Consider the following 115343-nt stretch of genomic DNA (forward strand, 5'->3'; position numbering starts at 1 on the left):
AGAATGTGATTCAGGAGGATATGAAACGGGAGTATCCTAATGTTTATCAAAAAGGGGCATTGATCGCGATGTGTATGGATATTCTATTACGAGAACATAGCAATGGAGAGAAAGGGCTTTTGGCACTAGAGGCGCAACTCGCAGAAAAATATGGGAGCGACAAGCCTTTTGAAGACGCAGATTTCATCAACGTGATTACAAAGCTGACCTTTCCAGAAATGGGGGTCTTTCTGAATACCTATGTTGTGGAAGGAAAACCACTGGACTATTCAGCTTATCTAAAACGGATGGGACTAAAGGAAACAGTGGTACCCGTTGCTGAATCTATCGTTTTTGTGCATAACGATGCACTGTATATCAATATTGATCAGGACCAAAAACAGGTGCTGGTAGATTTACCCGATAACGAAAATCAATTCTTTACCAACCTCGGATTAAAAAACAAAGATGTATTGCTCTCCATTAATGGATTAGATTTTAATTCAGAGGATGGATCTGCCTCCATGATGCTTGGTTATGGACTTCAGGAGGGTAGTCCAATTCATATTTCGATCCTGCGTGAGGGAAAAAAAATGGAACTGAAAGGAACTGTTAAACTTAATTATAATGAGGTACCGGGCTTCAGATTTTCTGATCCAACTAAGCTCCCTTTAAAAACATCCTGGTTAAAAAAATAAAAACAAATCTAATGAGAAAACTAATTTTGATTACCCTGTTAAACTTTTCAGTAATTGCGTCATTCGCACAGAAATCAGTAGTTCTGGAGGCATTTGCTAAGCATGGTATCGACACGGCATTGCTATCAACAGCAACTAAACCGCGACCTGATAATTATGCTTTTGATCTTAAGTATAGCTCCATAGCCAGTAATAAAGAAACAGTTACTTTGGCCAGTTATGACCCTTCAAAACCTGAAGCGGAACGCTGGACAGTAATTTCAGTAAAAGGGAAAGCGCCAGGTAAATCAGAAATTAAAGCATTTTTGAAAGCCCATGCAAAACCTCAATCACAAACTGCCAGAGTGGATGAGTCTACTTATAAGATTGAAAAGGAAAATGCCGAGGTTCTGGTAATCAGTTACAAGCAAGATCCGGCTTCCTTGCCAGCAGAAGCTTCCTTTTTGAAGGATTGCAAATTACACATGACTATAAACCTGAAAACAAAAAGACTCGATAAAATCCAATCTTTAAATGAAAAGCCATTGAAAATAAAAATCTTCAATGCAGAGAAGCTCGACCTGGTCATCAAATTCAACTATAATGAAATGGAAAAAGCATATTTTGTGGAAAGTGAAGACCTGAATCTTATGGTGAAATTTCTAGGTCAGCTTGTACCAATGGAGACATTGTCGGAATATTCCAATTACAGAAAAATTTAAATAATGGTTCAGGCGAAATCCGATGTTCGCCTTCAAGAACCAATCTCTAAAGAAACGGATCTGCCTCCCTGGTAGATCCGTTTTTTTTGGTCGCAAATCCCCCTTGATATTGTCGTGTTTAGCCGCTGTTTACTATAGCTTTTTCCGGCATCTTTGTATTGCTCAGCTTAATAAGCTCAGAGCGAATTGGAGCAGCGACCAACAAAAACGGGCGAAACCGAAAAGCCAGACGAGTAGGAAACGAAAAAAAAGATATCATGTCAGCTAACACCGTTTCATTACATAGAATACTTAAATCCAGTCCGGAAAAGGTATACCGCGCATTCACTGAATCCCTGGCAATTGCTTCATGGCTCCCTCCATATGGATTTCTTTGTACTGTCCATGAGATGACCGTAGAAATAGGAGGTTCTTTTCGAATGTCTTTTCACAATTTTTCTACCGGTAACGGTCATTCCTTCGGGGGAAAATACCTAGAGATCAAACCGAATGAGTTTTTGAAATACACAGATACCTTTGACGACCCAAATCTTCCGGGGGAGATGATTACCTCTGTCTGGCTTCGAAAAACCTTGGTGGGTACGGAAATAAAAATCACCCAGGAAGGAATTCCAGCGGTGATCCCTGTAGAAATGTGCTATTTAGGCTGGCAGGAATCCCTGGAGAAATTAGCTAAACTGGTAGAACCTGAGATACCAGATGCCTAATCAATACCCTTCCTAGGCCTGTTTTTAAGTCAAAAAGAATCAATCTAAATAAAATCATTCTTTTATTTAGATTGATTCCAAGTAATTAATTAGCTTTGAGCAAAATTAATCACCGTGCCCGGATCTCCTTCAAATCAGGATCAACATCTTCCCCTTAATCTTCATCAAATAGATGAGCAAGGCTTTGAGCGTATTTATAGGGATCATTGGAAAAGTGTGTACGGTATCATATTTCATTACACCCATGATGAAGAAATAGCAGAGGAAATTAGTCAGGATCTCTTCGCTTCGATCTGGGAACGTCGGGGGAAACTCAGCATTAAAACTACCATAACGCATTATTTACACCGGGCAGCAAAGCTGGAGGCTTTTGAATACCTGCGCACAAGTAACAGTCGAAGGGAGCATATCAATTGCGCCTTAAGAAGCCATTGTGGATCAATAAACTGCACAGAAGAACAAGTTTTATTTAATGAATTGAACGGGAGTCTGAACCTTTTGCTGGCGGAGTTGCCTTGTAGATGCCGGGAAGTATACCGTTTAAGTCAGGATCAGGGCATGAACAACAAGACAATCGCTGCTAATTTATTGATTTCAGAAAAAACAGTAGAATACCATCTCTATAAAGCGATGAATTATTTGAGAAATAATTTGCAGGAATTCAGGTAGTTGTGTGCCATTTGATTTTTTTTCAAGAATCGACCTAGGGAAAATCAATACTTATCCGGCTTAAGGTATATGGGCAGTTAAAAGGCCTGATGCTTATGCAGATTACTAAAGAACTTATTGAACGTTATCACCAGGGCCAATGTAATCCGGAAGAGGAGGATGCGGTTCAGCAATGGCTGGAATCTGATGAAGCAGAGATGAGTTATCCGGCACAGTTAGATCTGAATGCCCTCGAAGAAAAAGGATGGAAGAAGATCGCAAGTCGGTACGATATTGCAATTCCGCCAATAGCGGGCAAATCCATTAAATGGAACAATTACCGTTTAATCTTACAAATTGCCGCTTGTTTCCTACTGTTTGTTGGATTAGGCAGCATATATTATTTCAATAAGGAGCAGAACGTTCCTCAAAAAACAGTACTGGTTTATAAAACGATAAAGACACTTAAAGGTCAGAAGTTGCAGGTAAAGTTACCCGATGGGACCCTGGTTTGGCTAAATGCGGAAAGTGTTTTACGTTTTCCTGAAAGCTTTAAAGGCAATCATAGGGCATTGGAGTTTTCTGGTGAAGCCTATTTTGATGTAGCCAAAGATCCCTCAAAGCCTTTTATCATCCAGACTGCAAAAACAAAGGTACAAGTACTAGGAACCAGATTTAACTTAAGGGCATTTGCCAAAGAAAGCAGTACTGCCGTAGTTGTAGAGGAAGGGAAAGTTAGATTTTCAGAGAAATCGGGTCAGCAACAAGCAACCCTTACTGCAAATAATATGGGTGTTTTTCAAAATTCATCCTTGCCCATTATAAAGACCCAAAAGGTGGAGGTGGGTAAATACATCGCATGGAAAAACAACGAACTATTGCTGGATAATTTAACCATTGAAGAAATTGCCCAGATACTGGAGCGCTGGTATAATGTGGAAATTAAGGTCAGCACTGCAGAATTAGCTAAAGAACGCTATACCGGCAACTTCAATAACCCAAGCTTAAAACAAGTCCTGGAAAGCATGAGCTTTGCCGTAAAATTCGATTACAGGCAGGAAGAACAAACCTTTATCTTTTATTGATTTATCCCCAAACCATTTATATAAATAAACCCGGTTTCAGTCGGCCAACTTCATACCGGGCTATTGAAAAATCAACTCATCATCAATTTAACAACAAACAAAAGTATGTACAAAGCATGTACCCCAAAGAAACAATTTGTAATATTCCTGCTATTCATCAGCAGTATCCTATATCTGCCCTGCAGCAGTTATGCGAGGCAAAACACGGTTTTAGAGAAACCCGTAACACTTCAGCTAACTAATGTTAATCTTAGCGAAGCACTAAAAGCCCTTGGCGATGTGGCTGGAGTACAATTTTCTTATAGTAGCACCCAACTGAACCTGCAAAAAAAGCTGAATCTGAACTTGAAAAATAAGACTTTGAATGAAGCATTGTCGGAATTACTCGGAGGACAATTGAAGGGCTTAAGCGTAACTGGTACGCAAATCACCATACAGACTTCAGGAGCAAAAGGAAATATCAAAGGAAGTGTTAAAACTAAAGATGGCAAACCTGCCGAATTTGTGACTGTAGGGATTAAAGGATTAAAAAGCGTTCAGGTAGATTCAAAAGGTAACTATTTACTGAAAGATGTTGAAGCGGGTACCTATAAGTTGATTGCTAGTTTTGTAGGATTAGCCCCTCAGCAGAAAGATGTAAAAGTGATTGCAGGGGAAACTGTTGCCGTAAACTTCATTTTAGCTGAAAGCAATGAGCAACTGGATGAAGTAGTGATCAATGGCGGAGGGATCAATAAGTTTTCTGTAAAGAAAACCACCACTTCTGCGAAAATGCCATTGGGTAATCTGGAAAATCCACAGGTTTATACCACTATTCCTAAAGCATTACTAGCCGAACAGATGGTTACCGAGTTTAGTATGGCGTTAAAAAATAGTCCAGGTGTATATAAGATTCAGGGTAGTAGAGGGATCAATACTGCCGGAGCTACTTTCTATAGTATGCGTGGTTTTCGTGTGGAAGCTGCCTTAACGGATGGTGTACCCTCACAAACAAATGGAGAAATCGACCCAGCCAATATTGAACGTGTAGAACTGATTAAAGGGCCTTCAGGAACATTATTTGGCGCCTCAGTAGTTTCTTTTGGTGGGTTGATCAACATTGTAACAAAGAAACCTTTAGATACATTAGGCGGAGAGTTGAGTTACACCACCGGTAGCTATGGATTAAACCGCTTCACTGCTGATGTCTACGGACCAGTAACGAAGGATAAAAAATTACTTTTCAGAATGAATGCTGCTTACCAGCATCAGAACAGTTTCCAGGATGTGGGCTTTAGGAAATCTATTTTTGTGGCGCCAGTGATAGAATATAGAGTAAATGACAGGCTGAACATCAGCTTAAATACGAGCTTTTCAGAATTAAAAAGTACCAGTCCAGCAGTAATCTTCTTACCACGTACACGTCCCTTTATAGCCACCAGACCTGAAGAATTAAATTATGATTGGAAGCGTTCTTATACCAATAAGGATTTGACCATGAAAAATCCTACGGTTAACATCAAAGGCCAGGTGAATTACAAGCTTTCAAATCAATGGACTTCACAAACCATTGTTTCAACAAATAGCCGTAAATCGGATGGTTTTTATCAATATCAATTTATCCGCGGTGCGACAGATGAAATGTTGGAGCGAAATATTTCCTTACAGAACTCTGTAAACACCTCTACAGATGTTCAGCAGAATTTTAATGGTGATTTTAAGTTATTTGGACTACGTAATAGAATTGTGCTTGGTTTGGATTATTTAAATCAGACAGTTAAAAACAACAATTCCCCATATCTGGTATTCGACAAAGTGAGCGGTACCAACCCGAATGATCCAAATTACTACAATATCTCCCGTTCAGCAGTAGAAGCTGGGTTAGCTGCAAGCACCGCCTTGCCAACTAAAGGCCATGCAGAAAACAATGTGTACAGTGCTTATGCTTCAAATGTGTTAAATATAACGGATAGATTGATCACCATGCTGAGCCTTCGTGTAGACCGTTTTCAAACTAAAGGAACCTTCAATGAAAATACGAATACGCGTTCGGGAAAATATGAGCAAACTGCATTATCCCCTAAACTTGGCCTGGTTTATCAGGTGCTAAAAGACAGGGTTTCTGTGTTTGGGAACTACATGAACGGTTTTAGCAATCCCGCCCCTGTAACACAACCAGAAGGATCAGGTGCTTCAAATACCTTTAAACCAGAACATGCCAATCAGTTGGAAGCTGGGGTTAAAACAGACCTCTTCGACGGTAAACTAAGCTTTACAGCGAGTGTGTATGATATTAAAGTGAAGAACTCCTTATATATGGAAACGGTAAATGTAAATGGTATTAATTACCGGATTACAGTGCAAAATGGTACTCAGAAAAGTCAGGGAGTAGAACTTGAACTGATTGCCAATCCAATTGAAGGTTTAAATGTCATCGCTGGTTACAGCTATAATTATAGTAAATGGAAGGATGCTGCTGTTGATTTGGAAGGTCGCAGACCTGCTGCAGCTGGTCCTGCAACATTGATCAACTCATGGATCAGCTATGCTCTTCCACATGGTCAATTTAGAGGATTGGGATTGGGTGCCGGAGTGAATTATATAGGAAAACACTTAACCGGAAACTCTGCAATTACAGGCGTGTTTACCTTGCCTTCTTACATCATGGCTACAGCTACGGTGTTTTATGATAAACCAAAATACAGGTTGGGCCTTAAAGTTGACAACCTAGCGAATGAAGTATATTTTACTGGCCAGGGCGTATTAAGTCCACAAATGCCAAGAACCTTTGCTGCGAATGTCACCTTCAAATTTTAAAAGAACAATTAGACAAATACACCTCTGGCTCGGATTAATTTCCGGGCTAGTGGTGTTTATACTGGGGATTACAGGTGCTGTATATGCCTTTCAGGACGAAATAAAAGAACTGGTTTATAAAGATCGATTGCATGTAGCCCCTGCTAAATCGCGCTTGCCACTGAGTGTATTATTGCCAATAGCCGAAGAGGCAATGGGTAAAGACCATAAAATTTCGCGTGCGGAACTCTCTCAATCGGCAGGCCGGACCTATATGTTTCGTGCTTTAAAAGTAGATAAAAAAGCTTTTGGCTATTGGAACTATTACCAGTATTATGATAAGGTTTACCTGAATCCTTATACGGGTAAGGTGGTGTTTAAGGAGAATGCCAAATCAGAGTTTTTTACTGTGGTACTGGCACTTCACATGAACCTGCTCTTAGGTGATGCTGTCGGGCATTTCATCATCCGCTGGTCGGTGGTTTGTTTTGTGATTTTACTGCTTTCAGGAATGGTGCTGTGGTGGCCCAAAAACTGGAAGCTTAAACAGCTGAAGAAAAGTTTCCAGGTAAAGTGGAATGCAAAGTTTAAAAGGCTGAATTACGACATGCACAATGTTTTTGGCTTTTACAGCTTCTTAATCCTGATGGTCATAGCGTTAACCGGATTGATGTGGTCTTTTGAGCTGACAACGGAAAAGAAAGCAAAAATATTATCTGATACCACACAGTTGCCGGGATTGATGCCAGTAGATCCGATTCTGGATCAGGCTTTAAAAGCTGCCCCAAAAACTGCTTATTTTCTATATAATTTTCCTGCAGCAAAAAGTGGAACCGTGAATGTTTCTGCTTATCAGGATGAAATGCGGATGTATGACAGACAACAGTACAAATTTGACAGGTATACCGGAAAGCTTTTGCAGGATGGAGGAAGTTTTGATCAGCAGTCTGTCGGCGCAAAATTAATTGCAATGAACTATGATCTGCATACAGGAAGTGTATTGGGGATGACAGGGAAAATAATAGCATTTTTTGCAGGATTGATTGCTGCAGGACTACCAGTAACCGGTTTTTTGATCTGGTGGAAGCGGGGAAAGCATAAATAGGTAAAAAAGAGGTATCCTTGTTAAGGAATAAGTAAAAATCAATACTTTAGCCAATGAATATGGAAAATCTCTTCTGCTTGCGTAAATTAACTATGATTCCGGCTATTTTTTTAATGACTGTATTCCAGACATTTTTTTGTACGGATGCTACTGCCCAAGTCAAATCAATGCGGATGTTTCTGTCTCCAGAAACCATCGATGCTGAGGATGAACGTAGGAAGCTGTTACTGAACGCTTCTCCAATTTTAAAGCTCATTGATCGGGCTAGTAGAGAATCACCTTTAGCTTTCGCCTGGCAGCTCAATAGGGATACTCTGCTGAATGCGAAAGATGTTTTTCGTGAAGTGATCGAGTTCCAGGGTGATGCCACGTTCCGGAAAGCTATAGCCCTTGATACCATCACGCTTAAAAAGAATACAGAAGCAGATTATGACGTTCGTCGGAATTTTTTAAGCCATTCCATAGCAATGGCTACTTACGAGATTAGTCAGCAAAAAGGAAAACAGATTTTGGTATTCGCAAACAGTACCTCTAAAGAAAAGTTATATTTTAAAGTCTTCCTGGATAAAGCCTCAAAAAGGATTCTTAAGATCCAAAATTTAAGTAACGGACGTTTCTATTTGCCGGTGCCTTTCGAAGGTGGAACAATTTCGATGTAAGAGAGGAGATTTGGAATCTATCCATATTGTTACGTTTAAGCAAACGCTTGTGTAACGAGTCTGATACGATTGCCGTTTTACGCTCTTCTCTAAATGGCTAACTTAGAGCTATGAAATATCTGTATTTTATTTGTCTATCTTTTTTATACCTAGGTGTTAAGGCACAAGACGCCAGTTTGGCTTTGCAAAAAAAGCCTTTATTGAATCAGCAAATTATTAATGAGGAATGGGCCAAAGTACCCAATGGATTAAATGTAAGCTTTGCCTCTTCGAATAAACATTTTGCAAGAGAATTGCCACCGAAGGTGGAGGCAGCAATGACCTGGGAAGCAAAAGCCTGGAAAGGCGAGAAGATACATACACAAATTTTGGTATGGGCAAATAAAAACCTGAACAATATCAGTTTAGAGGCTGGTGAATTGAAAGACAAACAAGGGAATTCCATTAAAAAGGGAAACATTACACTTGGTTTTGTTGAATATGTGATGACCGATGAATTTAAAAATGGTTGTGGCCACCGGAAAGCAGCAGATTTTGATTCTTCCTATGTAGCCGATATCATCGATACAAAATCCAAATCCGCATTGCTGAAAAAAAACACCACTCAGCCAGCATGGCTTAGTATCAAGGTGCCAGCTAATACAGCCCCTGGAAATTATAAAGGCACAATTAAGATAAAAGGAGATCAGGAATACAGTTTAGCAATCAACATTCAGGTATTAGACAAAACATTGCCTGCTCCTAACAAATGGGAATATGATTTAGATCTATGGCAACATCCAGCAGCTATCGCTCGCGTACATAATGTGCCACTTTGGAGTACGGAGCATTATGCATTGATGAAAGGTTATTATGAAATGCTGGCCAATGCAGGTCAAAAAACCATTACTGCAAGTATCGTACATGAGCCTTGGGGACACCAAACTTACGATGATTATCCAAGCTTAATTAAATGGACGAAGAAAAAGGATGGCAGCTGGAAATACGACTACAGTCTATTTGATAAATATATAGCCTTTGTAATGGATTGCGGAATTACGGAACGCATCAACTGTTACAGTATGGTACCTTGGAAGATCGCTTTTACCTATTATGATGAAAGCACACAAAAGGAAGCCGTATTTACAGATGCGATTGGTACCCCAACTTATAACGCTTTCTGGAAAACCATGCTGGTCGACTTTGCACAGCACCTGAAGCAAAAAGGATGGTTTAGCAAAACCTATATTGCAATGGACGAAAGACCAATAGAAGCGATGAAATCGGTCATCAAATTATTGAAAGAGACGGATAAAAACTGGAAAATTGCTTTAGCAGGAGAGTATCATCCTGAAATAGAACAAGATATTGATGTCTATTGCATTGCTTCAAGAGAGGTTTTTCCAGCAGCTACTTTGGCAAAGCGTAAACAAAATGGTCAACTGAGTACCTGGTATACCTGCTGTACAGAGCCTTATCCAAATGGCTTTACTTTCTCTTCTCCGGCAGAAGGAGTATGGATCGGCTGGTACACAGCAAGTAAAAATATGGATGGTTATTTAAGATGGGCTTATAATAGCTGGACGAAAAACCCGCTGGAAGATAGTCGTTTTATCACCTGGCCAGCTGGCGATACTTATATGGTTTACCCTGGTCCGCTGAGTTCTATCCGATTTGAAAAGCTTATTGAAGGATCCCAGGATTTTGAAAAAATCAGATACTTAAAAACCTTGTATACAAAAAATAAGCAGACTAAACAGCTGAACGAATTGAATAAGGCTTTGGAGATGTTCGATATAAAATCATTGGCAACGGTCACAGCTGATGAGATGCTTAAACAAGTAAAGCCACTTCTAAACCAATAGTTCGGGTAATATTACGCTTTAGCTAAAATTAGGCTTGAAGGGGGGCATTGCATTTAGTTGTGATTTTTTATGTAGTTTCGGTTCGGATAACTTTAAATGGTGGATTACAGTAAATATACAGATCAGGAGCTGGTAGACTTAATAAAATACGATGACCGGATTGCATTTGCTGAAATTTTTGACCGATATAATGCCCCCCTTTATATTCATGCTTTTAAGCGACTTCAGGAAAGAGAAGAGTGTAGGGATTTAGTACAGGAATTGCTCACTACACTCTGGTCAAAGCGACACGAATTATTCATTACAACCACACTTTCCGGCTATTTATTTATGTCGGTGCGCAACAGAATATTTAATCTGTTAACGAAGAAAAAGTTGAACGATGAATATGTTGCAGCCATCCAGTATCTTGAAGTAGAGAATAGTTTTTCTACCGATCATTTGGTGAGGTTAAAACAGTTAACCCTAATTATTGATCAGGAAATAGCCGCACTTCCGCCTCGTACCAAAGAAATATTTGAATTGAGCCGCAAGGGTTTCCTATCTCATAAAGAAATCGCCGCTCAACTAGATATTTCTGAACAAACAGTAAAAACTACCGTGAACAATGCCCTGAAAATACTGCGTACCAGGCTAGGATCGATGTTTTTTCTAATTCTTTAAAAATACTTTCTTTTTGGATACCCCCAAGCTTAGTTTGCATTGTCTTTAGTGTTTGCATGCGAGTTATAAAAGCTTTGCATCAATCAAAAACATGAACAGACAAGAAATTGAAGACCTAATTCATAAGTATGATCAGGGGCTATGCAATGAGCGCGAAAAAGCCTTGTTGGAGACTTGGTATGCCGGATGGAACTTAAATGAGTCTGTTGATATTTCTGAGGATGCCCTTAAAGAAGACCTTTCTTTAATTAGGCAAAAGACGTTGGAGGCCATTCAGCCAGCAGCTAAAACATACAGGCTATGGCCAAAATTTGCTGCTGCTGCCGCAGTTATTATAGTTGTGGGCGGAGCTTTGTTCTATTTCGATAAACCAGATGCTCATCAAAACCAACAACAAGCCATTGCTAAGGATCTTGCTCCGGGTTCAGTTGGAGCTACACTAACCCTGGCAAATGGCAAGAAAATTAAATTAGGAAATAGCAATAGCGGTGAGCTCGCAAATGAAGCCGGCGTAACCATTACCAAGACTCCTGAGGGCGAATTGGTATATGAGCTGAGTAACGCGGTCGATGCAGCATCGGATAAAATAAACACCCTTTCAACTACCAATGCTGAAACTTATCGGGTGCGCTTACCGGATAAAACGGAGGTTTGGTTAAACGCCGCTTCAGTATTGAAATATCCGGCTTCTTTTACGAAGGCCACAGCGAGAAGGGTTGAACTGGAGGGAGAAGCCTATTTTCAGGTAGCTAAGGACAAAAAACATCCTTTTATCGTAAAAATGAAACATCAGGATATAACAGTTCTGGGTACGAAGTTTAACGTAAAAGGATATGTGAATGAGCCAACAAAGACCACTTTAGTCGAAGGTAGCGTACAAGTCTCTAATCATGGGAACGCTAAAATGTTAAAACCTGGTCAGAAGTCTACATTGATGCCAACAGGGAATTTCCTGGTAGGACCTTCTGATGAGCTGCTTGACCTGGCCTGGAAAAACAACGAGTTTATGTTTGAAAGCGAGTCCATTGAAAACGTCATGAAAATGGTCGAACGCTGGTATAACGTAGAGGTGGTTTATGTAGGAAAGAAATCTACTGAGAAATTCGGAGGTGCCGTTTCCAGATTCGAAAAGGTGTCTAAAGTATTGGAATTGTTAGAACGCACAGGTACCGTGAAATTCAAAATAGAGAACAGAACAATATTTGTGACCAGTACCAACAATCTTTAAAATAAATTATTGCCAATAAACAGAGTATTCATATCATAAATCAAACAGATGAGAAAAATTTTACAACCACGCAGCTAAGGCTATTATAAAAACGAACCAGAGGTGCTACTAACACCCCCGGTTGAGTTTGGATATAATTAATTAAATCAACTATTGCTGAATGCCCTAAGTTTTCGACGACAAGGGGGCAGAAAGCAGCTAACCAAACCTTAAACTAATGTATAAAAATTATCCGAGGAAGCTTGGTGTCTACCAACGCTTATGCCAAAAATTATTACTAATTATGCGCCTAACCACCGTGATCATAATCGCATCGATTATGCAGGTCAGTGCTGCCACTTATGCACAAAAAATAAGCCTTTCTAAATCTAACGCAACGTTAAAGACCATTTTTAGGGAAATTAAAAGCCAAAGTGGCTATAACTTTCTTTACACAGATAACTTGCTTAAAAATGCGAATCTAGTAACCATTGAGGTGAAAAACGCAGAACTTTTAGAGGTTTTAAAACAGATTTTTAATCAACAACCACTTTCTTACGAAATTGAAAGTAAAACCATTATCATTAAGCAGCAGAAAAAACTGGCTTTTCAAAATATAGCCGCTTCATCAATGCTTGCTGCAATCAAAGGAAAGATCATCGATGAATTGGGCTTGCCCCTGATTGGTGCTTCCGTTAAAGTAAAAGGTACTAATAAAGCAGTATCTACGAACGTCGAGGGCGAGTTTAGTATCGAGGTCAACAAAGGTGATGTTTTAGAGATCTCAATGATTGGCTATACCACTCAATTGGTGACTATTGGCAACGAAAAGACACTATCCATTAAATTACTGGAAAAGAAAGAAGAATTGGGAGAAGTAGTGGTAGTAGGTTATGGTACGCAGAAAAAGGTAAACTTAACTGGATCTGTAGCTACTGTGAATGCTCAGGATCTTAAAGATCGTTCCAATACCAATTTAATGGCTTCAGTACAAGGTAAAGTTCCTGGTGTGACGGTCATTGCTCGTCCAGGTGAAGCACCAGCGATTAACTTCCGCGGTAGAGGGAACTTTGAAACCTCGTCTCCATTATTTGTAATTGATGGGGTCATTTCTAATGCGACTATCTTTTCGAGCTTAGATCCAAATAGCGTAGAATCGGTTTCTTTCCTAAAAGATGCTTCTTCGGCCTCTATCTATGGTTCTCGTGCAGCTTATGGTGTGGTATTGGTGACCACTAAATCAGGAAAAAATGGGGTAATGACGATTTCATATAATGGCTTTGTAGGTGCAAAATCAGCTACTTATAAACCAGATCTATTGAACTCCTGGGAATATGCAGAATTGTACAACGAAGGTTTAGTAAACCGTGGTGTTGCACCTTTATATTCTGCAGAACAAATCGGATGGTTTAAAGATGGTTCTAAACCGGATTTATATCCAAATACCAACTGGACAGATTTAGTATTGGATAAATCAGCAATCACTACACAGCACTCTCTGAATTTCAGTGGTGGTTCAGAGAAGATCCGCTATTTTACAAGTCTTGGTTATGTTTACGACGATCAGTTTATGCCAGGTCAGGATGGTAAACGTTACAACCTGCAAACTAAAGTTTCTTCGGATGTAACGAGCTGGTTGACTTTAAATAGCAACGTTTCCTACATCAACACGCAGAACGATCGCGTGAATGGTGCAACTTCAACTTACCAAATTTTAGCAGTTCCTTCTACCATGGTGGCCCGTCATACGAACGGAGATTGGGGTACTATTAATGGTGGTGCAATTGCTTCACAAAGTTTCATCAGAAATAATGCACTTCGTAATTTAAATAGAAAAGATTGGGAGCATAAAAACTCTGTCAATACAATTCTAGATCTGGGTTTTGACCTTAAACCTTTAAAAGGTTTAGTTATTAGTGGTCAGGCTTCTTATATGAGTACCGAAGATAAGAGAAAATGGTATGATGCGCTGCAGAACAATGCAATTAACTATCTTTCAAAAGCTGAAATACCAGGTACTGGGGCTACGGTTAACCAAATGAATATGAAATGGGGCAATAACTCTCGTTTGTTATACACTGCTACTGCAAAATACGACTGGAAGAATGAGAAACACTCATTTTCAGTGCTTGCAGGTACTTCTTACGAACAAAATAAGTTCGAAGGTTTAGAAGGTTCACGCAAAAACTTCCCTACAGATGATTTAGAAGATTTAAGTGCAGGTTCTGCAGCAGGTGCGGATCTTACCAATAAAGGTGGGCTTTCTCAATTCAATCTTGCTTCTTATTTCGGACGTTTAAACTACAACTATTTAGGTCGTTATTTATTAGAAGCGAACATCAGAACGGACGGTTCTTCCAGATTCTATAAAGATTCTCGTTGGGGCGTGTTCCCTTCATTCTCTGCCGGTTGGTTAGTGTCTGAAGAGGCTTTTATGAAAAAAGTAAGCTGGATCAATTTATTGAAATTGAGAGGTTCTTATGGCGTATTGGGTAACATCAATAACGTTGGTAATTACGATTATTTCCAAACCTATAACAATGGTTTAGGATACAACTTTGAAGATGTTGTGGTGCCAGGTATTTCGGAGTCGAAACCAGCAAACGCCAAACTAGGTTGGGAAAAGGTAGCGATCACCGATATCGGTCTTGATCTGGAATTGTTGGGCAATAAGTTATCTGTAACCGCGGATTACTATATCAAAAACACCAGTAATATTTTGATGGAATACAATGTCCCTGTTGAAGTAGGCGTAAGTAAAAGACCATCACAAAACATTGGTAAAGTACAAAACAAAGGTTTTGAACTCGCCTTAAATTACAGAGATAAAGTTGGCGATTTCCAATATTCATTTGGCGGAAATATGTCGATCAATACCAATAAAGTAGTTGATTTAGCAACATCTGATAATATGATTTATGATGGTGGTGATAAGATTGATTACATCTATAAAGTGGGTCAATCCATTGGTTCTTACTATGGATACGTAACTGATGGACTTTATTCGCAAGCGGAAATCGACAAAGGAGAGTATTACAAATTCGGTCGTATTCCTAAAGCTGGTGACATTAAATATAAGCCACAAAGAGCAAATGTTGCCTGGAAAAGTGACATCACTGGAGAAGACAGAGCAATTATTGGAACAGATGTCCCTAAATATACTTATGGTTTAAATGTAAGCTTAAAGTATAAAAACTTTGATTTTTCGGCATTTGGACAAGGGATAAGTGGTGCTAAAGTTGCCTTTGAGAACGACGCATTGGTGCCATTTTTCTTAGGTGGTAGCGCCAGAGCTTATCATTTGAAAAGATGGACTACTGAAAATCCTAACCCACAAGCAGTTTACCCACGTACGTACGGTGGTGGTACTTTAGACAATTACAACAGAGAGTTTTCTGAGTACTCCTTATTTGATGCTGATTATTTCCGGGTGAAAAACATTGCTTTCGGGTATAAATTTTCAGATAATCTCTTGAAAAAACGTGGCATTTCGGCAGCTAGAATTTTTGTGAATCTTGAAAACATGTTTACCATCCGTGCCGATGATAAAATGAAAGATTTTGATCCGGAAACTGCGAGTTCAAGAGTTTTAGGTATCGGTGTGAAAACAATGTCAATTGGTCTAAATCTTACTTTGTAAGAACAGAAGTATTAAAAAACGAATTATGAGAACCTATTTAAATAAAATATTCATTGCATCATCAGTCCTGATCTTTATGGCTGGATGTAAAAAACTAGATGTAACACCACCCTCTGAAGTGGCAGCCGAGACTTTTTGGAAGACAGAAAAAGATGCCTGGTTAGGTCTAAATGCTTGCTATAGTCAACTTCCAGGTTGGGATGGTTACATCGAAATGACTACCGATAACAGCCATAGTCAGAAACCCTGGGAGGGGCCTTTCGAGGCTGCACAGTTAAACGCATTGAGTTCTGCAGATGATTTAGGATACAACTATAGCGATATCCGCATTCAAAACAACTTCTTAGAAAAAGTAGATGGTTGTACGATGGATAATGATTTGCGTAACAGAATGAAAGCGGAATCGAGGTTCATGCGCGCATTCTCTTATTTGAAGCTGACTTCCTTATTTGGAAAAGTGCCATTGGTGATTTCAGTTTTAGAATACAATGCGCCTCCGTTACCAAGAGATCCAGCTGAAAAAGTACAGAAATTCATCTTGGATGAGTTGGCAGAAATTGCGGAAATACTACCTAAGGACTATACTGGTGGTTATCTGAAAGAGAAAGGTCGGATTACCCGTTCTGGTGCTTTGGCATTGAGAGCAAGAGCCGCTTTATACTTTGGTAATTTTATCGAAGCAGAAAAATCAGCCAATCTGATCATCAGAGAAGGTCAACATCAATTGTTCCGTGTGGCTACTTTGGATGCAGGACAACAAAAAGAAGCGGATGAAATGGATCAATTTATCGATTTTGCGGCTAAGGGGATTGATAAGGATAAGTATGTGAAAGGACTTTTCAGCTACGAAACTTTATGGCATTCTAAAAATGCCAATCCTAACAACAAAGAATATATAGTGTCTAGAGGCTATATGGCAGAAAAAGGTCAGTCAGATGTGTCACGCTACATTTATTTGAGACCAAGTCAGCTGGTATCTGGCTACAGTTCATTGAAACCGATTCAGGATTTAGTGGATGCGTATTGGGATATTGATGGTCAGACCGTTAGGCCATTAATCGCTACACAAACCAGAGCAACGAACTTTGCTGCGATGGAGAATCAGGTTGCCGGCCTGGATCAAACACAATACATTGCAAAAGTGCCAACACTTGATATGAAAAGTAATGCCTATATGAACGAGTTCCGTAACAGAGACAGTCGTTTGTACGCTTCGATTCTTTTCCCTTTTAAAGGATGGCATGAAACAGATTTTTCAGGTCCATTTTACTACCGTTGGGAGCCATCATTCGTGAATAATGGTAATGAATCAGCAAGTGGTTACAGCTGGCGTAAAATGGTGGCTTTACAACCGTTTTTCTCTGATCCAGGTGAAGGTTCTTCTGGTGATGATTTTCCAGTAATCAGGTATGCAGAAGTATTGCTAACCTTTGCAGAAGCACGTATCCAGAATAGTGGATGGGATAGCGATGTTCAGGCAGCTTTAAACGATCTGCGTGACCGTTGTGGGATGCCAAACGTACCTACAGCTATCGCGTCAAAACCTGCAGCACTTGATTTCGTGAGAAACGAAAGAAGAATTGAAATGGCAGGTGAGGGGAACCGTTTTTACGATATTCGTCGTTATGGCCCTACTTACGCTGCTTCAGTAATGAACAGAGAGACTTTTACACCTAATGGGGTATCAGTGGTTAAAAAATCATGGGATAACCGTTTAATGTTGATGCCAATTCCGCAATCAGCAATGGACTTAAATCCTTTATTGAAAAACGACCAAAACCCGGGTTACTAATTTTAAAGCAATCAGCGTAAATAAGAGCCAGTTAACGCTGGCTCTTATTTTTTTACTTTGTATATTCCGTTTCTAAATAATTCTTGAACCATAATTAATTAAATCAATTGAAAAAAAACATCTTACTGCTGCTGTTAAGCTTTAGTCTAATAGTCCCATTAAAAGCACAAACCAAGACAAAAGTATACCAACTTTCCGCTTATGGGATCAAACCGAATACAGGAGAGAACATCAGTCCTTTATTAGTTAAATTGCTGAAAGAGATCAAAAGCAAAGCCACTGATCAGGATGCAATTGTAATTCAGTTTCAAAAAGGAAAGTATAATTTTCATCCGGAAGGAGCACTAAAAAGAGAATACTATATCTCGAACCACGATCAGGTGAATCCTAAGACCGTAGCGATTGAATTAGATCATTTCAAAAACATCACCTTAGATGGTAATGGTGCAGACTTGATGTTTCATGGTCGTATGATCCCTCTGGCGTTAATTGAAAGCCAGAATGTGAAAATCAAAAACCTGAGTATCGATTTCGAAAAACCACAAATTACACAGATTAAGATTGTAGAAAACGATCCTATTGCAGGAACCATTGTTTATGAAACTGCGCCTTGGGTAACCTACAAAATCAAAGATAGTGTGCTTTATAATTTAGGAGAAGGCTGGGAAATGAATCCAACCTCAGGCATCGCTTTTGAAAACAAGACGAAACACATTGTTTTCAATAGTGGAGACATTAGAGTAGGGACTAAGAGCGTTTCAGAAATTGCTCCTGGAAGGATTAAAGCGCATCATTGGAAGAACAAAATGCTGATTCCAGGTACCGTAATCGCCATGAGAAGCTGGCACCGTCCAACTCCAGGTATTTTTGTTCATAAAGGGAAGAATATCACTTTCTTGAACGTAAAAGTACATTATGCAGAAGGAATGGGACTTTTGGCGCAGCTCACAGAAAACATCTATATGGATGGATTTTGCGTATCGTTAAGAGGTAAAAACGACCCTAGATATTTTACTACTCAAGCAGATGCTACGCATTTCTCAGGCTGTAAAGGAGATTTAGTATCTAAGAACGGTGTGTACGAAGGAATGATGGACGATGCGATCAATATCCATGGAACCTACCTTAAAATGGTAAAAAGATTAGACGATCGTACCGTAGTTGGTAGATATATGGAAGGTCAATCTTTCGGTTTCGACTGGGGTAACTTAAAGGATTCAGTGCAGTTTATCCAATCTAAGACCATGGATTTATGGGATACCAAGAATACCATTGCTGCGATTACACCCCTAAGATCTAAACCAGAAGACCCAATTAAAGAGTTTAAGATCGAATTTACCAATGCTTTAAACCCGGAGATCGATCCAGAAAAAACGGATGTTGGGATAGAGAATTTAACCTGGACACCTACAGTAGTTTTTACAGGAAATACCATCCGTAACAACAGGGCAAGGGGTGCGCTATTTAGTACGCCAAAACCAACATTAGTTGCAGATAACCTGTTTGACCATACTTCTGGTAGTGCCATCGTACTTTGTGGTGATAGCAATGGCTGGTACGAAACGGGTTCTTGTAGAGATGTGACGATTCGCAACAATACTTTTATCAATGCCCTAACCAGTATGTATCAATTTACCAGTGCAGTAATTTCTATTTATCCTGAGATTCCTAATCTTAAAGATCAAAAGAAATACTTCCACTCAGGGATCAAGATAGAAAACAACAAGTTTGATACTTTTGATCAACCTATTGTTTATGCGAAATCAGTAAACGGAATTGTGTTTAAAAACAACAAAATAACCACCAATACTGACTATCCAGCATACCATAGCAATAAGAAAAGAGTGCTTTTTGAAAGAGTAATCAATGCCGAACTAGGCAATAACACCGTAGACGGAAAGACTACAGATTTGCTTGACAAATAATTTGAAATTTAAGGGAGTAGTTTTTCATGCTAAAACTACTCCCTTTAAACTTATACCATCTCAATATCTTTCTCCTCAAAGGCTTCAAATATTTGTGCAATGACCATGTTTCTGGTCAGGTCTGCATTAGCAATATCCTTGCACCAGAAGTATATTTTTATACTGCTCTTTAGCTTACTCACTGGAATAATCATGATCACAGGTTCTTTGTTCACAAAGACATTGTCGTTGTTAATGATCAATTCCCGGATCTGATTTACTACTTCAGTTGAATTGAAGGGCTTAGCAATATTTAAAGAAATATCTACCCGCATCTGGTTATTGCTAAGGGTCCAGTTGATAATGTTGTTTGACAATATGGATCCGTTGGGAATAATGATTTCTGCACCTTCCTCACTAAGTAAGGTACTGGCACGGACACCAATTTCTTTAACTCTTCCTTTTTTATTGCTCAACTCCACTACATCTCCGATGCGGATGGTCTTATCGAAAATGAGGATGATCCCGGATACGAAATTGCTCACGATATTCTGTAAACCTAATCCGATACCTACGCCAAGGGCACCAAGAATGACGGTGATCTTGTCAATCGGTAGTCCAGATGCTGCCACAGCCATAAGGAATCCCCCAATGAGTAGCACCAATCGCGTAATTAGTAATTTTGAGCGTTCCCCTTTATTGTCTTCTATGTCGTCGTCTCCGGTATCACCAAAGAAATAAGCAATGTATTTTTGTAAAAAGTTGGCCGTCCAGATGATCCCTAAAAAGAGGACGATGCCACCAAAGGTGAAGGAGAAGCTTCCTACTGTTCTCTTTTCAATCAGGATCTCCATTAAAGACTCATACAACCCATTGAAAATATTAAGATTCGTGGTAAATATCACAAACCAGATGATGGTCGCAGCAACCCCGGTTAGCCTTTTCAGACCCGAGGTTACGGAATTCCAGTCGAAATATTCAGGATAACCTTTACGGATTCTGCTACTTTTCATTTGAAGCAGGAAAGCCTCTACCAGTACTTTTGCCAGGATGGTTAACGATATCGCATTTAACAAAGAGTTTACGCCCGTAGAATAGAAAATTTGGGTAAGGGTAAAGCGACCGAAGAGGTTGCAAAAAGTAGCAATGACTGCGAAGATGGTATAGATAAATCCAGTAATCAGTATCGTTTTATATTTCTTTGCCTGCTCATCCAGTTTCCTTAATATCAGGATACCATAGATGGAAGAACTGATACTTAGGAACAGCAGCAACCAGCGCTGATATCTTTGTGGCATCCCTAAGAGACGTAGAAAAACCGGGGCAAGCAGTAATATGGCAAAGATGCACCAATAGTAAAATAGCTTTGAAGAGAGTCTCGTGCGGAAAAAGACGGTCAGTAAAAGGGCAAGTAAAATCTGTACCGATTCGATATATAATGCTGGTGCCTTGAGGTCGAAGATAGGAGCCAGGGTAAACAGCATGATAAAAGTAATCAGGTAAGGCTGCGCCGTAAGTAAGGAAAAATCGTCGAGCGCTTCCAGGCGGTCCCGCTGCTTCATACTCCTGAAATTGAAAAATACCCAGAAGAAGAAGGTCACGCAGGTAAGGATCAGTAAAAGGCGACTGCTGCGGGTGTAAACAAAATAGTACCCTGATATTTCCTTTTCGCCATTGATAAAGTTCCGGAATCCAACACCTCTGGTCTTATTACTTGCAGACTCCCAAAGATAACGTCGCTCTTTCCCGAATGCTTTTATACTTACGGCATCAAGATGCCTGTCGGTAAGGTACATTAACTCTTTAATGTTGATCAGATTAGCGGAAGTACGCGCTTGCAGGTTGTTAATTGTTAATGTGGTAGTTTTTAGTAAACTATCCATGACCACATGTTTTTTCTTCAGCTCCGCAAATTGCTCTTTAAACATCAGGCGCATCGCCGGTAGTGTAAAAACTTTAATCAGCACCGTGTCCTTACGCAGGTTAAGAATTTCCGTTTTTAACTCCCTTAATTCTTTTTCATAGGCATCTAGATCCGACAAACATTCCGTGTTATTGGTCTGAAGCTCCTCCAGTAAGGTTTGATCCATTTGGAGGTTTTGCAGGTTTGGCGTCCTGTCACTTTGAGTAAGCCTGCTTTTAAGTAAGGCAAGGGCAGCCTCATCCTGTGTTAAATGTGCGGCTATTGGGTTTAGTTTCTTAAAGGAGCCTACGGTAACCGGGACCTTATTGATGGTCTCGAATACTTTTTCAAGATGAACCAGGTAGTCGCCCTTTGTCAAGGTTGCAGAGTCGGAAAGGATAGAGATATCCTGACCTTTTTCCATGACATTATTTTTCTGTGCGAAAGTAGGAATGGAAAAGCATAAGACAGCTATTAAGGCTATCGCAAGCTGAATTGATATGGAAAAGGGATTTTTAACTATCATTTGATCTATAAGAAGTATTGGATGGGGATCCTGAAGACATAAATGTGTTCCTGGATCCCCCAAAAATAGCTAATAGAATGTAATGTTAATGCTTTTGACCCTTATTTACCTTAAACAGATGTAGGATTTGCGGGAATAGCGCATGAATATATTCTTCAACTCCAGCTTTCGATCCGGGAAAGGTAAGCACCAGGGTATCACCAATAAATCCGGCTATCCCACGAGATAACATCGCATAAGGCATCCGTTCCTGGCCATATTGTCTGGCAGTTTCCATAATACCATCAATTTTACGCTCAATTAAAGGCGAAATCGCTTCAGGTGTAACATCCCTTGGGGAAAGACCTGTTCCACCAGTAAAAATCAACAGTTGATGTTCAGCTCCGCAGAGTTCAAGTGCCTTTGCGCTGATTCTTTCAACCTCATCAGGTAAAACTTCATATTTCAGCGTTTCAATCCCAAATTGTTCCAGCAATCCTATGATAGTTTTGCCCGAACTGTCCTGTGCTTTACCTGAAAAAACAGAATCAGAGCAAACCACTACAGCTGCTTTTATTTCTGGAAATTGAAGCTGCCTAAAGTCTGATTTACCACCTGATTTTTTTAACAACCGGATGTTTTGAATTTCAACACCTTTATCGATTGGTTTCAGCATATCATACATTGTAAGGGCGGTAATCGAAGCACCGTGCATGGCTTCAACTTCTACACCGGTTTTGTAAATGGTATGAACTTCTACGGTAATGTGAATATTCAACCCATCAATTGCGTAAGTAATGGAAGTGTATTCTATAGGTAGCGGGTGACAATCAGGAATGAGGTCACTCGTTTTCTTTACGCCTAAAAGTCCTGCAGCCCGGGCAAATTCGAAAACATCTCCCTTAGGGATTTTTCTTTGCTCAATAGCTTCAACTGTTTCTGGTTTTGAAACTTTGACAGTGGCCATTGCAATGGCAATTCTTAAGGTGTTTGATTTATTTGTAATGTTTACCATTTTACTTGTTTTCTTTCCATTGATGTGTGTCGTCTTCAAATATCTCTTTGCCCCAAATAGGTAACTCAGCTTTTAGCCGTTCCACAATTTCCGAACAGGCGTCGATAGCCGGCTTACGATGAGCAGAAGAGCAAAATACAAAAAGGCAGATTTCACCGGTTTTAACGACCCCTAGGCTATGGTGGACATGTAGACAATTTAGCGGGTATTTCTCGAAAATCTCCTCCCTAATGGCATTCATTTTTTCTAAAGCAAGTGCTTCATAGGTGGTAAATTCTATGGCAGTTACAAATTTACCCTCCAGCTCATCTTTTCTCACTTGTCCCATGAATATACTGTGACCGCCAATAGCAGTCTTTGAACTGTGTTTTGAAATACTGTCCGCTATAAATGAGGGGTCGATCCTACCCTTAACAAATATGTTTTTTGTTTTTTTATCACTCATTTCCTAACCTATAAAAAGTAATTTATCCATTTTACAATGCCCCCTTGCAGGCTGAAAATGTTCTTATTGTTGCCGTATTTTTCTATTATTGCTTGCGCTGCAGTAAGGCTGCGTATACCATGTTGACAAATGAATACAATGTTTTTCTCCTGAATATCACTATCCATAAAAACACCGAACTCAGACATAGGTACCTTTCTAAAGATTTCCTCATTTAGTATCGGAGCCTCATGCCGCTCCCGGACATCAATAATTAATGTAGATGCTGCTCCTTGTAGTGCTGCTAATTGCGCAGCGTCAATTTCTGTGTACTCTTTTGTAAATCCAGCAGAATTCGGGTAGTCCATATTTGAAAAATCCTTTTCATGAATAGGGATCTGGTAATCATTTCCCGGACTAATGTTCATTTCATATTGTTCCAGACTTAGTAAGTTATAATGGAGTAGTTTATTAACCAATGGCCTGCCAACTCCAGTAATCAGTTTGATAGTTTCTGCTGCTGCCATACTGCCAATTATTCCTGGCAATACACCCAATACGCCATTTTCAGCGCAATTAAGTACCTCTCCATATTGGGGAGGAATAGGGAAAATATCCCTGTAATTGCATCTTTGCTGCTGTTCATCGGGAACATTAAATATTGCTAACTGCCCTTCAAATCCGGAGACTGCGGCAAATATCAGCGGCTTAGCAAGTAGCACACAAGCATCATTAATCAGGTATCTGGACTCGAAATTATCTGTCCCATCTATAATAAAATCATAGCCTTTAAAAATATCCAGCACATTTTCTTTTTGAAGACGTACAGGGTGTGGAATGATTTCAACCTCTGGGTTCATTTTTTCAAGTCGCTCCATAGCAACGCGAACTTTTAACTTGCCCACATCAGCAGTCGTAAAAAGAATCTGGCGATGAAGATTAGACAAATCAATCGTATCATCATCGACAATACCAATATAACCAACACCTGCAGCAGTAAGATATTGTAATGCAGGGCAACCAAGGCCTCCTGCACCAATAACCAGAACCCTGGCTTTTGATAATAAAAGTTGTGCTGCTTCCCCAAAACCAGGGAGAATAACCTGCCTATGGTATCTTTCTGTGGCCATTTCTATTATCCTCCTGAAAAAGGTGGCATAATTGCAACCTCGTCATTAGCCGTTATTGCAGTACTCTTTTGAATTATATTTCTGTTAAGGGAAAGCTTATACTTTACATTATTTAATGCAGGAAAACGAGCTTCCAGATAAGCTTTTAATTCATCTGTATTGCTGATGCCAGTGATTTCTATTTTCTGGTTCTTTATAAATTCGGATATTTTTCCAAAACTGATGATCTCAATTTCCATATAGCTAATTTACCCTTAAAATGCTGATTTTGCTCAATCCTTTTACAAATCTTCTGCCCGTTGCCTGGTCTGTCGTCACGATCATCGCAATATTTCCTTTTTCATTTTTTGTAGGATCGACATCGAAGCTACTTAGAATCAGAATCCCCTCGTTTTTAGAATTGAAGACCTCATTCCAGGACAGTACCACTTTATAATTGTCTGTAGCAGTACAAACCAGATAATACTCGCTTAGTGTTTTTGGATGATCCGCAGTAATTTCAACACCCTCCAACACATCTTTCAGCAATACACCTTTGATGTTTTTGAGGCTGCTTTTTCTTTGCATCAGGTGATTGTAAATGGTCAGGCTATCTATGCTGATAGCTTTATGTTGTCGGAGGGCATCCAGATCAATGCTGAGTGTTTTTTTAACTTGTCCTTCAACGATAAACTCTTTGCTTTCCTGCGCCCGGGCAGATAAGCAGAAAAACAATAAAAAGGGAACCAGGTATTTCATATTAGGCATGGGTAAATATTAATTTATAAGCGGCTAAGGCAAGGACACCAGCCAGTACATTTTTTAATACGTTTTGTGGGAACTTTAAAGCCCCAAAATAGGCTCCGCAAATTCCTCCTGCAAAAGCAACACCCACATAGGCCAGCATGGCAGTGTTAAACTCAAAACCTTTGATCAACTGACCGCCTAAACCAGCAACAGAGTTTACAAAGATAAACGCAGCACTGATGGCAGCAGTTTGTTTCTGATCGGTCCATTTTAACAGTAGCAGGATGGGAGAGAGGATGATGCCACCGCCAATGCCAATCATGCCAGATAGGAGCCCAATAACACCGCCAATAAACAGGGATAGCGGAATGTTGGCAGGCTTAAAATCCTTAGGGTCTGTGTTCCTGAAAAAGAGGAAACGGATCACCGGAATCAGTAATAAGATACCCAGTGTTTTTTTATAAATCGAACTTTCAATCACCATCATTCCTCCTACAAAAGACAAGGGGATAGAGGCGACTGCAAAAGGCCAGAATGTTTTCCACTTGAAATAATTGCCTCTATAGAACTGAATAAATGAGGTGGAGGATACAAAAAGATTTAAAAGTAATGCCGTGGGTTTCATCACGGCAGGAGATACCGCAAATATGGCCATTAGGGCTAAATAACCGCTAGCTCCTCCATGTCCAACTGAAGCATATAAAAAGGCTACAATAAAAAGTAAGCCATAAAAAAGGATAAAGTTTTCTTCCATAAAATTATAAGGGTAGTAGCATAATTGTCACCATTTCACCAATTTGGAAATCCTCTTTTGTTTCCTCTAAACAAATGAGACAATTTGCCAGCGCAAAGGAGCGGAGACGAAAAGACTCTTGTGCGCTTAATGGGCTTACCTGCCCGTTTTCGTAGCTCCCCTTAAGGAAATGGCTTAGGCCAGCTGGTTTTTGATATCCACTGGTCAATTTCGCCTGGATGTATTTTATACTGTCCGCCTGCTGTGCCAGTTTTTTAATGGCAGGAAGCACATAATTGTAGTAACAGCTTAATACTGAGGAAGGATTTCCAGGTAAACCAAAGACCAGTTTATGTCCTTTTATTCCAAAAAACAAAGGCTTTCCTGGCTTTTGTCTTACCTTATGAAATACCTGTTCTACCGCACAATTTCTGGACGCTTCAAGTACAAAGTCATAATCTCCAACACTCACACCGCCAGTCAAGAGCACAACATCGCTAAGCTCCAGTGCCTTCTCCAATACCTGCGTCAATAGCGGTAATTCATCATCCGCTTGGAAGATATTCACATGCGCAATACCTTCAGTTTTCAATGCTGCAGCAAGAGAATAGGAATTGGATTCATAAACCTGACCGAAATTTAGTTCAAGGCCAGGTTGCTGTAATTCCTTTCCTGTTACAATGATCGAAACTTTTGGCAATGGAAAAACTTCCAGATGAAGGATGCCGATCCCGGCAAGAAAGCCGATTGCAGGAGGACTCAATAAAGTCCCCTTTTTCATGGCCAAATCACCTGATCTGATTTCTGCACCCTGATCGCGAACATTGGATCCGACTTGTAGTTTTTCATCCTGAATCACAATAGCGCCATTGCTCAAAATTACTTTTTCCTGCATCACCACAGTATCTGCACCTTCAGGTAATGGTGCGCCAGTAAATATCCGACTGGTTTCTCCTGCTTTTAAGGTAAATGATTCTGCTGTTCCTGCAGCCATTTCTCCTGATAATTGGAGTTCCTTTTCCCGGTCAGCGAATTTCAAAGCATAACCGTCCATGGAGGACTGTGGGAATGCAGGTATATCACAACTGGCATAAATGTCTTTGGCCAGAATTAAACCAGCTGCATTATCCAGTTGAACAACTACCGGATCTAAAGGACTAATATGTGTTGAAATAAGTGTTTTTGCTGCTGTAACTGTAATCATTTTACGAATTTATCCTCCTATAGTAATCATGCTTCTGTTATGAATTGCAGCAGCATCTAGTTTTTCAAAATGGGTGTTTAATTGTCCTCCGAGTTCTTTTTTCTTAGCCCATATCGAAGCCTGAATCAGTGGGAGGATCTCTTCATTATTTCTAAGGGCAGTCAGTAAATCAGTCTCACCATCACTAAAAAGACAGTTCTTAAGTTTTCCATCAGCAGTTAAACGCATCCTGTTACAAGTACTGCAAAAAGGAGCAGTCATGGTGCTGATAATGGAAAAAGATCCCTCATGCCCCGGAATCATGAAATGTTTGGCAGTATCATGTGCCTCGCCTTTAACAGGTATGTAGGCGAAATCTTTAGCGATGCTGGCCAGAATTTCATCGAGAGAAAACATTTTGTTACTGGTCCATTTGTTTCCGCTAAAAGGCATGAATTCAATGAATCGGATTTGAATCGGATGATGTTTTGTCCAGTGTATAAAATCTTTAATCTCATCTTCATTCAGCCCTTTCATCACTACCATATTAATTTTTACGCGAAGCTTATGTTGTAAAAGAAGCTCGATATTACTGCGAACCTGATGAAACAGATCTCTGCGTGTAATGAGTAGGAATTTTTCTGGCTGTAGTGTATCCAGGCTAATATTTAACGTTTTTATTCCCGCCTTTAAAAGCGTTGGTAGCATTTCTGCAATCCGTGTTCCATTGGTGGTGATCACTAATTCTACCGGAAGCCGACCCAATGCAAGGATAATCTCAGCAGCGTCCTTACGTACCAAGGGTTCCCCACCGGTTAACCTGATTTTTTTAACGCCCTGCGCTACGAATATTTCTGCAAGCCGAAGAATTTCTTCAGGTTGCATTAATCTCGATGCAGGTGTAAAGTCGTACTCTTCTTCCGGCATACAATAAAAACAGCGAAAGTTGCAGTTATCGGTTAGCGATATCCGCAGGTAATCATGTACTCGTCCAAAAGAATCCGCTATCATCTGTAAAGGTTTAAATTGTTGTAATCTGATGTTGTGTCAATATCAACGTAGCCAAGTTCAAAATTCAGACTTGAGCAATCTTTCTGATATAGTTTCAAAAGGTGTTTTGCACCCTGGTTTCCATTAAGCGATAAAAGCTGATGAAAGTATTTTTTATTAAACAGTGCCGGCGTACCCCAGGTTTCGGCATAGCTACTAGCGATTATTCCTTTCCCGCTCTCTTGTTGTTTCTTAATCAGGTTTTCAAAAATTTCAGCATTGATAAAAGGCTGATCTGAAACCGCAATAATCACCTGTTCTAAATCTTCAGCATGCTTTAAAATGGCAGACATGCCAACTGCGATGCTGGATGACATTCCCGCCTCCCAATTTTCATTGATCACATAAGTAAGCTCACTAAGGCGATGTTGTGCTGAAATCTCTGTCGCATAAGCACCAAGCACAATAACAATAGGCTCACAGGAAGACTGCATTGCTGCTTTGCTGACAATCGTCAAAAGCGTTTCTCCCTGGTAATTTAACAATTGCTTAGGTTTTCCCAATCTGCTGGAGTTACCCGCTGCCAATATGATGATCCCTGTTTTCATATTGTATTTTTTATTTCCTGTTGATGAATTGGACCTTCTTTTACTTTCAAGGAGCTCGAAGATGCACCAGAGAAAACAGACTTGACCTCTGCAAGGATAGAGATGGCGATTTCCTCCGCAGTTTCTGCACCGATATCAAGGCCAACAGGTCCATGTACCCTTAGTTCGGTCTCTTTAGTATTTCTATTCAACTCATCCAACATGCGGATCAGTTTGTTTTTGGGGCCAAGGCTGCCAATATATGGGCAGTCCGTATCTAAAAGAAGGTTCAACAAGGCGAGATCATAATTGTAATTATGGGTCATCAGCACAAATGCAGTCTGTTCATCTATATTTACCTGCGATAAAACCTGTTCCGGTTTAGCAACTAATATGCGTTTTGCATTTGGGAATCTTTGGATTGAGGCATGTGTAGGTCTGCCATCAACAATAGTGACTTCCCATCCTAATAAATAAGCGATTTCTGTTAAAGGTTGTGCATCATTTCCAGCCCCGGCAATTACCAGAGAAATGGCCGGCCGGATGAACTCAAAAAAAACATCTACTCCATTTTTTTCATATAAATAGTTTTCAAATGAAGAGGTTTTCTGTTGCAAAACAAGGGCTGCGTTTCTCAGAACCTCTTCCTGTATCCTTTCCGGAACCCTGGACTGAAAATGCTCCTTCCTGTAAAGCATGCTACTGCCGGGCTGATTTTTATCAGTTAAAGAAAATAGGGTAACCAATACCGCATCTTTCCGTTCGGCAACCAAAGCCTCCAAAAGCCTAATGGGATTTACTGCATCCTCTTCTTTTATCGGTTCAAAAAGGATATGCACAATGCCATTACAACCCAGCTGAATGCCAATTTTGGCATCTTCTTCGTCGGTAGTATCGTAAGTAATGAGTTTGTTTTCCTGCTGTAGGATAGCCGAAAGCGCCTTTCTTAATGCATCGCCCTCTAAACACCCACCACTGATAGCACCTGTAAGCAGCCCATCTTCAGTAATCAGCATCCTGGCGCCTGGCCGGCGATAGGAGGAGCCTTCAACCTTAACAACCGTAGCCAGCGCAGTCCTCTGCTGCGCTTTCACAGCTTTTTTATAGGCTTTAAGTATGTCGTTGATTTCTTTCATGAACAGGTTTATTAAATCGCATTCAAATCAAAAGGAAGTTTACGTATCCGATTTCCGGTTAAATCATAAATGGCATTGGTTAGGGCGGGAGCGAAGGCCGGTAAACCCGGTTCACCAACTCCACCTGCATTCTCATCATTCTCCATGATATATACTTCGATTGGTGGAATGTCTGTAATCCTTGGCATTTTATAATTGTAGAAATTACTTTGTTCTACCAGCCCATCTTTAAAAGTGATTTCATGAATGGTCGCTGCACCTAATGCCATGACAATACTACCTTCAACCTGGGCCTTAATGATATCTGGATTTACATACCAGCCACAATCCATGACGGCCCAAACCTGATCGATCTTTATCTTGCCATTGGCAGCTCTTGATACTTTAACAATCTGACCTACCGTACTGGCAAAACACTCGGTGATGGCGACACCAAAGCCTTCGTTTTTCTTTCTTTGTTTCCAACCGGAAACGGCTTCCATCTTATCAATTAGACGCTGGGAACGCTCTTCCTGTAAATGTTGTCTGCGGAGTGCCAATGGATCTTTTCCCGTCGCTACTGCCATTTCATCCAAAAAACTTTCATAAGCAAAGCCGTTGGTTGAAGCATATACGGATCGCCACCACATGGTTGGAATTGGGGTTTCAAATTGCACCTCAGCAAAACTGATATTCTTGATGCTTTCATAGTAAGGTTTTAGAAAACCTTCCGCAGTACTTCGGTTTGCCTGATCCGTCATCTTGCCATTTCTCCAGTGGTCATTGTTCTGACCTGCCATGCGGAATTTTAATGCCGTAATCTCTCCATCGTTAATTGCTCCCTGACACCTGTAGGAAATTCCCGGGCGATAAGGACCTTGTGTCGCATCATCTTCTCTAGTCCATACCACCTGAACCGGAGCCCCCATTTCTTTGGAGATCATCGTGGCCTCATGAGGATAATCCATAAATGCTTTTCTTCCGAAGCCACCACCAAGGAAGGTCATGTTTACAATCACTTTTTCTTTAGGAAGACTCAATTGCTCACTGATGTAATCCTGCACCCATTCCGGTGCCTGGATAGGTCCCCAGATCTCTACTTTATCTCCCTGGTAATGGGCAACGCAGTTCAGTGGTTCCATGCAGCTATGGGATTGATAAGGAGTCTGGTAAACCACATCTACGGTTTTTTCCGCCTGTTTTAGCTGAGCATCAGGATCTCCCTGTTTTTTTGCAAATAAACCCTCCTGACTCTGAAGACTATCCTGCTGGCGTTTGTAAATATCAGCAGTATTGATATGCTCAAAACCCGAATCATCCCATTCTATTTTTAATGCTTTTTTTCCCTGCATAGCTGCCCATGTAGAATTGGCAACTACCGCTACGCCTTCACGGAAAGTTTTGAAAACACCCATGCGTACTTTGAAGACCTTGATCACTCCGGGTATTTTCAATGCCGCACTGCCATCAAAACTCTTTACAACACCTCTTAATCTGGGATTACGTTCCACTGTGGCATACAACATCCCCGGTAATTTCTTATCCAGACCAAATACCGCAGTGCCATTTGTTTTCATTGGCGTATCCTGTCTGAGCAAGGGTTTGCGAATCAGTTTATACTCCGATGTCTTTTTGAGGATCACTTCTTTTGGTGCCTCTAATTTGGAAGCCTCCAATACAAGTTCGCCGTAATGGAACTTTTTGCCGGAAGTTTTATGGACAACATGACCGGATGCTGCATAGCAGTCGGCCGTAGCAGCGCCCCATTTTTGTGCCGCAACCGTAATCAACATTACTCTTGCAGTAGCGCTTAATTTTAATAAATTCTTATATGCGCTGCGAATAGTTGAGCTACCCCCAGTTACCTGGTTGCCATATTTCTCCCGGTTTCCCTGTGCAAAAACAATATTGACATCTTTGAGATCCACCTCAAGTTCTTCAGCTATGATTTGTGGAACGGATTGAAAAGATCCTTGTCCCATTTCGGCGCGGTGATTGAAAATAGTGACCTTGCCATTGGTGTCAATATGAATCCATGCATTGAGTTCTACCTCTGAATTTGCTGCTCCTATAGCATTAATAACCTCTGCGTCTTTCGCGCTGGATGGAAAATAGAAACCTAAGCATAATGCTGTGCCCGCCAGACCCGAAACTCTGAGGAAATCTCTTCTGGATACCTGATTAGTACTCATCTTATTGGTTTTTAATTTATTTTACTTTTAGGTGCATAAGCACCGTTATTTATCCAGGTTTCCCATGCTTTTTTGAATTCCGCATGGCTCATTGGAGGTAGCGTTCTGCCTGCTCCGGGATTCCAACCCCAACGCACTAAACCGTCTTCGGAATGTTCCAATAATTGCTTCATAGACTTATTGCCATTCTGCTTTGGATCCACCAGTTGCTTAGCCAGTTCAGTAGCCGTTTTACCCTGAAAAACCATTCTCATATCTGCTGGAGGCAAATGCCAGTCTGCATTTCCAGGAGGAGTATGCATACCAGGAGTATTGGCCGACTGGTGACAATTTCCACATTTCATGGCAAATAAACCTTTGCCATCTTTCCCTCTTTTTGGAAGCATCTCATGTAAATGGCTGTCGTCTCCCTGTAAAGGAATATCTCCTGATGGATGACAATTCATACAGCGGGGACTCATCAGCACACGATATACTTTCTCAAAAGCTTTAACAGAAGCAATGCTGTCCTTTTTTAAGGCAGTAACTGCCAGAATAGGGGTGCCTTCATTTGGTTTGGTCACATTCCAGGCGAAAGCCATCATCCCAACCATGGAAAGGATGATGGACATGATCATGATTGATTTTTTCATTTCGCCTCCCCTTCCTTTTTTTGAAATTCTGCTGCCAGATGTATGGCCTTCCGAATGCGGGGATAAGTGCCGCAACGGCAAATGTTTCCTGCCATCGCAGTGTCTATATCTTCGTCGCTAGGGTTTGGGTTTTCCCTCAGTAATACGGCTGCCGACATCAGTTGTCCGGAATGACAGTAGCCACATTGAGGGACACTCACTTCATTCCATGCCAGCTGAAGCGGATGGTCATTGTTTTTGGAGAGACCTTCAATGGTGACTATCTTTTGTCCTATCGCCCGACTAACTTTGGTAACACATGACCTTACCGCTTCACCGTTTAAATGGACAACACAGGCGCCACATTGTGCAACGCCACATCCATATTTGGTTCCTGTAAGTCCAATAAGATCCCGGATTGCCCAAAGCAAGGGCATATCAGGATCTGCTTCTATCTCGTAGGCTTTTTGATTGATGTTTAGGCTAATCATATCTCTTTTAGTTTAGGTGTTCTTTATTTTAATTCATAATGCAAAGCCCGCTTTTCCTGTACGCTTAATGAAATGAGGTCTGGATATTTTCATTGGTATGTAGTTTAGGTTTTTTATTCTCTAATCGATTGAAAACAATGTGTTTAATATAGAAGTTACGGTTTTTTAGATTAAATATTCCAATCAAAATCTCTATGGTTTTGATTAATTCTTAGCCGCGGCATGATACGCTTCTTCCGTAACGCTTTGCAACCATTTTGTAGCGCCATTTTGCCTGCCTGTGATCGCTACCTGAACAAATGCAGTATCTTCACTGGCACCATGCCAATGTGGAACATTTGGCGGACACTTAACCACATCACCTTTACGTAGGATTTTTTTTGCTTGTCCTTCCTCCTGATAATAACCTTTGCCATCTATGGCTAAAATAATTTGCCCGGCAGGATGTAAATGCCATTTGCTTCTAGCGCCAGGAGCGAAGGTCACATTTCCAACTGCAGTTTCATTTAGACTATCGGCATCTACCAGAGATTTTACCCATACCTCTCCCTTGAAATTATCATTTGTGTTTTTATCTCCCTGAGGAAAAATAATCGATACTTCTTCTGCTTTTGAGTTGCTTTCTACAGAACTACAGTTACAAGAATAAAGTAGAACTAATAAGCATGCGAGATTGAATCTTAAAATATACTTCATTTTACTTTTTGTTTTTAAGCACGTTGTCTAATACGATTTTGGACGATTCCGCTTCCTTTTTACCTATAAGTGGTTTTATAATGCTCAGAAATTGCTGTAACTGGGAAGGGCTTAAACCTAGGTTCATACAAATTTTTAAATGGGAACTTAGCATCGGTTCAACTCCACCAATACTGCTCAGAACTGATATGGTTACCAGTTCTCTCTCGACATAGTTGAGTACATCGCGTTCAAAAATATCGGCAAACAAATGCTCTTTTAGGAATACCTCTATCTCAGGAGCAAATGCCGCATAACCTGTTTTTGGACCTTGCTCTGCTACACCGGTCAACTCTTTCAATATGGCCTTACCACGTTCGTATTTGCTGTGTTCATCATTGATCGGCGATGCTTCAGCACCCAGAGTATCTTTGATACCTTGGGACTTGCGTTCCTCCAATACGGCCATAAAGGTTTGTAATCCACGTAGACTCCTGGGAAATCCTGCATAGGCATAGACATGGACCAGGCTTTCCTTGATCTGATTGACGGTCAGTCCTGCATCAAGGCCCTGCTTTAATGCGGTCTTCAGATTGGTTAGATCACCTTTTCCGGTTAAAGCAGCAATAGCAATAATACTTTGCTCTTTTGGGCTTAATCCCAGATTTTGATGATCCTGAGCTTTCCCCATAAGAGAAATAAAACTAAATGCGAGGAAGAATGCGACGATAATTTTATTGTTTTTCATGATTGATCTTTTTAATTTTTATCCTTTGCCAACTTCTCAATCACATCAAGACGATTTTTTTTAGGATCTGGACTGCCTATTGCAGCACCATCGAGGCTGAAGTTCAGCAGCTCATTCTTTTTGGCATGATAGACTGGCCATTTCGGTAAGCCTTTGCCATTGGGATCTCCAGTTTTGGCGAAGTTTGCCCAATAGGTGTTCATCATCCGGGCAACTTCCTGATCTTTGGCTGGAATAACAGCTCCATTTCGAGCGCTAAGGTTGTTGAATACATAAGGAATTTCAGAGGCATGTGACGCTCCGTATCGCATCCGTTGTTGCATGGAGACAGGTACATAAGAGAAAAGATAAATAAAAGCTTGATCACCTTTGGCAGTAAAAGCCTTTGCGGTAAACCTTGCCGGTTCAGCCCAGACCTTGTCCGTATTGATCATCGTGAGCATCTCAGCTAATTCAATGGTACCTTTCGGATCGTAAGCTGCTATAGCTTCATTCCTATTGTTCCCAAACAAGGACAAAAGTTCTTCTTTAGTCCTGGCATTAACGAAACCCGCAGGTACTTCTGCACTGTTAGAACCAATGATAAGAGGAACGCGTGTTTGTCTGCCGCCTTCGTATGCGCTTTGGGCAGTCTCTACAACCAGTTTGCCATCGAGAATAGGACCAGGGTAAATTGGCAAGCCTCCTTGTCCGTCACTTTCTTGACCATTGTCCACAATTTCCTCGACACTAAGAGAGCGAAGTTTTGCCAATGCGTTTGCATCGACCCCTTCTATTCCGTGTTTTCGGGCAAAGTTTTTTCCGATTGTTTCAGCTGAAATGGGGTAATGGGGATCTGCATTCTCTTCGCGAATCGGTCTTCCGCTGAGTACGCCATCACGGCCACCTCCAGACTCAATGATTGCTTTTTGGAAAAGACCTTTCGCAGCAGGAATAGTCAATAAGGAATGTACGGAAACACCCCCCGCAGACTCGCCGAAAATGGTCACATTGTTCGGATCTCCACCGAATGCAGCAATATTTTGCCTGACCCATTGGAGTGCAGCGATTTGGTCCATGTAGGCATAACTTCCCTTAGGCTCCTTTGGATGCGCTGCGGTTAAGGCAGGGAATGCAAAATGACCAAGGCGGCCAAGACGGTAGTTGAAAGTCATCAGGATCACACCCTGTTTAGCGAATTGTTCTCCGGAAGTTTCTGGACGGGAACCACTACCACCCACAAAGCCACCACCATAGATCCAAACCATAACTGGCAGTTTTGCTCCCGGCTTAGTATTGGCCGGTCGCCATAAGTTAAGGAACAGGCAATCTTCAGAGCTGTTGTCTGCAATTTTACCGGCAGTACGTGGCCAACCAGCCTGGGCACAATCTGCACAGAATTTGCTTGCATCACGTACACCTTGCCAGACAGGAACAGGTTGAGGTGCTCGCCAGCGATATTCACCTAGGGGCGCAGCCGCATAAGGAATTCCCTTGAAACTTTCAACAGCTGCATCCATTGCTCCCCGGACGCTTCCAGAGGTAAAACGTACTATTGGTTCCTGACTATGGCTAACATTTACTATCCTTTGTTGAGCTTGCAAGCCGAAACTAAGCATCATGGCGAAACCTGTTAATGTTTTTTTCATGTTTGATTGGTTTATAGGTTGTTATTTGCCACCAGGGCCCATTAACTTGGTAAACGATAGAGAGCCTAGTTTCCATGATCCATCCTGTTTGATATAAACTTCTGTCACCATAAATGGGTTGGTCACTTCATTTCCACCAACAACAGCCAGCAAATCAATTCTATTCAAAAGAATGGCGGTATTGTCGATTACCTTCACCGAAACATCATGTATATCCGCTTTTTTGTACCAGATGTTTCCACTTTTTATGACATTGATCTCTTGTTGTTTTCCCCATGATCCACCCATGTGGACAAATACAGATTTTTCATGAAAAAGCTGGTCAAGAACTTTGATATTCTTATCCGACATCCATGTCCATTTATCTTTGGAAAGTTTAATGATTTCCTCATCTACAGTAAGATTCTGTGCGAAAGAGGCTTGTACAGTCATGATGATTAAAAATAGTCCGAACGTTAATGATTTCATATGGTTTGCTTTAAAAGGTTTATAATAGAATGAATTAGATTTTAATATAAAACACCCAGGCGGTTCTGATCAACCCCGGCGTATTGGGTAATAAATCGGCCATACCATGAATATTGCTATTATTGTTGCTTTTTTCAATTTCATCTTAAATGTTTTTAATTAATCAGAGCTGTCTTCTTCAACCAGTCCTGCAGCTCAGCCCTAACCTGTTTTTCTTTATCGCCTTCCATCACGAATAAGATGCCATCTCTTTCTTTGCCTCCTTTGGTTGAAAAACCTTGTAGTACTTTGCTATTTGGACACAATTGCTGGACTGTTTCAAAGCTGCTGCCAATGCCATAACCAGCATTCGTATTAAAGGGAACTATCGTTTTTCCGCTTAGATCATATTGTTTTAAAAAGCTTTTCATCGGAGGGGGCAATTGCATTCCCCAGGTTGGAAATCCGACAAAAACTACATCGTATTTTTCAATGCTGTCAATCTTTGTTTTTAGGGGAGGTAAAAAGCCGGTAGCATTTTCAGTTGCTACCTGATCAACAGTGGTTTGGTAATGATCAGGATAGGGGGTTACCAGCTCCAGGGATACCAGGTCACCACCAACTTTCTGGTGGATGAGCACTGCAAGAGCCTTGGTGTTTTTTGTTCTTGACAAATAAACAATCAACACTTTTTTATTTTTCAATAATTCAGTTTCTTGGGTTACTGTTTCCTGTGCCCTTGAGCAGGAGGATAGCATTAACAAAGCTGTAAAGAGTAATAACCAACAGGTTTTTAATGTGCTCATTTTTATTCTTTTGTAGTTAATATCAGTTAATCCAGATTTCGTTTCCTTAACCAGTTTGACAATGCATCAGCGACTTCGATGTTGTTCAAGTCTGCAAAAGGAAAATGAGTGTTTCCATTTATTCCGATCTCTGGCAGGTGTACCACAGTAGCATCGCCTCCATGTTTGTTGATGCTGGCCGCCCATAACCTAGCCATTTCGAGCCCTGAACGCCAATGGTCCTTGTTCCACACATTGGTCGCTGCTTTGGCAATATTATCACCATAGTAGATCACTATTGGTATTCTGGTCAGTTTAATGAAATCCGACAAGGGTATCTCGGTCCCCTTCAGCTCGCCAAATAACCCGGCAGATTTTATCGGCTGCGGAAGTTCTCCTACTGGAAATACGAAACCGCTATAGGGTTCGTAAGCTACAACAGCTTTAACCTTTTCATTTTTTATGGCTGTAAGCCAGCCAGGACCACCTCCCTGTGAATGTGTGACCAGTATCCCTTCCCCAATTTTATCAAATAATTGGGATACTGCATCTCGGATCACATTGCCATCAAATGCCCCGGTATTTGGGGTCATCTGTCTATAAAACTGTTCTAGTGAAGCGGGATCTTTTGAAAACTGAACATTTGGAAAGTAATCAGGGTAATTGCCGATTCTGAATTGACTGAACCAGAACTGTTCATCCGGAGTCGGAGTAATAGTTGCGGCAACAGTACTCTTTCCGGCATCGCCTCGTCTGGGCTGGTCAAGGAGATAAACGCTAAAACCACGTCTCAAAAAGATATTCTGGAATCCTTCTCTTCCGTCAGGAGTGCTTTCCCAGGTTTTTTTTGACTGTCCGGCACCATGCAGAAAAACCAATGGATATTTACGAGCCTTTATCGGAATCTGGTAAAAGGTATACGCATGATCACCATGAAAAGTCTGTCCCTGAGCTTTCAATGCATCATCCAGGCTGAAATTTCCCGCCTCGATAAGCTTTGTTCCTCCAACCGCAAAGCTGCCTTGCTGGGCAATTGTTATAGGGCGCTTTTTGGTTTGGGCATTGAGCGAAATTGTCGCAATCAATACAAATGTTAATGTCACCAGGTACCTGAACAACTCCTTTTTCATACTATATAGCTAATTTTCTCTCAGACAGCCATTTAACCATAGCAGGGTCTCTGTGGTCAAAGAATAGGCTTACATTTGTATCTAAACTGGTTATGGCTTGCATATCTTCGGAGGAAAGCTCAAAATCAAAAATGTTAAAGTTTTCTACCATTCTTTCCTTGCGAACTGATTTGGGAATAGCAACAACACCTCTTTGGGTTAACCAACGAAGAATAACTTGTGCAATACTCTTATTGTATTTTTTTCCAATAACAGCTAAAAACTCATTATTGAAAATGTTGTTTTTTCCTTCTGCAAATGGTCCCCAGGATTCAATTTGTACATTGTTTTCCTCTAAGAATTTTTGTGTTTCAATCTGTTGCTGAAAAGGGTGGGTTTCAATTTGATTGACCGCAGGAGTAAAGCCGCTGTTTATAATGAGGTCTATCACTCTGTCTGGTTGAAAATTGGCGACGCCAATAGCTTTGATTTTTCCTTCCTGATATAATTCCTGCATGGCGCGCCAGGAGCCGAAAATATCGCCATAAGGTTGGTGAATCAGATACAGATCCAGGTAATCTAATTGGAGTCTATCCAGTGATTTCTGAAACGCTGCCTTTGTTTTTTCATAGCCCGTATCCTGGATCCAAAGTTTTGTAGTAATAAAAAGTTCTGCTCTTTCGATACCACTATTTTTAATGGCTTTGCCTACAGCAGCCTCATTCAAATAAGAAGCCGCAGTATCTATTGATCTATAACCGGTAGCTATGGCTTCAATAACTGCTTTTTCACATTCCGATGCATCGGGTATCTGAAATACACCAAATCCCAGGATGGGCATTTCTATTCCGTTGTTTAATTTAACTGTTTCCATTTTTTACCTCCTAAAACTATTTATTGCCGGTATATTCTTGATTACTTACCTTATGTAACCAGATCGTTTTTCCTTTTTGTGAAGGTGAAGTAGCGATATAAGTGACGCCGCTTTCAGGTGTTGCACCATGCCAGTGTTCCACACCTGGTTGACATTTAACCACCTCGCCTCTGCGAACAATCTGTTTAGCTTTTCCTTTTTCCTGATAATAACCAACACCTTCGGTAATGATTAATATTTGCCCTCCTGGATGGACATGCCAATCCAATCTTGCTCCTTTGTCGAAAATGGCCACCGAGGTACCATAGGCGAACACACTATCTGGCGCATTCAATTCTTGTAGCCAAACATTACCAACATGATGGACATTTGGAGATTTCTCTCCCTTTTTAAAAATCGGACCTTCTTGTGCGGCTACCTGATGAGCGCATAGGACAAGAAATAATAGGGTTAAATAATGTACTGGTTTCATAAATTTCTTTTTTTTGTTAAATTTCTATCTGTATTCACAAGGAGAACAGCTATTAGGTTATTATCGTTTTAATGCCTGCCATTTCAGATAAGTTCCAGATCTCCAGAGCCATTCTATCGGTCCGTAGCGGAACTTCTTCAGCCATAAATGGCTAATCTGTAGCTGTAAATAGGTATAGCCTAAACATACCGCCACACTCAAAAACACACCCAGTTCATGGTGTAAGGCCAAGCCATAACCATAGAAAATGAATACGCCTATCACAGACTGTAGTATGTAGTTGGTGAGCCCCATTCGTCCATAACTCAGAATTTTCTCCAGTCTTTTTTGAACAGATGCTTTCTTGTATAAGGTGATGATTAGAAAAACCCACAAATAAGCAGAAAGTAAGTTGATCAGGCTGTCTACCGGAATAACCAGCCAGGCTGCTAAACTCAGTCTTTCTCCCTGGGGCAAAATAGGCTTAAGGGCATAAAGTAAAAGGACTACCGCTAAAGCAAGCCATGCCAGTTTTAAAAGTTGCTGCTGGTACTTTTCCAGATTTTGAAAAAGACGTATCCGACCGGCCAATAAACCTAAAATAAAAAAGCCCATAGTCATATACCCACGACCATATTCTCCAAACTGGAAGTTGAATTTAAAGCTCAGCTGTTCTGTTGTATTATGTTGAATATTCTCTGAAAAAGGTTTGTTAAGGAAAATCTCCTGCCAACGTGCCCTTCGTTCTTTAGGTGTTTCCACTTGCTCGATACTGCTAGCCGGAACCAATGCCTGATATCCAATATAGGTTAACTGTGCGCCGCCTAATACAAAAAATAAGGCAATAGAAATCAGCCATTTGCTTGGCCAGCGATACATCAGTACTAAAGGAACTCCTAATACCGCATAAATGATTAAAATATCATTGCGAAATATTGCACTATGTAATAATCCAATGATAAAAAGTAAGGTTAAACGCCATAAGAAACGTCCACGGAAATCAACTCCTTTTTTAGCTGCACTATCCATCTGGATGAAGAAACTCAATCCGAATAGAAAAGAAAATATAATGAAGAATTTACCCATGACCAAATATTGCAGGATCCAACTGGTAATTTCATCCATTGTACCTATCCATGGGAAAGGGGGCTGTGGATTACTGGTAAACGCTCCAAAGTGTTGAAATGCATGAGTAGCACAAATTCCAATTAGGGTGATTCCACGTATGACATCAATTACAGTAATTCTATTATTTGTATCTTCTTCCTTCCTTATCGCCTGCATAAAATATTATATTCTTGTGTTTTATACCATAAATATCAAGAATATAATTCGTGCTTTATGGGCAAGAAGGAGCAACACGAAAAGTTGGAGTCTTAAGACGAAAAGCCGGGTTCAAAACTTATTTTAAGATTCATTTACCAGCCATTCTTTGAAATCTGCGGCCTTATTTTTACTGATATAAATCGGCTCAGGAACATCTCTGTTGAGTGTCACAAGCAGTCGGCTGTCAAACCATACCGTGATACTTTTAACGGCATTTCGGGCAATGATGAACTGTTTGTTGGCACGATAGAAATTGGCTGGATTTAAACTGGAAAAAATCTGCTCTAAGGTTTTGGAATAGTTGTAGGTGTTTCCATCCACCAGACCAATAGAGGTGGCCTTATCTGTGGTGTAGAAAAAAGAAACTTCCTGCAGATCAACTGGAAGTAGCTTATCTCTAACAGGAATTAAGAGTTTGCTTTTATAACCCTGGTTGGGGGCAAGCTGCTTTACTTTTGCTGAATATTCCATGGAACTGGCTCGTGATAATTTGCTGAATTTTTGAAGCGCACGTTCTAGTTCAATAGTTTTAATAGGCTTCAGCAAATAATCAATACTATTTACTTTAAATGCTTCGATCGCATATTCGTCATAGGCTGTGGTAAATATAATCGGGATCTCTATTTCGATATGATCAAAAATCAGGAATGCGGAACCGTCAGATAAATGGATGTCCATTAATATCAGATCGGGTAGGGTATTCCCATTCAACCAATTAATAGTCTGACTGACACTTTCCGTATTTCCGATCACTTCAATATCAGGGTCAATTTCGTTCAAAATATCCAAAAGACTTTCGTAAGCAGCGGTTTCATCTTCAACTATTAATATTTTCATATGGATGATCCTAGGGGTAAATAAACAGTAAATGTCTTTCCATTGTTCTCTATTCTAATTTGCTTATCCATCAATAGCAAAAAGCGATTTTCCAGGTTGTTCAGCCCAGTTCCATTGCTCACAGCCGGACTCAATTTGGGGTAAATCGGATTAGAAACCACAAGCTCATTGCTTTCATTAATGAAAATATTAATGGTCATTTTATGCTCGCTGTCAATCCTGTTATGCACTACTACATTATCGAGTAGTGGAAGAATAGAAAGCACCGGTACCTTTTGAGATAATGCACTTTCATCAATGTCAATATGATATGCTAATTTATTGGCAAAACGAATTTCCATCATATATCGAAAGGCATCAACAAAAGTCAGCTCTTCCCCTAAAGTGACCAGCCCTTTTTTGTCGCTTTGCAGAATGTAGCGAAATACATCAGAAAGCTTATTTACATAAGTCAGTGTTTCCTCATTATTCTTTTTCCGGATTAAAGAGGTCAATCCATTCAAAGAATTGAAAAAGAAATGTGGATTGATCTGATTGGTTAAAGCATCATAACGACTCTGCAAATTCTGGATCCTTAATTCTTCTATTTCTTGCTCTTTCTTTCTTTGCTCATGATACATAATCACGATATGGCCCATTAAGGTGCTTAAAATGGAAACCACAATGAACTGGAACAAGACTAAGCTGCCGTAATGTCTTACTTTTGCATAGACCAAAAAGGAGATTCCTCCATAGATCGCAAAAGCAAGGATAGAAATTGCCGTATTGTAAGCAAAACGCTTTTTAAAGTCCAGGGTTTTTATCCCTTGTAAGTTTATTTTTATCAATAAAAAAACCAGACCCACCAGGAAAGAATACCTTAATAAAAAGAAGATGGTATACTTTGTTTTTTGCGATCCCTCCAATTTACCTAGTTCATAAGGCAACCAGGTGATATCTGGATAGATCACAAAAATTGTAGCGATCAGGCTTATGAAAAATAACTGGTACGAATTATATTTTTTCAGCATCATTTACGAAATTAAGATTTTTAATCTTCGGCTTCCCTGTGCCTTCTGATTAAAATACAAAGAGACAAACATCTGTAAATTAATTTGTCCATTCTCTAAAAGGGGGAGTAAAGCGAAAATCAGGATATTCAAAACGAAAGCCTTGAATGAAAACTACGCTTATTCGATATTTATACGCTAACGTTCTGCGCTAATTACCTGATTTTTCAATAGTTTTAAACCCTTTTTTTTGGCAATTGTTTTTTACTAAGTATCTGCTGACATATACCCTGGAGCGAAAAACAGTAGATTAATAAACAACTAAAAACTACGATGATGAGCTTAAAAGTAATTTTCTGCATGACAGCGGTTTTAATGATCTTGTCATGCCGGGCTAAACAGAATGGGGCTACAAGAAAGCCCGATCGGGATACCACAATGACCAAAACAGTACCGCCAGATTCAATTGGCCGGATAGACACTATTCCTGATACCACACGGAATAGGCAATAAAAAGCAATTGAAATAATGTTATTAATAGCATATAAAATGACAGCCAATTGGTCACCTAAAGAACGTAAACATCTATTCAGCGGTTCCCAGAGCTTTTTTATCCCTGGGAGATTATAGTTGCGATCTCTTTATTCCCAAACCTTTTGATCTCAACTTTCTGATTGAAAAATTAGAGCTGTTACTCTCAAGAAGAGATAAAAGCAATTTACACGATACAAAACTTGCCATTTAGAGTAAGAGCCTGAAGCAAGTTTCGACCTCATTAGAACTAACCTCCAGTTTCCCCCCATGAGCTTTTGCAATTTCAGCACAAATATATAAGCCCAGTCCTAAACCTTCCGATCCATTTTTTCCTTCTCCTCTTACATAAGGTTGGAATAAATTGGCGATTCGCTCTTCGGGTATTGATGGACCATTGTTAACGACTGAAAGGTTGAAAAAATCAGAGCCACTAATAGCACTTACTTTAACTACCCCATTTACCTCACCATGAGATAAAGCATTGCCAAGCAGGTTGGAAAATAGTTGTGCTATGCGGCTTCCATCGCATTTAACCGGATAGGCTAAATCGGCTTTAAAATCTATCTTCCTATTTGGCGATATTGCCTGAAGTTCCGTAATTACCTCCTGGAGAATTTCAGTTAAAGGTTGATTTTCCTGGATATTTAAAACAATCCCTGAACTTTGATCCGCCCGGGCAAAGTCCAGCACGTTTTCAATAAGTTCTTTCATTCTAAAGGAACTGTTCTTTACAATTTCAGCGAGCCTCCTTGTTTTTTCGTCCAGTGGTTGTCGTAGGATCATTTGTGCACTTGTCGATACTGCGCCTAAAGGATTCCGTAAATCGTGACCTAAAATCGCAATAAACTGTTCCCGTAGTTTTAGCGCTTTGCGCTCTTCCTTTAATTGTAATTCCGCATAATCAATACGGTCAAGACTGTCTAAATGGAAAGAAATGAGTTCACTATACAGTTTGAACATGTCCACAACCTGAGTATCCTTTAACTTTGCAGGTCTGGGGTCTATGGCACATAAAGTACCAAAGAAAGAACCATCTTTACGGTAAATTGGGATAGAAATATAGCTTTGAAACCCATACTGCTTTGGCGTATGGTGATTGATAAACATAGGATCTTCAGCGACATGGTCAATCACCACTTCTTTTCCATTTTGTCGGATTTCATGGCAAATTGTGCTTTCTAAAACTAACTCTCCGCCGGGTACCAGGCCAAAATTGATGTCGTCTTTTACACTGCAAGCCACCCATTTCTGATCGGTTACTCTGGCTACCGCTGCAAAGCCCATCCCTGTAGTTCGACAGATTACCTCTAATATGGTTGGGATCACGGGAATATTCGAGATCGCCTCTATATCTTTTTGTATCTCTATTGAAAGTGTGTCCATTAACATCAGGTTAGTTTTCCTAAAGATATGCCTATTCAAGCAAGAATTAACTCAAATAAGCCCCTCTCTCTAAATTAATACCCACATTAAGCGGATCTGCAAGGTGTCAGCACCTATACAGCACTTTATATGCTGAGTTTTTTAATGGATTTTAACTAGAGGTTGCTAGGGCGATTAGAGGATAGATTGCCTTAGCAACCATGAGGTAATGAGGGATTAAGCTATTAAAAAGTTACTCTAAATAAGAGTGTTAATAGGGTGATGTTATGGTTTATGTCCTTGTTTAATAGTATCTTAGGTTATACCAATTCAGGTACTTTAACCTCTCAAATATGGCAAAATGCAGCGTAGGCCCCTATGGGCATCCTTCCGGGAAAATCGGAAATGTAGTTTTTTATATGCTAAATGGTCAGCCAGTCTGCCGATTAATTGGTAAAGCAGGAAAACCAAGTATTAACCAGAAAGGCAATCGTCAGTCGATGTCTGTGACCATGGAACTGATAAAGCCAATGGCCGATTTTATTGGAGTTAGTTTTAAGTTGGAAGCAGAAGGAAGCCCCAAAAATACGTATAATCTGGCTGTTTCCTACAATAAAAAACATGCTTTAACTGGTCAATATCCTAATATTAAGGTCGATTATTCCAAAATAATCCTTAGTAAGGGGAATCTGGAAATGGCTAAAGATTTAAAGCTGACTAAAGGAGAAGATGGCATTAATTTAAGTTGGAATACAGCTACTGAGCAGTATGGTTACCATGATGACATCATGATGGTCATGATCAGTCACCCGGTAAAAAAAACGGCAAGTAATTTCCTAAATGTGGCTAAACGTAGCGATGGCAGCTGTTTCATTCCCCTATATCATGAATGGATGATGAGCGAGCAAATGGAGGTTTATGTGTGTGTGAGGTCTGCCGATGAAAAATCAATCTCCAATAGTGTTTATGTTGGAAATCTGAATGGGGTACCGGATACTGAATCGGAAATAGCCGAAAAAGCAAATTATCAAGCAATAAAAGCCCGTTTTGACCAGGTAGCCAACGATTATCATGAAAAACGTATGGTTTTAGGGCATGGAGGGATGGAATCCAAGGCTTTCCGGCAAGTCCGAAAAGAATACCAGGTTTTAAAAGAAAAACTCGAACATTTGCCTGGAAAACCCTCTTGATCCGCTAAGAATCATCTTGATTTTAAAGCTTTGTAGCTTGTATTTTGGCAGGCTACAGGGAAGATATTGCCAAAAAATCAGAAGCAATAAGTTAACACAAACTTAATGCAACTGAACATTTGCTTTTTACACTAAAGTTTAGTTTTGCTAAACAATTGTTTACTACTAATGCATGTGCATCGGAATACAATTGAGCAAAATTTGATATGGAACAAAGTAAAATAGCAATGGTGGTTTTCGATATGGCGGGAACTACAGTGAATGAAGATAATCTCGTTTACAAAACCCTAAGAAATGCCATCAACGCTGCTGGCTTCGATTTTAGCCTGGACCAGGTACTTGCCCAAGGCGCAGGTAAAGAAAAAAGACAGGCCATCCGCTCTGTACTTTCTACTTACGGAGGTATTAGTGATGAAGTATTGACCTCAAAGATTTATGATGAGTTTATAGTTGCCCTTAGGGAGGCCTATGCCACAGAAGAAATATTGCCGCAACCCAATGCTACCGCAGTATTTTCCGCACTAAAAGACAGAAACATCCTGACCGTTTTAAACACCGGATATGACCGCGCTACCGCAAGTTCAATCATTGAAAAATTGGGCTGGAAAGAAGGAGTAGAATTCGATGCATTGGTGACCGCTTCCGATGTTCCAGGCAATCGTCCAGAACCGGATATGATTGAGTATGCGATGACACAATTCCATATTATAGACCGCAAAACGGTAGTAAAAGTTGGAGATTCTACCATCGATATTGAAGAAGGACAGAATGCAGGCTGCAGATTCAGTATCGGCATCACAACAGGAGCGCATACTGCTGCTCAACTTCAAACCGCCAATCCGGATCAGATCATCAATAACCTGATAGAGCTGTTGCCAATAATCGATTAATTTTCAAAAGAAAATCAGCATGAACAAAGCTAAATTAATGGTTTTTGAGGGGTATGGTCAGGCCATGTCTTTGCAGGAGCAAAATATCCCCGAGTTAAAATCCGGGGAGATATTAGTTAAAAATCTATATACCTCGATTTGTGGAAGCGATCTGCATACTTATTGTGGCTTGCGTCAGGAAAAGGTACCTACCGTTTTAGGCCATGAGATAGTGGGGGAGATCCTCGCATTTTCAAATGATCACCCTCAAACGGACCACCTGGGGAATCAATTGAGTTTGGGCGACCACGTCAGCTGGAGTATTTTTTCTTCTGATCCGGACTCTGTAATGTCCAAAGCAGGAATGCCGCAAAAAGGAACCGGACTTTTCAAATATGGACATGCTCAGGTGACAGAAGATGATGCACTTCATGGTGGATTGTCTACGCATTGCGTGTTGAAACCAGGGACTGCCATCCTTGGAATTTCAAAAGAGATTCCATTGCCTGTTGCTGCGATCATCAACTGTGCAGTAGCCACAGTTGCGGGCGCAGTCAGACTAGCTGGCGAAGTCAAAGAAAAAACAATTCTCATCACCGGTGCCGGATTATTGGGAATGGTTTGCGCAGCAATGTGTAAAGATGCTGGAGCAAAATTTATCCATGTGGCAGATATTAATGCCGAACGTTTGGAACAAGCGCTCGATTTTGGTGCTAACGAAAGCCATTTGCTCCTGGATACATCGGTTAAATTGCCAGAAGGAATTGATGTAGCATTCGATATGAGCGGTTCTGCTGATGCAATGGAGAATAGTTTAAATACACTTGCCATAGGAGGAACAGCAGTATGGATCGGTGCGGTATTTAATACCAGAAAGGTACAGCTGGACGCAGAATCTATTGTCCGCAGACTGGTTACCATCAAAGGCCTGCACAATTACAATTTTGAAGACTTTGTGTATGCGGTAGAATTTATCCATAAAAATCATCAGGTATTCCCTTTCGAAAAGGTCGTATCCAAAGAGTTTAGTCTTCTAGAGACCAATGCCGCATTCGAGTATGCCGTAAAACATAAACCACTACGGGTGGGAATTCATTTAAACCAGGAAAGCAAATAGCGTCATGGATAAGAAATTTAGGGCACAGCAATGGAAAATGCTGCTGATTACCATGTTCTGTTATCTGTTTTTTTATACCGGTAGGCATAACTTTGGCTGGGCGGCAAAGGGGATGGCGGCCGATTTAAACATCCCTTTTTCGACAATTGGCTGGATAAGTTTTTCAATGCTGATAGGTTATTCTATTGGCCAGCTGATCAATGGAAATCTGGCCGATAGGTTTAGTGCAAGGCTGATGGTAACGCTTGGTGCATATTTGTCTATTCTAACAAATATTGCCATCAGTTTCTCTGATAATGCAACGGTCATCATGCTGCTTTGGGCAGCCAACGGTTATTTTCAATCGATGGCCTGGGCTCCAGGGGCTAAACTGATCAACAATTGGTGGAATGAAAGAGAACGTGGTAAAGCCTTTGGATTCTATACTATGGCCGCAGGATTGTCTTCTATGGTGACTTATCTGCTCTCTATCGTTTTGTTACAACAAGGCTATGAATGGCAAATGCTCTTTAGATTACCTGTGTTGTTGTTGCTGATTTCTGCCACTGCTTTTCTAATTATTGCCAGAGATAAGCCAGCTATAAAAATAGATGCTGAGACTCCAATAGTGCCCAAGGTGAATTGGATCGCACAGTACCGAATGGTGTTGAAAAACAGAAAATTTATGGTGGCTTCTCTTGGATTTGGATTCGAAAGTATGGCGCGTTACGGGCTGATTTTCTGGGTTCCTGTGCATTACCTGGGGAACAACTGGAAGGACAATCCTGGGAATTTATGGGTTACATTCCTGTTGCCGGTAGGCATGGCCGCAGGTGCCCTCACTTTTGGAATGCTGTCCGACAGTCTATTTAAAAAAGATAGGATAAAGGCGATTGCTTTTGGGATGACAGTTAGTGCGGTGATCTCGGTGCTGATCTATATTTCGCCTCCTCATAACCTCTTGCTGGGTGGTCTCCTGATGTTTCTGGCTGGATTTTTTGTCTATGGTCCTCAGGCTTGTTTCTGGCCCTTAAGTCCGGATTTACTGGGAAGTAACCTTACCGGAACAGGAATAGGTTTTATGAATATGACCGGTTATATGTTTGCTGCTTTTGGTGAACCATTACTCGGCTATGCCATTGATGTGACCGGAAATACCAATAGCATCTTTTTTGTGATTGCAATCTTATGCCTACTGTCTGCGCTAAGTGTAAGTGGGGTAAAGTTTATGCCTAAAACTCAGCTGAGCGCGGCATAAGATGTCGCAGTAATTTTGTCCATCCTTTTAATTTAATAGTCTATTCTTTTTTACTAAAAAGTCCTTTACATTCAGCTTTTTAGTAAAATTGATTTTCATTTGATTAATTAAGGAATAGATATGAATAAGATGCTTTTGGTGCTGTGTTTAATAGGAAGTACACTAATTACTCAGGCGAAAGATATTAAAATTTTGAGCCCGGATAAAAAGATAGCATTGACCATTTACACAAGTTCTAAAAATGAGCAGAGATTAAGTTATTCTATTGCTTATAAAGGCAGTCCGGTGATTGCAAACTCCCCATTAGGACTTGAATTTGAGCATGAAAAACCATTGGCTACCGATCTTTCGATAGTTTCTGTTAAAGAGAAAAACAAGAAGGAAAACTGGAAACCTGTTTATGGCGAGAAAGACAGTTATCTGGACCATTACAAGGAGTTGACCATTCAATTTAAAGAGGAGAAAATGCCATATCGGGTGTTTTCTATCACCAGCAGAGTGTACAACGAAGGTGTAGCTTTTAAGTACAACATATTGACCGATAAATCGCTTACTGTAACCAGAGAACTCACAGGATTTAAATTTGCAGCAGATTACCCATCCTGGATTGCAGGGGCTGCACAGTCTAAATATACAAAGGCCAGTATCAGTAAAACCCGGAAGGGAACTGAGCGTCCATATGTGATCGAAATGGATCAAAACCGTTTCATAGCATTAGGAGAAGCGGCTTTAGTAGATCATGCAAGGATGAAATTCAGTCGCGATTCAAAAGATAGTTTAATGCTGGTTACAGAACTTGATGGGAAATCAGTTTATGATAGGGATTTTTCAACGCCATGGCGTTATGTAATGATTGCAGAATCTGCGGGAAAATTGCTCGAAAACAATCATTTTATTCTGAATTTAAATGAAGCCAATGCGATCAAAGATAACTCCTGGATAAAGCCGGGGAAAGTGATTCGTGAGGTCACATTAACTACAACAGGAGGGAAAGCCTGTATCGATTTTGCAGCGAAGCATAACTTACAATATGTAGAATTTGATGCAGGTTGGTATGGTCACGAATATGACGATGCAGCCAGCGCATTGGCGGTAAATGTAGACCCTTCTAGGTCTCCGGGGCCATTGGCATTACAGGAAGTGATCAATTACGGAAAAAGCAAAGGAGTAGGCATATTACTTTATGTGAACCAACGTGCTTTGTCGAAAGAGCTGGATACCCTATTGCCATTGTTTAAGTCATGGGGCGTAAAAGGAATGAAATATGGTTTTGTAAATGTGGGTTCTCAAAAGAATACCTCCTGGTTACATGAAGCTGTTCGGAAAGCTGCGGATCAGCAATTGATGGTGGATATCCATGATGAATACCGGCCTACAGGCTATTCCAGAACTTATCCAAATTTATTAACGCAGGAAGGCATTCGTGGTGAAGAAGAAAGCCCGGATAACCATCAGGTATTAATTACCATGTTTACCAGAATGATTGCTGGTGCCGGCGACTTTACCAATTGCTATTTTGTACCAAGAGTTACCGAAATGGGATCTCATGCCTCCCAAATGGCAAAAGCGATCTGTATTTATAGTCCATGGCAATTTGTGTATTGGTACGATAGGCCATCAGGTTCTCCAATAAAAAAAGGTGGAGCCGGATCTGCCGCTTCAGTGATTGAAGAGCTTCCGGATCTTGGTTTTTATGATGCCTTACCAACTGTCTGGAATGATACCAAAATAATCAATGGAAAAATCGGAGAATATGGAACGATTGCGCGTAGAAGTGGTGATAATTGGTTCGTAGGTACATTAACAGATCAGCCGATCAACTTTAACCTTGCACTTAATTTCCTGGACAAAAAGAAGCAATACGAGGCTACCGTTTATGCGGATGATACTTCATTAGTCAGCGCAACAAAGCTTGGAATCAAACGTATAAAAGTAGATGCTTCGACTGTTCTGGATATACAACTTTTGAAAAAAAATGGACAAGCCATGATCATCAGGCCATTAAATCACTAAATCCTCGGATAGTCCATCTGATAAGCTAATTGTCTATTGTTCCAATAGGATCAGGAAAGTATTTTTACTGCGGTTAATAATAGTGCTAAAGAGTTGGAGACAACTCTTTTTCTTTTATATAGGAATTTTTTTTTGAACCATAGATTAAAGTAAATGAGTTGGGATATCAAAAAGTGGGTGGTTTTATTGTGCTTTTCATTAAGTACATACTCAACTTTCAGTCAGTCTAAAATCTTATGGAAAATAGGCAATAAAGACCATACCGCTAATGAATTTGCATTGGCTTCAAACAGTCGTTATACCGCGTTTATCCAGAATTTCGGAGGCGAAAATTTAACCTATTCTATTGGCTATTCACAGCCGGAAAAACATTGGTCTTATGTCTTGCCTGGAGCTTTAGACAGCTGGGCAGGAGGAGGCTATTGGGCTGGTTATTATCCCCGGCATTTCCCTGGGATCTTCTTTCAGCTGAATAAAGGAAAATCTATATCCGGCTATCAACTGGTCCTGAATTTTGCTGATGTCAACAGTAAAGCAGGTACCGTTCTTATGGTAGATATCAATGGGCATAAGCAGGAATATCCACTTAAACCGGGTTCTGGTAATGGAATCAAGGGAGATTATAGTTCAGCGAAAAGCCAAAGTATAAGAATTCCTGTTGCAGCTTCCTGGATCAGGGAAGGAATGAATAAGATTCAATTGGCGAACGTAAAAGGCTCATGGGCGGTGTTCGATAACCTTGAATTTTATGCCGATCAAAGCCAAACTATTGCTAAAGCAAGCAGCTCGTTAATTGTCTCAGCAGATCCGGCAACATTTGAAATCAAGGAGGAAGGTAAAAGAATTCAACCTTTGCTGATTGATATTCATCAGATTGATCATGACCAGGAGCTAAAGATCATCATCGATGGGCTGCTGGTTAGGAAGAAATTAGTAGAAACCGGTCACAGCATTTTGGAAATCCCCATGTCGGCGGTAAACAAGGATAAAGTTTCAATACTGAAGGTAGTGTCAAATGATCAGGTGATTTATTCCGGGAAGATAAAACGCGCTAAACAGCATTTACATCGTCCATCAGATGATGTAGATTTATTGATGGGCACGGGTAATTCGCGCTGGATGTTTAAGCCAGGGCCTTCCTTGCCTTTCAGCATGGTGCAAATTGCGCCCGACAATCAGGATGAAATATGGAAGGCGGGATATGAATATACGGTCGATAATATAATGGGATTCAGTCACTTTTCAGACTGGACGATGTCTGGCTTACTATTAATGCCAACCTCCGGCCCCTTATTGGTAAATCCAGGAACAGAGGAGGATCCTGATTCTGGTTACCGCTCTAGAATCGATAAAAAGACAGAGTCAGCTAAAGTGGGGAAATACAGCGTATTCATGACGGATACTAAGATTAAAGCAGAGATTTCAGCAACCAGACATGCCGCAATTCAACGGTACACCTTTCCAAAGCTGGATACTGCCCGCATTTTAATAGACTTATTTACACCTGCCGAATACCCCCAGAATTTAGTAAACACGGTGGTAACAAAACAGACCAATCAAAGGATTGAAGGTCATGCCACCTATTATAATGCTTTCACAGGCTATTCTTTGCAGCAGCAGTATACCCTCTATTTTGTGTTGGAATTTGATAAGCCTTTTGAAAGTATGGGCGGATGGGTAAACGAAGGGGTAGCACCTGTTACTGGCTATATCAACGGATGGAATAGAAAACATGAGTTTAATACCAAGCCTGTAATTAGCCACAATATCACCAGCATTACCGGTAAAGGAGATGCAGGTGTGTTTCTAAATTTTAAAACAAAAGCAGGGGAACAAATTCAGCTGCGTTCCGGAGTGTCTTTAGTAGATATGGCAGGTGCAAGAAATAACCTCCATACAGAGCTGAGTACGCCTTTTGGATGGAACTTTGAAAAAGTAGTAGAGAATGCAAGAAATATCTGGGATGAGTATCTGGGTAGAATTGAGATTGAAACCGATGACCGCCTGCAAAAGAAAAAATTCTATACCAATTTGTATCGGGCCATTGGGGCAAAAGTAATCTGGACTGATGTTGATGGCAGGTATGTAGACGAAAATGAGGAAATTAAAAAGCTGGAACATCCGGCTGATGTGATTGTGAGTGGTGAATATTGGAATACCTTCTGGAACAATCAGCAGCTCTTTAACCTGGTGGCTCCGGAGATGTCTTCTAAATGGGCACGTTCCGCGATTTCCCTTTATAAAAATAGTGGTTGGTTCAATACCGATCCGGCAGGTGTTGAGCATACTGGCGTTATGGTAGCGATGCATTTAGCCTCCCAGATCCAAAGTGCCTGGCAGAGTGGCATCAGAGATTTTGATCTGGACCTTGCCTATACCGGCTTAAAGAAAATGTTAACGACAGCTCCTGAAAAATATAAAGGCGGTGGTACTGTTGGGGTAGAGGACATTATTCCTTATATGAAGTATGGATATATTCCTGCCGGAATGGGCGAAGTATCAAACACCATGGAATACGCCTTTGACGACTGGACCTTATCCCAAATGGCTTTAAGCTTAAATAGAACAGATGATTATCAGTATTTCCTGAAAAGGTCTGAAAGCTGGAAAAATCTGATGGATTCAGAAACCGGATTCATCAGACCAAAAGATAAAGAAGGCAAATGGATTAACCCATTTGACCCTTTTCATACCCCAGGATTTGTAGAAGGAAATGCCTTTAATTATACCTGGTTTGTCCCTCATGATCCAGGCTCGCTGATCTCCATGATGGGTAAAGATAGATTTGTAGAGCGATTGAATGGCGCAATGGAAAAATCTGCGGTAGCCAATTTTAATGCTGCGGGAGATAATTTCGAACTGTTCCCAGTCAACCATGGCAACCAGCCAACGATGCAGGTATCTTACCTGTTTAACTGGGCTAAAGCACCCTGGTTAACTCAGAAATGGGCAAGGGCAATACAAGAGCAATATTATGGAACCACAGCATATGATGCCTATCTGGGCGACGAAGATTTAGGCCAAATGAGCAGCTGGTTCATCATGTCGGCATTGGGTCTTTTTCAAATGGACGGAGGAACCGCAATCAAGCCCGCTTATGAACTCGGTAGTCCAAGATATCCTAAAGCAACAATTAAATTAAATCATCAGTATAACAGAGGGGCTGAATTTATTATTGAAGCAAAGAACGCCTCAAAAAATAATAAATATATACAATCCGCAACCTTGAATGGGAAGCCGATCCAGAGTTTTAGAATTCCTCAATCAACAGTATTAAAAGGAGGGAGATTAGTGTTGACGATGGCTGCTGAACCGAATAAACAATGGGGCTTAAACCCTTAAATCAATTGAATATGAAGACGCTATCCGTAGTTATTTTTGCGCAATTTTTAACTTTTGCTGTTTTTGCGCAATCACCTGCCTACAAAAATACCTGGCTCAAAGCACCCGCCAGAACTCCTTCAGATGTGGCTATAGATGCACCATTGATGGGGAATGGTGACCTGACAATGAGTATGGGCTACAAAGGAAATCGTTTGTCTTTTTACCTGGCTAAGAATGATTTTTGGCGTTTGCGTTCTAAAGCAGATGGCTTATCAGGGCCGCGTCTTGCCGGAGTATTGAACTTAAATATTGAGGGTTTTGAAGAGGCGGATTTTAGGGCAGAACAATTGCTGAGTAATGGAACTACTACTTGTCTCCTCAAAAAGGGAGATCAGCAATTAAGGATTAAATCCTGGGTGTCGGCTACAAACAACCTGATATTTATAGAATTAAAAGCGGTAAACAAAGCAGTAAAGATTTCGGTGGGATTGACTGCAGCCGAAAACAGTATGGCCAAACTAAAGACCGGGAGATCCGGAGAAATTGATTGGTTATCACGCGCTTTTGTGGATAGTGTAGACATTGCAACCACAGTTGCCATTGCGTTAAAAACAGAGAACAGCAGTAGTAGCAGAACGATGATACTCAGCCCGGAGAAACCAATAAGAATGGTGATGGCGGTACAGAGTAATTTCAAAAGTAAGGATCCACTAAAATCTGTAAGGAATCAAATCAAAACGCTCAATGCGACGTCGGTTGTCAATATTGAAGCAAAGCACAACAACTGGTGGAAGGAATATTGGGATAAATCTTCGATAAGCCTGCAGGATACGGTATTGATGAAGGCTTATTATCAGGGCCTGTATACCATGGCAGCATGTAGTAGAGATCAGAAATTCCCACCGGGAATATTTGGCTGGACCAGCACAGATTCCCCAAACTGGAATGGGGATTATCATTTGAATTATAATTTTCAGGCTCCTTTTTACGGTCTGGTTTCGGCCAATCGTTTACAACAGGCGAAGCCACATGATGCCCCCTTACTGGATTTTATGCCTAGAGGGGAATGGTATGCAAAAAATGTGAACGATAGCCGCGGAATCCTGTACCCTGTAGGCATTGGCCCATTGGGGATTGAGGTAACAAAAGATTTCAGTCAGCATATGAACGGGCAAGATGTGGAAAAGGGTGGTTTGTTCTTCGGACAGCGTTCAAATGCTGCGTATGGCTTATTGAATATGGCCCAGTATTGGCGCAGTACTTATGACGAGGATTATGGGAAGAAAATCTATCCTTACGCAATCGGAGTGGTTAACTTCTGGGAAGATTATCTGAAGTTCGAGAATGGTAGATATGTGATTTACGGTGATGCCATTCATGAAGGTTCAGGGAAAGATAAGAATCCGGTTTTATCTATCGGACTGATCCGTAATGCCTTTAATCTGATGCTTGATTTAAGCAACTCCTTAAATCGTGATGCCGCCAGAAAGGAGAAATGGCAGCATATTTTGGATCACCTCAGTGACTTTTCAACGCAAAGGAGAGAGGGAAAAAAGGTGTTCCGTTATACAGAAGCAGGGATAGATTGGTGGCCGGGTAATGGTTTGGGAATCCAGCAAATTTATCCTGCCAGTGTCATCACCCTGGATAGTAAAGCAGAAGAATTACTGGTTTCAAGAAATACCATAGAGGCCATGCAAAGATGGCATGACTCAAACACGAGTAATAGCTTTTTTATGGCTGCTATCCGTGTAGGATATGATCCAGCAGTCATTAGTCGGGAGCTGCATAAATATGCTTTAAAAACTTACCCTAATGGCTTCCAGTTAAATAATCCTCATGGTATTGAAAACAGCTGCACAGTACAAAATGCATTGAATGAAATGTTGTGTATGAGTGCCGGAAATGTAATCCGCTTATTCAATATCCCAAAAGGTCAAAATGCAAGCTTCAAAAATATTCGTACCTGGGGCGCATTTCTAGTTTCTGCACGTTTGGAAAATGGGCTGATTTCTGAAGTTAAAATTAATAGCGAGAAGGGGAAACCTTGTACACTGATTAACCCATGGCCAGATCAACAGGTGATCCTCATCAGAAATGGGAAAAAAGCAGAAACACTATCAGGAAACAGGCTGTCATTTAATACCAGCAAAGAGGAGAATATTGAATTGAAAACACGTTAGTTTTAGGCGGAAATGGTTATAATGATTATTGGATTGCCATCCTGAGCTGTAAAGATCCCACAATAGGGGCTAGTATAACTTTGAAATATTAAACCTTTTTACTGACTTTTGAACCGATGTATGAATTTTTAAAATCAGCAAATTGCCGCATTGTCCTGATGTTATTATTATGGCTTTGTACGTTCAGTGCGAATGGGCAAAAGTTGAATTTTGAACACTTAACAGTGAAAGATGGGCTTTCTCACAATTCGGTTCTTGACATTACTCAGGACAACTTCGGATTTATGTGGTTTGCTACCGGCTATGGCTTAAACCGCTATGATGGCAGCCGGTTTAATTTGTATAAAAAGAAATCAGCTGATACCACATCCATCAGTGACAATTACATCAATACCCTATATGTAGACCGTCAACAAAAGCTCTGGGTAGGTACCGCTGTCGGCCTAAATACCTATGAACCGAGGACTGATCATTTTAAACGCATTCAGCTGATCTCTAAAAAGGAGGCCAGGCAGCCCGATGTTTCCTGTATCTATGAAGACAAAAAAGCAAACCTTTGGATAGGTACTAAAAATGGGCTTTTTGTAAGGCGCTCTGGGACATCTGATTTTCTAAGGGCCAATCAATTAGGACTGGAGCCAGGTTTAGCCAATGCGGAGGTGCTATGTGTATATGAGGATCAGCAGGGGTATTTGTGGATAGGGACAGGGAAGGGGCTGATCAAAAGCCGCTTTAACCAGGTTTTTTCTAAAGTAGAAACCTATGTTCATAATGCTGCATTGCCAGGGAGTATCAGCGATAGTCCGGTGAAATCTATTCTTGAAGATCGGGATGGAAATATCTGGATGGCTACGGAGAGTCGAGGACTCAATTTATTGAATCGGGAAAACAGTTCCTTTGTACATTATGAACAGCAAAATGGAAATTTAAATACGCTGATTCATAATTCAATAAGGAAGATGATTCCTGATGGTAATGGCAATTTTCTGATAGGTACCCAGGGTGGTCTAAGTGTTTTTAATCCCCTTAAGAGAAATTTCAGCGCTTATCAGAATCAGGTGGACGAGCCTGGAAGCTTAAACCAGAACTCTATATACAGCCTTTATAAAGATAAAAGTGATGACATCTGGATCGGCACTTATTTTGGTGGGATAAATCTCTCTTATGGAACAAAAACACCGTTTAAAACCATAAGGCATAAAGAAAATAATTCAGGGATCAACGATAACGTAGTGAGGTCCATCGTACATGATAAAAAAGGAGATTTGTGGATTGGAACAGAAGGTGGAGGCTTAAATCATTTTAACCAACAAACCAAAAAGTTCAGTTATTACGTAAATAACCCAAAAGACCCGGAGTCCTTAACCTCTAATTTTGCCAAAACCGTTTACATCGATAAAAGTGACCATATCTGGGTGGGTACCAGTGGCGGAGGATTGAATTTATTCGATCCGGCAACGGGGAAGTTTAAGCATTTTCTTTCTGGGAACAGTGTTTTTGAATCCAAGCGCCTGGCTGTTTTAACGATGTTGGAAGATACTCAGGGAAGGTTCTGGATCGGCGGATTAGGGATTAATGGTCTTTATCAGCGTAAAGGAACCCAGCTTATTCCTGTGAAAAGTAATCCTCTGCTGGAGAAGGTAAAAGATAAGCTGATCCAGATGTTTATTGAAGATAAGAAAGGTAATATCTGGGCGCTAACCCGTACAGAGATCTATTGTCTGAGTAAAAACAATAAACAGATCACAAACTTAAGCATTCAGCATAAGAACGACAGTTCGATTTGGTTTAACTGCCTGACGGAAGATTATAAAGGAAATATTTGGATTGGGCTTTACCATGGGGGCGTATATTGCTATAGTCCCGAGAAAAAGCGCGTAATACGAAAATACAACACCAAAGATGGCCTCTGCAATGACAATGTACTGGGGATTCTGGAGGATGAATTCCAGGACTTATGGCTGAGTACAGCGAATGGTTTATCCAGGCTAAATCCAGAAAAGCATACTTTCCAAAACTATACCGTTTCGGATGGTCTGGCAGATAATGAGTTTAATTTTGCTGCAGTTTATAAGTCGCAAAACGATGAACTGTACTTCGGTAGTATGAATGGTTTAACCTATTTCTCTCCTGCAGAAATCAAAAGAAATAATCACCAGTCGGCAATGGTATTTACTGGTTTGAAACTAGGCAACGAGGAGGTCGTACCTGACGAATATCAAGAACTATTGTCCGCCAATATTGTGTTTAAGCCCCAGCTTATTTTTAGTAATGCCCAAAATATTTTTACCCTGGAATTCGCTTTGTTGAATTTCATTAAATCGGATAAAAACAAATATGCCTATAAATTAGAGGGCATCAATAAGGAATGGAATGAAACAGTTTTACCAGAAGTAACGTATGCCAATCTGCCAGCTGGAAATTATGTTTTTAGCGTAAAAGGAGCCAATAATGATGGTCTCTGGAGCAAGGTAGAAAACATCCGCATCCGTATTCTACCCCCGTTTTATAAGAGCTGGTGGGCATACCTGATTTATTCCATACTGATTGCAGTGGTTGTTTTTCTTATTGTCCGTTTCTTTTATCTGCAACAGCTCTTAAAAAGGGAAGAAGAACTACATCAGCTCAAACTTAATTTTTTTACCAATATTTCCCACGAAATCAGATCTCATCTTTCTTTGATCATGATCCCTCTTGAAAGAGTGATTGACGAGAGTAAACCCTACGATTTCATTCATAAACAGCTCAATGGCATTAAAAATAATGCGGACCGTTTGTTGGGACTGGTTACGGAATTAATGGATTTCAGAAAGGCAGAGTCTCAAACCTTAAAACTTCAGCTTAAGGAAAATGATTTGGTTCGCTTTCTGAGCAGCATCTACGATTCCTTTAAAGAGATTTGTAAAAAGAAGCAATTAGACTTTTCATTTGTTCATCCCGAAGGGCCGATTTTAGTTCAGTTCGATAAGGACCAGCTGGAAAAGGTTATTTTTAACCTGCTTTCCAACGCCTATAAGTTTACACCCGAAGGAGGGAAAATTACTCTTGAGCTAAGCCTTCAGAAGGATGAAGTACTGATTACAGTATCCGATACCGGAAAGGGAATCTCTCCCATATATTTTGATAAACTGTTTAGCAATTACTTTCAGGTGGATGATGCCCAGCAAAATACTGGATATGGGATTGGCCTGGCACTAAGTAAGCACATCATTGAGCTGCATCAGGGTAAGATTGAGCTGAGCAGCAAAGTCGGATTCACGCAGTTTAAAGTCAGCCTACCTTTGCAAGGTGCTTTGGCTTTAAAAGAGGGAACTGAGCTGGAACCCCAGTCGGATAAAGCTTTTACGATATTAATTGTAGAGGACAATGAGGAGCTAAGGGCCTTGATCAAGGATTTACTGGAGCCAGAATACCATGTTTTGGAAAGCACAGATGGCTTACAGGCTTTGCAACTTGCAAAGATCGAAATCCCTGATTTGATCATTACTGATGTAATGATGCCAAATATGAATGGTTTTGAACTCTGCCAGGAAATTAAGTCAGATGAGCAGACGAGCCATATCCCTGTTATCCTGCTGACCGCTAAGGATAGCCAGTCTGATCAGATCAGTGGTTTAAGTAAAGGCGCCGATGTATACCTGAGCAAGCCATTTAGTATAAAGATTTTACTGTTAAACGTTAGGAATATTCTCCAATCAAGAGAGGTCATCAGTAGTAAGTACAGACAGCAATTCATCTTTTCGCCCAGTAATATTTTACTCGATACGATGGATGAACAGTTTCTTTCCAGACTGATTGCCATCATAGAAGAGGGAATGGAAAACAAAGAATTTGGAGTGGATCTTTTGTCAAACAAAATGGCGATGAGTCAGTCCGTACTTTATAAAAAGGTAAAAGCACTAACAGATATGACAGTCAATGATTTTTCCAAAAGTATCCGTTTAAAAAAAGCAGCCCAATTGCTCAAAGAGTCTGGCTATAATGTTTCTGAGATTTCAAGCCTGGTAGGTTTTCTCGATGCCCGCTACTTTTCTAAAGAGTTTAAGAAACAATTTGGTCGGACACCACGCGATTATTTAAACTCCTAAAAACAGTATGTTCTTTTTTCGCTCAATGGAAGGGATAGGTCCTCTGAGCAGTTAAATAGGTAAAACAGGGAATATTCCCACAAATTAAACGGTATTGTCGACATGATGTTTTGTGGTTTAGACTCAAATTTACTTTTATCAAGAAGGTAAATAAAACTCATACCGAATAAATAAAACACAAGACCTAAACCACCAATTAAATGCGGAAATCAGTATTCCTAATCCCCTTAACCCTTTTCCTTTTTGGGAAGAGTAATGCGCAACAAAAACAACAACGATCAGCAAGTAGTATCATTAGTCAAATGAAAAATGTTGCCGATTGGCAATGGACAAGTTTAGAAACAGAGGGCTGGAAAAATCCTAAAAAAGATTGGACCAGTGGAGCAATGTATACCGGGATGATGGCATGGAGTCAACTTGCCGATACCAATCTTTATTACCAAAAATTGATTCAGGTTGCTGAAGATAACAAATGGAAAACAGGGGGCTATCGTTTCTTTGCGGATGATTACTGTGTGGGACAAACCTATGCCCAGCTATACAATATTTATAAAACCCCGGTCTTTATTGAAGACCTTAAAAATCTTGGTGATTCACTGGTGAAATTACCCCATACAGAATCACTGGAATGGAAAAACGGTATTTACACCAGAGAATGGGCTTGGTGTGATGCGCTGTTCATGGGGCCACCTGCCTTGGCATACCTTAGCGAAGCTACTGGAGATCCAAAATACATCAACAAAGCATCCGAGCTATGGTGGAAATCAACCGCATACCTGTTTGATAAAGAGGAACACTTATTTTATAGAGATAGCCGCTATTTTAATAAGAAAGAAAAGAACGGAGCCAAAGTGTTTTGGAGTCGCGGAAACGGATGGGTAATCGCAGGACTGGCAAGGGTATTGTCGGTAATGCCTGAAAATCATCCGGACAGAAAACGCGCTGTTGATTTATTTATTAAAATGTCTGAGAAGCTTGCAAAATTGCAACAAGCAGATGGAACATGGCATGCCAGCTTACTGGATCCGGAAAGCTACCCTTCAAAAGAAACAAGTGGTACAGGATTTATCTGTTATGCAATGACCTGGGGGGTAAATAACGGCTTGATTTCTTATAAAAAATATGAACCTGTAATTTCTAAAGCATGGGAAGCATTGAGTACTTCGGTTCATCCCAATGGTAAACTCGGCTTTGTACAGCCACAAGGTGCAGCACCGGATAAAGTAGGCTATGAGGATACTGATGTTTTTGGCGTAGGCGCCTTTCTTTTGGCAGGAACGGAAATGTTCCGCCTGGAGTTGAAGCATAACAAAAATATCCTTGTTGCAGAGGCACATAATCGTTCTTCCAGCAACAATACTCAAACCATCCTCATCCCTTGGAACCGTATTGTAAAAACAATCAAAATAAAAGACCCTAAACAATTGCTGGCAAAGAATGCCGCAACAGCGGAAATTGTGCCCTTAAATGTTAATTACAAGGGTAAAAAAATAACTGAAGTATCCATTACTACCAACCTTAGCGGCGGTGCCAGCAAGTTTTTTGAAATCAGCACTAAATAAATTGATAAGACCAGCTATGAAAACTTTTAAATATACCGTGTTAATTGGGCTAATATGTTTAACAATAACTTCGGTTGCCAATGCCCAGACAGGAAAGAAACAGAAAATTAAAACAGCCACAACAGGCGCCGAGGATCGTTTGTATTGGGCAAATTTGCTATATAAAATGGCCTCACCTGTCATCTTAAATCTTGCCAATAGCACATTAAAACAGCAGATGCCTGTGGAAGTCCCTCCGGGACAAAAGACGGATTTCTTTAAGAAGGTTACCTATCTGGAAGCCGTTGGGCGCACAATGGCAGGAGTAGCCCCCTGGTTGGCTTTACCTGACGACGAGACTAAAGAAGGTCAGCTGCGTAAGAAATTGCGTACAGCGCTCTTAAAAGGGATCGCAAATGCCGTAGATCCGGCAAATCCGGATTATCTGAATTTTAGAACAGAAAGTCAGCCCATCGTGGATGCAGCTTATATGGCTCAGGCATTTCTAAGAGCCCCAAAAGCATTGTGGGAGCCATTAGATGCAGTAACCAAAGCAAGGATTGCGGAAGAGTTTAAAACTTTACGCACGCGCACCGGAGCCTACAACAACTGGCTGCTCTTTGCAGGAATCAATGAAGCCTTCTTAATGTCGATTGGCGAACAAGCAGATCCGGCCCGTTTAGAGATCGCTAAAAAGAAAATTCTCGAATGGTATCAGGGAGATGGTTGGTACAGTGATGGCCCTAGCCTGAGCATAGATTATTACAATTCTTATGTGATCCACCCGATGCTGGTTGATTTTTTTAAAGTCTTATCAGACAAGAAAAGAATTCAGCCAGAAATGTACAATACGGCTGTGAAACGTATGGTGAGATATTCTGAATTTTCAGAACGGATCATTGCTCCTGATGGCAGTTATCCGGCAATGGGAAGGTCTGTAACTTACCGTACGGCCGCTTTTCAGGCATTGGCTCAAGTGGCATTGATGGAAAAATTACCTTCAGAGATCAGCCCTGCACAGGTGAGATCCGGCCTTACCGCAGTCATGCACCGGATGTATGACCAATGCGACAACTTCGATAAAGCAGGTTGGCTCGTACTGGGCTTCTGTGGCGCTCAACCGGGCATTGCCGATGGATATACCTCCACAGGTAGCTTGTATATGGCAACACTTGGGTTTTTGCCGCTGGGATTGCCTGCCGATAATGTTTTTTGGACAGATCCTGCCGCAGACTGGACCGCTAAAAAGGCCTGGAGCGGACAGCCATTTAAGAAAGATTATCACGTAGAATACTAATAACTATATCATTTAAATGAAGAAATATTTTTTACTTGTTTTATTGCTGGCTGGGAGCCATGTAATGGTTGCTCAGACCAAAAAAAACGGAGTTTATACCCCTGATAATGGCAATGGGACTTTTACCAACCCATTGATGTGGGGGGATTGGCCGGATCCTGATATTATCCGGGTAGATGACTACTTTTATTTCGTCTCTACCAGCATGCACTATGTTCCGGGAAGCCCGGTCGCCAGGTCCAAGGATTTGGTAAACTGGGAAATGCTGAGTTATGCAGTGCCAAGATATGACGAAGATCCGCGCTACGATATGAAAGGCGGAAATGCCTATTTAAAAGGCTCCTGGGCCAATACCATCCGGTACAACAATGGCACCTTTTATGTTGGTTTCTGTACGCCTAATACTTCCAGAACTGAACCAGGACATTTTTCTATATGTACCGCCAAAGATCCGAAAGGCCCATGGAAAAGAACGATTTTTAAAGAATACATGTATGATCCGGGATTGTTCTTTGATGATGATGGCAAAGTTTATGTGGCGCATGGGCAGGAAAGACTGTTCATCACGGAATTAAACGCAGACGCCCTATCCGTGAAAACTCCTCAAAAGGAAGTTTATAATAATCCTGCATTTCCATATCTGGAAGGTTCGCATATGTATAAAGTGAATGGGAAATATTACATGATGGGTTCTACAGGCGGCACTACCGGCCGACAAATTTGTCTGCGTTCAGACAATATTTATGGACCATATGAAGCCAAGGAAGTCATCAATGATGACCATACTTATCCCGGCAATGGTTTGCACCAGGGAGGGATGGTACAGTTGAAAAATGGCAGCTGGTGGTTCATCATCATGCAGGACCGTGGCCCTATTGGTCGTGTGCCTAATCTGGAGCCAGTAACCTGGGTAGATGGATGGCCAATGTTGGGGGATAAAGGAAAAGGTGTAGAAACTTTTAAAAAACCTGATGTAGGGAAAACTCATCCAAATGTAGTTCCGGCAACATCCGACGAATTTAACACTGCAAAACTAGGCTTGCAATGGCAATGGAACCACAATCCGGATGATCAGAAATGGTCGCTTACTGAGCGTAAGGGGTATATGCGCCTGAAAGCCGGAAAGGCAGCTAAATTATCGGAAGCCAGAAACACCCTTACACAAAGAGTACAGGGGCCTTTTTCAGCTGGTACAGTGGAGATTGATGTTACCGGTCTGAAAGATGGAAATGTGGCTGGCTTTGGTGTTTTCCAGTTCCCTTATGCCTTCGTAGCCGTACAACAAAAATCCGGACAGAAATCTATAATAATGGTTAATGCGGACAGCACTGTAACTACCATCCCTTTTAAAGGAAATAAGCTATGGATAAAGGCAAGTGTCACGCATATCGGATACACTGCTTCTTTTGATTATAGCACAGATGGAAAGAATTTCCAGAAAATTGGGAACATGCTAAATATGGCATTGGGACTAGACTGGACCGCCAATCGCTTTGCTTTATTTAATTACAGCACAACGGCTGATGGTGTTTCTGGTTATGCGGATTTCAATTGGTTTAAGTTAAAAGATTCTTTGTAATTCGGTTCAAATCATCTATTTCATTAGAAAACTACATGCGTACAATCCATAGCAATACTGTTTTAATTTGCTGCTGCTTTTTATTACTGTTTCAGACCAAACTATCGGCCATTAGTCTGCAGGAACCCAGACAAAAACTTAATTTTAATACCAACTGGGCCTTTCATCGGGGCGAAGTCAATCATGCCGAAGCAATAGGTTTTAATGACCGTGCATGGGAAGCCGTAACCATTCCTCATGTGATGAGGCTGGAGAAAAAACACAATGGCGGTGCTGCCATTTATCAGGGAATTGGCTGGTACAGAAGGTATTTTAATCTGTCAAATTCATTGAAAAATAAACGTCTGAGTATTCATTTTGAGGGGGTACAAATGAATTGCGATGTTTATTTAAATGGGAAGAAATTGACCAGTCATTTTGGGGGATATATGGGCTTTTCTGTCGACATCACTCCTCATGTGAAATTTGGGCAGGACAATGTACTTGCGTTAAAAGTGACGAATACTGATGATCCTTTAACTCCTCCAGGTAAGCCCATGCAAAAACTGGATTTCAATTACTACGGAGGGATTTATCGGAATGTATCCTTATTGGCTACAGAAAAGATTTATGTTTCGGATGCCCTGGAAGCTAATAAAGTGGCAGGTGGAGGCTTACTGATCAATTATACCAAGGTAGATAAAAAACAAGCCATACTAAGTGTTCAAAGCCATATTGTAAATGGATCGGATAAAATGGCAGCAGTAAAAATATGGAGCATTTTAAAAGATAAAAACAATCAGGAAGTAGCCAGAGTGATGGTTCAGAATAAAATTAATGCCCATGGAGAACATACTTTTCAGCAGGAAATGAAAATCTCCAACCCTAAGTTATGGCATCCTGAGCATCCATACCTTTATCATTTGGAAAGCCTCGTATATCGGGAAGGAGTGTTGACCGATAAGCTGCTAACCAGAACCGGAATTCGTTCTATTGCCTTTAAATCTGCTACAGGAAAAGCGGATGGCTTCTATCTGAATGGAGAGAAATTATATTTAAGAGGTGCAAACAGACATCAGGCTTACCAATATGTTGGGGATGCGGCGAGTGATGGGATGCAGGTAAGAGATGTAAAGCTGATCAAAGCCGGAGGTTTTAATTCCCTTAGAGCGGCTCATTATCCAGCTTCAGCAGCATTTCTGGATGCCTGTGATGAACTCGGTTTATTGGTGATCCAATGTCAGCCGGGATGGCAATTCTTTAATCAAGACCCAGTTTTCGTAAACCGTTCCTTCCAGGACATCAGAGAAATGATCCGTAGAGACCGCAATCGTCCATCTGTATTTTTATGGGAAACCTCCTTAAATGAATCTCCAACTCCGGCAAGCTGGATGAAAGATGCAGTTGCAATTGCACATCAGGAAATGCCAGGTGATCAATTTTACACTGCAGATGATATGAACAGCCGCAGTAAGGATGTTTATGATGTTCTTTACAAAGTGGTCAATCCCGATGGAACTGACCCTATGCCAAACAGTCCATCCTTCACCCGTGAATGGGGAGATGCCTGGTTTTCTGATGCAAGTAAAGAAAATAGCTTGAGAGCATCAAGGATCTATTCGGCAAAGGGCATGATCAATCAGGCCAGATTAAGACAAAATGCGCTGAATGGAGAAACCAGTGAAGATAAAGGGGGGTATTGGGACCATGCAGGTTTGGATGCAAACCCAAGAATGGGCGGCTATTTTTTATGGAGTTTTAACGATTATACCCGTGGTTCGGATTCCATTACAGCGTTTAGCGGAGTGGTAGATATAGACCGCTATCCGAAGTTTGGTTATTACCAGATGCAATCGATGCAAAGACCCAATAAAAGTAATCCAGCCATGGTTTTTGTTGCCAGTTACAATAACCGCCCGGATTTGGACGCTTCAATTATGGTGTTCTCTAATTGTGATGCGGTAAAACTGTATCGCAATGGCCAGTTTATGCAACAAATAACAAGAGCTGAAAATGCAAAAACAGCACCTCATATATTTTCAAAAGAGGGCAGTCCTTATTATACTTTTCATCTGGGAAATTATCAGGCTGGAGAACTCAAAGCAGAAGGACTAATGAATGGGAAAGTTGTTGTGCAACATCAAATTCGAACAGCAAAAAAACCAGCACAATTAGCCATTGAACTAGGGGATAAGGGAGTTCCAGCTATTGCAGATGGCTCAGAAATGATCCCGGTTTATATTAAAGTGCTGGATGATAAGGGAACGCTGATCGCCAATCAAAAAGGATTGGAATACTTTGAGCTGGACCTGGAAGTTAGCGGAGAAGGAACACTGATTACTGAAACAGCTCCAGGAGCAGAAATAATGCGTACGGAAGGAGGATTGGCTTATGCTTTGATTCGTACCACTAAAAAAGCCGGTGAAATTTGCATCAGCGCGAAAAGTAAAAACCTGAAATCTGCAAGGTTAAGCTTTAACACCTTAGCCTCAGATGCTAATTTTGTAAGTGATGGCAAACATGCGGTATGGAACAATACCTATGGGGAGGCTCCTGCCGATGCAGCAAGCAATGATACCAGCAAAACTACTGCCCGCAAAAAGCTGGATTTAAAGAATGCCACTGTATCCATTCTAAATCACTCCTCAGCGCAAGTAAATCAGGCTATTGATGATAATATAAATACGGTATGGCAGGCAGAAAACACGGTTTTTCCGATGACTTTAACCATCGATTTAAAACAAATCTATCAACTGTCGGATTATCAGATTTTCTGGGGAAAGGACAGTGATTGGTATACGCATACGATACAGGTTTCTGAAGACAACCTGAACTGGATGTCTCAAACGGAAAACAGCGAGATTTCAGGTCAGGATTATGGCTTAAAAAAACTGAAATCATCCAATATCAGGTATTTGAAATTAACCATTTCAGCGATCAGACCAGAAAAAAGTAAAATCGCTATCCGGGAAATATTACTGTTTACAAAGCTTAGATAATTAATTACAAAACCCAGATAAATACGATATTAGCAGACACACAAATAACAACCTCTAAACTATGTACATTAAACAGATTACAGCAGTAATCCTATTCTTACTGCTATTTTCCAATTTGCAGGCACAACAAACTAAACCCGCATTTGAAATTGGTAAAGAATCCTTCGAATTAAATGGGAAACCTTATGTAATCCGCTGCGGCGAAATGCATTTTGCAAGGATCCCTAAAGCCGAATGGCGTCATCGCTTAAAAATGGCCAAAGCAATGGGACTAAATACAGTCTGCGCCTATCTTTTCTGGAATATTCATGAAAAACAACAAGACCAGTTTACCTGGACCGGACAAAGCGATGCCGCTGAGTTTTGTAAAATAGCACAGGAAGAAGGATTATATGTAATCCTGAGACCCGGACCATATGCTTGTGCAGAATGGGATTTTGGTGGTTTTCCATGGTGGTTATTGAAAGATAAAACCATGCAATTGCGTACCCAGCATGCTTACTACCTGGAACGCGCTAAAAAGTACCTGATGGAAGTAGGTAAAACCTTAGCTCCTTTACAAATCAGTAAGGGTGGCAACATCATTATGGTGCAGGTAGAGAATGAGTATGGTAGCTATGGAGAGGATAAAGTATACATGAACATCTTGAAATCTTACCTGATTCAGGCTGGATTTGAGGTGCCTTTATTTCATTGTGATGGCCCTTCGCAGTTAAAAGCAGACCATCCTGATGGCCTGTTTGCAGTAGTCAATTTTGGCAGTAATCCGGAAGCTAATTTTAAGGCATTAAGAGAAATTCAACCTACAGGACCATTGATGTGCGGAGAATATTATCCGGGATGGTTTGATAGCTGGGGTCGTCCACACCACAAAGGAGACACCCAAAGGGTATTGAACGAATTGAAATATATGCTGGACCACAATGCTTCTTTCAGTATTTACATGGCACATGGTGGAACTACTTTTGGTACTTACAGCGGCGCAAATTCGCCTCCTTATTTACCACAAACCACCAGCTATGATTACGATGCACCAATAGATGAAGCAGGAAATGCCACACCTAAATTTCATCAGATCCGTAAGTTGTTTAGCAATTACCTGCAAGAAGGGGAGACATTACCCGAAATCCCTGCTGCTGAGAAAATCCAAAAAGTTGGAGCCATTCAATTCAATGCTTTCGCGGCATTGCAGCAAAATCTTCCGAAACCTGTAATTTCAGAACGCCCTAAATTCATGGAAGATCTTGATCAGGATTTTGGTGCAGTACTGTACCAGACGACTTTAAAAAAAGGTAAAAAAGCCAGGTTGCAATTTCAGGAAATTCACGATTATGCCCTGGTTTATCTGGATAAAAAACTGATCGGAACCATAGATAGAAGAAAGAACAATTATCTGGTTGAAGTTCCGGAAAGAAAGCAGGATGCTGAACTGCAAATATTAGTGGAAGCAACAGGTAGAGTGAACTATGGGGAAGCCATGCACGACCGTAAAGGGATTCATGGTCCGGTAAACCTACTGATTAATAACCAGCCTACGGAGCTTAAAAACTGGAAAAACTATGCCATCAGATTGGGAGAAAATAATATTCCAGTCAGTTATAAACCATTAAAGGGACAAAAAGCAGAAGCAGGGTTTTATAAAGGGAGTTTCTCTGTAAATGAATTGGAAAACACCTACCTGGATTTAAGTAAATGGAAGAAAGGATTGGTATGGATCAATGGAAATTGTCTGGGTCGTTTTTGGGAAATTGGGCCTACACAAACGATGTTGGTTCCAGGTACCTGGCTGAAAAAAGGAAAGAATGAAATTGTTGTTTTTGACCTTTTTGGAACCCTAAATCCAAGTATGGAAAGTACGGATAAACCAGTACTGGACGTACTGAACGAACAACAGGCACAAGCACATAAAAAAGCCGGACAACAATGGCAGGCAGATGGGCAGCAAGCATACTATAAAGGAGCTTTTCAGGATAACGAAGATTGGCAGCAGGTTAACTTTAAGCCGGTAAATTCCCGTTATTTCTGTCTGGAAGCGCTTTCTTCTCAGAAAAATCAAGCTTTTAGCTCTGTTGCGGAAATCGTATTGCTGGATTCAAAAGGACAGGAAATTCCAAGAACAGACTGGAAAGTAGTATATGCAGATAGTGAGGAACTGAGTGGGGATGATGGTAATGCAGCCAATGTTTTTGACTTACAGTTTACCAGTATCTGGCATACAGAATGGGAAAGTAAATCACCTAAAATGCCACACCAATTGGTGATTGATCTGGGTGCAAAATATACTGTTTCAGGTATGAAATTATTGCCGAGACAAGGTAATTCCAGCGGTAGAATTAAAGATTTTCAATTGTACTTCTCAATCCTGCCTTTTAAAGGAATTTAAAAGCCATCAGGATTTTAATTTGATACCAGTAAGGGTTGTTTGAAAAAACAACCCTTACTTTTTATGCTGCCTTCTATACTGCGAAGGGGTAATGTTCGACACGACTTTAAACTGCTTGCTAAAATTCGCCCAGCTGTTATAACCGCTATTGTAGCAGATGTCTAAAATCGCCCGGTCGGTATCTCTCAATAGTTTGCAGGCATGCCCAATTCTCAGCTCTTTGATGAAATCAAGATAACTCTTCTTGATATTGCGTTTAAAAAACCGGCAAAAGGCAGGGATAGACATATTGGTTATTCCAGCAATTTCATTCAAAGAGATCGGATTCAGGAAATGTTTAAACGAATAATCTATGACGGCTTCAATCACTGAGTTTTCTTCAGAATTATTCATTGAACTGCAAGCCATGGTAATTACCATTTGCTCTTCAGATTGGCTGATTTTTAGCATGCTGTTGAGTAAAAGCTGGATGCGATCCATTCCTTTTGCCTGCTCTAATTCGATGATAATTTTAGCGATGTCGATCGATAGTTGTCCATGCAGCTGTAAACCCGTGTTTTTGTTCTCTAAGAATCTTGAAATAGGTTTCATCTCTGGTAAGGACAAAAATCCTGCTCCCCAGAAATCATTTAAAAAATGAATAACGATGGCAGAACCAATGCTGGTCTTTTCCTGTTTCCTAAACCAATGGGGTACATTACCCTGGAGAAAAAATACATCTCCTTCTTTATATTCTCCAATAAAATCGCCAATCAAAGCAGTACCATTTCCTTCTGTAATCAGGATTAATTCGCTCTCCAGATGTTTATGCCAGGCAGTCTCAAAATCTGGAGTTCGGTAAGTCCGACAGGCAAAGGAGTGGTGTTCCTCAACATAGATCTTTTGGATTAGTGTTTTCATTCAATTCAACTGCTATTTTGACCTAAAATAATGCTTATTAATTTAATAATTGATCAGATAGCATATTTTTTTATAGAAATAGTAGTTGGATAGGAGTACTATAATCATGTAAATTTAATTTAAGGTTAGGGATAGGTGAAGGAAATAATTTAATCAAATAACACACACAATTATTGAGATGAATGAAACTTTAAGAAAGGCTGATTATGGAAAATAACAGCTATGATGCCATCGTTGTAGGCTCCGGAATCAGTGGAGGATGGGCCGCTAAAGAACTTTGTGAAAAAGGACTGAAAGTACTCATGTTAGAACGTGGAGGACCTTATGATCATGTTAAAGATTATAAAACCGCTCAGAAAAATCCCTGGGAACTGGAACATCGCGGAAGAACAACGCAAGAACAGAAAAAGAAATATCCGGTAATTCACCGCGGTTGGGCAGCCTCCGAAGAAGTAATGGATGGCTGGGCCAATGAGCAGGACTGCCCATATACAGAAACCAAACCTTTTACCTGGTGGCGCAGCTACCGCATGGGTGGCCGGTCCATTTTATGGGGAAGGCAATCTTACCGTTGGAGTCCGATGGATTTCGAAGCCAATGAAAAGGATAATGTTGGTGTGCCATGGCCAATCGGCTATGATGACCTTGCCCCATGGTACGATCATGTAGAGAAATTTGCTGGGATCAGCGGTTCTATCGAACAGCTCCCTCAATTGCCTGATGGTCAGTTTTTACCGCCTATGGAGTTGAACTGCGTAGAAAAAGACATCGCCGAAAGGATAAAAAAAGAATACCATCAAAAAAGACATTTGATCATTGGAAGAGTAGCCAATCTTACTGCTGAGATTCCTGGCAGAACCAAATGCCAGTTTAGAAACCGTTGTTGGGAAGGATGTCCTTTTGGGGGATATTTTAGTACACAATCTTCTACCTTACCTGCGGCCATGAAAACCGGAAACCTGACGGTACGCCCTTATTCCTTAGTGAAGGAAGTGTTGTACGATAAGAATACCAAAAAAGCAACCGGAGTGGAGGTACTGGATACCGAAACAAATCAGACCTATGAGTTTAAAAGCAAGATCGTTTTTCTATGTGCTTCTACCTTAAATAGCGCCTGGATATTGATGAATTCCGCTACGGATGTCTGGCCAGAAGGTATGGGTAGCAGCAGTGGTGAATTAGGACATAATGTAATGGATCATCATTATAATATTGGTGCTTCCGGAACAGTGGAAGGTTATGAAGATCAATATGTTTACGGTCGAAGAGCAAACGGGTTTTACATCCCTAGATTTGTGAATTTGGGAGGGGATAAAAGAGATTATTTACGGGGATTTGGATACCAGGGTGGCGCAAGCCGACAAGGTTGGGGCAGAGAGATTGCCGAATTAAATTTAGGAGGCGACCTGAAAGATGCCCTGACCGAACCTGGCCAATGGACGATTGGTGCAACCGGTTTCGGTGAGATCCTTCCTTACCATGAAAATAAAGTTTCACTGGATAAAACTGTAAAAGATAAATGGGGACTCCCTGTTTTGAACATGGATGCGGAGCTGAAAGAGAACGAGCTGAAAATGCGTAAGGATATAAAAGAAGAAATGCGCGCCATGTTGGAAGCTGCTGGTGTGAAAAATGTGAGTACCTATGATGGGGGACATGCTTTAGGGCATGGCATCCATGAAATGGGAACCGCCAGGATGGGTAGAGATCCTAAAACTTCAGTCCTGAACAAATGGAATCAGGTATGGGATTGTACCAATGTTTATGTAACAGATGGTGCCTGTATGACTTCCTCCGCTTGTCAGAATCCTTCCTTAACTTATATGGCTTTAACAGCCAGAGCAGCGGATTATGCAGTAGCTGAATTGAAAAAAAATAACGTCTGAGCAATGGATAGAAGAGAACTTTTAAAAATGATCACAGTGCTTACCGGTGCTGCTATGATTGGAAGTGATGCACTACTCAGCGGCTGTAGCTCTGCTGCGGAAAAGAGAAGAAATAGCCTTTTTACGGAGCAGGAGGAAGCGTTTTTGGATGAAGTTGCAGATACGATGTTACCTGATACGGCTAAAAGTCCGGGGGCGAAAGCAGCTAAAGTAGGGTCCTGGATGACCGTCATTGTGACTGATTGCTATACTGATATTGATCAGAAAGTATTTAAAGAGGGAATTGCGAAACTGAATGCAGCTTCTGAAAAAATGTATGGTGTCGGATTCCTAAAAGCGACTGCTCCCCAGAGATTGGCATTGATACTCGCATTGGACAAAGAAGCAAAAGACTACCAATCCAATAAAGGCGCGCTTGAAGAAATAGAACGCAAAAAAGACAAGACTTTTACCAGTCTACCAGCCCATTATTTTACCATGATGAAGCAACTGTCTTTCTGGGGTTATTTCAGCTCTGAAATAGGGGCAACAAAGGCGATGCGTTATATAGCTGCGCCGGGTAGGTATGAAGGTGCTGTGCCCTATAAAAAAGGAGATAAGTCCTGGGCCTAAGCATCAAAGCCATTTCAATTTATAAAACTATTTAAAAAAACCTGATCAAACGCTCATCTTCCATTCCTTGCAATTTGTGCTGGAAATAGATGAGCGTTCTTCGGGATTAAAAATATACATACAATGAGAAAGTTAATTTTATTCTTGTGTTTCTTCACGGTGTCATTAATGAGTTGTGACGCCAATATTAGTCCTGTAAAACCACGAATTCTGGTCTTTTCTAAAACCACGGGCTTTAGACATAGTGCCATAGGAGCCGGAAAACTGGCCATTATGAAATTGGGAAAGGAAAACGGATTTCTAGTCGATACGACAGAAAATGCCGCTTTTTTTAGCCCTGAAGGATTAAAGAAATATGCTGCTGTAGTTTTCTTATCCACCACTGGTGATGTATTTAATGCGGCTCAGAAAGCAAGTTTTGAAAAGTATATTCAGGGAGGTGCCGGATTTGTTGGAGTTCATGCCGCTACAGATACAGAGTACAACTGGCCCTGGTATGGAAAACTGGTAGGCGCTTATTTTGTAAGCCACCCAGCACAGCAAATGGCAACTTTAAATGTGATCGACCGTAGCCATATCTCTACAAAACACCTTCCTGAAGTTTGGAAACGTAAAGATGAATGGTACAATTTCAAAGACATTAACAAAGACCTGAAAGTATTGATTACGATTGATGAGAAATCATATACCGGAGGTATCAATGGAGATCCACATCCTATGGCCTGGTACCACAATTATGATGGCGGACGTTCCTGGTATACTGAACTAGGACATACCGAAGAATCTTATGTGGAATCGAATTACCTGAAACACTTATTAGGTGGTATTCAATACGCTATCGGCAAATAAATCACATCTTCAAACTCTATTTTAGAAACGTTTTTAATGTCTTATTTCAAGAAAGTTAATCAGGCCACAGTTCAGCTGTTGCTTGTGGTTTTTCTATTTTCGGTTGGCAGGGCTAATGCCCAACAGCTGGTCCAGGCCCATTACAATATGGGGCGTTCAGGCGCCATCACTTATGCTACGGCTCCAGATATGCTAAAAGATCAATCCGGAAAAGGAAATGACCTGAAGAAGAACGGTCAGGCGGTCTTTTTTGCCGATGCACCTGCCGATAAAAAGTTAAACGGAGAAGGCTCCATTTCATTTAAAGACCAGGGCAGTTATAGTATCTCCGGAAATTTCAATAAGCTAAATCTACCATTTGTATTGGAGGGATGGTTTCAGGCAAACAGTCGCCAGCGGGGACAACAAGGGAAGGAGAAAAGTAGCGCGGCAATGGCTTATGGTGATGATAAAGCAGGTTACGTGCTGATGCAACAGGCAGACCAATGGGTATTGATCAGTGATGGAAAAGAAGCCGCTATAGCAATTGCCAAAGTAAATCCAGGAGAATGGATTCATATCGCTTTAGTTGATGATGGCAAATCGGTATCCGCATTTGCCAATGGGAAAAAGGTGCTGGATAAACAACCAGCTGCCAAAACTATTGCCCATAATTTCTCTATCGGGGCCTTGGGAAAACAACATTATTTTGATGGCTTAGTTTACGAAATCAGGTTAAGTACCTTAAATAAATTGAAATTTGATCCTGCGAAACACTTGTTGTTTAACGGGCAGCAACTGGCAAAAAAACAAAAGGAAGCAACAGAAGCACAGCGGACATTGATGACTGCCCTGGAAAAAAACAAGGCCATCATTAAGGTAAGCGAATTTCCAGTAGCCAGCTTAAATTCAAAAGATTGGCTGCTTGAAAAAGTAACTAGCCCGGTGCAATTGTTAATGCAGAAAAATGCCGGTCAGTTGTCCGCAAAACTATTGCTAACCAATGGCCTGTTGAGCAGGGAGTTTTATATTGCTGAAAACCTGGCTTGCGTAGGCTTTAAAAATGAATCCAATGATGCCCAATTTTTAAGGGCCATAAAACCGGAAGCCAGGATCATGCTGGACAGCACCTGGTACGATATCGGAGGACTAAGCGGGCAAGCAGAGAAATCTTACCTCATGGAAAGCTGGTATCCGGATCTAATTGCCGAACCTGCGGCTTTTCGTTTTACAGGTATTGAGGTGACCAAACCTGTAGCCCGTTATCCATGGCAACAAAAGTACAATGCCGTTCATGCTGATTGGCCGCCAAAAGGGCTCCATGTGTTAATGCATTATCAGGCACCCCGTAATAAAAACAACTGGAAAGATAAAGTTCAGGTGACCGTTCATTACGAATTGTATGAAGGGATGCCGGTCATCGCCAAATGGCTAACGATCTCAAATAATACCGGTACTTCATTTGTAGTCAGGGAAACAGAAACAGAGGTTTTAGCCATCAATCAGGATCAGGTAAAACGCATTCATATGGAAAGCGATTACTCTTTTGCACTGGCCAATGCGGATAGAGCAGGAGGTGCCTTGATGCATTATAAGGAAGCGCCACCTGCTTATCAGACGGGCGAAAGTACCACTGCCTGGAGGATAGATGAGGATTACCATACCTGGGCATCACACAATCAGGCAGAGGATAAGTTTCTGGGCTTCCCACACCATAATCTATTGGTCAGCAGAGTGCCAATGGGACCCTCCGAAACCTTGAAAAGCAATACGCAATTTACTTCCTTTACCACTTTTGAGTTGCTGCAGGACGATGACGACCGCGAGCGCCAAAGTCTGGCACACCGTAAATTCTATAGGAAACTAGCGCCACAGATTACGGAATCTTTAATTACCGCGGGCATTACTTCTCATGACAAGCCAAAGCTGAAAGCTTTCATGGATCAAATGGGAGAGCTGGGTTTCGAAAGATTAGACATTATGGCCTGGCCTGGAATTGCTCATGATAACCTGGATACAAACTATGTTGCTTTATGGAAAGACATCGCTGCTTATGCAAAAAACAAGGGAATTGTATTGGGTGGATATGAATTACAAGTGGCCTCAAGAGGTAGGGGAGCGCAATACGATTGTATTGATCCGGTAAGTCAGAAACCTGGGAGTTTATTCGGACAAAGCGTGTGTATCGCCAGTGATTGGCAGGACGACTACTACACAAAAATGTGGGAGTTTTTCGATAAAACCGGACTAATGACCTACAATATGGATGGGCCATATCATGGAGATGTATGTGCCGCCACCAACCATAAATACCACCATAATTTATACGATTCTCAATGGCAACAATGGAAACAACAGGTACGTGTGCTTCATGAATTGCAGCGCAGAAATATGTATGTGCCAATTCCGGACTGGTATTTTCTGAACGGGCAATCTGCCACAGGAATGGGCTATCGCGAAGCCAGTGCCAACTTAACACCACAACAACAATTGTTATTAGGACGCCAATATATCTATGATGGCACCTGGCATAAAACACCAACTATGGGCTGGATGTCTTTGCAATTGGTGGGTTTTTATACCAATGATCCGAGGGTAGGTTTAGAGCCCCTTGCCGAAAATATAGCGCGTTATGAACTTGCCTTGTTTCAACATCTGGCCAGTGGCTGTCAGTTTACAGTTCGTGGCAACCGCCTTTACGATACGCCCGAAACCAAGGCTATGCTAAAGAAATGGCTGGATTGGTTCAAGAAATACCGGGCAATCTTAACCTCAGACATCATCCACATCTCCCGTCCAACGGGAAGAGATCTGGATGCCATGCTCCATGTTAATCCAGAGCTGGATGAAAAGGGGATGTTGGTGGTCTTTAACCCAATCGATAAGGCCATTTCTAAACAGATGAAACTGCCTTTGTATTATACCGGAATCAAAGGGAAAGCTATGTTAACAGATCAGAGCGGAGAGCAAAGCAGTTTGACACTGAATGAAAAACAAGAAACGATCATTAATTTGAGTATTCCTGCTGGAGGATTCAGCTGGTTTACCATAAAACAGCAAGATTAAAGATGAGGAAGATAAATTTTAGCCTGGTTTGTATCGGGCTTATAGCCCTCTGCAATGGAATGCAGGCCTCAGCACAGGAGTCCCAGAAATCACTGAACCAATTTTTAAAGCAGTTAAATGGCGCCTTAACCTGTTCTCTAAAAGAATTCAATGGCACTGAACTGCGCGCAGAAAAAGTGTTCCATGGCAATTCGTTACATACAAAAACAGGTGATTGGCGATTGCAGGTTCAGGCAGCTCCGGTTTCAGGACGTTCGGAAGTCATGGAACTTGCTACTTCATTTCAGCTCCATAACGGTACGGCTAAAGCCTCTGCTGTTTCAGTCTCTTTTGATTTTAGCAACTGGAATCCTAAAAACTATGTGCTGGTGCCTGCTTCGGTGTATAACGGAAACCGTTACCGCTCCATCGGAAATAGTTACGATCCTCCATATCCTATGGATATGTATTATAATCCCAAAGTTCCATTAACTATTTCCAATAACCCCCGACTTTCTAATCTGGAAGGAGAAGCTTCCTTAATTGAACTGCAAACCGGAAATGCAGCCACGCCAGCCATGTGTTTCTTTTCAGAAAAGGAAAAGAAAGGATTTATTGTATTGACAACGCAGCAGAGTAGAGTCGGCAATAACGGATTAACGATTAGGGAGAATAAAAGAAAAGATAGCGCCGCTTTCAGCATCACTGCACCTGCTGTTCGGAAATTGGCTGCAGGATTTGGTGATTTTCATTTGAGTAATGATGTAGCTCCAGATTGGAAAGCCGGTGATGAGCTGAACCTGGTATTTAGGATCTATGTTTTCAATGCTTCGAATATTCCAGATGTGTTAAAGAAATTTATGGAGGTCCGCAAGGAGCTTTCCGGAACTAACAACCCAAGGAATATTTTACCCATGAGTAAATTATTCGAAGCCGCTACAGCAATATGTAAAGGGAATTTTATTGAAGTTCCTGCAGGTGCTTATTATATGCCCGAAAACAATAGAGATTTTCAACTGGGATGGGTGAGTGGCATGATGAATACCTACCCAATGTTGGCCCTTAACGATAAGATAGAACGGGAAAGAGTGAGTAGAGAACTGGATTTTGTGGTCGAGAAACTACAAGGGAAAAGCGGATATTTTTATGGCGGAATTACAGCCGATGGTGTCTTAAGACCGGAGAAGATGAACGCAAACTTTAAACCTGTTCAGGCTATGGTCAGGAAGAATGCGGATGTGTTGTTATGGCTGATGAAACATATCCAATTGTTAAAAGCACAGGGCTATGCTAGCAACGTTAAAGCAACATGGGAAAATGCCGCAGAAAAGCTGGCGGCAGCCTTTGTTCGCAACTGGAAAAAGGATGGAGAATTCGGGCAGTTTATCGCTCCGGAAACCGGAGAAATTGCGGTCTTTAATTCCACGGCTGGTGCGATTGTCCCTGCAGGTCTGGCCATGGCTTCCGATTATTTTAAAAACAAAGAATGGATGAAAGTGGCTCAGGAGGCAGCCAGGTTTTATTACAAACGTGATGTAGAAAGTCAAGGTTTAACAGGTGGCCATTGTGGTGACATCTCGCAGGATGCGGACTCCGAATCTGCATTTGGTTTTTTGGAATCCCTGATGGCATTGTACTATTATACAGGGCAGAAAGAATGGCTGGATAAAGCCGAAGTTCAGGCTGCATTAGGTTCTAGCTGGACATTTTCCTACGATCCGGTATTTCCCGAAAACAGTGCGATCGGGAAGCTGAAAAGTAATATGGCAGGCGCGATATGGGCAAGCATCCAGAACAAACATGCCGCTCCTGGGATTTGTACCGCTTCGGGTGATTACCTCTTTAAATTATTCCGCGCTACAGGTAAAATTGGTTATGCTGATTTGATCAGAGACATCCAGCATGCACATGCAGAAGCGGTCAATATGCCAGGGCACCCCACCACTAACGGTCAGATGGGTTCTTCTATGGAAAGGATTCAGCTGAGTGATGCGGAAGGTAAAAATAGCATAGGAAATTACATAAATACACGTAATTCCTGGACAGAAACCAATGGGATGTTGATGGCTTTGGAATTGCCTGGCATTTACCTGAATACGGATCAGCAAAAGCTCTATGTTTTTGACCATGTAAAGGCAGAGATTCAGTCTGCAAATTCAGCTGGAACAATTATTCAGCTGAGCAATCCAACTATGTATGATGCAGAGGTATCGCTGATGGCGGAATCAGAAAACCAGGCTAAAAAGCCATTGGATTATACTGCATTTTTAAAATGGCCGAAAGTAAAATTGAAAGCTGGAGAATCTCTGAAAATTCGGGTTAAATCAAACACTGAAATTAGTATCTTATGACAGCATAAATAGTACTAATGCTCGCCTAAATACAACCAAATATAAATGCAATAACACAGCTAAAAATGAACACAAACGAATTTTCAAGAAGACACTTTTTAAAGCAAAGCATGCTGTTATCTGCAGCGGCAGCGCTGAGTCCGGGACTGCTCATGGGGATGGGTAAAGGAGATATTAAATTTGCCAGTCCTAATGAAAGGGTAAACCTTGCAGGGATCGGAATAGGAAACCGGGGCGCAGAGATCATCATCGATTTATATAAAACCGGACTGGTAAATATTGTTGCCCTCTGCGATGTTGATATGGGAGCGGCACAAACATTGGCGATTCTTAAGCAATTCCCTAATGTGCCACGTTTTAAGGATTTCAGACAGATGTTGGACCAGATGGGCAATCAGATTGATGCGGTAACAGTTGGTGTACCTGATTTCTCCCATTTCCCGATCACGATGATGGCGATGGGCTTAGGGAAACATGTATATGTAGAAAAACCAATGGCCCGTACTTTCAATGAAGTAGAGCTGATGATGAAAGCGGCTAAAAAATACAATAAGGTAGTGACGCAAATGGGTAATCAGGGACATTCTGAAGCCAATTATTTCCAGTTTAAAACATGGAAAGAAGCGGGTATCATTAAGGATGTAACCTCCATCACGGCCCACATGAATTCCCCAAGGCGTTGGCATGGCTGGGACATCAACATCAAATCTTTCCCTGCTGCCCAGACTTTACCGGATAGCCTGGATTGGGATCTATGGCAAATGGCCACAACAGGCCATCAGTACAACAAAGATTTCGTGAACGGACAATGGCGCTGCTGGTATGATTTTGGAATGGGGGCTTTAGGCGATTGGGGCGCACATATTCTGGATACCGCACACGAATTCCTGGATTTGGGTTTACCTTATCAGATCAATCCGGTTTTACAGGGACATAATGATTTCTTTTTCCCAACCTCTTCTACTTTGGCCTTTAAATTTCCTAAGAGAGGAGCGATGCCTGCATTAGATGTGAACTGGTACGATGGTATTAATAATTTACCACCCATTCCAAAAGGATATGGCGTTTCTGGTTTAGATCCGAATATCCCGCCACCAAGCACAGGTGTAATTGCCCCTGCAAAATTAAACCCAGGAAAGATTATCTATAGCAAAGAGCTTACTTTTAAAGGAGGTTCGCATGGCAGCACCTTATCAATTATTCCCGAAGAAAAAGCAATGGCAATGGCGATGGCCAAATCGCTTCCGGAAGTTCCACTGAGTCCTTCCAACCATTTCAAGAATTTCATTCAGGCTTGTAAAGGAGAAGAAAAAGCAAGGTCACCATTTGCAATAGCAGGTCCATTGAGTCAGGTATTCTGCTTAGGAGTACTCGCACAAAAGCTAAATACAAATCTGGAATTTGACCGTAAAAGAAAAGTAATCACCAACAATAAAACGGCCAATGGATTATTGACTGGTCCGCCGCCGCGTAAAGGTTGGGAACAATATTATAAAGTATAATCAATTGACCAAAAGTGTAAGGAATTGATTACACTGAGAGTTTACAGTGAAATATAGAGCAGTACCTGAACAGGTACTGCTCTTTTTGCTTCTAAGCATATTCGATTCCAAGCGGACTGCTGATTTTGTCCTGCTTTTTTCAAAGTATAATCCAGTCATTTCCCTAGATTCTCCATTCCATATCCCTTTCCGGTACTATATTTTTGGTATTTCAATAGTGTTTCAAAACCTATTCAAACTAACCTATACCAACCTAACTAATCAATGAAACTAAAAGTGTTTGGCTTGTTCACTTTGGTAAGTATTTACCTGAGTCCTCAAACAAGTTTTGCTCAAAAGCAAAATCCAAAAATTGCAAAAAAAATTGTAGACACTGCCTATCAGAATCAGGAGGTCATTCTTAGTATTAAGGATATGGACAACCTGACCTTACTGGATAGCGTTAGAGCAGTAATCGGGATACAAACAAAATATACCTATGGGGGGATTGCAATTTTTGAAAACATTGGAAAAGACTCTGTAGTCCTGCTGAGTAAACCTGGATATTATGGATTAGTGAAAAAACTGAATAAGGGGACGATCTCCGTGTTTCTCCAAAAAAGCACGATACCCACTGATGGTTCTATAGTCAGCACAGGTTTGTATAACAGACCAGGTACTTTGTTCTCAGGAGCTGCGGTTACTGTAAGCGGAGAAGATCTACGCAAAGTAAATGTCAATAACTTATTTGATGCCTTAAAATATTATGTACCATCGCTTGTGGTATCCAGAGATAATCGCAATGGTGGAAATCCCAATGCCCTTCCGAACATCAGCTTAAGGGGAGCAAGTACTTTTCCTTATGCGGCTGCAGTTTCTTCTAGCGGAACACCAAAATCAGGAGTTCAACAAAGTCCTTCTTCAGGAGACTTCGTTGCATCCAACATATTTTCAGCAGGAAGTCCGGTTATCCTGATGGACGGGAATCAGGTGAGTCTGCAAACGGCACTGGATTTTGACATCAGCAGGGTTCACAGTGTTACTGTGCTCAAAGATGCATCTGCGACTGCCAGTTATGGGATGAGGGGAGGGAACGGTGTCCTGTTGATTCAAACCATAAAACCTCAAAGAGGACTTTTAAATGTAGGGATTACATCAGAACTGCAAATTGCTTCAGCTGATATTTCCTCTTATAAAGTGTTGAATGCCAAAGAGAAATTGGATATCGAAAATAGGGCAGGACTATACGCGGGCAATTTAAATTCTCTTTATCAGCAGCGATATGACCAGGCTCATCATAAAGGAGTAAATACCAATTGGCTGGAACTGCCTTTACGTAAGGGGATTGGAATGAGACATTCCCTGAACCTGTCTGGTGGGAATGATGACATGGTCTATAATGTAACCGCTGCTTACAATGATAAACAGGGGAGTATGAAAGGATCCTATAGAAAGACCACTGAACTGGGGGCTTACTTTGGTGCTCGTTTCAAATCATTTTCTTTCAACAATCAATTTTCTTACCTCTCTGCAAATGCGGCAAATTCAGCCTATGGTTCCTATAATACCTATGTGAAACAGAATCCCTATTGGAGTCCTTACGATGCGGAAACGGGTAAGTTTCAAAAGATTTTAGGCTCAGATACAGTTGGCGGGGTCATCAGCAATTATATGAATCCGGCATACAATACAAGTCTGGCAACCACTGATGCTGCTAAATATTCCAGAATTGCGAATGTGACCAATATGAATCTGGTATTGACCAATAATCTGCAGTTGAATGGTATTGCAAGCCTGAGTAACCAGTCTGATGAATTTGATTACTTCCTGCCTCCTAATCATACTACGTTTGCTAATGTCCCAATTGATAGTTTATTTACCAGAGGTCTGTATAAATACACTTCAAATTCCTTCTTTAATGTAGAGGCTGGACTTCGTTTACAATACCACAATAAGTTTGGTTTGCATGAAGTTTTCGGAACAGCCGGTCAGACTTTCATCCAAACCTCCAGTGAATCTACTGGAATAAGCGTTTCAGGATTCAATGTTGACCGATTGGCGGATATGTCATTTGGTAATGGCTATTCCACTTTAAAGCCTGCTGCAGGAAAAATCGTAACGCGTTATGCATCCAGCTATGCCAACTTCGTTTACAGTTATGCGGGGCGTTACCAGTTAGATTTATCCGGAGCAAATGATTTACATTCTGCGATTGCTCAAAATACCAGTGCTAAATTCTGGGCTGTTGGAGCCTCCTGGAATGTACATGAGGAAAGTTTCCTCCAGGATACAAAATGGATTAATCGTTTAAAATTAAGGGGAAGTATTGGCCAGACCGGCAACCAGTATTTTTTGTCTTATCTGAATAGAACCACGTATAACTATTATACCAACCTGCAATACATCGCTCTTGGGGCTGGAACGACCGGAACATTGGGACGAGCTTTAGGTGCTTATTTAACGGGTTATGGCAATAGTAAATTACAGTCACCACAAACTTTCAAACAGAATATAGGTCTGGATATCTCCTTGTTCAACAGATGGTCACTGAGTTTTGATCTCTATCAACAGAAAACTTCGAAACTGGTATTTCCGGAGGTGCTTGCAGCTTCAACCGGCTTGAGTAAATTCCCTCCTTATCAAAACGCTGGTAGCCTTGAAAATAGGGGAGCAGAATTTAATGTGATGGGCGTATTGTATAAATCGCCGGGTAATAACCTCAGCTGGAGCATCAATCTGAACGGTCTTTGGAACAAAGATAAGGTAACAGAACTTTCCCCTTATTTACTGGCTTTAAATGCTGAACGGGATGCCAAAGGCGATCAGACCAGATTACAGTCACAGTATTTAAAAGGATATTCACCTACTTCAATCTGGGCGGTGCCTTCCCTGGGAATTGATCCGGTAAGCGGAAAAGAGATTTTCATGAAGAAGGATGGTTCCAGTACAACGATTTGGGACGTAAATGATAAAGTTCTGGCAGGAGATCTGTCTCCGGCTTTACAGGGATCATTTGGTACAGACCTTAGTTTTAAGCAGTTTTCAGCGGGTATCTATTTCAGCTACCAGTTGGGTGCCAGTGTGTACAATCAAACTTTGGTGGATCGAATTGAGAATGCCGATCTCCTTTATAATGTTGACCGCCGTGCCTACCAGCAGCGCTGGACTCAGCCAAATGGCACCGACTTCCTATATAAGCCGCTCTCCCCAAATGGATTGCTTACTGACCCAACATATGTGACCACCAGGATGGTAGAAAAGGATAACAGGCTGCAATGTGCTTCCATTATGTTCGGCTATGCCTTGCCTAAAACTTTGGCGAAACGAATTAATGCGAAAAATCTGTCGCTAAAATGTATCCTGAACAACGCCTTCGAATTGGGTGGCGCAGAGATGGAACGTGGAATTTATTATCCCTTCCAGCGCTATTATGCCTTCTCCCTTAATGCAAATTTTTAAATGCTAAAAAATACTTTCATGCAAGTTTTAAGAATGAAAATAATAGCTGCAGCAGGATTGTTTTTACTGCTGAGTACAGGGTCCTGTAAAAAATGGATCAATGATACCCCGGAACCTTTACAAGTGGACGACTCCATCATTTTTGCTAAGGAACAAGGTTTTCGTGAAGTCTTAAATGGAGTGTACCTGCAAATGGGTGCAAAATCACTTTATGGAAGAGACCTAACCGTTGGCGTTTTGTCGGTCCTGGGAAGAAGTTATGACCTAAATGTGAACCCATCATCCGACAACCTGTATAACCAGACTGCGTTATATAACCTACAGGATCCAGGTCTGAAAAATTACGCTTCCGACCTCTGGACTAAAATGTATCAGGCCATTTCCAATCTGAATAATCTGCTCTTGAATATAGAAAAAAGGAAGGAGATGTTTACCGGCAATAATTACCAGACTTTCAAAGGAGAGGCCTTGGCACTCAGAGCTTATTTGCATTTTGATTTGCTGCGGTTATTTGCTGCAGCCCCGGCTTCAGGAACATTAACTGCTACAGGAATTCCTTATGTAACTACTGTAGGTACCAGTCAAACACCAGTTAGTAACCTTGATCAGGTGATGGAACAATGTATCGGAGATTTGAAAACTGCCGAAAGTCTGTTGAATCCATCAGAAGCCAGTACGGTTCAAATTAATCACTGGGCGGTCAAAGCCTTGTTATCCAGGTTGTATTTGTATAAAAATGACCAGGAGAATGCGCAAAAATACGCCTACGAAGTCATCAATAGTAAAAGGTTTATACTGGCTAAAAATAATACGGATTTGCTTTTTATCAAGGAGAGTTTATTTGGCTTATTGGTACAACAGAATGGCCCGCTTCATAAAACAGTGTTTGGCGAGCAGGTTAACCTGGGATTTTCGAGCATAGCTCAAACCGAATTATATGTGGCAGGAAGCGGATCAACGGTAGACTGGCGAAAATCATTTGTCGATCCTTTAACCGGTTTTGCGAATGGACCACTTTATATGCCGAAGAAGTTTTTCCCCCTGGGTGCTAAATCTGCTTTTCCAATGATCCGTCTTACAGAAATGTATTACATCGCAGCTGAATGTGCAGTGAACAATAGGGACTCGCTTACTGCGACCGCATTACTGGACTCGGTAAGGGTTCATCGAAATCTACAGAAATACAGCCTTTCGGCATTGAAGAGAGACAGTCTGAAGGTTGAAATCGGCAAAGAATACCTGAAAGAATTTATGGGTGAGGGACAGTCGTTCTTCTATTTCAAAAGGAAAAATATCCCATTCGCTTCCTTGCCATTTACCAGAATCCCGGTAGTCGGAAATGCAACGTATGTGTTTGTGAAGCCAGAATAATTTTAACTAAACATTGGATTTCAAAAATAGTTCGATACACCACAAGATGAACAGCAGTTATAAAATATTAAACAATAGATACCTTCCTAAAGGAGTTTTATTCTTTCTCCTGATGAATTTAGTGTCAACAGTACTTTTTGCCCAAAACATCACCCTTAAAGGTACGGTGAAAGATGAAAAAGGAGAGTCTATACCCGGCGCAATTGTACAGCAAATGGGAGCTAATAATGTCACCCAAACCAAAGCTGATGGAAGTTTTGAATTGAAGAACGTTACCCCAAAAGCAACCATACGGGTTTCATTTGTCAGCTATAAAGCCGCTTACATTACATTAAACCCTGGACAGCATACGATCTCCGTGATTTTGAAAAGTTCTACGACAACTTTAGCGGAAGTAACGGTAAATACCGGTTTATACAAGAGGCCGGTCGGGAATTTTACCGGATCTGCAAAAGCGTATACCGGGGAGGAATTGAAAACGGTGAATCCACGAAATGTGATGCAGGCTCTGGCAGTTCTTGATCCCTCGGTGAGGTTAAGTGAAAACAATATTCTGGGAAGTGATCCCAATCAATTGCCAGTTATTCAGATTCGTGGACAGAACAATTTTCCGGTGTCCAGTCAAAACGGGACTTCTGCAACACCGGTATCGAATGGGGATATGATGTCCAGTTATCTGGCTAACCCTAACGAACCCCTGATCATTTTAGATGGATTTCAGACCACCATGCAGACCATCTATGATATGGATATTAATCTGATCGCTAACATTACCGTATTAAAAGATGCCGCTGCAACGGTTGCTTACGGTTCAAAAGCCGCAAATGGTGTAATTGTGGTCGAGACCAAGCAACCCCTTGCCGGTAAAATCAGGGCCAGTTATGCCGTGAATTTTAATATTGAACTGCCTGATTTATCTTCCTATAATTTAATGGATGCTGCCGGATTACTAGAAGCCCAACGCCTGTCGGGTATGTACAATGATGAAAATCAGTTCATCGATATCGGAAAAAAACAATGGTACGGTTATCGTTTAGACCAGGTAAAAAGAGGCGTGAATACCTATTGGCCTTCACAACCATTGCAAGTAGGTTTTGGCGTAAACCATAGTTTGTCTTTAACCGGTGGAGCAGGCGCATTGCGCTATGGACTGAGTTTGGGATACAATGATTCGGAAGGGGTGATGAAAGAATCAGGCCGCAAACGTTATTCTCTAAATTATAACCTTTCTTATACGGTTAAAAAATTGCGTTTTGATAACCGCATTTCCCTCGGTTATTCCAAAGGAAACAACACCTCCTGGGGAAGTTTCTCCAGTTACACGCAGCAGTTTCCCTATTTCAGGCATAAAGATGATTCGGGGAATTTAATTAAGCTATTAGAGCCTTACAATAATGAATTGGGCTTCGATATACCTGCACCGGGTGGATCGTTTACCAATCCGATGTACAATTCTACCTTAAATACCAGGAGTTATGCCGCTACTTTAAATATAACGAACAACACCAACGCGGAATGGGCGATTTCAGATAATTTTCAAATCAGAGGAAGTTTAGGCTGGACCAGAAATATGCCTAATTCCGAGACCTTCTACCCGGCAGACCATACCACATTTGTAGGTTCTCTTTCTCCATTCCCGGAATTAGGTAGCTATTCACAGATGAAAGGAACCAACAATGTAATTGATGGTAAAATTAATGCGAATTACAACAAACGATTTGGCCGACATACCTTATTAGCGTCTCTGGGAGGTTCCTTGCAAAGCACTTCCAGTACCAGTACTCAGATTGGAGTGGTGGGAATTCCAAATGATTATCTGGACGAATTAGGGATGGCAAATGGGTTTGGGATTTCAAACCGTAAGCCGGTTTCACAGAAAAACCTATCCAAGAGTTTGTCTAACTATTTGAGTTTGAGTTATAATTATGCGGACCGCTATACGGCTGAATTTACCATCAACCAAAGTGGTTCTTCTCAGTTCGGTACCAACAATAAAATGGCCCCGTTTTATGGAGGAGGGCTAGCCTGGAACATTACAAAGGAAAACTTCTTCAAGCCCAACCGCTTTATTCAATCTGCAAAATTAAGGGCAAGTATGGGGATTACCGGTAATCAGAACTTTTCGCCCGGGATGTCGCAGCAGATCTATCAGTACAGCTTTACCAATAATTATCGTTTGCAGCTAGGCGCTTTGTTAGGTAACTATGCCAATCCCGATCTGAAATGGCAGCAAACATTGAAGAAAAACTTAGGCTTATCATTGGGCTTATTGGATGGGAAATTAAATGCTTCTGTAGAATTATACCAGGAAACTACCGATAATCTGATTTTACCCTTAGATGTGGCGCCTTCTACAGGTTTTGTAAACTACCAGGATAACCTGGGGGGAACTAAAAATGAGGGCTACGAATTGGTGATTTCAGCACCGATTATAAAAAATGCGGCAAAGAATATATTCTGGACGATGAGTTTTAATACCGGACATTACAATAGTGTAATTACCAGGTTATCGCCAGCAATTGATGCCATTAATAAAGCCAATAACAGTACTAATGATCCAAAGATTTCTCAAAAATCACCATTGCCACGCTTTGTAGTCGGAGAATCCATGACCAGAATCTGGGCGGTTCCTTCCTTAGGGATCGATCCGGCCACCGGGAAGGAAGTATTTGAGAAATTGGACGGTAGCCGGACTTTTACCTGGGATGCACTGGATAAACGACCAATTGGAGATGCCAATAGTAAATTCAAAGGCGGACTGTCATCCAACTTTACCTATAAGAATTTTGTGCTGAATTTCAACCTGGTTTACCAGTTTGGTGGCTATATGTATAACCAAACCCTGGTGGATAAGGTGGAGAATGTAAATCTATTAATTGCGAATGCTGATCAGCGGGTATTGACTGACCGTTGGAAACAACCAGGTGACCATGCTTCCTTTAAATCATTAGTAACAAAAGGGGATAGTGGTTTACAACAGACCTTAGCCACCTCTCGTTTTGTACAAAAAAATGATTTTCTGGACATTTCCAGCATCACCGTTGGGTATAATTTTCCTGCAAACCTAAAATGGGTTAAAGCATCGCATCTTTCTGCACCACGTATCATGGTGACTCAAAATAATTTTGCCCGTTTGGGTACCATTAGAGTAGAAAGAGGTACGGGCTATCCCTTTACCAGAAGTTTCAGTTTTGGCTTATCCACTAATTTCTAATGCTATGTTTTCTAATATGAATAATCAGACCGTTCTGCAAAAAAATACCGCTCGCACTTTGTTGACTTACAGCTGTGTTGTATTGTTTTCATTTTCCTTATTAGCCATTAGCGGCTGTGGGAAATTCCTGGACTTACCACCAAGAGATAAATTCCCGCAAGAGACCTTGTTTAGCGATGAACAAGGATTTATGGATGCCCTGACGGGTGTTTATCTGGGGATGGACAAAGCAAATAATGGTCCGACACAGGGACTATACACCGAAGATTTAACGGTTGGGATGCTTTCGGTAATGGGCTATAACTATACAAATGCCACTACCTCAACGGCAAAAAATGGTTTTTATGCAAATACCTCCCGATACAACTATACAGATGGGATTGTAAAAACAGAAATTGAAGGGATCTGGAGTGGGATGTATAATAATATTGCCAATTTAAATAACCTGCTGATCCATATAGAAGGTAAGCGTGGCGTCTTTAGCCGCGATAACTATAACCGGCTAAAAGGAGAGGCTTTGGCACTCAGGGCATTGTTTCACTTTGATCTGGCCCGTTTATTTGGCCAGTCGCCGGTAACAGGTGCCAACCAAAAATCAATCCCTTATATCACTAAGTTTAACATTCAGCCAACTGCTTTTGTCACCTTAAATGTGGCTTTGGATTCCTGCATCTCGGATCTTCAAAAAGCAAAATCTTTGTTGGCGCAAACGGATACTTCTGCTATAAAAAAGGGTTCGTACGATTTATTCAGTTCTTATACACAAAATCATATGAATTATTGGGCTACACAGGCGTTATTGGCCAGAGCCTATCAGTATAAAGGTGATTTTGTGAATGCAAAAGCCAATGCTGCGGCAGTAATTGCAAGTGGGAAATTTCCCCTGGTTACAGAGAATCTAGCGAATTCGGGAAAGATAACCAGAGATCGTTTATTTTCTCAGGAGTTGGTGTTTTCTGTATACAGCACAACTTTAACCACGATAAACACCGGGCTGTTTGATTTACAGACCGCTGCGCTTCAACTGGCTGCCACAAATAAGAACGCCCTCTATACCGGCAATACCGGGAGTGTTAATGATTATCGGCTTTTATCCTGGTTTGATAACAATACTGCTGGGTTAAATGTGCCTTCTAAGCTGTTTCAGGATAAGGGTTTACCTTATGTGTTGCAAAATATTATGCCCATTCTACGCATCTCCGAAATGTATTACATCGCTGCAGAATCTTCAGGGATGGAAGGTAATATTGGTACAGGGCTGTCTTTCCTGAATAAGGTAAGAACGAGCAGAGGCTTAAGCGAATTAATGCTAACCACCATTACCGACGAGGCTACACTGTCTAATGAGATCATGAAAGAGTATAAGAAGGAATTCATTCAGGAAGGCCAGACTTTCTTCTATTATAAACGCCTCAATAAAGATCTGGCAGCGGTAACAGGGACTACGGTTATTGTACCTCAGGGAGCCTACGTTTTTCCAGTTCCGGATAAGGAAGTAGAATACAATCATTAATTCATTAAATATCAGAAAAGCATGAAACCATATCCCGCATATTTATTCTTCCTTGTCTTTATCCCATTTTTTATGGGATGCGAAAAACAACCGCAATTGTTTGAGGAAAGTGATGGCCTTTATTTTGGCACAGCTAGTCCTAACTTTTATTATTCATTCGCAAAATTTCCCCGTAAGCTGATCGATACCATTCAGATTCCGATCAATGTTTTTGGAAATGCGGCAGGTACTGAACGCGCGATCTCTATTGAAAACATAAAGTCAGCGGAATTTGAAGCAGTAGAGGGGGTACATTTCAAATTGTTATCGGATGTAAAAATACCGGCAAACGCTTTTAAAGCAACGGTACCGGTAGCGGTGTACCGTACACCTGAACTGGAAACAAAAGGTTTGAAATTTAAACTGGCCATCAATAAAAACGCAGCTTTCCCGGGAACAGGAATTACCAGTCAACAGGAAGTTACCGTAAATCTGACTTATATACAGCAACCAGCCAGCTGGGGCACTTTAACAGGAAACCCTTTTGCAGGATATTCAGCCAATTTTGGATCCTGGACAAAAACCAAGTATAAGCTGATTCTGGATGCTTTATACGATCCATTGACTGGGACAACCGTAACAGAGTTTCCAGAAGGTAATCGTTTTACAGGCCAGCATCCGGTGGCATACGATCATTATGTAGCTATTGTAAGAAATTATATACGCCTGAATTATCCGGGCAATTATGGTGGAGTGGGGGCTAGTATAAAAGACCCAGATGCCAATAACCAGCCTGTACAAGTTGGACCTTCAAATTATTAGTGATCATATGAAACACATGAAAAAAAATATAAAGCTATTCCTGACTTCGATTCTAATAACCCTATTGATGATGGGTTGCTATAAGGATAAGGGAAATTATGAATATCAGGATCCAAATGTGGTAAATATTGCAGTGGATCTTGATCAGGTAGACCGGAATGTTTTCATTACCGCCGATTCGATTGACCTTAACCAGAATGATAGTCTGAAAGTAAAGCTTAAACTGAGCCAGACGATCGGTACAGCTTCCGGGTTTGACTACCAATGGATGGTAACCCAGGCAGAAGCTTCTATTGGCAATCCAGGTCAATTTGTAATTGGCAATACGGAGGAGTTAAAGACCAAAATTACTTTAGGCCCTAATTTGTACAGGTTAGTTGTACAGCTTAAGGATAAAAAAACAGGTGTTTCTTTATACAAGCATTTTGCAATGAATGTTTCAGCAGCACCTTGGGGTAATGAAGGCTGGTTGGTATTACAGGAAGAAGCAGCTAGTGATGCTTCCGATCTGTCCGTGATCACCACAAGAGATGGCGCCCAAAAAGGGAAAGTCTACCATAATGTATATTCGGCCTTTAACCAGCATAAACTACCAAAGGGTACTTATAAAGTGAATGTGGTCAATTACGCTACGCCAATGCGGATACAAAAGGTTTCCTTTTTTTACCCGAATGGCGGTCTGGAAGTTAGAAGTACAGATTTTGCTGATTCTGCCAAAGCAGAAAACTGGTATGTTGCTAAACCCGGAATCATTAATTTTCAGTTGAATAGTGCTGCCGGGGTGGCAGCTGGTGGCTGGGAATACCTGATCAATAACCATCAGATTTCTTACCGTCAGGTATCTGCTGTTTCCATCAAATTACCTCCTCTGTATTTTAACCCGCCTTTTTTTGGAAGTTTTAGTTTAAGTCCTTTTGTGATCAATTCGTCCAATAGTGATGGCTATTTTACCCTGTATGATCAAGCGAACCATTGCTTTTTAATGCTTCGCGCCGACAATGGAACTTTCGTCCCTTCCTTACCTGATGTTCCCAACAAGCATTTTGCCAATTATACCGGGACTGCTGCAAACTTACATCCGACCACTGGTTCAGGTTTTGACTTAAACAATATGAAGCATAATTTGATTTATGCGGAAAATGTAGAGCCTCTAAGCACATCGAATGGTTACTGGAATACCTTTTTCAGGAACAATAACAGCGATAGTACTTACCTGGTACAGTTTCCAAGAGGAATAGCCTATTTGAATAATTTCAAAACAGGACGATATTTCCTTAAAGAGTCGAGTTGTCCGGGTATTAACACGGCCAGTTTATTCGCCTGTCCAACCTATTTACCGCTACCAGGAGGCGCATTTTATTATGTGAATAAAAACAGCGTTTACACCTGCAAGGTAAATACGCTATCGGGTTCCAGTGCCGCACCAGGATTGACCTTTCCTTCCGGTACCCTGATCAAAGTCATGAAAATATTTAAGTCCGGATATGTTCCAGCGTCTTTCCCATCAACAGAAGGGAAAGTATTGGTCATAGCTACAGATGAAAGCGCCAGTGGAGGAGGACATAAGGTCTATTTCTTTAATCTGAATTCAACAGGCGATATCATTGGTTCCGCGGCAAATCCAGCCGATCTATATACCGGTTTTGAGAAGATCACAGATGTTGCATTCAAAAAAGCATTGGGTCGATAAAGCATAAACAACACACACAAAATAAAACCTATTCATTAAAATTATCACCATCAATAAAGTAAAAATTTATGAAGTTAAAATTTGTTCCTTTCCTTTTTGCACTATTTGCATATGAGACAGGCCTTGCGCAGGATTCTGCTGCAGTGAAGAAACCGGCAATTGCTAAATTGAAAGCTTATAATGAGATCATTTCGGGAAAAGCTATTTCCAAATCAGGCCTGTTTAAGGTGCATAAAGTGGACGATAAGTATTACTTTGAAATTCCTGATTCTTTGTTGAGCCGTGAATTTTTATTTACCACACGTTTATCTAAAGTGGCTACGGGTAGTCCAAGATTTGGTGGAGAAATCATGAATGCGATGATCGTCACTTTCGAAAAAGCACCAAATGATAAATTGTTTGTACGTGCGGTTACCAACGTTGCACAGAGTAATGAGACGGATATGATTTCTCGTGCTTTAAGAAATGCAACGATTGATCCGATCATCATGGTGTTGGACTTGAAAACAAAAGGCAAGGATAATAAATCATCAGTGGTGGAATTCGGAGATTTTTTCCTGAAAGACAACCTGATTTCAGGCTTTAATCCTGAAATGAAGAAACAAATGGGCACAAGCGCTCCGGCAGCAGATAGGTCCATGATCCTGTCAATGAATGCTTATCCTGAAAATATTGAGATTAAATCTCTGAAAACATATGGCATGGGAGCCGGCCCTGCGAAACCTGCAGAGGATGGCGAGGCAGCACCAGCAGCATCTGCAAGCGTAGGTGTAACTTTTGAAATTAGCAACTCTGTAATGGTGATGCCTAAAAGTCAAATGGCGGTACAGGTTTCTGATCCTAGAGTAGGTTATGCTTCAGGGAGTTATCAGGTGTTTTCTGATGCACAGCAACAGGTTGATGTGAAGCGTTTTATTGTTAAAAACAGACTGGAAGTTAAACCGCAGGATCTTGCCCGTTATAAAGCAGGAGCGTTGGTGGAGCCAAAAGAACCTATCGTATATTATATTGATCCGGCAACGCCGAAACAATGGAGAAAATATATCATTTCCGGTATTACCGATTGGAATGAAGCCTTTAAAGCAGCTGGTTTTAAAAACGCGATTGTCGCTAAAGAATGGCCTGAGCATGATGAGTCGATGAATCTGGAAGATGCACGTTATAGAGTAGTGCGTTATTTCCCTTCAGCGACGCCATTTAGCTCAAGCCTTAAACTGAGCGATCCACGTACAGGTGAAATCCTGCAATCCTACCTGGGATGGTCACATAGTCAGATCAAAACCCTGCACGACTGGTATATGGTCCAGGCAGGAGCTGCAGATCCAAACGGCAGGACGATGAAGTTCAGTACAGAATTAATGGGCGACCTGATTCGTGCTCAGATCTCTCGTAACATTGGTTTGACCCTTGGTTTGAGGGAGAACCTGGCGAGCAGTTCTACGATTCCGGTAGCGAAATTGAGAGATAAAAAATGGTTGGAAAAGAATCCTTTTAATCACTCTATTATGGACTTCAATTACTATAACTATGTCGCACAACCGGAAGACAAGATTTCAAGAAAAGGATTGATTCCAGGAATTGGAGATTATGATAAATGGGCCATCAAATGGGGATACACTTATACCGGTGCCAAAGATTTTGAAAGCGATAAAAAGATCCGTTTGAAATGGATCCTTGATAACGTAAAACCTGGTTCCAGTCTGTCGTACGGCACAATTCTGGGTACTAATCCTAGTGATCCTATTAATCCAAATGTACAATGGGAAGATTTAGGAGATGATCCGGTTAAAGCAAGTGAATACGGTGTAAAGAATTTAAAGGTAGCCATGGCGAATTTGTTGAAATGGACAACCACCAATGAGGGAACTTATTACAATACCTCAGATCTGTACTATACCATTTGCGATCAGTTTGCTTTTCTGACACGCCATGTGTATTCCACTGTTGGTGGGGTATATGCCACAATAAAGACCGTTGAGGAAGAAGGTGATGTTTACGTGCCGGTTTCTAAGGCCAATCAAAAAGCTGCAGTGGCCTTCCTGAATAAGGAAGTATTCAATACACCTAGCTGGATTTTTGAACCAAACGTGCTGAATAAATTCAGAAAACCTGCGAAGAAAGAACAGTATATGAAAATGCAGGATAATGCATTACTTTATTTAACCAGTTCTGCCCGCCTTTTCAGAATGAATGCGGCCACATTGCGTTATGGAAAAGAACAGGTTTATACTGTTGATGAATTATTCACGGATTTGAACAAAGGTCTTTGGGCTGAGTTGAAAAGCAAGCAGCCAATAGATAGTTACAAACGTATTTTACAAAAAACTGCGGTAGCTTATATGATTAAGTCTGCACAGGAAGGCGATAGACTGCCTGATTTCACGAAGCCCTTTGTAGAAGAATTAACAGGTACAGATGTTCCGGTGATCATCCGTGGACATTTGCAAAACATGATGGATCAATGTAATGCAGCCATTCCGGCTTATACAGACCCAGTAATGATTGCACATTTAAAATATGTATCGGCTAAAATCGGTAACTATTTAGATCAGGATAAAAAATAAGAAACATTTATTAGAACAATAATATATTGGTAATGAGAATGAAATTAATATATGTTGGGTTATTGGCATTATGCTGTAATTCGCTAATGGCGCAACAGGATAAGGGTAAACAGCAGAAAGCTGATTCCCTTAAAACCGGAATCAAGCCCATCAGTTCGATTGTCAACAAAGACACCGAACGCAATATGGGTATGATCAACATTTATAAGAATGGGGAAAAGTATTACTTTGAGATTCCTGACGCCCTCTTAAAGAGAGAGCTATTGGTAACGAATTGGTTGGTGACAGTTCCCGGAGGAAGTCCTAAATACGGAGGGGAGCTGATGAATACCAAGACCATTACTTTTGAAAAAGGATTTTCCGGTAAGATGATGCTGCGCGTGGTGAGTGTAGTTACACAGGCAGACTCTACCAACACCATTTCAAAAGCAGTAGCAAACTCAAACATAAACCCGATTGCCATGGTGTTCGACATTAAGGCCAAAGGAGAAGATGGAAAGAGTTCTGTAATTGATGCAACCGACTTTATGCAAAAGGAAAATTCCTTTACGATGTTGAGTGCGGAGGTAAAATCAAAATTAGCAATTGGTGCTATGGCAGCCGACAGAAGTTATGTGAAAAGTGTAGCCTCATACCCTACAAACGTAGAGTTAAAGATGTTGCGCACTTATTCGGCTACTGCTGCGGTTCCTAAGCCAGGTGCCCCTGCAGCAATCGAAGCCGCAAAAATTGGATCTGCCATTACGATGGAGGTTTCTACCTCTATTTTTCTAATGCCGGAAAAGGCAATGATGCCTCGTCATTTTGACCTTAGGGTAGGTTATTTTGCGAATTCATATCAGCCAATTTCTGATACTCAACAAAACTTTGGTCCTAAATCATTTATCGTGCGCTATCGTCTGGAGCCTAAGGCTGAGGATATGGCTAAATATAAAAGAGGAGAATTGGTAGAGCCCAAAGTACCTATTGTATATTACCTTGATCCGGCCACTCCTAAACAATGGCGTCCGTACCTGATTGCAGGTATTAATGACTGGAATGAGGCTTTTAAAGCAGCAGGATTTAAGAACGCGATTATTGGTAAGGAATGGCCTGAAAATGATCCGACCATGAGTTTAGAAGACGCAAGATATAAAGTGTTACGCTATTTACCTTCGGATGTTCCTAATGCTTATGGACCAAATATCCATGATCCAAGAAGCGGGGAGATCCTGCAGAGTTATATTGGCTGGTACCATAACGTAATGAGTTTAGTACACGATTGGTACATGGTTCAGGCTAGTCCGAGCGACCCTAGAGCCCGTACCATGAAGTTTAGTGATGAACTGATGGGAGAGCTGATCCGTTTTGTATCCTCACATGAGGTGGGGCATACCCTGGGTTTAAGACACAATATGGGCAGCAGCAGCTGTACGCCAGTGGAAAAATTAAGAGATAAGAAATGGGTAGAAGCACATGGACATACCAACTCTATTATGGATTATGCCCGTTTCAATTATGTGGCTCAGCCTGAAGATAGTATCAGTACTGCCGGGATCATGCCGCGCATCAATGATTATGACAAATGGGCCATCAAATGGGGATATGCTTATATCGATGCCAAAGATGACCTGGAGGATAATAAAATTGTTTCTAAATGGGTGACTGATAGCCTGAAAGCAAATCCAAGATTGTGGTTTGGTGGCGAAGGAATGAATTTCGATGCACGTTGTCAGTCTGAAGATTTAGGTGATAACAGTATGAAAGCCAGTGAATACGGGATCAAAAATCTGAAATATGTATTGGCGCATCTTCCGGAATGGACAAAAGAAGACAATGATTTATATCAGAATCAAACAAAAATGTACCTTCAGGTGGCCACTCAGTATGCAAGATATGTAGGTCATGTGGTGAAAAATATTGCCAGTGTTTATGAAACCTACAAAAATCCAGACCAACCTGGAGATGTTTACACTGTTACCCCTATTGAAACACAAAAGGAAGCAGTTGCATTTTTAAATGCACAGGTTTTTGATACACCTAACTGGTTATTGGACCTAAAAATTCTAAATAAAATTGGGAATCCTACTCGTAACGGTGGTGTGCATACGGTACAGGACAGAACCATGCAGCAGTTGTTCAGTGACCGCGTATTCAATACTCTAAATATTACGGAACAGCGTTTTGGTAGAGGCAATGCTTATTCTGTCTCTGAATATTTAGCTGATTTGAAAACAGGGGTATGGAAGGAATTGAAGACGAATACTGCCATTGACATGTACCGTAGAGATGTACAGAAAGCTTATGTAAACAATCTTTTTAGAGCAGTAAAAGAGGCTGAACTTGGAACTAATGCTTTAGGACTATTGTTCGGCGGACCAGGGGCAGAAGAAATGTTGCCATTTACGGTCAACACAGATATCGCTTCTGTTTTAGCTTATCACCTGGAAAACCTGCGGACAGAAATTTTAGCTGCGGCTAAAGTTGCTACAGATGAGGATTCGAAATCACATTTATTATTCGTAGCAAACCGCATCAAAAATGGCTTGAATAAACGTTTTGACGGGAAATAAATTATAATATACACTAGCTACTCCATATTTTGCTGCTTGGCGAAATATGGAGTGCTATATAAAGAAGATCATGAAAAAATTACTGGCATTCTTATTATTGTGCGCATGCTGCGTTTTTGAAGTCCATTCGGCTACAGGAAAGGCGGTGATCAACTGTAAGGTTTATGGTAAATCACAAAGCGGGTTGTTCTTATATCAGTTGAAAGATGGTGATGCCCATAGCCTGGGCTTTCAGCGTCCGGATGAAAATGGAACTTGTAAATTTGTAGTAAATGTAAAAGAAGGGGCATATTTTTTCAGAAAGGCCGGAGGAAAAGGCTCCGGATTTAAGCATGTCATTTATCTGAAAGAAGGGGAGGAGAAAAAAGTTGATTTCTACCTGGGTTCTCTATCTCTTGACTACGACTCTTGTATCATTGAAAAGCCAAATACAGAAACACTGTATTTAAAAGACTATATGGCTGCCTTTAACAAGTACAGTGAGACGGTATGGATTAAAAAGGATCAGTCTTATGCTAAGTATAAGGCTTTTGAGCAATACTCAACCTCATTTTTGCAAAAACACAAGACCAAAAACGTTCATTTCAATCAATGGCTGGTTGATAAAGTAGGAACTGATCTTAAGTATCTATTGGCAGCTAATTACTTTGGTTTTGGACGAAGATTAAATACCAGCTACGACAGCACAGCAAGCGTACAAGACTTTTACAAACCATTATTGAATAAGAATATCATTAACAATCCTGCATTGCTGAATTCGGAAAATGGGATGCAAATGCTCCATTATGTTTTTGCTTTTTGGAAATTTAATAAAGTTAAAAGCGGGAAAGATTTGAACCCTTTCTTTTTTGCTGAAAATACGCCTTTGATAGGTAATGCTGATGTGAAAGTGGTGTATTTGGCAGATCGGATGAAAAATATTACTAAATACGAAGATTTTGTAAGTAATGTACAACCTTATAAAGCATTGTTTGCTTCAGCGGAGATGAAAAAGGCGTATGAGAAGCGTTATGAAGACCTTTATCTCTTTGCTAAAGGAACGCCAGGATATAATTTTGAGCTGAAGGATGTGAATGATAAAATCCACAAATTATCCGACTTCAAAGGTAAAGTGGTGATTATCGATATGTGGGCCATGTGGTGCGCCCCTTGTTTGAAGGAAAAACCGATTATGGGTAAAATTGAACAAGGTTATCACGACAGAAATGATATTGTATTTATTGGGGTATCTGTAGATGGGATCAACAGATCGGATATTTGGAAAGGTTTTGTGAAAAAGAATGGGTTCTCCAGTTTGGAACTGATATCAGATGCCACATCCTCGATCCAGCAGTACTATAAAATTGGTGGTATCCCTCGTTTTTTAGTATTTGATCGTAAAGGAAATATTGTAACCGTAGATGCACCAATGCCTTCCAACCCAGAATTTAAAAAATTAATCGACCGAACGCTGGCAGCTGCCAACTAACAATAGGGCTATGAATCGAATAAAAAACAGAAATATGAAGCAATATCTTAAGGTCTTTACCTTTGCTTTTCTTTGCCAGATATTAGCAATTAGCGCTTTTGCACAATCAGAGATGCTGAACCTAAGTGGCCTGCTTACTCAGAAAAAGCATGCTGAAATTGTGGTTTGGAGCGACATCGCCGGAAAAAAGAGCATGGTGACCAGTTATGTACTAAATCCCGAAAATAGCAGGTTTTTCTTAGCCATACCTTATCGTCCTGAGGCAAGTTATCAATTGCAGGTAACGATTATGAAAATGGGACATTTGAGATTGGAACGTGATTTTGTGGCTAATTTTCCATTAAAACTGAAGCCAAATCAAAATATGCAGCTCAGCCTGAATCCTGCTGAATTTGACGGGAAAACATCAAAGGGAATGGTCATTCAAAAACAGAACCTTAAATCCCAAACTGTAAGTATTACTGGAAAGCTGCTAAATTGGAAGCTTGGTGGCGAGCTGTTAATAGAGAAAGTAGTAGAAGGACGTTTGGAGAAAGTAGCCGGCTTTAATGTAGAAAAAGAGCAGCCTAATTTTACCTTTTTAATGCCGGTACAAAGTCCGGGCTTCTATTACCTGTCTACAACCAGATGGAAAAAACGCTTGTACCTGAAGCCAAATGATCAAATTGTTTTGAATGTGGATGGCCCATTTGCTGTAAAAACAGACTGGGTAAAAACTACTGCAGAAAACAAAATCCTGGCTGACTGGACTGAACTGATACTTCCTGTAACAGGTTATGGCTATAATTTGGAGCAACGGAGTAAGGCTATCGTAGATTCTGCGGCTTTCAATAGTAGTTATCAGGCTTTACAACCAAAGATAAAAGCATTTTTACAACAAGCGAATAGTTCCAATTCCGCTTTTAATCAGCAGTTTTTGACAGTTGCCCGCATGGATAACAGTTTAATCGCCCTGCGCTCTATGCTCTATCAGGGAGGTAAGAAACATTTATTCTGGTTACCAGCTAAAGAATTCTCTAACGTATCAGCCCCTTATAAGGAGATTCTAGATCAGAATAAAGTGACTTCAGCTGATTTACTACAGCTTGGGGAAGGTAATGAATACCTGAATCTTGCGGCTAAGTTTAGTCTGAACGGCCTTGATGAAGCAAAAAGAGCAAAATTAGGGGATGCTGGGAAATTACAGGTGATGATGGCGGCGGTTCCAAACGAAACCCTAAAATCATATTTATTAAAATCACAGCTGGAAGAACTCAATGTGGTGAATTATAGTGAGTTTAAGGCTGCGTTTCTGCCCTTTGCAAAGTATGCAAAACCGGCTTCTGTGAAAAAGAAGTATGACAATGTACTCCATCAATTTGCGCCTGATACGGCTTTTATTGGTAAATCTGCTTATGATTTTGTTTTACAAGATGTAAATGGTAAAGCAGCCTCTATGAAGGACTTTAAGGGTAAAGTGGTGCTAATTGATGTCTGGGCTACCTGGTGTGGTCCATGTAAAGCGCAAATGCCCTTCCTTAAAGAAGTAGAAGAAGCCTATAAAGGAAATGACAATATTGTTTTTATCGGAATCTCTGTTGACGCTGAATCGGCAAAACAAAAATGGCTGGATATGATCAAAGAGAAGGAACTTCATGGGGTTCAGCTGATCGATTTTTCAGGTAAGTCTTTTGCCCAGAAATATAAGATTAACGCTATTCCACGTTTCCTGTTGATAGATAAGCAGGGGAATTGGGTAGAAGTACGTTGTCCTTTACCAGAGGATAAAGTAAAACTGAAAACCTATATCGACCGGGAGTTGAATAAAGGAGTATAGTATTGGTGATTCGAAAATATAAGTTTAAGCTAGAAGGCCTGTATCATTATCTGATACAGGCCTTTTGGTTTGAGGGGAGAGGTTTATTTGATTGAATAGCAGCTGTCCAGAGCTGGACGATGCTTAATAAATCTGATAGGTTTGTTCTGGGGTAAATTTGGAAAGCAGCTCATTAACAGACCAGTTCGAAGTGCTGTAAGTTGTTTTTGGCATGGCCGGTTTAATTTTCAATCCTCCTTTATATTCTACAGGTGATTTTCCGGTGATCTTCTTGAAGATACGGGAGAAGTAAAATGGATCATCATAACCCACTTTCTGCGCCACCTCTTTAATGATTAAGTTGCTTTTATTTAGCAACTGGCAGGCATGCTGAATTTTTAATCGGATAAGGTAGTCGATAGGGGAAAGCCCCGTTTTCTGTTTAAAAAGGGTAGAGTAATGGGAAGAAGAGTAATTGAATTCCTTGGAAATCACCTCAACACTCAATGGTTTGTGTAGGTTTTCCTTCATGAATACAATAGATTGTTCCAGCTGGTCTTCATCCTGCTGTATATTTTCTTCCTGTTTTTGACCTTTTTTAATCGGCTTATTAACAAATAGCAACAAAGAGATCAAATGGTATAAATTGAGGTTTGCATAACCAATATTCTCTAAGGCAAAACCATCCGTTAAACAGGAATGAATTTTTTGCCAGGTGCTGGTCACCTGATTAGAAAGGGGCAATGGAGCAGGTGTCCTGAACTGTTGTAAATCGTAGGTCGTTTTTAATTCATCAACCATTTGTCCATTAAAATGTATCCAGTATAGGCTACATGGATTTTCAGGCTTTGCCTGAAAATGAAAAAATTGCTGAGGAGACAGGAACATGAATTGATTAGCTTCAAGGCTAAAAACTTCAGTTCCTGTTTCACACTGTCCTTTTCCTGCCAGGCAGTAAAGCAAGACATAATCAGGACAGTTGCTTTGCTTCATTTGGTAAGAAGCTGTGGTGGTAATATGAGAGCCAATTTCTGTGATATAGAGCGCATTTCTGAAAAACTTATTTTTAACATATTCATTGATTACCGCTGTAGGTACAGTGATATGTTTTTTCTCAAAGAAGTCATCTTCGTGTTTAATATTCTCCATGGTTCTTTAATAATGGTTGTTTGGTTTGGTTGGAATTGCTGATGCTAAATAAGGGCTTTAATCCTGGAATAAGGAAAAAACGACCATTACAAAACCACTACAAAACTGCTTTTATTTGCGTTTTGAGCGGTTTTTTAGCACTACTAACTCTTTTCCTGTTAAAATGGCGATGAAATCGCCTTGGCTGAAGGTTTTTATTTTGAACCGGAACTCTGGTCCAGCTGTGCCAGGAAGATCACTAGATTGGTATCTGTTCCTGTTAAATTTAATTTCTTGCGTAAACGCGTTCTGGCGATTTCAATGGACTTAGGACTGATGTTGGTTATTGCTGAAATCTCTTTGGTAGTGAGGTTCAGTTTTAAAAAGGCACATAGCCTCAATTCACTCGGACTAAGGTTGGGAAACTGTTCGTTTAGTTTTTCAAAGAAATCATTATGGATGTGCTGGAACCTCAGCTTAAATTCATTTAAAAGTTCAGGTTGCAGGTTAGACTGCAGATCGGTAATGACTTTTTGAACTGCCGTATGCGACTCTTTCCCCAAGGTTTCCTTGATGTCCATCAGCTTTTCTGAGATCACATTGATGAGTTCGTTTTTTTGAACCAGATGTAATACCTGTGTGGTCAGTTCTTTGTCTTTTAATTCAATATCCTTCTCCAGACTTTTCTTTTCTAATTGTAAATGAGCTTGTTTTAGCTGCGACCTCCTGGCTTTGTTCTTCTGTAAAAAGTAAAGAAGGGTAATGATCACCAACAATAGGGCAAGGCTAATTCCAATCATCCAGCTGTATAAATCTTTTTCCCGTTGCCTGGTTTCCTGTTCATGCTGCATACGGTCAAATTCAAATTGCATTTCCAATTGGGCAATTTTTCGTGTCCTTGCTTCACTATACAAACTATCGTTGGTGTCTTTAAAGATTTCAAGGGCTGCCAGCGCAGCTTCATAATTGGATTCCGCTTTATATAATTTATACAGATACAAGGAAGATTGATTCAGTAAATTCAATAAACCTGCATCTTTTTTTAGGCCGGTTACTTTTTTTAAATAGCTTTCGGCAGTTTTATAATCTTTAAGACTATAGTAATATTGTCCTAATCTGTAGTTGGACGTCGCTAAACCTAGGGTGTCTTTAGTCTGCTTCCTGATCTCCATGGCTTCCAGAAAGTATTTTAGTGCTTGCTCATTTTTACCAGTTTTCTGATAAATCAGTCCCTGGTTGTTTAAAACATTGGCAATATTGCTTTGATCGTTAATCTGTTTACTCAATTTCAAGGCCTCATTCAGATACTTTAGCGCCTTGTCATACGCTTTGATTTCTTTATAAGAACCGCCAATGTTATTGAGTAGTCCTGCTTTTTTCTCCAGGTTGGTCTTAGTATTAGGTGGTAAATACTCCAACGCCTTGGTATATTTGGCAATTCCGGTTTTATAATCGGCCTGTATGATGTTGATATTGCCCGAATTTACATAAGCGGTAAATAGTAGATCAGGGATAGGGTTTTTCTCTAAACTGTGAATTACACTATAGTAAAGTTGTAAGGATTTTGGGAAATTTTCAAGACGAAAATAGACCGTAGCTAGATTTAAATTTGCTTTGTGGATCAGAGAATCGGAATTGAGTTTACTGGCAAGTTTTAAAGCCTCTTCAGCATAAGGTAATGCCAATGCTGGTTTCGTTCTGGTAATCATCCTCGTCAGTTCCGAATTCAGCTTGTACTGTTCCTCTATATTGTTGCTCTGCTTTAGCAAAGCTTTCAAACTATCCTGTTTGGAGATTTGTGCCTTAGTATTTAAGAAAGCGCATAAAATAACGGCCAGGGCAAGGAAATGCTTGCTGCGTAAAAACCGGGTTATTCTTGCCGGGAAGGCTTTCATGGGAATAGTAAAAATCACTAAATAGAATTTGGAAATCTTAAAACTACGCATCTTAATCTGATTATCCGAAAATATTGTATTAAGGATAATTTTTAAGAACTTTCTAAAGGAAGAAGGAGCTATTGGTATGCGTTTATTATTGTAAATAAATAAGGCCGGTAACAAACCGGCCCTATTTTAACTATTAACCGTTTATTGAATTATTTCTTATGAAAACTTTCTACTCCGCTTTTTAGGTAAGCTAAGTATTCAGTCGCATCAAAGATCGCTCCCTGAGGCTTTACAAGTGGATTCAAGTCATGACCAGCAAGCACATAAAATGGCTGACTGTTCGATACATATTTCGTAGCCTGGAAATCTCCATTCCATCTACCTAAATCGTCTGTATTGGTTCTCAATACTTCCGAATAATGTACTTTTTCTTTAGGCATCTTGATGTTTCTTTCATCTACATACAATTGAATCAATACATACTCTTCTTTGATGATTTTAGCTACTTGTGGATCGGTCCATACCTTATCTTCCATCTTCCTGCAGTTCACGCAAGCATGACCGGTAAAGTCGATCAGGATCGGTTTATTTACTTTTTTAGCATAAGCAACACCTTCATCTAAGTCAAAGAAAGGGTTAAAGCCGATTGGGGCTTTCAATACCTCACTGTATTTTACTTTGGCAGGGAAATCTGTAGGTGTTGAAACAGCTGCTGAAGAACCGCCTCCGGTCAGGATAAAGTCCTGGGTGTTCATTGGCGGAGCTAAACCACTCAATACATTTACTGGAGCGCCCCAAAGTCCGGGAACAATATAGATCGCAAATGCGAAAGAAATAATCGCGAAGAACAATCTTGGAACCGATACAAAAGGAACATCACTATCGTGTGAAAACTTCAGCTTACCAAGGATATAAATACCCATCAGGAAGAAGATCACGATCCACAGCGCAAGGAAAATCTCTCTGTCAAACCATTGCCAGTGCCATACTAGATCTGCGGCCGACAAAAACTTCAATGCCAATGCCAACTCCAGGAAACCCAGACATACTTTAATGGTATTCAACCAGCCACCTGATTTAGGCATGCTGTTTAAAAATCCAGGGAAAATAGCCGAAATGGTAAAGGGTAGGGCAAGGGCCAGTGCAAAGCCAAACATCCCTATTGCAGGAGCCAGCAATTCGCCTTTTGAACTCGCCTGTACCAATAAGGTACCGATAATCGGTCCTGTACAAGAGAAGGAAACCAGTGCAAGAGAAGCCGCCATAAAGAAAATGCCGCCTAAACCTTTACTGTTATCCGCTTTCTGGTCGATTTTATTCACCAATGAGCTAGGCAAGGTGATTTCGAATGCACCAAAGAAAGATACTGCAAATACAAGGAGTAAGATAAAGAAGGCGAGGTTGAACCAACCACTGCTGCTCAATTCGTTCAGCATAGCTGAACCAAAGATCACCGTAATCAGCAAACCAAGTGCTACATAAATGACAATAATGGATAAACCATAAATAATGGCCTGACTGATTCCTTTTTGTCTGCTACCGGCACGTTTTGTAAAGTAACTCACAGTAAGTGGAACCATAGGGAAAATACAAGGCATCAGGAAGGCGATGAAACCACCTGCTAAACCTGCGATAAAAGTATCCCAAAGTGTTTTTTCGGCGTTATTGCTTTCAGCTGTTTTGCTGCTGTCTTCAGTGATCTGCACTGTAGCTTTACTGCTGGAATCAGTTTTAACCTCAGTTGTTGCTGGTGTGGTAGTCGCAAGGGTATCTGCAGGACTAACTGCTGCAGAATCTGCGCCGATTTCTGTAAAAGTTAAGTCGGAAGGCAATTCTTCTGCTTCTTGTGCCAGCAAGGAACTAAAGGATAGCATAGAGAATAGTATCCCTAGAATGAATGTTTTAATGGCTATTGGATAAGTCATTTTTCTAATCTTATTTAGTGCTGTCGCTTAGGTTTATTTTTCGGAAAGTCTGCATATCGGATCGAAACCGGTAAACATAGTGTCTGTAGAGATATAAGAGTCCTTGATTGGCTCTTCTTTTACTAAATCTGTACTCAGGTATTTTTTATTGCTATCAGAAAGTAGGGTCACTACTACTGCATCAGCACCTAATTCCTGTTGTAATTTAATGGCACCAATCACATTGGCTCCTGAAGAAATTCCTACCGCCAGACCTAGTTCTTTGGCTAGCTTTTGAGCCATGATGATGGAATCACCATCATTCGCCTGAATCACGCTGTCAAGATTTTCAAGTTTCACAATCTGTGGAATGAATTCATCAGAAATGCCCTGGATTCTATGACTACCAACTTTATATCCTGTAGTTAAAGTCGGACTTTCTGCCGGCTCTAATGGATGGATCTTGATGTTTGGCTGATGCGCTTTTAATCGTTTTCCAACGCCCATTACCGTACCACCAGTGCCTACACCTGCTACAAAAGCATCAGGAATCAGGTTTCTGCTCTGCAATTGCTCCCAGATTTCCTGACCAGTAGTTTTTTCGTGTGCCTGTTCATTGTATTTATTCTCAAACTGCTGAGGTAAGAATACATTGCCATTTTGAGCAAGTTCTTCACACAATTTGATACTGCCTAGAAAACCACCTTCTTCTTTGCTGATCAAAACTACTTCAGCACCAAGACTTTTGATGATGTCTATTCTTTCTTTGCTTAACCAGTTCGGCATAATGATCTTTACCGGGTGACCTAAAGCGGTACCAATTGCTGCAAAAGCAATTCCTGTATTTCCACTCGTAGCTTCAATAATGGTGTCCCCAGGACGGATTGTACAGTTGTTATAGGCCTCATACATGATGTTCAGGGCCATGCGATCTTTAATACTTCCGGTAAGGTTGTAATGTTCGCATTTTACATAGATTTTTCCGGGTTTCCCTTTGTAGGTATATTGAAGTTCCAACATAGGGGTATTACCGATCAAATGGGTAAGGTTTTTGAATTTGTTAGCCAAATCTGTAGTTAAACAGGCTGGCACATTAAGTTCAGCTATCATCGCTTATTTAAAATTTAGTGATGGTCAAAACTCTATATATTCCTTTTAATACACAATGGATATGCGTATCTTCCGTTTTTTTAACGGAAAAAGTAATATATAGCTATCTTTTTGCTGATTAAGGATATCTAAAATGTGCTATAACTGTTTTTTTTACATCGACTCAATTAAATTATATGCAATTAGATGCCATTGACCACGAACTTTTAAAGATTTTGCAGCGCGATGCAACGCTAACAAATAAAGATCTTGCCAATCAACTCCACAGATCTGTAGCCGCAATTCAGGAAAGAAGGCGGAAATTGAACGATCAGGGCTATATTCAAAGTACGGTCGCCATATTAGACAGAAACAAAATTGATCGTGGATTGATCACTTTTCCACACGTACACATGAATAGCCATACCGCCGAAATTCTAATAGAATTTGAAGAAGAAGTCTCGAAATTTGAAGAAGTAATGGAATGTTTTCAGATGTCTGGAGATTGCGATTTTATTCTAAAGGTTTCAACCGCTAATCTGGAGGAATATTCTAATTTTTTAAGAGATAAGCTGGCAAAATTACCGAACGTTTCCAGAGTCAACAGTTCCTTTGTACTCCGGGTAGTCAAGAACATTACTGCATATCCGATATAAGCTCAGTTTCAGTAGCTAATAAGCTGGCACCCCAATCATTGAGGGTCCATAATGCAGCAAGCAGTTGATCGCCTGATGGTGTTAATTGGTATTCTACCTCCAGCGGCTTTTCCCGGATCACGGTCTTAAAGATGATGCCGCTTTCTTCCAGTTCCTTTAATTGCCTGCTCAGCACCCTTCTGTTCATATCTGCGATGTGTAAAAAGAAGTCGGCAGGTCTTTTTACCCCTTGATGCAGGTGCCATACAATAGGAATTTTCCATTTGCCACTAATGGTGTTGACCGCATGTTCCAGTGGACAAGTTTTATTCTCAGATACGCGCAGGTTATTTTTCATAGAAACAGGGTATTTAGCAAAAAATGGTTAGGACAATTTTGTCCATTATTGATTGGCATGGATGAGCTCCCGAAATTAGCATTTCAAATTACATACATCAAATGAAGGAACAAATAAAACTCCGAAATGAACAATTTAATGCTGCCATTAACCAACAAGATGGTCATGCACTTTGCGTATTATATGTTGACGAAGCCATGCTTTACCCTCCAAAACAACAAGTTGTTCAAGGCAGGGAAGCGATCGCATCGTTCTTCAACGCCGTTTTTAAATTAGGGATATCTAAAGGAAACTTCCTGACCAAAGAACTCCTGATCAGTGCTGATTATGCCTACGAATCCGGAGAATATGTATTGCTGAATGCCGAAAATCAGGAACTTGCCAAAGGATTCTATATGTATATATGGCAATATGTGGAGGGAGAATGGTACATCCTTAAAGACATCTGGAACGACTAAAGCGCTAGAATTGCTTCAGGATCTTATAGTGATTCTTGTGGTATCATGCATAGATAAGGCCGGTTTTTGACCGGCCTTATTTTATTAGGAGCGTATTAATAAGGATTAAATATACTTAGGAATTACCCTTTTAACGGATAAAATCAATACACTTGTATAAAGTGTTATGCAACAGAAGGAACCCATTTCTAAAAACCTGACTGATCTATACGAGATGATGGGCTTGCCTCTGGATTCTATTAATCGAGACGCTGGCTTTACCGTACATTCCTTAAAAGAAACGTTCAAGGAACTTCCTTTTAAATCTATTGTCTACCGACCAGATTACTTCAGTTTTGTATTCGTAAAGGATGCCCATGGAAGGTATAACATTGATGAAATGTCTTTTGATATCGCCCCCTGGACGATTTATTTCACCAATCCCGGAAACTATAGAAGCTTTGAATGGTTTGACATTAACGATGCTTACCTGATTACTTTTGATGAATCTTTTCTTAAAGAAAATGTCCATGCAGAGGTGTATCAGGAGTTTTCTTTTTTGCTTACAGAAACCGTTCAGCCGAGACTGATGCTACCGGAACAATTTGAGCAGATCGAATCGCTTTATCATCAGATTCAAAAAGAATACCTTGGTGTTTCCCCTTATAAATATAGAATCATAGGGAGCTTATTCGTGGCAGTACTGCTGAAAATAAAAGAGTATTTCTGGCAAAACTATAACCCGATTTATGAGGGGAGCCGCAGTTCTTCTATTGTCAAAACATTTAAGAAAAACCTGGAAAGTCATTATAGGACACTCAGTTTTGGTCAGGAGAATAAATTATACCGGGTTCAGGATTATGCAGACTTGCAACATTTACACCCTAACTACCTGAGTAATGTCATTAAAACCAAGACCGGTAAGCCAGTAAGCAGCTGGATTGCTGAAAAAACAGTGGCCGAAGCAAAATCATTGCTGCAAAACTCCAGATCTTCTATCAAAGAGATTGCCTTTATGCTGGGATTCTCAGAAGCGACACACTTTAGCAATTACTTTAAAAAGTATGTTGCGCTTAGCCCTGTAGCTTATCGGAAACAACAGCTCTCCAAATTGTAGCTGGATAAGTTAGCCATGATTACTGTGCAAGTTTTTTCCGGATGCGGCTGAGGCTTTCGGGCTTCATGCCAAGAAAGGAGGCGATGTAAGTAATCGGAACATTGTGTAAAATACCCGGATAGTTCTGCATTAATTTTCGGTAACGCTGTTCCGCAGAAAGCGTAGCCAACTCCAGAGAACGGGTTTCATTATAACTGATCGACTGCTGAAACACCGCTATGCTAAAATCTTTCATAGCCATGCTCTTCGAAGTCAGGATTTCCAGATCAGCTTTAGTAATGCGCAGCAATTCACATTCAGTAATACATTCTACATTTTCATTTGATTTGGTCTCGTTTACAAAATTAAAGTAGGAGCTGAAGAAACCCGGTGGACAATTGATATGGGTTGTCAGCTCGTCGCCATGCTCATTATAATGAAACAAACGTAGGTATCCGGAAACAATATAATAAAGGTATTTCGGTACTTTTCCTTCTTCTTCAATAATGCGGTTTTTGGGGAAAAGTACCGGCTCAAAATATTGGGTAATCAAACGCTGATCCGCTGTTGAAAGTGAATGTCGGGTTTGAATAAAGTCAATTAATTGTTGTTGCATTATACCTGTAGAAATGACTCAATGAATGGTACTAAACTACGAAATTTTAATAGCCAACTGTTGCTGAATTAAGTAAGCCAATGCTTCGCTTACAGCCTGTTCTGGGGCTTTTGGATTAAAGCCCAGTTCTTTTCTGGCTTTACTGGTGTCGAAATTTTGTTGTAAGCCTGAAAACATCGCAATGTCTTTTCTGGTTAGTATCGGAGCGGTGCCCTGTATTTTTGCGGAGAACTCCATGATTCCTGCAATCGTAAATAACATAAACTTAGGGACTGCGGCAGGAATTTTAAGTTTCAGTTCCGGGTATAAACTGCCGGCAAGCTTAGTCGTATCAGTGATGGTCATACATTGCTCATTGGCCAGGATATAACGCTCGCCATTTCTTCCTTTTTCTGCGGCCAGCCAACAGCCTTCCGCTACATCTTTTACATCAATCCAGTTCAGGGTTATTTTCGTGTCTATTGGGATCTGTTTGTTAAGGATCAGCTTAAGCACAGCGTAAGAGACATTGAGCGGTAAAAAAGCTTCGCTACCAATCATTGCTGCGGGCATAACAACAACCAATTCTATTCCCAGCGCTTTGGCCAGGCGAAAGGCCAACCTTTCCCCATCATTTTTAGAATTGTAATAGCTATCCCGACGATCAGGATTGTATCCATTACTTTCTTTTGTAGGCAATTGCGTATAGTCCAATGCTGCGATCGAACTAACATATACAATGCGTTTTACGCCTGCTTCCGCAGCGGCCTCAATGGTATGCTTTGTGCCTTCCATGTTCACATCGTAAATTTCTTTCTTGGGATCTTTTGCCCATAGCTTGAATGCTGCGCCAACAGCATAAAAGGTATGTACGCCTTGTAAGGCTCTCAGAAAAGAGGCTTTGTCTGTAATATCAGCCTGAACCACCTCGCAATCCAATCCCAGAAAAGGAGCTTTATGGTGAATGTTGCGTACGGAAGCCCTCACAGGGATCCCTTTGCTGATAAGAAATCTGACCAGGTTATTTCCTAAATGTCCGTTTGCTCCGGAAACCAATGCTAATTTGTTTTGTGTCATCTTATTTTTTATTGATGACACAAAGTTCCGCGACCAATTACCAAAAGCACTTGACTTTTGTTAGGGAATGCTGCTAGATTAAAATAATCCTATAAAAGAAGCCTCCTGGGAGGCTTCTTTTATAGGACGCTAAATATTTAGAGTATACTTTATTTACTGCTACAAACGATATGGTAAGTCCGGTAAGCCAATGTATCCCTATTTCTTAAAGTAGAAATAAACGATTCATCAATATCATTGTTGACGGTTCCAACTGCCTGACTGAAATTAGAGTCATTGTTTCTTCTGGAAATGAAATACCTTTGCATAGGCAATTTCAATGTTTTATAGTCTCCATAAGCCACATGCATTATCCTCCCTAGGTCAAGCTCAACTGCAGGGATAGGACTCCTGTTTATATGTTTAAAAAGACCTTTCGTAGGATGTGGATCTCTTGTAAATGCCGTTTCCTCAGTTGAAGTGAATAAGAACATATTGTTCGTTTTTGCAAGGTCAAATAGGGTTTTTCTAGTGCCATAAGAAATTAAAACCTGGTTTTTTGAAGAAAAGGTAAACAAGGAATCTTTTGTGCTATTCGTGGAATCCGGAATTTGAAAGTAATCATTGTACTTTACAAAATTTGCAATCTTTCCTGGATCTTTAATCTCGCCATCTTTAGTGAACACACGGACACCAGAATTCATTTCCAGTCTTTCAGAATGAAATATTAGTGGAAATACAACAGCCTCTTCCTTAGATTCTTTTTTACAAGCAGATAAAACACAGCCGCCCAGAAATAACAAGCTTATTGTTTTGTAGAATTTATTCATTTGATCGTTAATTCGAGGTGTTATTTACTGATATACCGATGGTGTTGTATGTAGTGTAAGCCAATGTGTCGTTATCTCTTAAGGTGGAAATAAACAATTCATTAATCTCATTGTTGATATTTCCATGAGCCTCGATGATATTGTTACCGATTCTTCTGGAAATGAAATACCTTACATGAGGGAATTTCAACATTTTATAGTCCCCATAAGCCACAGACATTTCTTTTCTATAGTAAAGCTCATAATTGGGGATTTTACGCAGGTGCTGATGCTTAAAAAGACCTTTCGTAGCACCTTGATCGCCCCATATTTTCTCCTTAGTTGAAGTGAATAAGAACCTATTGTTCTTCTTTACAACATCCAATAGGGGTTGCGAGCTGTCATAAAGAAATTCAGCCTGGTTTTTCGAAGAAAAGGATAAGAAGGGAAATTTTGTATTACTCGTGATAGGTGGAATTTGAAAATAATAATGGTATTTTACAAAATTTGCAATCTTTCCTGGATCGTTGATCTCACCATCTTTAGTGAACAGACGGACGCCAGGTGTAATTTCCTGCCCTTCCATATGGAATGTTAATGGAAATACAACAGCTTCTTCCTTGGATTCCTTTTTACAAGCGGATAAAACACAGCCGCCTAGAAACAACAAGCTTATTTTTTTGTAGAATTTATTCATTAAAGCGTTAATTTTGAAACGCGAATTTATTGTAAAATTTCGCTATTCAGTCGCTTTTTTGATCTTTTAATTAAATAAACGGCTTATTTGCTCCTCATATCTGCCTGCCTGCTGTTCGCATATTCTGTAGGAGACATTCCGAATTGTTTGGAGAAGATCCTTCCAAAATGAGTTTGTGAACTATAGCCCACCAGCTCTGAAATCTCATAGATTTTCAGTAAACCCTGGCTCAGCAATTCTGCTGCCCGTTTTAACCGGGAAATATTAATCAGCTCATTAGGAGTTAGATTGGAGATAGATTTGATCTTACGGTACAAAGTAGGCCTGCTCATATTCATATTGTCGGCAAGGTGTTCTACATCCAGGTCCTGATTGCTAATGTTCTTATCTATAATCGCTTGTATCTTTTCAAGAAACTGCTCGTCTGCTTTGGAATAGGCAATACTCTTTAGGTGAAGTAGGGGAGAACTGGAAAAATAAGCCTTAATCTTGTTTCTGTTTGCGATTAAACTGGAAGCCTGAACCTGTAAAAACTCCGGCGAAAATGGTTTTTCCAGATATACATCTGCACCAAGTTCTAGCCCTTCGATTTTAGATTGCATCGTGTTCTTCGCTGTAAGCAAAATCACAGGGATATGGCTAAACTCGACACTGGTTTTTATCCTTTTACAGAACTCAAAACCATCCATTTCCGGCATCATCACATCGCTGATCACCAGGTGTACAATTTCCTGTTCCAAAATAGCTAAGCCATCCAGTCCATGTTTGGCCACCAATACCTGGAACTTCTCGCTCAGATCATCTGAGATGAAATCCAGAATCTCTTCATTATCATCCACTAATAGTACCACTGGCTTCGCATCCTGATCAAATTCTAATGCTGATCCAAAGTTATCTTTTTCCATTTTCCCTTTAAATTAAAGCCCATACTTTGCTGAATGGGAAGTTTGACTACAAATATATTATAAGCACCTTCGCTGACCTGTAAATACAGCTTACCGTTATGAAGTTCGGCTAATGCCTGCGAAATAGAAAGTCCAATCCCTGTTCCCTGTTTCATTTCACTCTCTTTTGCCCTGTAGAAAGGCTCAAAGATCTTCTCATTCAGCTCCGGAGCAATCTTCTGACCATCGCTCTTGATCTCTATGCTAAACTCGTCCTGAGCCTCATTTACTGTTAACAATACTTTGATCTCCGATAAGCCATATTTGATGGCATTATCGATGAGGTTGCTCAGTATTTTATATAAAGCCTCCAGATCTACATAGGCATGGACGGCCTCCCTGGGAAGCTCAGTCTCATAAACCATATTTTTATGCTCAGCAGCAAATTGAAACTGGAGTGCCACATCCTCGAGTAATTGGGAGATGTTTGCGCTGACGAAATTCAAAGAAAAACCAGACACTTCCGTCTTTCTGAAATCCAGCAGCTGATTGGTCAGGTCCAGGAGCCGATCCGTATTTCGGTTCATCGTATTTAGATTCTTCTCCATCAGCGGAACTTCCTTGGCCTGCTTAATCAGCTTCTCCATTGGTCCTTTGATTAAA

Annotated in this window: 84 protein-coding genes (2 of these 84 running past the window's edge); 46 read left to right on the forward strand and 38 right to left on the reverse strand. The window is 40.7% G+C overall.

What is annotated here, in order from left to right:
• From R2S10_RS00490 to R2S10_RS00555, 14 genes are all read left to right on the forward strand, one after another.
• Nucleotides 1-677: the 3' portion of a hypothetical protein gene (locus R2S10_RS00490; RefSeq protein ID WP_316838457.1), read on the forward strand. Its footprint begins 1198 nt before the window's first position; the window shows 677 of its 1875 coding nt (coding positions 1199-1875); its start codon lies off the left edge, out of view; the stop codon is at nucleotides 675-677.
• Between the two features lie 11 nt (nucleotides 678-688).
• Complete coding sequence (locus R2S10_RS00495) at nucleotides 689-1378, forward strand: hypothetical protein (RefSeq protein ID WP_316838458.1); 690 nt, start codon at nucleotides 689-691, stop codon at nucleotides 1376-1378.
• A gap of 257 nt (nucleotides 1379-1635) precedes the next feature.
• Entirely contained in the window at nucleotides 1636-2085 is a 450-nt protein-coding gene (locus tag R2S10_RS00500; protein ID WP_316838459.1) for an SRPBCC family protein, read from the forward strand.
• A gap of 114 nt (nucleotides 2086-2199) precedes the next feature.
• On the forward strand, nucleotides 2200-2754 hold the full coding sequence (locus tag R2S10_RS00505; protein WP_316838460.1) for an RNA polymerase sigma-70 factor: 555 nt from the start codon (nucleotides 2200-2202) through the stop codon (nucleotides 2752-2754).
• A gap of 95 nt (nucleotides 2755-2849) precedes the next feature.
• Nucleotides 2850-3818: a FecR family protein gene (locus R2S10_RS00510; RefSeq protein ID WP_316838461.1), complete on the forward strand. Its 969-nt coding sequence runs from the start codon at nucleotides 2850-2852 to the stop codon at nucleotides 3816-3818.
• 105 nt (nucleotides 3819-3923) lie between these two features.
• The gene (locus R2S10_RS00515; RefSeq protein ID WP_316838462.1) at nucleotides 3924-6614 is read left to right on the forward strand and encodes a TonB-dependent receptor; all 2691 of its coding nucleotides are present in this window, start codon (nucleotides 3924-3926) and stop codon (nucleotides 6612-6614) included.
• On the forward strand, nucleotides 6595-7698 hold the full coding sequence (locus R2S10_RS00520; RefSeq protein WP_316838463.1) for a PepSY-associated TM helix domain-containing protein: 1104 nt from the start codon (nucleotides 6595-6597) through the stop codon (nucleotides 7696-7698). The genes R2S10_RS00515 and R2S10_RS00520 overlap by 20 nt, the downstream gene beginning before the upstream one ends.
• A gap of 167 nt (nucleotides 7699-7865) precedes the next feature.
• On the forward strand, nucleotides 7866-8357 hold the full coding sequence (locus R2S10_RS00525; RefSeq protein ID WP_316838464.1) for a hypothetical protein: 492 nt from the start codon (nucleotides 7866-7868) through the stop codon (nucleotides 8355-8357).
• Nucleotides 8358-8557: 200 nt separating this feature from the next.
• Entirely contained in the window at nucleotides 8558-10201 is a 1644-nt protein-coding gene (locus R2S10_RS00530; protein ID WP_316838465.1) for a DUF4091 domain-containing protein, read from the forward strand.
• A 96-nt stretch (nucleotides 10202-10297) separates the two neighbouring features.
• Entirely contained in the window at nucleotides 10298-10864 is a 567-nt protein-coding gene (locus tag R2S10_RS00535) for an RNA polymerase sigma-70 factor (protein WP_316838466.1), read from the forward strand.
• Between the two features lie 91 nt (nucleotides 10865-10955).
• Nucleotides 10956-12092: a FecR family protein gene (locus R2S10_RS00540; RefSeq protein WP_316838468.1), complete on the forward strand. Its 1137-nt coding sequence runs from the start codon at nucleotides 10956-10958 to the stop codon at nucleotides 12090-12092.
• Between the two features lie 283 nt (nucleotides 12093-12375).
• Nucleotides 12376-15711, forward strand: coding sequence for a TonB-dependent receptor (locus tag R2S10_RS00545; protein ID WP_316838469.1), 3336 nt, complete (start codon nucleotides 12376-12378; stop codon nucleotides 15709-15711).
• Between the two features lie 25 nt (nucleotides 15712-15736).
• Nucleotides 15737-17503 (forward strand): RagB/SusD family nutrient uptake outer membrane protein, encoded by a 1767-nt coding sequence (locus tag R2S10_RS00550; protein WP_316838471.1) that lies wholly within the window; start codon nucleotides 15737-15739, stop codon nucleotides 17501-17503.
• 107 nt (nucleotides 17504-17610) lie between these two features.
• The gene (locus R2S10_RS00555) at nucleotides 17611-19428 is read left to right on the forward strand and encodes a hypothetical protein (RefSeq protein ID WP_316838473.1); all 1818 of its coding nucleotides are present in this window, start codon (nucleotides 17611-17613) and stop codon (nucleotides 19426-19428) included.
• Between the two features lie 50 nt (nucleotides 19429-19478).
• Here the strand turns inward: R2S10_RS00555 and R2S10_RS00560 are convergent, their stop codons facing one another.
• The 26 genes from R2S10_RS00560 to R2S10_RS00685 form a co-directional block, all read right to left on the reverse strand.
• Nucleotides 19479-21734 (reverse strand): mechanosensitive ion channel family protein, encoded by a 2256-nt coding sequence (locus R2S10_RS00560; protein WP_316838474.1) that lies wholly within the window; start codon nucleotides 21732-21734, stop codon nucleotides 19479-19481.
• A 187-nt stretch (nucleotides 21735-21921) separates the two neighbouring features.
• A complete protein-coding gene (moaCB, locus tag R2S10_RS00565) occupies nucleotides 21922-22830 on the reverse strand; it encodes a bifunctional molybdenum cofactor biosynthesis protein MoaC/MoaB (RefSeq protein WP_316838475.1) in 909 nt (302 codons plus the stop codon).
• Between the two features lies 1 nt (nucleotide 22831).
• On the reverse strand, nucleotides 22832-23275 hold the full coding sequence (locus R2S10_RS00570; protein ID WP_316838476.1) for a molybdenum cofactor biosynthesis protein MoaE: 444 nt from the start codon (nucleotides 23273-23275) through the stop codon (nucleotides 22832-22834).
• An 8-nt stretch (nucleotides 23276-23283) separates the two neighbouring features.
• Nucleotides 23284-24384 (reverse strand): HesA/MoeB/ThiF family protein, encoded by a 1101-nt coding sequence (locus tag R2S10_RS00575; protein ID WP_316838477.1) that lies wholly within the window; start codon nucleotides 24382-24384, stop codon nucleotides 23284-23286.
• 5 nt (nucleotides 24385-24389) lie between these two features.
• Nucleotides 24390-24623 (reverse strand): MoaD/ThiS family protein, encoded by a 234-nt coding sequence (locus tag R2S10_RS00580; protein ID WP_316838478.1) that lies wholly within the window; start codon nucleotides 24621-24623, stop codon nucleotides 24390-24392.
• 4 nt (nucleotides 24624-24627) lie between these two features.
• Complete coding sequence (locus R2S10_RS00585; protein WP_316838479.1) at nucleotides 24628-25131, reverse strand: molybdopterin-binding protein; 504 nt, start codon at nucleotides 25129-25131, stop codon at nucleotides 24628-24630.
• Nucleotides 25124-25864, reverse strand: a complete 741-nt coding sequence (locus R2S10_RS00590; RefSeq protein WP_316838480.1) for a sulfite exporter TauE/SafE family protein — start codon at nucleotides 25862-25864, stop codon at nucleotides 25124-25126. The genes R2S10_RS00585 and R2S10_RS00590 overlap by 8 nt, the downstream gene beginning before the upstream one ends.
• A gap of 4 nt (nucleotides 25865-25868) precedes the next feature.
• On the reverse strand, nucleotides 25869-27047 hold the full coding sequence (gene glp, locus R2S10_RS00595; RefSeq protein WP_316838481.1) for a gephyrin-like molybdotransferase Glp: 1179 nt from the start codon (nucleotides 27045-27047) through the stop codon (nucleotides 25869-25871).
• Nucleotides 27048-27056: 9 nt separating this feature from the next.
• Nucleotides 27057-28037, reverse strand: a complete 981-nt coding sequence (gene moaA, locus R2S10_RS00600) for a GTP 3',8-cyclase MoaA (RefSeq protein WP_316838482.1) — start codon at nucleotides 28035-28037, stop codon at nucleotides 27057-27059.
• Nucleotides 28034-28624 carry a nucleotidyltransferase family protein gene (locus R2S10_RS00605; protein WP_316838483.1) on the reverse strand — a complete coding sequence of 197 codons (591 nt, stop codon included), beginning with the start codon at nucleotides 28622-28624 and terminating at the stop codon, nucleotides 28034-28036. Before R2S10_RS00605 ends, moaA begins: the two co-directional genes overlap by 4 nt.
• Nucleotides 28621-29739 carry an XdhC family protein gene (locus R2S10_RS00610; RefSeq protein WP_316838484.1) on the reverse strand — a complete coding sequence of 373 codons (1119 nt, stop codon included), beginning with the start codon at nucleotides 29737-29739 and terminating at the stop codon, nucleotides 28621-28623. Before R2S10_RS00610 ends, R2S10_RS00605 begins: the two co-directional genes overlap by 4 nt.
• 11 nt (nucleotides 29740-29750) lie before the next feature.
• Nucleotides 29751-31910: a xanthine dehydrogenase family protein molybdopterin-binding subunit gene (locus tag R2S10_RS00615; RefSeq protein ID WP_316838485.1), complete on the reverse strand. Its 2160-nt coding sequence runs from the start codon at nucleotides 31908-31910 to the stop codon at nucleotides 29751-29753.
• An 11-nt stretch (nucleotides 31911-31921) separates the two neighbouring features.
• Entirely contained in the window at nucleotides 31922-32542 is a 621-nt protein-coding gene (locus tag R2S10_RS00620) for a hypothetical protein (RefSeq protein ID WP_316838486.1), read from the reverse strand.
• On the reverse strand, nucleotides 32539-33012 hold the full coding sequence (locus R2S10_RS00625) for a (2Fe-2S)-binding protein (RefSeq protein WP_316838487.1): 474 nt from the start codon (nucleotides 33010-33012) through the stop codon (nucleotides 32539-32541). Before R2S10_RS00625 ends, R2S10_RS00620 begins: the two co-directional genes overlap by 4 nt.
• A gap of 204 nt (nucleotides 33013-33216) precedes the next feature.
• On the reverse strand, nucleotides 33217-33708 hold the full coding sequence (locus tag R2S10_RS00630) for a cupin domain-containing protein (RefSeq protein WP_316838488.1): 492 nt from the start codon (nucleotides 33706-33708) through the stop codon (nucleotides 33217-33219).
• Between the two features lies 1 nt (nucleotide 33709).
• Nucleotides 33710-34435, reverse strand: a complete 726-nt coding sequence (locus tag R2S10_RS00635) for a carboxymuconolactone decarboxylase family protein (RefSeq protein WP_316838489.1) — start codon at nucleotides 34433-34435, stop codon at nucleotides 33710-33712.
• Between the two features lie 11 nt (nucleotides 34436-34446).
• Nucleotides 34447-36063, reverse strand: a complete 1617-nt coding sequence (locus R2S10_RS00640) for a carboxylesterase/lipase family protein (protein WP_316838490.1) — start codon at nucleotides 36061-36063, stop codon at nucleotides 34447-34449.
• Between the two features lie 21 nt (nucleotides 36064-36084).
• Nucleotides 36085-36531, reverse strand: a complete 447-nt coding sequence (locus tag R2S10_RS00645) for a nuclear transport factor 2 family protein (protein WP_316838491.1) — start codon at nucleotides 36529-36531, stop codon at nucleotides 36085-36087.
• A gap of 155 nt (nucleotides 36532-36686) precedes the next feature.
• Nucleotides 36687-37316 carry a flavodoxin gene (locus tag R2S10_RS00650; RefSeq protein WP_316838492.1) on the reverse strand — a complete coding sequence of 210 codons (630 nt, stop codon included), beginning with the start codon at nucleotides 37314-37316 and terminating at the stop codon, nucleotides 36687-36689.
• 26 nt (nucleotides 37317-37342) lie between these two features.
• A complete protein-coding gene (locus R2S10_RS00655; RefSeq protein WP_316838493.1) occupies nucleotides 37343-38425 on the reverse strand; it encodes an alpha/beta fold hydrolase in 1083 nt (360 codons plus the stop codon).
• Between the two features lies 1 nt (nucleotide 38426).
• Nucleotides 38427-39278 (reverse strand): aldo/keto reductase, encoded by an 852-nt coding sequence (locus R2S10_RS00660; RefSeq protein ID WP_316838494.1) that lies wholly within the window; start codon nucleotides 39276-39278, stop codon nucleotides 38427-38429.
• Between the two features lie 16 nt (nucleotides 39279-39294).
• Entirely contained in the window at nucleotides 39295-39750 is a 456-nt protein-coding gene (locus R2S10_RS00665; protein WP_316838495.1) for a cupin domain-containing protein, read from the reverse strand.
• A 60-nt stretch (nucleotides 39751-39810) separates the two neighbouring features.
• Nucleotides 39811-41013: a DUF418 domain-containing protein gene (locus R2S10_RS00670; RefSeq protein ID WP_316838496.1), complete on the reverse strand. Its 1203-nt coding sequence runs from the start codon at nucleotides 41011-41013 to the stop codon at nucleotides 39811-39813.
• 123 nt (nucleotides 41014-41136) lie between these two features.
• Nucleotides 41137-41892, reverse strand: coding sequence for a LytTR family DNA-binding domain-containing protein (locus R2S10_RS00675; protein WP_316838497.1), 756 nt, complete (start codon nucleotides 41890-41892; stop codon nucleotides 41137-41139).
• Entirely contained in the window at nucleotides 41889-42905 is a 1017-nt protein-coding gene (locus R2S10_RS00680) for a sensor histidine kinase (RefSeq protein WP_316838498.1), read from the reverse strand. Before R2S10_RS00680 ends, R2S10_RS00675 begins: the two co-directional genes overlap by 4 nt.
• A 717-nt stretch (nucleotides 42906-43622) precedes the next feature.
• Complete coding sequence (locus R2S10_RS00685) at nucleotides 43623-44798, reverse strand: GAF domain-containing sensor histidine kinase (protein WP_316838499.1); 1176 nt, start codon at nucleotides 44796-44798, stop codon at nucleotides 43623-43625.
• 332 nt (nucleotides 44799-45130) lie between these two features.
• Between R2S10_RS00685 and R2S10_RS00690 the strand changes: the two genes are divergently transcribed.
• The 13 genes from R2S10_RS00690 (at nucleotide 45131) to R2S10_RS00750 (ending at nucleotide 70576) form a co-directional block, all read left to right on the forward strand.
• Complete coding sequence (locus R2S10_RS00690; RefSeq protein ID WP_316838500.1) at nucleotides 45131-45967, forward strand: DUF6266 family protein; 837 nt, start codon at nucleotides 45131-45133, stop codon at nucleotides 45965-45967.
• A gap of 206 nt (nucleotides 45968-46173) precedes the next feature.
• A complete protein-coding gene (locus tag R2S10_RS00695) occupies nucleotides 46174-46857 on the forward strand; it encodes an HAD-IA family hydrolase (protein ID WP_316838501.1) in 684 nt (227 codons plus the stop codon).
• Between the two features lie 19 nt (nucleotides 46858-46876).
• A complete protein-coding gene (locus R2S10_RS00700; protein ID WP_316838502.1) occupies nucleotides 46877-47953 on the forward strand; it encodes a zinc-binding dehydrogenase in 1077 nt (358 codons plus the stop codon).
• Nucleotides 47954-47957: 4 nt separating this feature from the next.
• Complete coding sequence (locus tag R2S10_RS00705) at nucleotides 47958-49190, forward strand: MFS transporter (protein ID WP_316838503.1); 1233 nt, start codon at nucleotides 47958-47960, stop codon at nucleotides 49188-49190.
• 120 nt (nucleotides 49191-49310) lie between these two features.
• Complete coding sequence (locus R2S10_RS00710) at nucleotides 49311-51203, forward strand: glycoside hydrolase family 97 protein (RefSeq protein ID WP_316838504.1); 1893 nt, start codon at nucleotides 49311-49313, stop codon at nucleotides 51201-51203.
• 153 nt (nucleotides 51204-51356) lie between these two features.
• A complete protein-coding gene (locus tag R2S10_RS00715) occupies nucleotides 51357-54545 on the forward strand; it encodes a GH92 family glycosyl hydrolase (RefSeq protein WP_316838505.1) in 3189 nt (1062 codons plus the stop codon).
• An 11-nt stretch (nucleotides 54546-54556) separates the two neighbouring features.
• Nucleotides 54557-56710 (forward strand): glycosyl hydrolase family 95 catalytic domain-containing protein, encoded by a 2154-nt coding sequence (locus R2S10_RS00720; RefSeq protein ID WP_316838506.1) that lies wholly within the window; start codon nucleotides 54557-54559, stop codon nucleotides 56708-56710.
• A gap of 116 nt (nucleotides 56711-56826) precedes the next feature.
• Nucleotides 56827-60798, forward strand: a complete 3972-nt coding sequence (locus R2S10_RS00725; protein ID WP_316838507.1) for a two-component regulator propeller domain-containing protein — start codon at nucleotides 56827-56829, stop codon at nucleotides 60796-60798.
• A gap of 200 nt (nucleotides 60799-60998) precedes the next feature.
• Nucleotides 60999-62360 (forward strand): glycoside hydrolase family 88 protein, encoded by a 1362-nt coding sequence (locus R2S10_RS00730; protein ID WP_316838508.1) that lies wholly within the window; start codon nucleotides 60999-61001, stop codon nucleotides 62358-62360.
• A 16-nt stretch (nucleotides 62361-62376) separates the two neighbouring features.
• Nucleotides 62377-63636: a DUF2264 domain-containing protein gene (locus tag R2S10_RS00735; RefSeq protein ID WP_316838509.1), complete on the forward strand. Its 1260-nt coding sequence runs from the start codon at nucleotides 62377-62379 to the stop codon at nucleotides 63634-63636.
• Between the two features lie 16 nt (nucleotides 63637-63652).
• Nucleotides 63653-65215, forward strand: a complete 1563-nt coding sequence (locus R2S10_RS00740) for a glycoside hydrolase 43 family protein (protein ID WP_316838510.1) — start codon at nucleotides 63653-63655, stop codon at nucleotides 65213-65215.
• Between the two features lie 35 nt (nucleotides 65216-65250).
• Entirely contained in the window at nucleotides 65251-68193 is a 2943-nt protein-coding gene (locus R2S10_RS00745; protein ID WP_316838511.1) for a glycoside hydrolase family 2 TIM barrel-domain containing protein, read from the forward strand.
• A 61-nt stretch (nucleotides 68194-68254) separates the two neighbouring features.
• Nucleotides 68255-70576 carry a beta-galactosidase gene (locus R2S10_RS00750; protein ID WP_316838512.1) on the forward strand — a complete coding sequence of 774 codons (2322 nt, stop codon included), beginning with the start codon at nucleotides 68255-68257 and terminating at the stop codon, nucleotides 70574-70576.
• 54 nt (nucleotides 70577-70630) lie between these two features.
• Here the strand turns inward: R2S10_RS00750 and R2S10_RS00755 are convergent, their stop codons facing one another.
• On the reverse strand, nucleotides 70631-71476 hold the full coding sequence (locus R2S10_RS00755) for an AraC family transcriptional regulator (RefSeq protein WP_316838513.1): 846 nt from the start codon (nucleotides 71474-71476) through the stop codon (nucleotides 70631-70633).
• A gap of 206 nt (nucleotides 71477-71682) precedes the next feature.
• On the opposite strand from R2S10_RS00755, the gene R2S10_RS00760 reads away from it, so the two are divergent.
• From R2S10_RS00760 to R2S10_RS00835, 16 genes are all read left to right on the forward strand, one after another.
• Nucleotides 71683-73362: a GMC family oxidoreductase gene (locus R2S10_RS00760; RefSeq protein ID WP_316838514.1), complete on the forward strand. Its 1680-nt coding sequence runs from the start codon at nucleotides 71683-71685 to the stop codon at nucleotides 73360-73362.
• Between the two features lie 3 nt (nucleotides 73363-73365).
• Nucleotides 73366-73974, forward strand: a complete 609-nt coding sequence (locus R2S10_RS00765; protein ID WP_316838515.1) for a gluconate 2-dehydrogenase subunit 3 family protein — start codon at nucleotides 73366-73368, stop codon at nucleotides 73972-73974.
• A 123-nt stretch (nucleotides 73975-74097) separates the two neighbouring features.
• Nucleotides 74098-74823 (forward strand): ThuA domain-containing protein, encoded by a 726-nt coding sequence (locus tag R2S10_RS00770; protein WP_316838516.1) that lies wholly within the window; start codon nucleotides 74098-74100, stop codon nucleotides 74821-74823.
• 36 nt (nucleotides 74824-74859) lie between these two features.
• Nucleotides 74860-77868 (forward strand): LamG-like jellyroll fold domain-containing protein, encoded by a 3009-nt coding sequence (locus tag R2S10_RS00775; RefSeq protein WP_316838517.1) that lies wholly within the window; start codon nucleotides 74860-74862, stop codon nucleotides 77866-77868.
• 2 nt (nucleotides 77869-77870) lie between these two features.
• Entirely contained in the window at nucleotides 77871-80198 is a 2328-nt protein-coding gene (locus tag R2S10_RS00780) for a hypothetical protein (protein WP_316838518.1), read from the forward strand.
• A gap of 65 nt (nucleotides 80199-80263) precedes the next feature.
• Nucleotides 80264-81700 (forward strand): Gfo/Idh/MocA family oxidoreductase, encoded by a 1437-nt coding sequence (locus R2S10_RS00785; RefSeq protein ID WP_316838519.1) that lies wholly within the window; start codon nucleotides 80264-80266, stop codon nucleotides 81698-81700.
• Nucleotides 81701-81964: 264 nt separating this feature from the next.
• The gene (locus R2S10_RS00790) at nucleotides 81965-85138 is read left to right on the forward strand and encodes a SusC/RagA family TonB-linked outer membrane protein (protein ID WP_316838520.1); all 3174 of its coding nucleotides are present in this window, start codon (nucleotides 81965-81967) and stop codon (nucleotides 85136-85138) included.
• An 18-nt stretch (nucleotides 85139-85156) separates the two neighbouring features.
• Nucleotides 85157-86509, forward strand: a complete 1353-nt coding sequence (locus R2S10_RS00795) for a RagB/SusD family nutrient uptake outer membrane protein (RefSeq protein WP_316838521.1) — start codon at nucleotides 85157-85159, stop codon at nucleotides 86507-86509.
• Between the two features lie 112 nt (nucleotides 86510-86621).
• On the forward strand, nucleotides 86622-89723 hold the full coding sequence (locus R2S10_RS00800) for a SusC/RagA family TonB-linked outer membrane protein (RefSeq protein ID WP_316838522.1): 3102 nt from the start codon (nucleotides 86622-86624) through the stop codon (nucleotides 89721-89723).
• 16 nt (nucleotides 89724-89739) lie between these two features.
• Complete coding sequence (locus R2S10_RS00805) at nucleotides 89740-91236, forward strand: RagB/SusD family nutrient uptake outer membrane protein (protein ID WP_182952667.1); 1497 nt, start codon at nucleotides 89740-89742, stop codon at nucleotides 91234-91236.
• 21 nt (nucleotides 91237-91257) lie between these two features.
• Nucleotides 91258-92037 carry a DUF4843 domain-containing protein gene (locus R2S10_RS00810; protein ID WP_182952668.1) on the forward strand — a complete coding sequence of 260 codons (780 nt, stop codon included), beginning with the start codon at nucleotides 91258-91260 and terminating at the stop codon, nucleotides 92035-92037.
• Nucleotides 92038-92053: 16 nt separating this feature from the next.
• Nucleotides 92054-93727 (forward strand): PKD-like family lipoprotein, encoded by a 1674-nt coding sequence (locus R2S10_RS00815; RefSeq protein ID WP_182952669.1) that lies wholly within the window; start codon nucleotides 92054-92056, stop codon nucleotides 93725-93727.
• A 68-nt stretch (nucleotides 93728-93795) separates the two neighbouring features.
• Nucleotides 93796-96291: a zinc-dependent metalloprotease gene (locus tag R2S10_RS00820; protein WP_316838523.1), complete on the forward strand. Its 2496-nt coding sequence runs from the start codon at nucleotides 93796-93798 to the stop codon at nucleotides 96289-96291.
• Between the two features lie 38 nt (nucleotides 96292-96329).
• The gene (locus R2S10_RS00825) at nucleotides 96330-98843 is read left to right on the forward strand and encodes a zinc-dependent metalloprotease (RefSeq protein WP_316838524.1); all 2514 of its coding nucleotides are present in this window, start codon (nucleotides 96330-96332) and stop codon (nucleotides 98841-98843) included.
• A 70-nt stretch (nucleotides 98844-98913) separates the two neighbouring features.
• On the forward strand, nucleotides 98914-100311 hold the full coding sequence (locus R2S10_RS00830; protein WP_316838525.1) for a TlpA disulfide reductase family protein: 1398 nt from the start codon (nucleotides 98914-98916) through the stop codon (nucleotides 100309-100311).
• A 34-nt stretch (nucleotides 100312-100345) separates the two neighbouring features.
• Complete coding sequence (locus R2S10_RS00835; RefSeq protein WP_316838526.1) at nucleotides 100346-102127, forward strand: TlpA disulfide reductase family protein; 1782 nt, start codon at nucleotides 100346-100348, stop codon at nucleotides 102125-102127.
• A gap of 123 nt (nucleotides 102128-102250) precedes the next feature.
• Here R2S10_RS00835 and R2S10_RS00840 read toward each other — a convergent pair whose 3' ends face one another.
• The 4 genes from R2S10_RS00840 to R2S10_RS00855 form a co-directional block, all read right to left on the reverse strand.
• Nucleotides 102251-103255 (reverse strand): AraC family transcriptional regulator, encoded by a 1005-nt coding sequence (locus tag R2S10_RS00840; protein WP_316838527.1) that lies wholly within the window; start codon nucleotides 103253-103255, stop codon nucleotides 102251-102253.
• A gap of 194 nt (nucleotides 103256-103449) precedes the next feature.
• Nucleotides 103450-105180: a tetratricopeptide repeat protein gene (locus tag R2S10_RS00845; RefSeq protein ID WP_316838528.1), complete on the reverse strand. Its 1731-nt coding sequence runs from the start codon at nucleotides 105178-105180 to the stop codon at nucleotides 103450-103452.
• Between the two features lie 149 nt (nucleotides 105181-105329).
• Nucleotides 105330-107045 carry a protein-disulfide reductase DsbD family protein gene (locus R2S10_RS00850; RefSeq protein WP_316838529.1) on the reverse strand — a complete coding sequence of 572 codons (1716 nt, stop codon included), beginning with the start codon at nucleotides 107043-107045 and terminating at the stop codon, nucleotides 105330-105332.
• Between the two features lie 33 nt (nucleotides 107046-107078).
• On the reverse strand, nucleotides 107079-108134 hold the full coding sequence (locus R2S10_RS00855; protein ID WP_316838530.1) for a PLP-dependent cysteine synthase family protein: 1056 nt from the start codon (nucleotides 108132-108134) through the stop codon (nucleotides 107079-107081).
• A gap of 176 nt (nucleotides 108135-108310) precedes the next feature.
• Between R2S10_RS00855 and R2S10_RS00860 the strand changes: the two genes are divergently transcribed.
• Nucleotides 108311-108769 carry an Lrp/AsnC family transcriptional regulator gene (locus tag R2S10_RS00860; protein ID WP_316838531.1) on the forward strand — a complete coding sequence of 153 codons (459 nt, stop codon included), beginning with the start codon at nucleotides 108311-108313 and terminating at the stop codon, nucleotides 108767-108769.
• Here the strand turns inward: R2S10_RS00860 and R2S10_RS00865 are convergent.
• Complete coding sequence (locus tag R2S10_RS00865; RefSeq protein ID WP_316838532.1) at nucleotides 108750-109106, reverse strand: helix-turn-helix domain-containing protein; 357 nt, start codon at nucleotides 109104-109106, stop codon at nucleotides 108750-108752. The two genes, R2S10_RS00860 and R2S10_RS00865, sit on opposite strands and share 20 nt — an antisense overlap.
• Before the next feature lie 101 nt (nucleotides 109107-109207).
• On the opposite strand from R2S10_RS00865, the gene R2S10_RS00870 reads away from it, so the two are divergent.
• Both R2S10_RS00870 and R2S10_RS00875 read left to right on the forward strand, forming a co-directional pair.
• The gene (locus R2S10_RS00870) at nucleotides 109208-109564 is read left to right on the forward strand and encodes a YybH family protein (protein ID WP_316838533.1); all 357 of its coding nucleotides are present in this window, start codon (nucleotides 109208-109210) and stop codon (nucleotides 109562-109564) included.
• Between the two features lie 166 nt (nucleotides 109565-109730).
• A complete protein-coding gene (locus R2S10_RS00875) occupies nucleotides 109731-110660 on the forward strand; it encodes a helix-turn-helix domain-containing protein (RefSeq protein WP_316838534.1) in 930 nt (309 codons plus the stop codon).
• 19 nt (nucleotides 110661-110679) lie between these two features.
• Here the strand turns inward: R2S10_RS00875 and R2S10_RS00880 are convergent, their stop codons facing one another.
• The 6 genes from R2S10_RS00880 to R2S10_RS00905 form a co-directional block, all read right to left on the reverse strand.
• On the reverse strand, nucleotides 110680-111255 hold the full coding sequence (locus R2S10_RS00880; protein WP_316838535.1) for a Crp/Fnr family transcriptional regulator: 576 nt from the start codon (nucleotides 111253-111255) through the stop codon (nucleotides 110680-110682).
• Between the two features lie 36 nt (nucleotides 111256-111291).
• On the reverse strand, nucleotides 111292-112311 hold the full coding sequence (locus tag R2S10_RS00885; RefSeq protein WP_316838536.1) for an NAD-dependent epimerase/dehydratase family protein: 1020 nt from the start codon (nucleotides 112309-112311) through the stop codon (nucleotides 111292-111294).
• Between the two features lie 149 nt (nucleotides 112312-112460).
• Nucleotides 112461-113120: a hypothetical protein gene (locus R2S10_RS00890; protein WP_316838537.1), complete on the reverse strand. Its 660-nt coding sequence runs from the start codon at nucleotides 113118-113120 to the stop codon at nucleotides 112461-112463.
• Nucleotides 113121-113127: 7 nt separating this feature from the next.
• Entirely contained in the window at nucleotides 113128-113796 is a 669-nt protein-coding gene (locus R2S10_RS00895; RefSeq protein WP_316838538.1) for a hypothetical protein, read from the reverse strand.
• Between the two features lie 83 nt (nucleotides 113797-113879).
• Nucleotides 113880-114701, reverse strand: a complete 822-nt coding sequence (locus tag R2S10_RS00900) for a response regulator (protein ID WP_316838539.1) — start codon at nucleotides 114699-114701, stop codon at nucleotides 113880-113882.
• Nucleotides 114671-115343, reverse strand: partial view of a two-component regulator propeller domain-containing protein gene (locus R2S10_RS00905; protein WP_316838540.1) — the 3' end only. 2513 nt of this gene lie beyond the right edge of the window; 673 of the gene's 3186 nt are visible here — the last part of the coding sequence; its start codon lies off the right edge, out of view; it ends in the stop codon at nucleotides 114671-114673. The genes R2S10_RS00900 and R2S10_RS00905 overlap by 31 nt, the downstream gene beginning before the upstream one ends.

Source organism: Pedobacter gandavensis (assembly GCF_032678745.1).
GTDB lineage: Bacteria > Bacteroidota > Bacteroidia > Sphingobacteriales > Sphingobacteriaceae > Pedobacter > Pedobacter gandavensis_C.

Excerpts from the sequence above, each read along its gene's own strand:
- R2S10_RS00615 (WP_316838485.1), bottom strand. The coding sequence starts at position 31,910 with ATGAGTACTAATCAGGTATCCAGAAGAGATTTCCTCAGAGTTTCGGGT.
- R2S10_RS00875 (WP_316838534.1), top strand. The coding sequence starts at position 109,731 with ATGCAACAGAAGGAACCCATTTCTAAAAACCTGACTGATCTATACGAG.
- R2S10_RS00835 (WP_316838526.1), top strand. The coding sequence starts at position 100,346 with ATGAAGCAATATCTTAAGGTCTTTACCTTTGCTTTTCTTTGCCAGATA.
- R2S10_RS00690 (WP_316838500.1), top strand. The coding sequence starts at position 45,131 with ATGGCAAAATGCAGCGTAGGCCCCTATGGGCATCCTTCCGGGAAAATC.
- R2S10_RS00845 (WP_316838528.1), bottom strand. The coding sequence starts at position 105,180 with ATGCGTAGTTTTAAGATTTCCAAATTCTATTTAGTGATTTTTACTATT.
- R2S10_RS00810 (WP_182952668.1), top strand. The coding sequence starts at position 91,258 with ATGAAACCATATCCCGCATATTTATTCTTCCTTGTCTTTATCCCATTT.
- R2S10_RS00660 (WP_316838494.1), bottom strand. The coding sequence starts at position 39,278 with ATGGAAACAGTTAAATTAAACAACGGAATAGAAATGCCCATCCTGGGA.
- R2S10_RS00570 (WP_316838476.1), bottom strand. The coding sequence starts at position 23,275 with ATGAGTGATAAAAAAACAAAAAACATATTTGTTAAGGGTAGGATCGAC.
- R2S10_RS00790 (WP_316838520.1), top strand. The coding sequence starts at position 81,965 with ATGAAACTAAAAGTGTTTGGCTTGTTCACTTTGGTAAGTATTTACCTG.
- R2S10_RS00550 (WP_316838471.1), top strand. The coding sequence starts at position 15,737 with ATGAGAACCTATTTAAATAAAATATTCATTGCATCATCAGTCCTGATC.
- R2S10_RS00560 (WP_316838474.1), bottom strand. The coding sequence starts at position 21,734 with ATGGAAAAAGGTCAGGATATCTCTATCCTTTCCGACTCTGCAACCTTG.
- R2S10_RS00640 (WP_316838490.1), bottom strand. The coding sequence starts at position 36,063 with ATGAAAAAAACATTAACAGGTTTCGCCATGATGCTTAGTTTCGGCTTG.
- R2S10_RS00545 (WP_316838469.1), top strand. The coding sequence starts at position 12,376 with ATGCGCCTAACCACCGTGATCATAATCGCATCGATTATGCAGGTCAGT.
- R2S10_RS00730 (WP_316838508.1), top strand. The coding sequence starts at position 60,999 with ATGCGGAAATCAGTATTCCTAATCCCCTTAACCCTTTTCCTTTTTGGG.
- R2S10_RS00765 (WP_316838515.1), top strand. The coding sequence starts at position 73,366 with ATGGATAGAAGAGAACTTTTAAAAATGATCACAGTGCTTACCGGTGCT.
- R2S10_RS00630 (WP_316838488.1), bottom strand. The coding sequence starts at position 33,708 with ATGAAGTATATTTTAAGATTCAATCTCGCATGCTTATTAGTTCTACTT.
- glp (WP_316838481.1), bottom strand. The coding sequence starts at position 27,047 with ATGATTACAGTTACAGCAGCAAAAACACTTATTTCAACACATATTAGT.
- R2S10_RS00680 (WP_316838498.1), bottom strand. The coding sequence starts at position 42,905 with ATGATGCTGAAAAAATATAATTCGTACCAGTTATTTTTCATAAGCCTG.
- R2S10_RS00800 (WP_316838522.1), top strand. The coding sequence starts at position 86,622 with ATGAATTTAGTGTCAACAGTACTTTTTGCCCAAAACATCACCCTTAAA.
- R2S10_RS00525 (WP_316838464.1), top strand. The coding sequence starts at position 7,866 with ATGCGGATGTTTCTGTCTCCAGAAACCATCGATGCTGAGGATGAACGT.
- R2S10_RS00740 (WP_316838510.1), top strand. The coding sequence starts at position 63,653 with ATGAAGAAATATTTTTTACTTGTTTTATTGCTGGCTGGGAGCCATGTA.
- R2S10_RS00610 (WP_316838484.1), bottom strand. The coding sequence starts at position 29,739 with ATGAAAGAAATCAACGACATACTTAAAGCCTATAAAAAAGCTGTGAAA.
- R2S10_RS00665 (WP_316838495.1), bottom strand. The coding sequence starts at position 39,750 with ATGAAACCAGTACATTATTTAACCCTATTATTTCTTGTCCTATGCGCT.
- R2S10_RS00580 (WP_316838478.1), bottom strand. The coding sequence starts at position 24,623 with ATGGAAATTGAGATCATCAGTTTTGGAAAAATATCCGAATTTATAAAG.
- moaA (WP_316838482.1), bottom strand. The coding sequence starts at position 28,037 with ATGATAGCGGATTCTTTTGGACGAGTACATGATTACCTGCGGATATCG.
- R2S10_RS00860 (WP_316838531.1), top strand. The coding sequence starts at position 108,311 with ATGCAATTAGATGCCATTGACCACGAACTTTTAAAGATTTTGCAGCGC.
- R2S10_RS00735 (WP_316838509.1), top strand. The coding sequence starts at position 62,377 with ATGAAAACTTTTAAATATACCGTGTTAATTGGGCTAATATGTTTAACA.
- R2S10_RS00515 (WP_316838462.1), top strand. The coding sequence starts at position 3,924 with ATGTACAAAGCATGTACCCCAAAGAAACAATTTGTAATATTCCTGCTA.
- R2S10_RS00785 (WP_316838519.1), top strand. The coding sequence starts at position 80,264 with ATGAACACAAACGAATTTTCAAGAAGACACTTTTTAAAGCAAAGCATG.
- moaCB (WP_316838475.1), bottom strand. The coding sequence starts at position 22,830 with ATGGTAAACATTACAAATAAATCAAACACCTTAAGAATTGCCATTGCA.
- R2S10_RS00885 (WP_316838536.1), bottom strand. The coding sequence starts at position 112,311 with ATGACACAAAACAAATTAGCATTGGTTTCCGGAGCAAACGGACATTTA.
- R2S10_RS00585 (WP_316838479.1), bottom strand. The coding sequence starts at position 25,131 with ATGCCTAATATGAAATACCTGGTTCCCTTTTTATTGTTTTTCTGCTTA.
- R2S10_RS00670 (WP_316838496.1), bottom strand. The coding sequence starts at position 41,013 with ATGCAGGCGATAAGGAAGGAAGAAGATACAAATAATAGAATTACTGTA.
- R2S10_RS00620 (WP_316838486.1), bottom strand. The coding sequence starts at position 32,542 with ATGAAAAAATCAATCATGATCATGTCCATCATCCTTTCCATGGTTGGG.
- R2S10_RS00815 (WP_182952669.1), top strand. The coding sequence starts at position 92,054 with ATGAAAAAAAATATAAAGCTATTCCTGACTTCGATTCTAATAACCCTA.
- R2S10_RS00725 (WP_316838507.1), top strand. The coding sequence starts at position 56,827 with ATGTATGAATTTTTAAAATCAGCAAATTGCCGCATTGTCCTGATGTTA.
- R2S10_RS00695 (WP_316838501.1), top strand. The coding sequence starts at position 46,174 with ATGGAACAAAGTAAAATAGCAATGGTGGTTTTCGATATGGCGGGAACT.
- R2S10_RS00855 (WP_316838530.1), bottom strand. The coding sequence starts at position 108,134 with ATGATAGCTGAACTTAATGTGCCAGCCTGTTTAACTACAGATTTGGCT.
- R2S10_RS00830 (WP_316838525.1), top strand. The coding sequence starts at position 98,914 with ATGAAAAAATTACTGGCATTCTTATTATTGTGCGCATGCTGCGTTTTT.
- R2S10_RS00900 (WP_316838539.1), bottom strand. The coding sequence starts at position 114,701 with ATGGAAAAAGATAACTTTGGATCAGCATTAGAATTTGATCAGGATGCG.
- R2S10_RS00870 (WP_316838533.1), top strand. The coding sequence starts at position 109,208 with ATGAAGGAACAAATAAAACTCCGAAATGAACAATTTAATGCTGCCATT.
- R2S10_RS00685 (WP_316838499.1), bottom strand. The coding sequence starts at position 44,798 with ATGGACACACTTTCAATAGAGATACAAAAAGATATAGAGGCGATCTCG.
- R2S10_RS00750 (WP_316838512.1), top strand. The coding sequence starts at position 68,255 with ATGTACATTAAACAGATTACAGCAGTAATCCTATTCTTACTGCTATTT.
- R2S10_RS00805 (WP_182952667.1), top strand. The coding sequence starts at position 89,740 with ATGAATAATCAGACCGTTCTGCAAAAAAATACCGCTCGCACTTTGTTG.
- R2S10_RS00500 (WP_316838459.1), top strand. The coding sequence starts at position 1,636 with ATGTCAGCTAACACCGTTTCATTACATAGAATACTTAAATCCAGTCCG.
- R2S10_RS00540 (WP_316838468.1), top strand. The coding sequence starts at position 10,956 with ATGAACAGACAAGAAATTGAAGACCTAATTCATAAGTATGATCAGGGG.
- R2S10_RS00675 (WP_316838497.1), bottom strand. The coding sequence starts at position 41,892 with ATGAAAATATTAATAGTTGAAGATGAAACCGCTGCTTACGAAAGTCTT.
- R2S10_RS00780 (WP_316838518.1), top strand. The coding sequence starts at position 77,871 with ATGAGGAAGATAAATTTTAGCCTGGTTTGTATCGGGCTTATAGCCCTC.
- R2S10_RS00715 (WP_316838505.1), top strand. The coding sequence starts at position 51,357 with ATGAGTTGGGATATCAAAAAGTGGGTGGTTTTATTGTGCTTTTCATTA.
- R2S10_RS00650 (WP_316838492.1), bottom strand. The coding sequence starts at position 37,316 with ATGAGCACATTAAAAACCTGTTGGTTATTACTCTTTACAGCTTTGTTA.
- R2S10_RS00510 (WP_316838461.1), top strand. The coding sequence starts at position 2,850 with ATGCAGATTACTAAAGAACTTATTGAACGTTATCACCAGGGCCAATGT.
- R2S10_RS00755 (WP_316838513.1), bottom strand. The coding sequence starts at position 71,476 with ATGAAAACACTAATCCAAAAGATCTATGTTGAGGAACACCACTCCTTT.
- R2S10_RS00840 (WP_316838527.1), bottom strand. The coding sequence starts at position 103,255 with ATGGAGAATATTAAACACGAAGATGACTTCTTTGAGAAAAAACATATC.
- R2S10_RS00795 (WP_316838521.1), top strand. The coding sequence starts at position 85,157 with ATGCAAGTTTTAAGAATGAAAATAATAGCTGCAGCAGGATTGTTTTTA.
- R2S10_RS00825 (WP_316838524.1), top strand. The coding sequence starts at position 96,330 with ATGAAATTAATATATGTTGGGTTATTGGCATTATGCTGTAATTCGCTA.
- R2S10_RS00880 (WP_316838535.1), bottom strand. The coding sequence starts at position 111,255 with ATGCAACAACAATTAATTGACTTTATTCAAACCCGACATTCACTTTCA.
- R2S10_RS00625 (WP_316838487.1), bottom strand. The coding sequence starts at position 33,012 with ATGATTAGCCTAAACATCAATCAAAAAGCCTACGAGATAGAAGCAGAT.
- R2S10_RS00710 (WP_316838504.1), top strand. The coding sequence starts at position 49,311 with ATGAATAAGATGCTTTTGGTGCTGTGTTTAATAGGAAGTACACTAATT.
- R2S10_RS00820 (WP_316838523.1), top strand. The coding sequence starts at position 93,796 with ATGAAGTTAAAATTTGTTCCTTTCCTTTTTGCACTATTTGCATATGAG.
- R2S10_RS00520 (WP_316838463.1), top strand. The coding sequence starts at position 6,595 with ATGTCACCTTCAAATTTTAAAAGAACAATTAGACAAATACACCTCTGG.
- R2S10_RS00590 (WP_316838480.1), bottom strand. The coding sequence starts at position 25,864 with ATGGAAGAAAACTTTATCCTTTTTTATGGCTTACTTTTTATTGTAGCC.
- R2S10_RS00635 (WP_316838489.1), bottom strand. The coding sequence starts at position 34,435 with ATGAAAAACAATAAAATTATCGTCGCATTCTTCCTCGCATTTAGTTTT.
- R2S10_RS00745 (WP_316838511.1), top strand. The coding sequence starts at position 65,251 with ATGCGTACAATCCATAGCAATACTGTTTTAATTTGCTGCTGCTTTTTA.
- R2S10_RS00760 (WP_316838514.1), top strand. The coding sequence starts at position 71,683 with ATGGAAAATAACAGCTATGATGCCATCGTTGTAGGCTCCGGAATCAGT.
- R2S10_RS00850 (WP_316838529.1), bottom strand. The coding sequence starts at position 107,045 with ATGACTTATCCAATAGCCATTAAAACATTCATTCTAGGGATACTATTC.
- R2S10_RS00535 (WP_316838466.1), top strand. The coding sequence starts at position 10,298 with ATGGTGGATTACAGTAAATATACAGATCAGGAGCTGGTAGACTTAATA.
- R2S10_RS00495 (WP_316838458.1), top strand. The coding sequence starts at position 689 with ATGAGAAAACTAATTTTGATTACCCTGTTAAACTTTTCAGTAATTGCG.
- R2S10_RS00775 (WP_316838517.1), top strand. The coding sequence starts at position 74,860 with ATGTCTTATTTCAAGAAAGTTAATCAGGCCACAGTTCAGCTGTTGCTT.
- R2S10_RS00770 (WP_316838516.1), top strand. The coding sequence starts at position 74,098 with ATGAGAAAGTTAATTTTATTCTTGTGTTTCTTCACGGTGTCATTAATG.
- R2S10_RS00655 (WP_316838493.1), bottom strand. The coding sequence starts at position 38,425 with ATGAAAAAGGAGTTGTTCAGGTACCTGGTGACATTAACATTTGTATTG.
- R2S10_RS00605 (WP_316838483.1), bottom strand. The coding sequence starts at position 28,624 with ATGAAAACAGGGATCATCATATTGGCAGCGGGTAACTCCAGCAGATTG.
- R2S10_RS00890 (WP_316838537.1), bottom strand. The coding sequence starts at position 113,120 with ATGAATAAATTCTACAAAACAATAAGCTTGTTATTTCTGGGCGGCTGT.
- R2S10_RS00865 (WP_316838532.1), bottom strand. The coding sequence starts at position 109,106 with ATGAAAAATAACCTGCGCGTATCTGAGAATAAAACTTGTCCACTGGAA.
- R2S10_RS00575 (WP_316838477.1), bottom strand. The coding sequence starts at position 24,384 with ATGGCCACAGAAAGATACCATAGGCAGGTTATTCTCCCTGGTTTTGGG.
- R2S10_RS00700 (WP_316838502.1), top strand. The coding sequence starts at position 46,877 with ATGAACAAAGCTAAATTAATGGTTTTTGAGGGGTATGGTCAGGCCATG.
- R2S10_RS00705 (WP_316838503.1), top strand. The coding sequence starts at position 47,958 with ATGGATAAGAAATTTAGGGCACAGCAATGGAAAATGCTGCTGATTACC.
- R2S10_RS00895 (WP_316838538.1), bottom strand. The coding sequence starts at position 113,796 with ATGAATAAATTCTACAAAAAAATAAGCTTGTTGTTTCTAGGCGGCTGT.
- R2S10_RS00645 (WP_316838491.1), bottom strand. The coding sequence starts at position 36,531 with ATGAAATCATTAACGTTCGGACTATTTTTAATCATCATGACTGTACAA.
- R2S10_RS00720 (WP_316838506.1), top strand. The coding sequence starts at position 54,557 with ATGAAGACGCTATCCGTAGTTATTTTTGCGCAATTTTTAACTTTTGCT.